General features: G+C 72.6%; 103 protein-coding genes, 1 tRNA gene, 3 pseudogenes and 1 riboswitch (2 of these 108 only partly in view). Of the genes and pseudogenes, 29 read left to right on the top strand and 78 right to left on the bottom strand.

Annotated features, from left to right (window positions below; genetic code table 11):
* Positions 1-465 carry the 5' portion of an SGNH/GDSL hydrolase family protein gene (locus ACIP84_RS06110; protein WP_355959029.1) on the bottom strand. It extends 330 nt beyond the left edge of the window, so only the first 465 of its 795 coding nucleotides appear in the window; its start codon is at positions 463-465; its stop codon lies beyond the left edge, outside the window.
* Between the two features lie 171 nt (positions 466-636).
* Positions 637-1623 (bottom strand): LysM peptidoglycan-binding domain-containing M23 family metallopeptidase, encoded by a 987-nt coding sequence (locus ACIP84_RS06115; protein ID WP_401795052.1) that lies wholly within the window; start codon positions 1621-1623, stop codon positions 637-639.
* Positions 1624-1627: 4 nt separating this feature from the next.
* A riboswitch (cyclic di-AMP (ydaO/yuaA leader) is annotated at positions 1628-1815 on the bottom strand.
* 360 nt (positions 1816-2175) lie between these two features.
* On the opposite strand from ACIP84_RS06115, the gene ACIP84_RS06120 reads away from it, so the two are divergent.
* On the top strand, positions 2176-2997 hold the full coding sequence (locus ACIP84_RS06120; RefSeq protein ID WP_401795055.1) for a tyrosine-protein phosphatase: 822 nt from the start codon (positions 2176-2178) through the stop codon (positions 2995-2997).
* Between the two features lie 7 nt (positions 2998-3004).
* Here ACIP84_RS06120 and ACIP84_RS06125 read toward each other — a convergent pair whose 3' ends face one another.
* The 18 genes from ACIP84_RS06125 to ACIP84_RS06210 form a co-directional block, all read right to left on the bottom strand.
* On the bottom strand, positions 3005-3160 hold the full coding sequence (locus tag ACIP84_RS06125) for a DUF6126 family protein (RefSeq protein ID WP_401795057.1): 156 nt from the start codon (positions 3158-3160) through the stop codon (positions 3005-3007).
* A gap of 34 nt (positions 3161-3194) precedes the next feature.
* On the bottom strand, positions 3195-3854 hold the full coding sequence (locus ACIP84_RS06130; protein WP_401795060.1) for a helix-turn-helix domain-containing protein: 660 nt from the start codon (positions 3852-3854) through the stop codon (positions 3195-3197).
* A gap of 72 nt (positions 3855-3926) precedes the next feature.
* Positions 3927-5312 (bottom strand): aspartate aminotransferase family protein, encoded by a 1386-nt coding sequence (locus tag ACIP84_RS06135; RefSeq protein ID WP_355959022.1) that lies wholly within the window; start codon positions 5310-5312, stop codon positions 3927-3929.
* A gap of 62 nt (positions 5313-5374) precedes the next feature.
* On the bottom strand, positions 5375-6397 hold the full coding sequence (hpnH, locus tag ACIP84_RS06140) for an adenosyl-hopene transferase HpnH (RefSeq protein WP_355959021.1): 1023 nt from the start codon (positions 6395-6397) through the stop codon (positions 5375-5377).
* Between the two features lie 7 nt (positions 6398-6404).
* Positions 6405-7064, bottom strand: a complete 660-nt coding sequence (locus ACIP84_RS06145) for a 1-hydroxy-2-methyl-2-butenyl 4-diphosphate reductase (protein ID WP_355959020.1) — start codon at positions 7062-7064, stop codon at positions 6405-6407.
* Entirely contained in the window at positions 7064-9091 is a 2028-nt protein-coding gene (gene shc, locus ACIP84_RS06150) for a squalene--hopene cyclase (protein WP_401795065.1), read from the bottom strand. The genes ACIP84_RS06145 and shc overlap by 1 nt, the downstream gene beginning before the upstream one ends.
* Before the next feature lie 107 nt (positions 9092-9198).
* Positions 9199-10299 (bottom strand): polyprenyl synthetase family protein, encoded by a 1101-nt coding sequence (locus ACIP84_RS06155; protein ID WP_355959018.1) that lies wholly within the window; start codon positions 10297-10299, stop codon positions 9199-9201.
* Complete coding sequence (gene hpnE, locus ACIP84_RS06160) at positions 10296-11696, bottom strand: hydroxysqualene dehydroxylase HpnE (protein ID WP_401795069.1); 1401 nt, start codon at positions 11694-11696, stop codon at positions 10296-10298. The genes ACIP84_RS06155 and hpnE overlap by 4 nt, the downstream gene beginning before the upstream one ends.
* A gap of 130 nt (positions 11697-11826) precedes the next feature.
* Positions 11827-12777 (bottom strand): presqualene diphosphate synthase HpnD, encoded by a 951-nt coding sequence (gene hpnD, locus ACIP84_RS06165; protein WP_355959016.1) that lies wholly within the window; start codon positions 12775-12777, stop codon positions 11827-11829.
* The gene (hpnC, locus tag ACIP84_RS06170) at positions 12774-13685 is read right to left on the bottom strand and encodes a squalene synthase HpnC (protein WP_401795074.1); all 912 of its coding nucleotides are present in this window, start codon (positions 13683-13685) and stop codon (positions 12774-12776) included. Before hpnC ends, hpnD begins: the two co-directional genes overlap by 4 nt.
* 313 nt (positions 13686-13998) lie before the next feature.
* Positions 13999-14646: a TetR/AcrR family transcriptional regulator gene (locus ACIP84_RS06175; RefSeq protein WP_401795077.1), complete on the bottom strand. Its 648-nt coding sequence runs from the start codon at positions 14644-14646 to the stop codon at positions 13999-14001.
* A 138-nt stretch (positions 14647-14784) separates the two neighbouring features.
* Positions 14785-15582, bottom strand: a complete 798-nt coding sequence (locus ACIP84_RS06180) for an ABC transporter ATP-binding protein (RefSeq protein WP_355959011.1) — start codon at positions 15580-15582, stop codon at positions 14785-14787.
* The gene (locus tag ACIP84_RS06185; protein WP_355959009.1) at positions 15575-16504 is read right to left on the bottom strand and encodes an ABC transporter permease; all 930 of its coding nucleotides are present in this window, start codon (positions 16502-16504) and stop codon (positions 15575-15577) included. Before ACIP84_RS06185 ends, ACIP84_RS06180 begins: the two co-directional genes overlap by 8 nt.
* A 49-nt stretch (positions 16505-16553) precedes the next feature.
* On the bottom strand, positions 16554-17399 hold the full coding sequence (locus tag ACIP84_RS06190) for a glycosyltransferase family 2 protein (protein WP_401795704.1): 846 nt from the start codon (positions 17397-17399) through the stop codon (positions 16554-16556).
* Positions 17400-17446: 47 nt separating this feature from the next.
* Positions 17447-18226: a CDP-alcohol phosphatidyltransferase family protein gene (locus ACIP84_RS06195; RefSeq protein WP_189832636.1), complete on the bottom strand. Its 780-nt coding sequence runs from the start codon at positions 18224-18226 to the stop codon at positions 17447-17449.
* Entirely contained in the window at positions 18204-19265 is a 1062-nt protein-coding gene (locus ACIP84_RS06200) for an iron-containing alcohol dehydrogenase family protein (protein WP_355959007.1), read from the bottom strand. The genes ACIP84_RS06195 and ACIP84_RS06200 overlap by 23 nt, the downstream gene beginning before the upstream one ends.
* Complete coding sequence (locus ACIP84_RS06205; protein WP_355959006.1) at positions 19253-19990, bottom strand: phosphocholine cytidylyltransferase family protein; 738 nt, start codon at positions 19988-19990, stop codon at positions 19253-19255. The genes ACIP84_RS06200 and ACIP84_RS06205 overlap by 13 nt, the downstream gene beginning before the upstream one ends.
* A complete protein-coding gene (locus tag ACIP84_RS06210; protein ID WP_401795707.1) occupies positions 19987-21786 on the bottom strand; it encodes a DUF5941 domain-containing protein in 1800 nt (599 codons plus the stop codon). The genes ACIP84_RS06205 and ACIP84_RS06210 overlap by 4 nt, the downstream gene beginning before the upstream one ends.
* Before the next feature lie 442 nt (positions 21787-22228).
* Here ACIP84_RS06210 and ACIP84_RS06215 point away from each other — a divergent pair, with 442 nt between their 5' ends.
* From ACIP84_RS06215 to idi, 3 genes and pseudogenes are all read left to right on the top strand, one after another.
* Positions 22229-23170 (top strand): cation diffusion facilitator family transporter, encoded by a 942-nt coding sequence (locus ACIP84_RS06215; protein WP_355959005.1) that lies wholly within the window; start codon positions 22229-22231, stop codon positions 23168-23170.
* 197 nt (positions 23171-23367) lie between these two features.
* Positions 23368-24617 (top strand): annotated as a pseudogene (locus ACIP84_RS06220) (GNAT family N-acetyltransferase).
* Between the two features lie 152 nt (positions 24618-24769).
* Complete coding sequence (gene idi / locus ACIP84_RS06225) at positions 24770-25399, top strand: isopentenyl-diphosphate Delta-isomerase (RefSeq protein WP_355959002.1); 630 nt, start codon at positions 24770-24772, stop codon at positions 25397-25399.
* Here idi and ACIP84_RS06230 read toward each other — a convergent pair.
* Positions 25365-25922, bottom strand: a complete 558-nt coding sequence (locus ACIP84_RS06230; RefSeq protein ID WP_374194199.1) for an ATP-binding protein — start codon at positions 25920-25922, stop codon at positions 25365-25367. The genes idi and ACIP84_RS06230 overlap by 35 nt on opposite strands.
* Before the next feature lie 322 nt (positions 25923-26244).
* On the opposite strand from ACIP84_RS06230, the gene ACIP84_RS06235 reads away from it, so the two are divergent.
* Entirely contained in the window at positions 26245-26988 is a 744-nt protein-coding gene (locus tag ACIP84_RS06235; RefSeq protein WP_401795084.1) for an enoyl-CoA hydratase/isomerase family protein, read from the top strand.
* A gap of 19 nt (positions 26989-27007) precedes the next feature.
* Here ACIP84_RS06235 and ACIP84_RS06240 read toward each other — a convergent pair whose 3' ends face one another.
* Positions 27008-27652, bottom strand: coding sequence for a DJ-1/PfpI family protein (locus ACIP84_RS06240; protein ID WP_401795087.1), 645 nt, complete (start codon positions 27650-27652; stop codon positions 27008-27010).
* Positions 27653-27663: 11 nt separating this feature from the next.
* Positions 27664-28635 (bottom strand): GlxA family transcriptional regulator, encoded by a 972-nt coding sequence (locus ACIP84_RS06245; RefSeq protein WP_355958997.1) that lies wholly within the window; start codon positions 28633-28635, stop codon positions 27664-27666.
* A 241-nt stretch (positions 28636-28876) separates the two neighbouring features.
* Between ACIP84_RS06245 and ACIP84_RS06250 the strand changes: the two genes are divergently transcribed.
* Together ACIP84_RS06250 and ACIP84_RS06255 are read left to right on the top strand one after the other, a co-directional pair.
* Positions 28877-29746 (top strand): hypothetical protein, encoded by an 870-nt coding sequence (locus ACIP84_RS06250; protein ID WP_401795090.1) that lies wholly within the window; start codon positions 28877-28879, stop codon positions 29744-29746.
* A 120-nt stretch (positions 29747-29866) separates the two neighbouring features.
* On the top strand, positions 29867-32341 hold the full coding sequence (locus tag ACIP84_RS06255; RefSeq protein WP_401795093.1) for a Tex family protein: 2475 nt from the start codon (positions 29867-29869) through the stop codon (positions 32339-32341).
* Positions 32342-32453: 112 nt separating this feature from the next.
* Here ACIP84_RS06255 and ACIP84_RS06260 read toward each other — a convergent pair whose 3' ends face one another.
* From ACIP84_RS06260 to ACIP84_RS06275, 4 genes are all read right to left on the bottom strand, one after another.
* Positions 32454-32855, bottom strand: a complete 402-nt coding sequence (locus ACIP84_RS06260; protein WP_030313656.1) for a hypothetical protein — start codon at positions 32853-32855, stop codon at positions 32454-32456.
* Positions 32852-33580, bottom strand: a complete 729-nt coding sequence (locus ACIP84_RS06265; protein WP_401795096.1) for a 2-phosphosulfolactate phosphatase — start codon at positions 33578-33580, stop codon at positions 32852-32854. The genes ACIP84_RS06260 and ACIP84_RS06265 overlap by 4 nt, the downstream gene beginning before the upstream one ends.
* A gap of 100 nt (positions 33581-33680) precedes the next feature.
* Complete coding sequence (locus ACIP84_RS06270) at positions 33681-35318, bottom strand: ABC-F family ATP-binding cassette domain-containing protein (protein WP_401795099.1); 1638 nt, start codon at positions 35316-35318, stop codon at positions 33681-33683.
* A gap of 89 nt (positions 35319-35407) precedes the next feature.
* Positions 35408-36079: a hypothetical protein gene (locus ACIP84_RS06275; protein ID WP_401795102.1), complete on the bottom strand. Its 672-nt coding sequence runs from the start codon at positions 36077-36079 to the stop codon at positions 35408-35410.
* Positions 36080-36161: 82 nt separating this feature from the next.
* Between ACIP84_RS06275 and ACIP84_RS06280 the strand changes: the two genes are divergently transcribed.
* The gene (locus ACIP84_RS06280; RefSeq protein WP_401795105.1) at positions 36162-37118 is read left to right on the top strand and encodes an FAD-dependent oxidoreductase; all 957 of its coding nucleotides are present in this window, start codon (positions 36162-36164) and stop codon (positions 37116-37118) included.
* Positions 37119-37201: 83 nt separating this feature from the next.
* On the opposite strand, the gene ACIP84_RS06285 is transcribed toward ACIP84_RS06280, so the two are convergent.
* The 3 genes from ACIP84_RS06285 to ACIP84_RS06295 all read right to left on the bottom strand — a co-directional run bounded on the left by ACIP84_RS06285 (position 37202) and on the right by ACIP84_RS06295 (position 41017).
* Complete coding sequence (locus ACIP84_RS06285) at positions 37202-37504, bottom strand: hypothetical protein (protein WP_355958986.1); 303 nt, start codon at positions 37502-37504, stop codon at positions 37202-37204.
* A gap of 118 nt (positions 37505-37622) precedes the next feature.
* Positions 37623-38930, bottom strand: coding sequence for a M14 family metallocarboxypeptidase (locus ACIP84_RS06290; protein ID WP_401795109.1), 1308 nt, complete (start codon positions 38928-38930; stop codon positions 37623-37625).
* Positions 38927-41017 carry a Xaa-Pro dipeptidyl-peptidase gene (locus tag ACIP84_RS06295; protein ID WP_401795112.1) on the bottom strand — a complete coding sequence of 697 codons (2091 nt, stop codon included), beginning with the start codon at positions 41015-41017 and terminating at the stop codon, positions 38927-38929. Before ACIP84_RS06295 ends, ACIP84_RS06290 begins: the two co-directional genes overlap by 4 nt.
* Before the next feature lie 224 nt (positions 41018-41241).
* Here ACIP84_RS06295 and ACIP84_RS06300 point away from each other — a divergent pair, with 224 nt between their 5' ends.
* Positions 41242-42810 carry a M1 family metallopeptidase gene (locus ACIP84_RS06300; protein ID WP_401795115.1) on the top strand — a complete coding sequence of 523 codons (1569 nt, stop codon included), beginning with the start codon at positions 41242-41244 and terminating at the stop codon, positions 42808-42810.
* A 143-nt stretch (positions 42811-42953) separates the two neighbouring features.
* On the opposite strand, the gene ACIP84_RS06305 is transcribed toward ACIP84_RS06300, so the two are convergent.
* Together ACIP84_RS06305 and ACIP84_RS06310 are read right to left on the bottom strand one after the other, a co-directional pair.
* Positions 42954-43835, bottom strand: a complete 882-nt coding sequence (locus ACIP84_RS06305; protein ID WP_401795118.1) for an oxygenase MpaB family protein — start codon at positions 43833-43835, stop codon at positions 42954-42956.
* Between the two features lie 97 nt (positions 43836-43932).
* Positions 43933-44421: an ATP synthase F0 subunit B gene (locus ACIP84_RS06310; protein WP_030313635.1), complete on the bottom strand. Its 489-nt coding sequence runs from the start codon at positions 44419-44421 to the stop codon at positions 43933-43935.
* Positions 44422-44579: 158 nt separating this feature from the next.
* Between ACIP84_RS06310 and sph the strand changes: the two genes are divergently transcribed.
* Entirely contained in the window at positions 44580-45584 is a 1005-nt protein-coding gene (gene sph, locus ACIP84_RS06315) for a sphingomyelin phosphodiesterase (RefSeq protein WP_401795122.1), read from the top strand.
* Positions 45585-45619: 35 nt separating this feature from the next.
* On the opposite strand, the gene ACIP84_RS06320 is transcribed toward sph, so the two are convergent.
* The gene (locus ACIP84_RS06320; protein WP_355958978.1) at positions 45620-46141 is read right to left on the bottom strand and encodes a hypothetical protein; all 522 of its coding nucleotides are present in this window, start codon (positions 46139-46141) and stop codon (positions 45620-45622) included.
* A gap of 100 nt (positions 46142-46241) precedes the next feature.
* A pseudogene (locus ACIP84_RS06325) lies at positions 46242-46433 on the bottom strand (Appr-1-p processing protein); the annotation flags it as partial.
* Positions 46434-46617: 184 nt separating this feature from the next.
* Here ACIP84_RS06325 and ACIP84_RS06330 point away from each other — a divergent pair.
* Positions 46618-47355, top strand: coding sequence for a MerR family transcriptional regulator (locus tag ACIP84_RS06330; protein ID WP_355958976.1), 738 nt, complete (start codon positions 46618-46620; stop codon positions 47353-47355).
* 77 nt (positions 47356-47432) lie between these two features.
* Here the strand turns inward: ACIP84_RS06330 and ACIP84_RS06335 are convergent, their stop codons facing one another.
* The 4 genes from ACIP84_RS06335 to ACIP84_RS06350 all read right to left on the bottom strand — a co-directional run bounded on the left by ACIP84_RS06335 (position 47433) and on the right by ACIP84_RS06350 (position 53277).
* Entirely contained in the window at positions 47433-49607 is a 2175-nt protein-coding gene (locus tag ACIP84_RS06335; protein WP_401795125.1) for a 3-hydroxyacyl-CoA dehydrogenase NAD-binding domain-containing protein, read from the bottom strand.
* 47 nt (positions 49608-49654) lie between these two features.
* Complete coding sequence (locus tag ACIP84_RS06340) at positions 49655-50869, bottom strand: acetyl-CoA C-acetyltransferase (protein WP_355958972.1); 1215 nt, start codon at positions 50867-50869, stop codon at positions 49655-49657.
* Between the two features lie 67 nt (positions 50870-50936).
* Positions 50937-52088 carry an acyl-CoA dehydrogenase family protein gene (locus ACIP84_RS06345; RefSeq protein ID WP_401795129.1) on the bottom strand — a complete coding sequence of 384 codons (1152 nt, stop codon included), beginning with the start codon at positions 52086-52088 and terminating at the stop codon, positions 50937-50939.
* A gap of 31 nt (positions 52089-52119) precedes the next feature.
* Positions 52120-53277 carry a CaiB/BaiF CoA transferase family protein gene (locus tag ACIP84_RS06350; RefSeq protein ID WP_401795132.1) on the bottom strand — a complete coding sequence of 386 codons (1158 nt, stop codon included), beginning with the start codon at positions 53275-53277 and terminating at the stop codon, positions 52120-52122.
* A 251-nt stretch (positions 53278-53528) separates the two neighbouring features.
* On the opposite strand from ACIP84_RS06350, the gene ACIP84_RS06355 reads away from it, so the two are divergent.
* The gene (locus ACIP84_RS06355) at positions 53529-54779 is read left to right on the top strand and encodes a saccharopine dehydrogenase family protein (RefSeq protein WP_401795135.1); all 1251 of its coding nucleotides are present in this window, start codon (positions 53529-53531) and stop codon (positions 54777-54779) included.
* Between the two features lie 28 nt (positions 54780-54807).
* Here ACIP84_RS06355 and ACIP84_RS06360 read toward each other — a convergent pair whose 3' ends face one another.
* The 3 genes from ACIP84_RS06360 to ACIP84_RS06370 all read right to left on the bottom strand — a co-directional run bounded on the left by ACIP84_RS06360 (position 54808) and on the right by ACIP84_RS06370 (position 56168).
* A complete protein-coding gene (locus tag ACIP84_RS06360) occupies positions 54808-55179 on the bottom strand; it encodes a VOC family protein (RefSeq protein WP_355958965.1) in 372 nt (123 codons plus the stop codon).
* Positions 55176-55310, bottom strand: a complete 135-nt coding sequence (locus ACIP84_RS06365) for a hypothetical protein (protein WP_401795138.1) — start codon at positions 55308-55310, stop codon at positions 55176-55178. Before ACIP84_RS06365 ends, ACIP84_RS06360 begins: the two co-directional genes overlap by 4 nt.
* A 162-nt stretch (positions 55311-55472) precedes the next feature.
* Positions 55473-56168: an endonuclease V gene (locus ACIP84_RS06370; RefSeq protein WP_401795141.1), complete on the bottom strand. Its 696-nt coding sequence runs from the start codon at positions 56166-56168 to the stop codon at positions 55473-55475.
* A 121-nt stretch (positions 56169-56289) separates the two neighbouring features.
* Between ACIP84_RS06370 and ACIP84_RS06375 the strand changes: the two genes are divergently transcribed.
* Positions 56290-56589 (top strand): YciI family protein, encoded by a 300-nt coding sequence (locus ACIP84_RS06375; protein WP_401795143.1) that lies wholly within the window; start codon positions 56290-56292, stop codon positions 56587-56589.
* A gap of 120 nt (positions 56590-56709) precedes the next feature.
* Here the strand turns inward: ACIP84_RS06375 and ACIP84_RS06380 are convergent, their stop codons facing one another.
* Positions 56710-57807, bottom strand: a complete 1098-nt coding sequence (locus ACIP84_RS06380; protein ID WP_401795146.1) for a WD40/YVTN/BNR-like repeat-containing protein — start codon at positions 57805-57807, stop codon at positions 56710-56712.
* 76 nt (positions 57808-57883) lie between these two features.
* On the opposite strand from ACIP84_RS06380, the gene ACIP84_RS06385 reads away from it, so the two are divergent.
* The 4 genes from ACIP84_RS06385 (at position 57884) to ACIP84_RS06400 (ending at position 62334) form a co-directional block, all read left to right on the top strand.
* Positions 57884-58348, top strand: a complete 465-nt coding sequence (locus ACIP84_RS06385) for a (4Fe-4S)-binding protein (protein ID WP_401795149.1) — start codon at positions 57884-57886, stop codon at positions 58346-58348.
* A 183-nt stretch (positions 58349-58531) separates the two neighbouring features.
* Positions 58532-58948 carry an SsgA family sporulation/cell division regulator gene (locus tag ACIP84_RS06390; RefSeq protein ID WP_319313509.1) on the top strand — a complete coding sequence of 139 codons (417 nt, stop codon included), beginning with the start codon at positions 58532-58534 and terminating at the stop codon, positions 58946-58948.
* Between the two features lie 263 nt (positions 58949-59211).
* Entirely contained in the window at positions 59212-60855 is a 1644-nt protein-coding gene (locus ACIP84_RS06395) for an ABC-F family ATP-binding cassette domain-containing protein (protein WP_401795152.1), read from the top strand.
* A gap of 504 nt (positions 60856-61359) precedes the next feature.
* On the top strand, positions 61360-62334 hold the full coding sequence (locus tag ACIP84_RS06400) for an acyl-ACP desaturase (RefSeq protein ID WP_355958954.1): 975 nt from the start codon (positions 61360-61362) through the stop codon (positions 62332-62334).
* Between the two features lie 155 nt (positions 62335-62489).
* Here ACIP84_RS06400 and ACIP84_RS06405 read toward each other — a convergent pair whose 3' ends face one another.
* Positions 62490-62747, bottom strand: a complete 258-nt coding sequence (locus ACIP84_RS06405; RefSeq protein WP_355958952.1) for a WhiB family transcriptional regulator — start codon at positions 62745-62747, stop codon at positions 62490-62492.
* Here ACIP84_RS06405 and ACIP84_RS06410 point away from each other — a divergent pair.
* Positions 62746-62997, top strand: coding sequence for a hypothetical protein (locus ACIP84_RS06410; protein WP_355958951.1), 252 nt, complete (start codon positions 62746-62748; stop codon positions 62995-62997). The genes ACIP84_RS06405 and ACIP84_RS06410 overlap by 2 nt on opposite strands.
* On the opposite strand, the gene ACIP84_RS06415 is transcribed toward ACIP84_RS06410, so the two are convergent.
* The 7 genes from ACIP84_RS06415 to ACIP84_RS06445 form a co-directional block, all read right to left on the bottom strand.
* The gene (locus ACIP84_RS06415) at positions 62987-64069 is read right to left on the bottom strand and encodes an LLM class flavin-dependent oxidoreductase (protein WP_401795157.1); all 1083 of its coding nucleotides are present in this window, start codon (positions 64067-64069) and stop codon (positions 62987-62989) included. The two genes, ACIP84_RS06410 and ACIP84_RS06415, sit on opposite strands and share 11 nt — an antisense overlap.
* Entirely contained in the window at positions 64066-64938 is an 873-nt protein-coding gene (locus ACIP84_RS06420; protein ID WP_401795159.1) for an ABC transporter substrate-binding protein, read from the bottom strand. The genes ACIP84_RS06415 and ACIP84_RS06420 overlap by 4 nt, the downstream gene beginning before the upstream one ends.
* Positions 64935-65747 (bottom strand): ABC transporter ATP-binding protein, encoded by an 813-nt coding sequence (locus ACIP84_RS06425; RefSeq protein WP_401795161.1) that lies wholly within the window; start codon positions 65745-65747, stop codon positions 64935-64937. The genes ACIP84_RS06420 and ACIP84_RS06425 overlap by 4 nt, the downstream gene beginning before the upstream one ends.
* The gene (locus ACIP84_RS06430; RefSeq protein ID WP_401795163.1) at positions 65744-66712 is read right to left on the bottom strand and encodes an ABC transporter permease; all 969 of its coding nucleotides are present in this window, start codon (positions 66710-66712) and stop codon (positions 65744-65746) included. The genes ACIP84_RS06425 and ACIP84_RS06430 overlap by 4 nt, the downstream gene beginning before the upstream one ends.
* Positions 66709-67764: an ABC transporter substrate-binding protein gene (locus ACIP84_RS06435; protein WP_401795165.1), complete on the bottom strand. Its 1056-nt coding sequence runs from the start codon at positions 67762-67764 to the stop codon at positions 66709-66711. The genes ACIP84_RS06430 and ACIP84_RS06435 overlap by 4 nt, the downstream gene beginning before the upstream one ends.
* A gap of 57 nt (positions 67765-67821) precedes the next feature.
* Positions 67822-68847, bottom strand: a complete 1026-nt coding sequence (locus tag ACIP84_RS06440; RefSeq protein WP_401795167.1) for an ABC transporter substrate-binding protein — start codon at positions 68845-68847, stop codon at positions 67822-67824.
* Positions 68848-69316: 469 nt separating this feature from the next.
* Complete coding sequence (locus ACIP84_RS06445; protein ID WP_401795170.1) at positions 69317-69454, bottom strand: putative leader peptide; 138 nt, start codon at positions 69452-69454, stop codon at positions 69317-69319.
* Between the two features lie 200 nt (positions 69455-69654).
* Here ACIP84_RS06445 and ACIP84_RS06450 point away from each other — a divergent pair, with 200 nt between their 5' ends.
* Together ACIP84_RS06450 and ACIP84_RS06455 are read left to right on the top strand one after the other, a co-directional pair.
* Complete coding sequence (locus tag ACIP84_RS06450; protein ID WP_229313543.1) at positions 69655-70449, top strand: IclR family transcriptional regulator; 795 nt, start codon at positions 69655-69657, stop codon at positions 70447-70449.
* 99 nt (positions 70450-70548) lie between these two features.
* Positions 70549-71202, top strand: coding sequence for a TetR/AcrR family transcriptional regulator (locus tag ACIP84_RS06455; RefSeq protein ID WP_401795174.1), 654 nt, complete (start codon positions 70549-70551; stop codon positions 71200-71202).
* Between the two features lie 48 nt (positions 71203-71250).
* Here the strand turns inward: ACIP84_RS06455 and ACIP84_RS06460 are convergent, their stop codons facing one another.
* Complete coding sequence (locus tag ACIP84_RS06460) at positions 71251-72138, bottom strand: alpha/beta fold hydrolase (protein ID WP_401795177.1); 888 nt, start codon at positions 72136-72138, stop codon at positions 71251-71253.
* 154 nt (positions 72139-72292) lie between these two features.
* Entirely contained in the window at positions 72293-73390 is a 1098-nt protein-coding gene (gene ligD / locus ACIP84_RS06465) for a non-homologous end-joining DNA ligase (RefSeq protein WP_401795180.1), read from the bottom strand.
* 52 nt (positions 73391-73442) lie between these two features.
* Between ligD and ACIP84_RS06470 the strand changes: the two genes are divergently transcribed.
* From ACIP84_RS06470 to ACIP84_RS06480, 3 genes are all read left to right on the top strand, one after another.
* Positions 73443-74501: an ATP-dependent DNA ligase gene (locus ACIP84_RS06470; protein WP_401795183.1), complete on the top strand. Its 1059-nt coding sequence runs from the start codon at positions 73443-73445 to the stop codon at positions 74499-74501.
* A gap of 355 nt (positions 74502-74856) precedes the next feature.
* The gene (locus tag ACIP84_RS06475) at positions 74857-75108 is read left to right on the top strand and encodes a hypothetical protein (RefSeq protein WP_401795186.1); all 252 of its coding nucleotides are present in this window, start codon (positions 74857-74859) and stop codon (positions 75106-75108) included.
* Positions 75109-75333: 225 nt separating this feature from the next.
* Positions 75334-77454 (top strand): MDR family MFS transporter, encoded by a 2121-nt coding sequence (locus tag ACIP84_RS06480; RefSeq protein ID WP_401795189.1) that lies wholly within the window; start codon positions 75334-75336, stop codon positions 77452-77454.
* 27 nt (positions 77455-77481) lie between these two features.
* Here ACIP84_RS06480 and ACIP84_RS06485 read toward each other — a convergent pair whose 3' ends face one another.
* Complete coding sequence (locus ACIP84_RS06485; RefSeq protein ID WP_401795192.1) at positions 77482-77931, bottom strand: YchJ family protein; 450 nt, start codon at positions 77929-77931, stop codon at positions 77482-77484.
* A gap of 170 nt (positions 77932-78101) precedes the next feature.
* Here ACIP84_RS06485 and ACIP84_RS06490 point away from each other — a divergent pair, with 170 nt between their 5' ends.
* Both ACIP84_RS06490 and ACIP84_RS06495 read left to right on the top strand, forming a co-directional pair.
* Entirely contained in the window at positions 78102-79445 is a 1344-nt protein-coding gene (locus ACIP84_RS06490) for a 6-phospho-beta-glucosidase (protein WP_401795195.1), read from the top strand.
* A gap of 91 nt (positions 79446-79536) precedes the next feature.
* Complete coding sequence (locus ACIP84_RS06495; protein WP_401795198.1) at positions 79537-81423, top strand: M64 family metallopeptidase; 1887 nt, start codon at positions 79537-79539, stop codon at positions 81421-81423.
* Between the two features lie 76 nt (positions 81424-81499).
* Here ACIP84_RS06495 and ACIP84_RS06500 read toward each other — a convergent pair whose 3' ends face one another.
* The 3 genes from ACIP84_RS06500 to ACIP84_RS06510 all read right to left on the bottom strand — a co-directional run bounded on the left by ACIP84_RS06500 (position 81500) and on the right by ACIP84_RS06510 (position 83505).
* The gene (locus tag ACIP84_RS06500) at positions 81500-82318 is read right to left on the bottom strand and encodes an SAM-dependent methyltransferase (protein WP_355958926.1); all 819 of its coding nucleotides are present in this window, start codon (positions 82316-82318) and stop codon (positions 81500-81502) included.
* 74 nt (positions 82319-82392) lie between these two features.
* The gene (locus ACIP84_RS06505; RefSeq protein ID WP_015037566.1) at positions 82393-82629 is read right to left on the bottom strand and encodes a DUF397 domain-containing protein; all 237 of its coding nucleotides are present in this window, start codon (positions 82627-82629) and stop codon (positions 82393-82395) included.
* The gene (locus ACIP84_RS06510; RefSeq protein ID WP_229313526.1) at positions 82630-83505 is read right to left on the bottom strand and encodes a helix-turn-helix transcriptional regulator; all 876 of its coding nucleotides are present in this window, start codon (positions 83503-83505) and stop codon (positions 82630-82632) included.
* Positions 83506-83755: 250 nt separating this feature from the next.
* Between ACIP84_RS06510 and ACIP84_RS06515 the strand changes: the two genes are divergently transcribed.
* From ACIP84_RS06515 to ACIP84_RS06525, 3 genes are all read left to right on the top strand, one after another.
* Positions 83756-84208, top strand: coding sequence for an ATP-binding protein (locus tag ACIP84_RS06515; protein WP_355958923.1), 453 nt, complete (start codon positions 83756-83758; stop codon positions 84206-84208).
* Between the two features lie 5 nt (positions 84209-84213).
* Positions 84214-84711, top strand: coding sequence for a hypothetical protein (locus ACIP84_RS06520; protein WP_355958921.1), 498 nt, complete (start codon positions 84214-84216; stop codon positions 84709-84711).
* Positions 84712-84815: 104 nt separating this feature from the next.
* Entirely contained in the window at positions 84816-85529 is a 714-nt protein-coding gene (locus tag ACIP84_RS06525) for a class I SAM-dependent methyltransferase (protein WP_401795204.1), read from the top strand.
* Positions 85530-85618: 89 nt separating this feature from the next.
* Here the strand turns inward: ACIP84_RS06525 and ACIP84_RS06530 are convergent.
* The 22 genes and pseudogenes from ACIP84_RS06530 to ACIP84_RS06635 all read right to left on the bottom strand — a co-directional run bounded on the left by ACIP84_RS06530 (position 85619) and on the right by ACIP84_RS06635 (position 111483).
* Positions 85619-85706, bottom strand: a tRNA-Leu gene (locus ACIP84_RS06530).
* 245 nt (positions 85707-85951) lie between these two features.
* A complete protein-coding gene (locus tag ACIP84_RS06535) occupies positions 85952-87019 on the bottom strand; it encodes a sugar phosphate isomerase/epimerase family protein (RefSeq protein ID WP_401795207.1) in 1068 nt (355 codons plus the stop codon).
* A 109-nt stretch (positions 87020-87128) separates the two neighbouring features.
* Positions 87129-88562, bottom strand: coding sequence for a nucleotide pyrophosphatase/phosphodiesterase family protein (locus ACIP84_RS06540; protein ID WP_401795210.1), 1434 nt, complete (start codon positions 88560-88562; stop codon positions 87129-87131).
* Positions 88559-89752 (bottom strand): metabolite traffic protein EboE, encoded by a 1194-nt coding sequence (gene eboE / locus ACIP84_RS06545; protein WP_401795213.1) that lies wholly within the window; start codon positions 89750-89752, stop codon positions 88559-88561. The genes ACIP84_RS06540 and eboE overlap by 4 nt, the downstream gene beginning before the upstream one ends.
* Positions 89753-89761: 9 nt before the next feature.
* Positions 89762-90610, bottom strand: a complete 849-nt coding sequence (locus ACIP84_RS06550; protein WP_401795216.1) for a TatD family hydrolase — start codon at positions 90608-90610, stop codon at positions 89762-89764.
* Complete coding sequence (locus ACIP84_RS06555) at positions 90610-91170, bottom strand: EboA domain-containing protein (protein ID WP_401795219.1); 561 nt, start codon at positions 91168-91170, stop codon at positions 90610-90612. Before ACIP84_RS06555 ends, ACIP84_RS06550 begins: the two co-directional genes overlap by 1 nt.
* Positions 91164-92129: a sugar phosphate isomerase/epimerase family protein gene (locus ACIP84_RS06560; RefSeq protein ID WP_401795222.1), complete on the bottom strand. Its 966-nt coding sequence runs from the start codon at positions 92127-92129 to the stop codon at positions 91164-91166. The genes ACIP84_RS06555 and ACIP84_RS06560 overlap by 7 nt, the downstream gene beginning before the upstream one ends.
* Positions 92126-93184, bottom strand: coding sequence for an SCO3242 family prenyltransferase (locus ACIP84_RS06565; RefSeq protein ID WP_401795225.1), 1059 nt, complete (start codon positions 93182-93184; stop codon positions 92126-92128). Before ACIP84_RS06565 ends, ACIP84_RS06560 begins: the two co-directional genes overlap by 4 nt.
* Positions 93181-94446, bottom strand: a complete 1266-nt coding sequence (locus ACIP84_RS06570) for an inositol-3-phosphate synthase (RefSeq protein WP_401795228.1) — start codon at positions 94444-94446, stop codon at positions 93181-93183. The genes ACIP84_RS06565 and ACIP84_RS06570 overlap by 4 nt, the downstream gene beginning before the upstream one ends.
* A gap of 223 nt (positions 94447-94669) precedes the next feature.
* Entirely contained in the window at positions 94670-98380 is a 3711-nt protein-coding gene (locus ACIP84_RS06575) for a ThuA domain-containing protein (protein WP_401795231.1), read from the bottom strand.
* 245 nt (positions 98381-98625) lie between these two features.
* Positions 98626-99630 (bottom strand): sugar phosphate isomerase/epimerase, encoded by a 1005-nt coding sequence (locus ACIP84_RS06580; RefSeq protein ID WP_055600077.1) that lies wholly within the window; start codon positions 99628-99630, stop codon positions 98626-98628.
* 13 nt (positions 99631-99643) lie between these two features.
* Positions 99644-100930 (bottom strand): Gfo/Idh/MocA family protein, encoded by a 1287-nt coding sequence (locus ACIP84_RS06585; RefSeq protein ID WP_401795234.1) that lies wholly within the window; start codon positions 100928-100930, stop codon positions 99644-99646.
* A 140-nt stretch (positions 100931-101070) separates the two neighbouring features.
* Positions 101071-102117: a substrate-binding domain-containing protein gene (locus tag ACIP84_RS06590; protein WP_401795237.1), complete on the bottom strand. Its 1047-nt coding sequence runs from the start codon at positions 102115-102117 to the stop codon at positions 101071-101073.
* 88 nt (positions 102118-102205) lie between these two features.
* On the bottom strand, positions 102206-103204 hold the full coding sequence (locus ACIP84_RS06595; protein ID WP_401795240.1) for an ABC transporter permease: 999 nt from the start codon (positions 103202-103204) through the stop codon (positions 102206-102208).
* Positions 103201-104688 carry a sugar ABC transporter ATP-binding protein gene (locus ACIP84_RS06600; RefSeq protein ID WP_401795243.1) on the bottom strand — a complete coding sequence of 496 codons (1488 nt, stop codon included), beginning with the start codon at positions 104686-104688 and terminating at the stop codon, positions 103201-103203. The genes ACIP84_RS06595 and ACIP84_RS06600 overlap by 4 nt, the downstream gene beginning before the upstream one ends.
* A 230-nt stretch (positions 104689-104918) precedes the next feature.
* Complete coding sequence (locus ACIP84_RS06605; RefSeq protein WP_355958898.1) at positions 104919-106100, bottom strand: ROK family transcriptional regulator; 1182 nt, start codon at positions 106098-106100, stop codon at positions 104919-104921.
* 155 nt (positions 106101-106255) lie between these two features.
* Positions 106256-106906 (bottom strand): class F sortase, encoded by a 651-nt coding sequence (locus ACIP84_RS06610; protein WP_355959037.1) that lies wholly within the window; start codon positions 106904-106906, stop codon positions 106256-106258.
* 284 nt (positions 106907-107190) lie between these two features.
* Entirely contained in the window at positions 107191-107751 is a 561-nt protein-coding gene (locus ACIP84_RS06615; RefSeq protein ID WP_355958896.1) for a hypothetical protein, read from the bottom strand.
* A gap of 399 nt (positions 107752-108150) precedes the next feature.
* Positions 108151-109107 carry a beta-ketoacyl-ACP synthase III gene (locus ACIP84_RS06620; RefSeq protein ID WP_355958895.1) on the bottom strand — a complete coding sequence of 319 codons (957 nt, stop codon included), beginning with the start codon at positions 109105-109107 and terminating at the stop codon, positions 108151-108153.
* A 174-nt stretch (positions 109108-109281) separates the two neighbouring features.
* Positions 109282-109665, bottom strand: a complete 384-nt coding sequence (locus ACIP84_RS06625) for a (2Fe-2S) ferredoxin domain-containing protein (RefSeq protein ID WP_401795248.1) — start codon at positions 109663-109665, stop codon at positions 109282-109284.
* 146 nt (positions 109666-109811) lie between these two features.
* Positions 109812-110318, bottom strand: a pseudogene (locus tag ACIP84_RS06630) (isochorismatase family protein); the annotation flags it as partial.
* Between the two features lie 25 nt (positions 110319-110343).
* Positions 110344-111483, bottom strand: a complete 1140-nt coding sequence (locus ACIP84_RS06635) for a bile acid:sodium symporter family protein (RefSeq protein ID WP_401795251.1) — start codon at positions 111481-111483, stop codon at positions 110344-110346.
* 145 nt (positions 111484-111628) lie between these two features.
* On the opposite strand from ACIP84_RS06635, the gene ACIP84_RS06640 reads away from it, so the two are divergent.
* Positions 111629-111749, top strand: partial view of a LysR substrate-binding domain-containing protein gene (locus tag ACIP84_RS06640; protein WP_401795254.1) — the beginning only. It continues 737 nt past the right edge of the window; 121 of the gene's 858 nt are visible here — the first part of the coding sequence; it begins with the start codon at positions 111629-111631; its stop codon lies off the right edge, out of view.

The raw sequence follows: 111749 nt of genomic DNA on the forward strand, positions 1-111749 counted from the left end.
GGCCCGGACGTGCCCGTTGTACGTGGCGATCTTGCCGCGCAGGTGCTTGAGGAGCGTGACGCCTCGTGTGTCGAAGCCGGTTGTCACCATCACGGTGCCGACGGCGGAGGTGAGTTCGGCGACGGCTCGCTCGAAGCGCTCGGCGACCTCGTCGGGGTCGGTGCCGGGGCGGATGATGTCGTTTCCGCCGGCGCAGAAGGTCACCAGGTCGGGGGCGAGTTCCTTCGCCCGGGGGACCTGTTCCGCCACGATCTGGTCGAGGAGGCGCCCGCGTACGGCCAGGTTGGCGTAGCGGAAGGCGTCGTGCTCCGGCAGCTGGTCGGCGAGCAGCACCGCGAAGCGGTCCGCCCAGCCGACGTACGTCCCGTCGGGCCCGGGGTCTCCGACGCCCTCGGTGAAGCTGTCACCGATCGCCGCGTACGACCCGAATGCGTGCTTGTCTCTTGATCTCGAATCGTCTGCCACGGGAGCACATCCTTCCCTTTCGGATGTGACCTACGCGACCGTAAGGAGGGGTTGACGGCGGGTGACATATGCCACCGATAAAGAGTTTGCCAAGCCGGAATAGACCGGGAAGCACGCCGGAGGCCCGGCACGCGTCACGCGTGTGCCGGGCCTCGGGGTGACGACGGTGCGTCAGATGTTCACGCCGTGCTGGCGCAGGGCGGCGATCGGGTCGATGTCGGAGCCGTAGTCCGGCCCGGTCCGGATCTCGAAGTGCAGGTGCGGGCCGGTGACGTTGCCGGTCGCGCCGGAGAGGCCGATCTGCTCGCCGCCGCTCACGGTCTGGCCGGCGGAGACGGAGATCGAGGAGAGGTGGGCGTACTGGGAGAAGGTGCCGTCGGCGTGCTGGATGACGACCTGGTTGCCGTACGCGCCGCCGTCGCCGGCGGAGTAGACGGTGCCGGGGCCGACCGCGACGATCGTGGTGCCGGTGGAGGCCATGAAGTCGACACCGGTGTGGTAGCCGGAGGACCACATGGAGCCGGCGGCGCGGTACGGGGTGGACATGCCGCCGCTGACCGGGGCGAACCAGCCGGAGGCGGAGGTCTCGGCGCCGGCGGACTTCGCGGTCTTCGCGGCGGTCGTGTCCGCGGCCGGGGCGCTCGCGGCCGGGGCGGCGGAGCGCTCGCTGCTCCGGGAGGCGCGCGAGGTGTCGCCGTTCTTCCCGGTGCTCTTGGGGGCGGCCTTGGGCGCGGCGCTCTTCGGCGCGGCGGCCTTGGCGGTGCTCTTGGCGCCGAGGGTGAGCTTCATGCCGGGCATGATGAGCGAGGGGTTCTCGCCGACGACCTGACGGTTGTCCGCGTACAGCTTCTGCCAGCCGCCGGTGAGGTGGTGCTCGGCGGCGATCTTCGACAGGTAGTCGCCCCGCACGACGGAGTACGTCTTCGGCGCGGCCTTCGCGGCGGCGGGCGCGGCCTTGGCGAGGGCGGGGGCCTTCACCTGGGCGGCGGCGGTGACGGCCTGGCCGGGAGCGGCGGCCGGGGCGGCCTGCTCGGCGGCGTGGGCGCCGGTGGCACCGAGGAGCGGGAGGGCGACGACGGCGCCTCCCGTACCGGCTGCGGCGATTCCGCGGGTGAGGCGGTTGGACTTGATGCGGCGGTGCTTACCCTTCGCGGGCATGGCGAATTCCTCTCCGGCGCCTACGAGGTGAGCTGTCGGGTTCGGACGGGAGATGTCCGGCCGCGCTCTCACGCGGCTTCACCCCGAGCCGTCCTGCGTCGCGGGACCGGCGTACTTCCTGGGTCCCCCGCTCCTGCCACGCATGGGATGAGTGGAATTCCGGACGGTGGCAGGATTCGGCGGTCCGACCGGATTGACGGTGACGCTAGACGAGCGGGGTCGACGCGAACAAGCCAGTGATTTCCACCGGCATTCCGGCCACGGGTTTTCACCGGTAATCCCGGTCACCCTCCGTGGATGACGGACCCTCGATCTCCTTTTTCCGTACGGCAATTGGCCGGGCCCGTCGGCCACGATCCGTCACCTCTATGACCCTGCTCACGCGCTGCGGCTCATCTCGCCTGTAAACAGGGCGCGTTATACGCAAGGCCCCAATTCGGACAGATCACCCATTCCCGTCCAGGGGGGTGCGCCGACACGGCCCCACCTGGATGATTGCCCCTGGAACCGATCTCGCGTCGGGCACCCGAACGTCGACCATCAGGAGCATCCGTGACGCAGCAGCTGCCGCAGGTCCCGCCCATCGAGGCGAACGAGCCCGAGCTGGCCGAGGTCCGCAACTTCCGGGACGTGGGCGGCCTGCCGACGACGGACGGGCGCGCCGTACGCCCCGGCCGCCTCTACCGCAGCGGCCACCTCGCCCACGCCACCGAGGAGGACGTCACCTTCCTCGACTCGCTCGGACTGCACACCGTCTTCGACTTCCGGAACCTCGCCGACCGGAAGGTCGAAGGCCCGGACGTCGATCTGCCGGGCGTACGGAACGTGAACATACCCCTCAACGACCCCGCCGACGGAAAGGAGTTCTGGAAGCTGGTCCGAGACGGCGACATCGAGCAGCTGCGGGACATCCTCGGCGACGGCAAGGCCGCGACCCGAATGTCCGACTCGTACCGGAAGATGGTGGTCGAGCGGACCCCGGAGCACAGCCGGATCCTGCACGCACTGGCCGAGGACAGCCTGCCCGCCCTGATGCACTGCGCGGCCGGAAAGGACCGCGCCGGGCTGTCCATCGCGATCACGCTGCTGGCCGTCGGGGTCGAGCGGGAGGCGATCGAGGCCGACTACGTGAAGTCGAACGACCCGCACCGCCGCTACAAGGTACGCCGCAGCTCCACCGCCCCGGACGCGATGTCGCCCGAGGTGATGGAGCTGCTGAGCCCGCTGTTCGACGCGCGGGTGGAGTATCTGCGGGGCGCCTTCGAGACGATCGAGGCGACCTGGGGCTCGGTGGACGCCTACCTCTCCGAGGGCCTGAAGCTGTCCCCTGAGACCCGCGAGCTGCTGCGCGAGCGGCTGCTCACGGAGGCGTGACCAGGACCTACTGGCTCTGCCCGCCGAGCATGAAGAGCAGATAGAGGAAGCCGGCGAAGAGGTGGCCGGCGATCAGATAGGCGAAGAGGCGCAGGACGAGACCCTTGGGGAACTTGCCCTCGCCTCGCTCTTCGCCGGTGACGGCTCGTGACTTATCGGACATCTCAGCCCTTTTCTGTCGAAGGAAGTACGCGGGATCAGCGTCGGTGCGGAGTTCCGTCGCCGAGACACAGCTCGGCGACGGGGCTCTGCATCAGGGTGTGGACGAAGAGCAGCTCGGCCCCTCCGGGGGTCGCCGCCCCGATCCGGTGCGGGGTCAGCGAGTCGAAGTGCGCGCTGTCCCCGGGATCGAGGACGTGGACGGCCTCGCCGAGCGCGAGCCGCACCCGGCCCTCCAGGACGTGGATCCACTCCTCGCCGGGATGGACGCGCACGATGTCGCCCCGGGTGGCGTACGGCACGTGGACCCGCAGGCACTGCAGGGCGCGCCCGGCGCCGCCCGCCTGGCGGTAGATCCAGCCGTCGGCCTCGACGGGCTCGGAGCGCCCGGCGCGGACGACGGGGTCGCGCTCCGGGGGTGTCTCGCCGAGCAGCTCGGAGACCGTCGTACCGTAGATACGGGCGAGGGCCAGCAGCATCGGGAGCGAGGGCTGCCGGTTCCCGGTCTCCAGACGCGAGAGGTGGGCCGGCGAGAGGCCGGCCCGCTGGGCGGCGGCCTCCAGGGTGAGTCCCCGGCGGCGGCGCAGGGCCCGCAGCTGCGGGGCGACGTCGGGAAGGACGTCGGGGCCGGCGGCGCCAGGGGCGCCGGGGGCCGGGGCGGCAGGGTCCGGGGCGGCTTCCCCGGGGACGTGGTCCATGCGTCCATTCCGCCAGGATCGTGCCTCTGAGGCAAGTTTCTTGCCTCAGAGGCAAAAGCCCGGGCCGTACGGTCAGCGCTGTGCGACGGCCTGTTTCACCAGAGTCTTCCCGAAGTCCCACATCAGCCCGCCGCCACCGTGGGCGTCGTCCATGACCGCGGTGAAGGCGGTGACGAACCGGTCCACGTCCGCCTCGTCGACCACCAGCGGCGGAATCAGCTTGATCACCTCCAGATGGTCCCCCGAGACCTGGGTGAGGATCTGGTGCCGCTGGAGCAGCGGGACGACGACCATCTGGGCGAAGAGACCCTTCCGGGCCGCCTGGAGCATCGTCCAGCGTCCGCGCAGCCCCAGCGAGGACGGCCGGCCGAACTCGATCCCGATCATCAGTCCGCGGCCGCGGATCTCATGGAGCAGCTCGTACCGGGGCACGAGCTCCTTCAGCCGCCCGGAGAGCAGGTCGCCGATCCGGCGGGCGTGCGCGACCGTCCCCTCGTCCTCCATGACCGAGAGGACGGCGAGGCCGGCCGCCATGGCCTGCGCGTTCGATCCGAAGCTCGCCGAGTGGACCAGGACCCGGTCCATCGACGAGTAGACCTTCTTGAAGATCCAGTCCTTGCCGAGGGTGGCGCCGACCGGCACGTAGCCGCCGGAGAGCGCCTTGGCGACACAGACCAGGTCGGGTTCGACGCCGTCCTCGTGCTGGTACGCGTAGAAGTCGCCGGTCCTGCCGAGGCCGGTCTGCACCTCGTCGGCGATGAGCAGCGCCCCGTGCCGGTGCAGCAGCTCCTGAGCGGCCCGCAGGAAGCCCGGCGGGGCCTCGTGGACGCCCTTGCCCTGGATGGGTTCGACGATGAAGGCCGCCACGTCGCCCTTGCGCAGTTCCCGCTCCAGGGCGTCGAGGTCGCCGAGCCCGATCGCCGTGTCGGGCAGCAGCGGGGCGAAGCCGTCCCGGAAGCCGTTCTCGCCGTTGACGGAGAGGGAGCCGGTGGTGAGCCCGTGGAAGGCGTGGGTGCAGTAGAGGACCCTGGGCCGCCCGGTGGCGTACCGGGCGAACTTGAGGGCGGTCTCCACGGCCTCCGTGCCGCTGTTGCCGAAGAAGACCCGGTCGAGGTGCGGGCTGTGCGCGAGCAGTGCCTCGGCGAGGAGCCCCGGCAGCGGCTGGCAGTCGAAGCGGGTGAGGTCGGCGAGCTGGGCGTCCAGGACGTCGTGGAGGGCCTTGCGGACGACGGGGTGGTGCCGTCCGAGGCCCATCACGCCGAAGCCGGCGAGCATGTCGAGGTGGTCGACCCCGTCGGCGTCCCAGAAGTGGGCGCCCTCGGCCCGCTCGTACACCTTGTCGAAGCCGATGGTGTGGAGCATGCGCGGCAGCTGGTGGTTGAGATGGCGGGCGTGGAGCTCGTACCGCTCGCCGCCGCGCTCGGCCAGCAGCGCCCGCAGGTCGAACTCACCCGTCACGGCCGCTCACCCGTTCCATGGGCGGTCACCGGCTCCATGGGCCGTCACCCTTTCGCGGTCGCTCACCCGTTGTTCCCGGAGACGGTCTCCCTGACCGCTCGCAGGGATTCCTTGAGAGAACCCATGGTGGCGAGGACGGCGGTGGGTTCGTAGCCGCAGTGCGCCATGCAGTTGGCGCAGCGCGGATCCTTGCCGCGGCCGTACTTGTCCCAGTCGGTGTCCTCGATGAGTTCGCGGTACGTGGGGACGTATCCGTCGCTCATGAGATAGCAGGGTCGCTGCCAGCCGAAGAGCGAATAGTTCGGAATGGCCCAGGCGGTGCACGGGAAGTCCGCCTTTCCTTCCAGGAAGTCCAGGAAGAGCGGCGAGTGGTTGAGCCGCCAGCGTCGCCGGTTTCCGCCGGCGAAGGCCTTCTTGAAGAGCTCGCGGGTCTGCTCGACGCCGAGGAAGTGCTCCTGGTCGGGAGCCTTCTCGTACGCGTACGCGGGCGAGATCATCATCTCGTCGACCTGGAGGTCGTCGTTGAGGTAGTTGAGCACCTCGATGATGGTCTGCGGGGTGTCGGTGTTGAAGAAGGTCGAATTGGTGGTGACGCGGAAACCGCGCCGCTTGGCCTCCTTGATGGCGGCCACCGCCTCGTCGAACACGCCTTCCTTGGCGACGGATTCGTCGTGCCGCTCGCGCAGGCCGTCGATGTGCACGGCGAAGGCGAAGTACGGCGAGGGCGTGAAGTTCTCCAGCTTCTTGCGCAGCAGCATCGCGTTGGTACAGAGGAAGACGTACTTCCGCTTGGCCACCAGCTGGCGCACGATCTCATGGATCTGGGGGTGCATCAGAGGCTCGCCGCCCGCGATGGACACCATGGGGGCGCCGGACTCGAGGACGGCGCCGACCGCCTGGGCGACCGGCATGCGCTGCTTGAGGACGCCTGCCGGGTGCTGGATCTTGCCGCAGCCCTCGCACTTGAGGTTGCAGGCGAACAGCGGCTCCAGCTCGACGATCAGCGGGAACTTCTCACGCTTGCGGAGTTTCTGTTCGAAGAGATAGGTCCCGACCCGGATGGACTGACGGAGCGGCATGGCCATAACTCGCTCACCTCCTGGGGAGCAGCAAAGAACGGTGCCATTCGAAGAATGCGGGAAGGACGGCACGAAGAACACGGAAGGCCGATATTCCCCCGCGTACCGTGCCGATCCGGACCAGTTCATGTTCTGGAGCGTCCACGACCACCCGGACGGCCGCAACCGGGCGGGCGTCCGGGCCCGGACCGCCACGCGCCGTCCCCAGCGTCGCGGCGGACTCCATGTCGACGGCGATGGCGCCGGTGGCGCGCAGCGCGGACCGCTCGGGGCCGCGCACCACATGGTCGGAGCCGGTCAGCGGCCCGGTGTGGACGGCCCGCCCGGGCACGGCCCTGACCAGGGCTTTCACCAGGAGCTCGGTGCCGGTGCAGGAGATCGTGCCGTCGGGACCGCGGGTCTCGTCGGCGACGATCAGGTCCCCCGGGTGCATCCCCGGGGCGAGCCCGGCGCAGAAGCCGGAGGCGATGACGGCGGCGTCCTGCCATCCGGGTGCGTCGAGGGCACGGGAGACGGCCCGGCGGGCCCGGTCGGGCCCCATGCCCGTACGGAGCACCGTGACGGGTCCGGGGGCGCCGGCCCGGTCCCCGCTGCGCAGGGCGAGCTGCTCGATGCCGAGGGCGCAGGCGATCAGCAGCGGCGGTGGGGCGCCGGGGCCCGGCTCGCGCCCCATCAGCGGGCCTTGCCGGGCGAGGGCTCCCCGTACACGTAGCGTCCGAGCGCCGTGAGCGGGAAGACCTGACGGTAGAGGTGGTAATTGATCGAGAAGTCCCAGGGGAAGCCCGTGCCCGTGAAGTACGGCTCGTCCCAGGAGCCGTCCTCGCGCTGGGTCTCGGCCAGCCAGGCGACGCCCCGGCGGACGGGTTCGGAGTCCCGCTCACCGGCCGCGAGGAGGGCGATCAGCGCCCAGGCGGTCTGGGAGGCGGTGGACGCGCCGCGCCCGATCCACTCCTCGTCGTGGTACGAGCGGAGGTCCTCGCCCCAGCCGCCGTCCTCGTTCTGCACGGACCCGAGCCAGCGGACGGACCGGCGGATCGCCGGGTGGGAGACGGGCAGCCCGGCCGCGGTGAGCGCGGGGACGACCGAGCCCGTGCCGTAGACGTGGTTGACGCCCCAGCGGCCGAACCAGGCGCCGTTCGGCTCCTGTGCGGCGAGCAGCCAGTCGATTCCCCTGCGGGTACGGGGGTCCTGGGCCAGGCCCTCGAAGGCGAGCATCTCCACCACATGGGCGGTGACGTCGGCGGAGGGCGGGTCGATCACCTCGCCGAAGTCGCAGAACGGCAGCTTGTTGGGGAGGGCGCTGGTGTTGTCGGCGTCGAAGGCGCCCCAGGCGCCGCCCTTCGACTGCATCCCGAGCGTCCACCGCGCGCCCCGGGCGACGGCCGCCTCCAGCCGGGCGGGGTCGGGGTGTCTGACCCGGCGGAAGGCGAGGAGCACCTCGGCGGTGTCGTCGATGTCGGGGTAGTTGTCGTTGTGGAACTCGAACGCCCAGCCGCCCGGGGGCAGTCCGGGCCGCCGCACGGCCCAGTCCCCGGTCCGGGTGATCTCCTCGTCGAGCATCCAGTCGACGGCCTTCACCAGGGCCGGGTGGTCGGGTTCGAGCCCGGCGTCGGCGAGCGCGATGGTGGCGAGGCAGGTGTCCCAGACGGGCGACTGGCAGGCCTCGATCATCCGCGAGCCGTCCTCGCGCCACACGGCGAACCGGTCGAGCGACGCGAGTCCGGCGCGCATGACGGGGTGCTGGAGGTCGTAGCCGAGGAGGTGGAGGGCGATGACCGAGTAGACGGCGGGCGGCTGGATGCCGCCCCAGCAGCCGTCGTTCTCCTGGCGCTCGATGATCCAGCGCGCGGCCTGGTTCATCGCGGTCCTGCGCAGGGCGCGCGGTGCCACCCGGTGGTAGACGTGCAGCGCCTTGTCGAGGCGCTGGAAGAGCCCGTCCCAGCCGGTGGCCGGGGCGAGCGGCCGGGGCGGGTCGGGCAGGTCCGGGTCGGTGTGCAGCTCGTCGAGCGGGAAGGGCGCGGGGCGGACCGGGCGCTTCGCGGAGACCACGGTGAGCGGCACGATGGTCTGCCGGGCCCAGCAGCCGAAGTCGTAGATGTTGAGCGGGAACCACTTGGGCAGGAAGATCAGTTCCGGGGGCAGCTCGGGCAGGTCCTCCCAGCGCCACCAGCCGAAGAGGGCGAGCCAGATCCTGGTGAAGACCCGGGCGGAGGCGATGCCGCCGGCGGCGCGGGCCCAGGCGGAGGCCCGGGCCATGTGCGGGGCCTCGGGCGGGTCTCCGGCGAGCCGCAGGGCCACATAGGCCTCGACGGTGGCGGAGAGGTCGCCCGGCCCGCCGTAGAAGGTGGCCCAGGCGCCGTCCTCGCGCTGTTCGCGGCGGATGTGGAGGGCCGCGGCGTGCGTGGTGTCGGCGTCGAGGATGCCCAGGAACTGGCGGAGGAGGAGGTCCTCGGCGTCCATGGTGACGTTGGTCTCCAGGTCGCCCTTCCACCAGCCCTCGGGGTCCTGCCGGGCGAGGAGGTGCCCGGCGGCCCGTTCCGCCGCCCGCGCGGCGGCCTCGTCGAGGCGGGCCGCGTCGGGCGGGGCGGTCCTGCCGAGCCCCGGCGCGGCGGCACCACCGGGTCGGGGCTCGTTCGTCGTGCTGGCCGCGGCTGCCCGGGGGCCCACGGCCCCGGCGCTTCCGTCGGTCGTCGCTGTCATGGCTTCCCCTTTGCGCAGTCGGTTACTTCTGCTTCTACGGGTCTGCCGTCGGCCGGCGCCGGGTGGCACCGGCCGGCGACCGCGAACTCATATCAGGGTGATGGTGATCATCTCTTCCGTACGACCACGAAGTCGGCGAGCGCGACGAGCTGCGCCCGCACCCGGGCGGGCATGTCCACCTCGTCGAGGGCCTCGATCGCGATCGTGTGCTGGCGGCGGGCCTCCTGGGAGGTCCACTCGCGGCCTCCGGCCTCCTCGATGAGGGCCGCGCGGGTGGCGAACTCCTCCTCGGAGAAGGTGTCGAAGTCGTTGGACTTGGCGTCCGCGGCGAGCAGTTCGCCGAGGCGCTCGGATGCGGGTCCGCCGGCGGCGAGCGCGGCGACGACCGGCAGGGACTTCTTGCGCTGGCGCAGATCGCTCCAGGTCTGCTTGCCGGTGGCCTCCGGGTCGCCCCAGATGCCGAGCAGGTCGTCGACGGCCTGGAAGGCGAGCCCGAGGTGGTACCCGTACTCCTCCAGCTTGTCGGCGGTGCGGTCGTCGGCCCCGCCGAGGACGGCGCCGATGGAGACCGCGCAGGCGAGCAGGGCGCCGGTCTTGTTGCCCTCCATCTCCAGGCACTCCTCGACGGTGACCCGCTCGCGGTGCTCGTAGGAGATGTCCTGGGCCTGGCCGTCGATGAGCTTGCGGCTCGCGGTGGTGAGCCGGCGGGTCGCCCGGCCGGCCTCCACCGTGCCGAGCTCCAGCAGGATCTCGTTGGCCAGGGCGAACAGGGCGTCGCCGACCAGGATGGCCTGCGCGGGGCCGTGCACCTTCCACACGGTGTCGCGGTGGCGGCGCTGCTCGTCCCCGTCCATCAGGTCGTCGTGCAGCAGCGAGAAGTTGTGGACGAGCTCCACGGCCACGGCACCGGGGATCCCGACCTCGGGGGCGACGCCCGCGGCCTCGGCCGACAGCAGGGCGAGCGCGGGGCGGACCGCCTTGCCGCTGTCCCCCTCCGTGGGGTTGCCCTGCGCGTCGATCCAGCCGAAGTGGTAGGCGGCCACGGTGTCCATGGGCGGCGCGAGGCGGTCGACGGCCGCCCGCAGTACGGGGGTGGACAGGGTCCGCCCCCGCTCCAGCAGTGCGGACACGTCCGCGGTGTCGACGGCCGGATTACCCGGCGGCACAGTCGGCACGGTCTCTCCTCTTGTTCCGGTACTCACACTCATGCCGCCTCCTGCAGCGGATGGTCATGGCGGCGGCCGAGGGCGGAGAGCGCGGCACCCGCGGCGCTGAAACCACTGCGGACGGCACCCTCCATGGTCGCGGGCCAGCCGGTGGCGGTCCAGGCCCCGGCCAGGAAGAGCCCCGGTGCCTGGGTGCGGGCGCCGGGGCGGAGCCGGCCGACGCCCGGGGTGGGGGCGAACGTGGCCGTCCGCTCCCTGGTGACGAAGAAGTCGCGGATCCCGGCGCCGCGCGCGGCGGGCAGCAACCGCTCCAGCTCGGGGAGGTACTTCGCGCGCAGGGCGGCGACGGGTTCGTCGATCTCGTCCTGGGCGGCGGACTGGGAGACGGCGAGGTACTGGCCGGCGCCGGTGAGCCCGGAGGAGTCCGTGCGGTCGAAGACCCACTGCACCGGGGAGCCGAGAGCGGTGAAGAACGGGCGCTTCAGCACCTTGCGGTCGTAGACCACGTGCAGGTTGAGGATGGGCGCGGTGGCGATGTCGAGGAGCCGGTCGGGGTCGTCGAGGGCGCCCTCGGGCAGCAGGCCGTGGGTCTCCTCCTGCGGTACGGCGAGGACGACGGCGTCGGCGACGAGCGTCTCGCCCGGCACGTCGACGGCCCAACGCCCGTCGTCGGTACGGGAGATCCGCTCGGCCTTGGTGCGGAGCGCGGTGCGCACCCCGAGGGCGTCGAGCTCCTTCGCGGCCCGGGTGTCGTGGAGTTCGCCGAGCGGGACGTGGGCCCAGCCGATGTCGGCGGCACCGGGCTCGGAGAGGAGACCGGTCTTGAAGACCATCGCGGCGAGTCCCATGGAGGCCTGCGGGGCCGGGGCGTTGAGGGTGGGGATGCCGACCAGGTCCCAGAGGGCGTCGACGGTCCGCGGGGACTGGCCGTGCCGGCCGAGCCAGGTGGCGAAGTCGATGCCGTCGAGCGCCGGGTCGGCGGGGTCGAGCTTCCGCAGGGCGAGCGCGGCCCGGCCGACGGAGGCGCGCTCCGCGAGCGAGAGGTGCGGGTAGGTCGCGAGGCTGCGCGCCAGGTGCAGCGGTACGGGGAGGTTGTCGCGGCGGATCCGGCCGAGCCGCGGCCCTCGGGGGTGCGCGACGTCGAGGACGGGGACGTCGAGGCGGTCCTGGAGGGGGGCGAGCCGGGCGGCGTCGAGCCGGTCGAGGAACCAGCGGTAGGCGGTGCAGCAGCGCAGGTAGACGTGCTGGCCGTTGTCGACGGTGAGGTCGCCCCGGCGGAAGGAGAAGGCGAGGCCGCCGAGCCGGGGCCTGCCGTCGAGGAGGGTGACGCCGACACCGGCTTCGGCGAGCTGGAGGGCGGTGGTGATGCCGGCGAGCCCGCCGCCGACGACGACGGCCTGCGGCTGCCGGCTGTGCTGCCCGGTTCCTTCGTGGGTCACACGGCCTCCGTTCGGTCCGTCGTGGTCAGGGTCGTCGCGGGGGTCGTCCCGGCCCGGGCCGCCCACGGCAGGGACGCCGGTGCGGTACCCGGGGTTGCCCGGCGGGCGGGGTGGGCGGCGTACGGAGGCATCAGGCACGCCTCCTGACGGCGCGCCGGGCGACGGTGCGGGTGTCGAGGCCGGAGAGGCCGCGCACCGCGACGTACGCCTTCTCGCGGCCAGGCAGCGAGACACGGCCGCGCAGCACGGCCTCGGGGTCGCGTTCGATCCGGTCGAGGAGACGGCGGTAGATGCCGGCCATGGCGGCGACACAGGCGCCGCTGCGCCGGTCGAGCATGGGAAGCAGCCGGTAGCCCTCGGCGAACAGGGCGCGGGCGCGCCGCACTTCGAAGTGGACGAGCCCGGCGAAGTCGGCGCCGGCGGGCGGCTTCGCGCTGCCGAAGCCGTCACCGCAGCCGAACTTGGCGAGGTCGTCGGCGGGCAGATAGGTCCGCCCGTTCCCGGCGTCCTCGCGTACGTCCCTGAGGATGTTGGTGAGTTGGAGCGCGAGGCCCAGGGTGTCGGCGTACTCGGGTGCGCGGTCGGCGCCCTGGGCGCCGGGCTGAGTGCCGAAGACGCCGAGGGAGATCCGGCCGATCGCCCCCGCGACACAGCGGCAGTAGACCTTGAGGTCGTCCCAGGTCTCGTAGGTCTCGCCGTGCACGTCCTTGAGGACGCCGTCGATGAGTTCGTCGAGGCCGCCGAGCGGGATCGGGAAGCGGCGGGCCGAGTCGGCGAGGGCGACGGCGACCGGGTCGGTGTCGTCCTCGTCGATCTTCCCCGCGCGGACCCGGTCGAGCAGCTCGCGGGTGGCCTCCAGGCGTTCCTGCTTGGCCTCGGGCGCGAGAGTGCCGTCGCCGATGTCGTCGACGCGCCGGGAGAACGCGTAGAGCGCGGACATCGCCTGGCGCTTCTCGGTCGGCAGCAGCCGGATTCCGTAGGCGAAGTTCCGCGCCTGCTGTCCGGTGACGGCCTCGCAGTAGCTGTAGGCGGCCAGTACCGGTGCGGACGGCTGGGGCTGTGCCTCCACGGTCGCGCTCACCCCTCTCTCCGCGCCCGGAGCAGAACCGCTCCCACCTGGCGCATCAGGCTCGGCTTGGTGGCCTTCGGTGGGCCGGTCAGCACGTCGTATCCGGCGTCGGTGATCGCGTCGAGTGCCGCGAGTCCCCCTGCGGTGAAGCCCGCCAGGAGGAGGCGGAGCCGGCCGTGGACACTGCCGACGAGCGGGGCGCCCGCGTGGAGCAGGTCGCGGGCCCGTCCGGCCTCGAAGGCGATCAGGGCGCGCACGGAGGCGCCGGCGGTGGGCCTTGCGAGGTCGCTCTCGGTGACGTGGAACCGCTTGAGGTCCTCGGCGGGGAGGTAGACGCGGTCGTTGCCGAGGTCCTCGGCGACGTCCTGGAGGTGCTCGACGATCTGGAGGGCGGTGCAGATCTCGTCGGAGCGCCTGATCCGCTCGGGGGTGTCGGTGCCGGTGATGCCGAGGACGAGCCGCCCGACGGGGTTGGCGGAGAGCTCGCAGTACGCGAGGAGGTCGTCGTACGTCTCGTAGCGGCCGACCTGCTGGTCCTGGCGGTTGGCGGCGATCAGGCCGAGGAACGGTTCGGGGGTGAGCCCGCACCGGCGCACGGTCGGCACGAGGCCCTGGAGGAGGGGGTGGCGGGGGGTGCCGTCGAAGACGCGGCGGAGGTCGGCCTCGAAGGCGTCGAGGAGGGTGAGCCGGTCCTGTGCCGTCGCCGGGTCGAGGCCGAGGTGGCGGGCGTCGGCGCCGCCGGGGGCGAGGTCGCCGTCCCCGATGTCGTCGACGAGGCGGGCGAAGCCGTAGACGGCCATCAGGTCGTCGCGCCAGGCCCGGGGCAGGAAGAAGGGGGCCACGGGGAAGTTCTCGTCCGCGGCCTTGCCGAGGGTGGCGCGCGAGGAGGCGTCGATGCGCGCCTGCCGGGTGTCCGTCACAGGTCACTGCCCGACGGAGGGACGGCGAGACCCTCGTGGAGCTGGAGATTCTGCGTCATGGCCGTCACGTCTCCCGTTCTACACTGCCGAGTCAATCCATCCTATTTCGGACACGCCGCCGACCCCTGCCCGTAGAGCCGTCGCCCGGAGGCCCGATGGTCGTGGGGTATCGCCCTACTTGCCGCGAAACAGACCGGTCCAGCTTACGTCGTACGACGGCCGTCGCCGTTCCGGGGTGCCGGGCGCCCCGGGCCTCGCCCGCACGCGCCGTCAACCCTGCGGCAGAGCAAGGGAGTTCGAGTTCCGGTGGAGGTCAGAGGGCGCGGGTGCCGGAGAAGACCATGGCGAGGGTGGTCTCGACGACGGCGTTCCTGCGCTGCACGGGAAGCCGCCGAAGAGGCCCTTCGAGCAGGAGAAGTGACAGTCCGTGCACGGCCGACCACGCTGCGACGCCGGCGGCGTGGCGGACGGCCGGGCGGGGGGCACCGGCGTGGGCGAGGCCTTCGAGGGCGTCCCGGAGCAGGGTGAAGGCGCGGATCTCGGGTTCGGGCACCTGACGCTCCGGCATCGGCCCGGCCGTTCCGTCCGGGCGGGGCACGCAGAACGCGGCCCGGTAGAGGCCGGGCTGGTCGACGGCGAAGCCGACGTACCCCCGGCAGAGCGCGGCGAGCCGGCGCTCCGCCGCGAGGGCGGGGTCGTCGGCCCCGGGCTCGCGGCCCGCGGCCCGCTCCATGGCGTCGGCGAGCACGCACTGGGCATGGGTCCTGACGGTGCGGAGGAGTTCACCGCGTCCGTCGAAGTGGCGGTAGGCGGCGGTGGGCGAGACGCCCACCCGGCGGGCCGCCTCGCGCAGGACGACCCGTTCGGGGCCGCCCTCGGTGGCGAGGTCGACGGCGGCGCAGATCAGCGCGTTGCGCAGATCGCCGTGGTGGTAGGTCTTTCCCCCCGAGATCGCTGCCATGGGCTCATCCTGCCCGATGTTGCCAGCATGAACATTCCAGGTGGCGGCACGACGCGCGGAAAACGGAACCAGCCCCACCGGAAACGGCGCCGCCCCCGCCGTGAAGGCGGGGGCGGCGGAACGCTGCGGGGCTCGGGATCAGCGGGCGGTCTCCCGCTCGTACGCCCTGAGGACCTCCTCCGTGGGGCCGTCCATCAGGAGCTGCCCCTTCTCCAGCCAGAGCACCCGGTCGCAGGTGTCCCGGATGGACTTGTTGCTGTGGCTCACCAGGAAGACCGTGCCGGCCTCCTTGCGGAGCTCGCGGATGCGCTCCTCGGAGCGGATCTGGAACGAGCGGTCACCGGTCGCCAGCGCCTCGTCGATGAGGAGGACGTCGTGGTTCTTGGCGGCCGCGATGGCGAAGCGGAGCCGGGCGCCCATACCGGAGGAGTACGTGCGCATGGGCAGGCTGATGAAGTCGCCCTTCTCGTTGATCCCGGAGAAGTCGACGATGCTCTCGTAGCGCTCGCGCACCTCCTCGCGGCTCATGCCCATGGCGAGGCCGCCCAGGATCACGTTGCGCTCACCGGTGAGGTCGTTCATGAGAGCCGCGTTGACACCGAGGAGCGAGGGCTGACCGTCCGTGTAGACCTTGCCGCTCTCGGTGGGGAGCAGCCCGGCGACGGCACGCAGGAGCGTGGACTTGCCGGAGCCGTTGGAGCCGATCAGGCCGATGGCCTCACCGCGGTAGGCGGTGAAGGTGACGCCGCGGACCGCGTGGACCTTGCGGACGCCCCGGTTGACCTCGGCCTTGCCGCGGCCGACGATCCGGCTGAGCGCCGCCGTGGCGCTGCCCTTGCCGCCGCCACCGGTGTTGACCCGGTAGACGATGTGGACGTCGTCGCAGATGACGGTGGGAACGTCGGACCGCTTGGTGTTCGAGTCGGTGTCAGCCACGGCCGTACCTCTCCTCGGCCTTCCAGAAGTAGACGAAGCCGCCGATGCCGAAGACCAGGGCCCAGGCGAGCGCGGTCATCCAGACGTGCGCCGGCAGGTTCTCGGAGCCGTAGCCGTCGATCAGCGCGAACCGGATGAGGTCCATGTAGACGGCCGCCGGGTTGTACATGAGGATGTCGCCGATCCACGCCGGCTTGTCGGCCAGCATCGTGCGGAGCGAGAACATCACGCCGGACGCGTACATCCAGGTGCGCATCACGAACGGCATCAGCTGCGCCAGGTCGGGGGTCTTCGAGCCCATCCTGGCCATGATCAGGGCCAGCCCGACGTTGAACACGAACTGGAGGAACAGTCCCGGGATCACCAGCAGCCACCGGAGGGAGGGGTAGCTGCCGAACGAGACCACGATCGCCACGAGCACGATCATCGAGTACAGCAGCTGCTGGAGCTGCTGGAGCGAGAAGGAGATCGGCAGGGAGGCCCGCGGGAAGTGCAGGGCCCTCACCAGGCCCAGGTTCCCGGAGATCGCCCGGACGCCGGCCATGACCGAGCTCTGGGTGAAGGTGAACACGAAGATGCCGGTGACCAGGAACGGGATGTACACGTCCTTGGACATCCCCTGGCTCGCGCCCAGGATGAGCCCGAAGATCAGGTAGTAGACCAGGGCGTTCAGCAGCGGGGTCGCCACCTGCCACACCTGGCCGAGCTTGGCCTGGCTGTACTGGGCGGTCAGCTTCGCCGAGGAGAACGCCATGATGAAGTGGCGGCGGCTCCACAGCTCACGGACGTACTCGAACAGTCCGGGCCTGGCGCCGCTGACCGAGAGACCGTACTTCGCGGCCAGCGCGGCCGGCGTGAGGCCCTCGTCGACGGACGGGGGCGCGCTCGTCGCGACCGCCCCGCCCTGCTGTGTGTCACTCACAAGTCGAAACTTTCGTGTTCAAGATGCGCGGCACGTCGGTACCACGATGTCAGACGACCGGGGGGCGACCCAGCCGGGTCAGCCGCCACACCGTACGCCACCTCATGGGGCGGCGCGGTCCGCAGTGGGTCTGCCAGCCTGCGCGGAATCCGCCGAACCACGCCTTCAGTGCGGAGAGCGGGGGCCGACGGGCCAGGGTGAGCAGGAGCCAGACGCCGAGATACGCCGGCACCAGGGGCGCGGGCAGATTGCGGCGTGCCAGCCAGACTCGGTTGCGGGCCACGTTGAAGTGGTACGAGGCGTGCCGGGAGGGGGCTGTGGTGGGGTGCAACAGCACCATGTCCGCACGGTAGTCGATCATCCAGTCGGCGTCGAGCGCGCGCCAGGCGAGGTCGGTCTCCTCGTGCGCGTAGAAGAACTCGCCCGGCAGATCGCCGACTTCGGCGAAGACCTTGGTGCGGACGGCGTTGGCGCCGCCGAGGAAGGTGGTCACCCGTGAGGAGCGCATCGGGTCGGAGGCGCGGAGCCTCGGCACGTGCCGGCGCTGGGTGGCCCCGGTCTCCGGGTCGGCGATCCGGAAGGTGATGATGCCGAGGCGCGGATCGGCGGTGAAGGCCTGCCGGATCAGTTCGGCGGTGTCCGTGTGCGCGAGCCGCCCGTCGTCGTCCAGGAAGAGCAGGACGTCGACGTCGGTGCCGCCGGGCCCGAACGCCTCGATGCCGACGTTCCGGCCGGCGGGGATGCCGACGTTGTCCGGCAGGTCGACGGTCCGCACCCAGTCGGGCACCCCGGAGACCGGGGTGCCCTGCCCGACGACGACGACCTCGATCCGGTCGCCCTCCTGCGCGGCGACCGAGTCGATCAGCGCGCGCAGGTCGTCGGGGCGGTTGCCCATCGTGATGACGACGGCTCCCACCCTGAGCGGCGTGCTCACGGCCGGCCTCACTTCAGCCTGCTCGAAACCATGATCGACACGAGGTGCAGCACGGTCTGGAGCAGTGCGATGCCGGCGAGGACGGCGACCCCGAGACGGGTGAAGAAGAGGTCTCCCCTGACCTGGTCCGCGATGGCCAGGACCACGATCAGCAGCGAGGCCTCGATCCCGAGGACGAGCCGGTGGAACTTCAGCGCGCCGGCCGCCCGGCGGGCCAGCGCCATGCCGGAGGAGCGCGGCTCGGAGGCCGCCTCCTTGACCGGCGGCAGACCGCCCTGGTGCCGGGCGACCCCGACGAGGTCGGTCTCCGCCTTGATCAGGATGGCGCCGAGGGCGGCCAGGGTGCCGAGGAAGGCCCACAGCCAGTCGATCCGGCCCGAGCCCCACAGGTCGGCGGCGCGCAGGCCGAAGCCGACGAGCACCGCCGCGTCGCACAGGTAGGCGCCGACCCGGTCCAGGTACACGCCCGACAGCGAGAACTGCTTCTTCCAGCGGGCCACCTCACCGTCGACGCAGTCGAGCAGCAGGTAGAGCTGGACCATGAGCGCGCCGAGCAGCGCCCCGGGGATCCCGGGCACCAGCAGCGCCGGTGCCGCGAGGACGCCCGCGAGGGTCATCACGTACGTGAGCTGGTTCGGCGTGATCCTGGTGCCGACGAGCCGCCGGGTGATCCTGAGCGAGATCTCCCGCATGTACAGGCGGCCGCCCCAGTGCTCCCCGCTGCGCCGGTCCTTCACACCCGGGGGGTGGACGACCGGGCGGAGCTCAGCTACCGATGGCTTTGGCATAGTCGGCGTACGCGTCCCTGATCTGGTCGTCGGACAGGTCGAGGTGTTCGAGGATGGTGAAGCGGCCCGGCCGGGTCTGCGGGGCGAAGGACACCGCCTGGACGAACTCGTCCACGCTGAAGCCCATCTCCTCCGGCGTGACGGGAAGCCCGTGCCGGCGCAGCGTCTCGACCATCTGACCGGATCCGTCGTGGGCTCCGCGCAGGTGCATCGCGAAGGCCGCGCCGAGACCGCACTGCTCGCCGTGGCTGGCGGCGCGGGTCGGGAAGAGCAGGTCGAAGGCGTGGCTGATCTCGTGGCAGGCGCCCGAGGAGGGGCGGCTGTCCCCGCTGATCGACATGGCGATGCCGGACATCACGAGGCCCTCGGAGAGGGTGACGAGGAAGTCGTCGTCGCCGACGCCGCCGGGGTGGCGGAGCACGGCCTCTCCGGCGCTGCGGGCCATCGCGGCCGCGAGGCCGTCGACGGGCTCGCCGGTCACCTCGTGGGAGAGCTCCCAGTCGGCGATGGCGGAGAGGTTGGAGATCGCGTCACCGATGCCGGAGCGCACGAAGCGGACCGGCGCGTCCCTGATCACGTCCAGGTCGATGAGCAGGGCGATCGGGGTGGGCACACCGTAGGAACCCCGGCCGTTGTCGTTGTCCAGGGTCGAGATCGGGGAGCAGATCCCGTCGTGCGAGAGGTTGGTGGCGATCGCCACCAGCGGCAGCCCGACCCGGGCCGCCGCGTACTTCGTCACGTCGATGATCTTGCCGCCGCCGAGGGCGACCACGGCGTCGTACCGCTTGCCGCGCATGGCGTCGGCGAGCTTCACGGCCTCGTCGATGGTGCCGCCGGAGACCGGGTACCAGTCGGCGCCGGGCAGCTCGGGCGCGAAGTGGTCACGCAGCTTCAGGCCCGAGCCGCTGCTGATCGCGACGGCGATCTTGCCGTTGCTGGAGATCCGCTGGTCCGCGAGGAGCGCGGACAGGTCGTCCAGCGCTCCCCTGCGGATGTCGACGACGACCGGTGAGGGGATCAGTCGGGTCAGTACTGGCACGCGATCTCACGGCCCTTCGCGAGGTCGTCGTGGTTGTCGATCTCGACCCACTTGACGTCACCGATGGGCTCGACGTCGACGGTGAAGCCGCGGTTGACCAGCTCCTGGTAGCCGTCCTCGTAGTACAGGTCGGGGTCGCGCTCGAAGGTGGCCTTGAGGGCGTCGGCGAGCTCCTCGGCGGCCTCGGCCTCGATGAGGGTGACACCGATGTACTCGCCGGTGGCGGTGGCCGGGTCCATCAGCTTGGTGATGCGCTGGACGCCCTTGCCCTCGGCGGTGATGACCTTCATCTCCTCGTCGGCGAGGTTCTTCACCGTGTCGAGGGCGAGGATGATCTTCTTGCCGTCGCCGCGGGCGGCGAGCAGGGTCTTCTCGACGGAGACCGGGTGGACGGTGTCGCCGTTGGCGAGGATCACACCGCGCTTGAGGACCTCACGGGCGCACCACAGGGAGTAGGCGTTGTTCCACTCCTCGGCCTTGTCGTTGTCGACGAGGGTGAGCTTGAGGCCGTACTTCGCCTCAAGGGCCTCCTTGCGGTCGTAGACGGCCTCCTTGCGGTAGCCGACGACGATCGCGACCTCGGTGAGGCCGATCTCGGCGAAGTTCTTCAGCGTCCCGTCGAGAATCGTGGTCTCGCCGTCGACAGGCACGAGGGCCTTCGGAAGCGTGTCGGTGTAGGGGCGCAGACGCCGTCCGGCACCGGCTGCCAGTACGAGACCGATCATGCTGTTTCTCCTTCGTCATGTACGGCGGGTGCTCCGGAGGACACCCAGAAACGGATGGACTCCGCGAGCACCACAAGCGCGATGGTGACCGCCAGGGCGGTGAGCGCCAGGGTGAAGTCGTTGCCACGGCTCGCCAGCAGGGCGGCGAGGACGGTCACCAGCAACGTGCGGCCCTCGTGACCGCCGATCGTGCGCACCAGCCACGTGGGCGGCGCGCCGGTGCCGCCGCGGATGCGGTACACCGTGTCGTAGTGATGGTAGGCGACGGCGGCCACCAGCCCGTAGGCCGCGGGCAAGGCCCCGTTCACCTCGGAGCGGGCCGCGAGGATCAGGATCGTGCCGTACTCGGCGGCCCGGAAGAGCGGCGGGAGCAGCCAGTCGAGGGCGCCCTTGAGGGGGCGGGCGACGGCGGCGCCGGCGAACACCACGTAGAAGACGGCGGCGACGACGGTCTGCTCGGAGCCGAAGGGGCGGCTCAGGGCCGCGGACAGCATCGCGCCCGTGGCGATCACCGCGAGGACCAGCGGCGGCAGCATCAGGATGCCGGTGCGGCCGAGGACCCGGTTCACCAGCGCGGCGAGCGGCCCGGAGTCCGCGAGGTCCGCCAGGGCCCGCGCGGCCCGGTCGGTGCGCTTCGCCTTGCGGGTCAGGGAGCGCAGGACGCGCCCCGCCGTGGTGTAGCAGGCCCCGAAGGCGCAGCCGATGATCAGGGCCCAGAAGACGATGCGCGGGGTGGTGACGGCGGTGAGGACCGCGATCATGGCCCAGCGTTCACCGATCGGCAGGATGATCATCCGGCGGGCCCAGACGGTCCAGCCGAGGCTGTCGAGGCGGCTGGAGACGGCGAGGCTCGTCTTGGCCGTGGCGCCCGTGCTCTCGGCGTTGGCCTCGTTGAACGAGAAGTCCACGACGTGCCGGCAGGTCATGAGGATCATCGCGCCGAGCGCGAGCGCCCAGACGTCGTCGCCGTTGCGGGCCGCGCCGAGGGCGAGGCCGGCGTAGAAGGCGTACTCCTTGGCGCGGTCGAAGGTGGCGTCGAGCCAGGCACCCATCGTCGAGTACTTCAGCGCGTACCGGGCGAGCTGCCCGTCGGTGCAGTCGAGGACGAAGGAGACGAGGAGCAGGACGCCGGCGGCGATGTAGCCGCCGCGCTCGCCGGTCGCCGCGCAGCCGGCCGCGATCAGCGCGGTGAGCAGCGAGGCGGTGGTGACCTGGTTGGGGGTCAGACCGCGGCGCGCGCACCAGCGGGCGATGTACCGCGAGTACGGGCTGATGAAGAAGGTGGTGAAGAAGCCGTCCTGGGCCTTCACGGCGGAGCGCAGGCGTACGGCCTCGTCGTCGACGGCGTCCACGGCGGCGCGGGCCTCGTGGCGGGCCTCGGCGTCGGTGGGCACGGTGGCGACGAGGGTGCCTAGCTGGGGCCGGTGCACGGCGACGCCGTCGGCGTCGAGGGCGTCGGCGAGCGTCCCCGTGAGGTCGCCGACGTCGGTGCCGGGGGCCGCGGCGGTGCTCAGCGCGCGGGCGAGCGCGGGGCGGGCCCCGTTCTGCACGGTGAGCGCGCCGGGTGCGGCGGCCGCGGGGAACCGGGGGTCGGTGAGGGCGAGGCGCAGTGCGTGCACATGGCCGACGAACCGGGGGTCGACGAGCGCGACGCGCTCGCCCGCGGGGACCGCGGCGAGCACGGCCCCGGCCTCGTCCGGTCCTGCTGCGGTCCGGACGTCGAAGCCGAGCGACCGCAGATCTCCGTCGAGCGAGGATCCGGGTGCCGGCGGGCCGGTGAGGATGGCGGTCGACAGACGAACTCACTCCTTGGAGCTGACGGAGGGGCCGGCGGGACCCATGGCGGCCCCGGGCGCGGCGGTGCGGCCCGGCACGGGGCGGCGACACGTCGGCTGAGGCTATCGGATGAAACAGAGCATGAGTTCACCGAGGCTTCGCGGGCCGGACTCCCCCGGGCCCACCCGTTGTCCGCACGGGTGCGCGCGGCCCCGTGGAGATCATCATGGGCGCAATCGGCCGCCCGCCTCACGAGACGACGGCCGCGGCCTCCGGCGGTGACCCTGACCGGCGCCCCGGCGCGGGTCCCGGCGGCACCTTCCCGCCACTGGCGGTCCGGACTGCATCTCCGCAGGTCAGAGCATATGACAACGGTGTTCAGTACCGTGTTGCAGATACCCCCCACCCGTAGTTGACTTGCGATTCGGGGCACCTGCGAACACACGATCTGGAGGCCATGTCATGGGGGCTGGACACGACCACGGGCACAGTCACGGCGGCCCTGCGCCGACCGGTACGGCCGGGGCCGCGTACAAGAACCGGTTGCGCATCGCGCTCGGCATCACGCTCTCCGTGATGGTGATCGAAATCATCGGCGGCGTACTCTCCGACTCGCTCGCGCTGATCGCCGACGCGGCGCACATGGCGACCGACGCGGTCGGCCTCGCGATGGCGCTGCTGGCGATCCACTTCGCCAACCGGCCCCCCTCGGGGAACCGCACCTTCGGCTTCGCGCGGGCCGAGATCCTCGCGGCGCTCGCCAACTGTCTGCTGCTCCTCGGGGTCGGCGGCTATGTGCTGTACGAGGCGATCCAGCGGTTCCTCGAGCCGGCCGAGACCAAGGGCGGTCTGGCGATCGCGGTCGCGGCGGTCGGTCTGGTCGCCAACGTGATCTCGCTGTCGCTGCTCATGCGGGGCCAGAAGGACAGCCTCAACGTCCGGGGGGCGTACCTGGAGGTGCTCGCGGACGCGCTGGGCTCGGTCACCGTGATCGTCGCGGCCGGCATCATCCTGGTCACGGGCTGGCAGTACGCCGACCCGATCGCCTCGATCCTGATCGGCCTGATGATCGTCCCCCGTACGGTCAAGCTGCTGCGCGAGACGCTCGACGTCCTCCTGGAGGCCGCCCCCAAGGGCGTCGACATGATGGAGGTACGGGCCCACATCCTGGCCCTGCCGGGCGTCGAGGACGTCCACGACCTGCACGCCTGGACGATCACCTCGGGGATGCCGGTGCTCTCGGCGCACGTGGTCGTGGACCAGGACGCGCTCGACTCGGTCGGGCACGAGAAGATGCTGCACTCCCTCCAGGGGTGCCTGGGCTCGCACTTCGACGTGGAGCACTGCACCTTCCAGCTGGAGCCGGTGGGGCACGCGGAGCACGAGGCGAGACTCTGCCTGTGAGAACAGGGCCGCCTGCTAGCCTTTTCGTACCAACGTGTGGAGAGAGGAGCTGAGGTTGATGACCGTCGCGAGGGAGGCTGCCCCGAGCGGCAGCACCCGGTCCTTCCTCAGCCTCCGGGTCTCCGGCTGACCTGATCCCGGTTCCCACCGGTCCGTCACGTCGTCGGCCGGGGCCCTCTCACCAAGGGTTTCCCACGTTGTCCGACAACGCTTCGCACGACTCCTTCTTCGCCCTGCACCACGGTCTTCCGCGGCAGGGTCCCGGCTCCGACGCCACCACGCGCGCCGGCTCCTCGCGTTCTCCGGCCCGCTGCCCGAGCGTCCGCGCGTGCTCGACCTGGGCTGCGGCCCCGGCCGTTCCGCGCTGCTCCTGGCGGCCGAGGCGGGCGCCGAGGTGACCGCCGTCGATCTCCACGAACCGTTCCTCGCGGAACTGCGGCGGTCCGCCGCCGACCGCGGGCTCGACGGCTCGATCCACACCCACCGCGCCGACATGGGCGCGCTGCCGTTCCCGGACGGGTCCTTCGACCTGGTCTGGGCCGAGAGCTCGGCCTTCGTGCTCGGCTTCGACCGGGCGCTCGCCGAGTGGCGCAGGCTGCCGGCTCCCGGCGGCACCCTGGTGCTCACCGAGTGCGTCTGGACCACCGGGGCGCCCGGCTTGGCGGCCCGCGCCTTCTGGGAGCGGCACTACCCGCTCCGCACCGTCGCCGAGCTCTCGGCGGCGGCGGTCGCGGCCGGCTACCACGTCCTCGGGACCTTCCTCCAGCCCGAGGGCGACTGGGCCGAGTACTACGGTCCGCTCGCCGCACACGCCGACGCGGCGGACACCGCCGTGCCCGGTATGGCCGAGGCGGTGGCGGGGGCCCGCGCCGAGATCGCGCTGCGGCGCGAGCACGGCTCCGATTACGGGTACGCGGGATTCGTCCTGCGTCCCGCGGATCCGCGCTGGCGCACCCGGCCGGAGACCGCCGGGGAGGCCTCGGTGGTGCGGCCGCTCGTGGCGGCCGCCTTCGGCTCGGAGGCGGAGGCCGAGCTGGTCGACGCGCTCCGGCGGGACCCCGACGCCTGGCTCCCGGGCCTGTCGTACGTGGCCGAGGCCCCGGACGGCTCGATCGCGGCGCACGCCCTGATCACCCGCTGCCTGGTGGACGGCGCCCCCGCGGCGGCGCTCGCCCCGGTCGCGGTGGCGCCCGCGTACCAGCGGACGGGGGCCGGAAAGGCCGTCGTCCGGGCGGTGCTCGACGCGGCACGGCTGCGGGGTGAGCCGCTCGTGCTCGTCCTGGGGCACCCGGAGTACTACCCGAAGTTCGGGTTCGTACGGGCGTCCGAGTATGGAATCAAGCCAGGTTTCGAGGTTCCGGACGAGGCCATGATGGCGCTCGTCCTGGACGACTCCGTACCCGTTCCGCCCGGCACCATCGCGTATCCGGCGGCTTTCGGGGTCTAGTCGCCCCCTGTCGTCACTCCGCTCCCGCCGCGCCGGTTGTACTCCGGTGCGGTGGGAGCGGCCGCGTCCGGCCGCCGAAGTACGGACAAGCCGCTTTTGTACGGCAGACTGAGGTGGCCCCACCGGGGCGAGGACCGAAGCGAAGGATGGGTATGCCGACCACACCAGCCACCGCGGCTCAGATCTCGCCGGAGATGCCGGAGATCATGTCGAACGGTGTCCAGCCGTCCGAGGCCCCGGCGCCGATCATGCTCGAACTGGTCGACGAGGACGGGACGACCATCGGTACGGCGGAGAAGCTCGCCGCCCACCAGGCTCCCGGGCTGCTGCACCGCGCCTTCTCCGTCTTCCTGTTCGACGAGTCGGGCCGGATGCTGCTCCAGCGCCGGGCGCTCGGCAAGTACCACTCCCCCGGTGTCTGGTCGAACACCTGCTGCGGCCACCCGTACCCGGGCGAGGCGCCGTTCGCCGCCGCCGCCCGGCGGACCTTCGAGGAGCTCGGCGTCTCGCCCACGCTGCTCGCCGAGGCCGGCACCGTCCGCTACAACCACCCGGACCCGGCCTCCGGCCTGGTGGAGCAGGAGTTCAACCACCTCTTCGTCGGCCTGGTCCAGGCCGCGCCGCGGCCGGACCCGGAGGAGATCGAGGACACCGTCTTCGTCACCGCCGCCGAGCTGGCCGAGCGCCATGCCGCCGCGCCGTTCTCCGCCTGGTTCATGACGGTGCTCGACGCGGCGCGTCCGGCGGTCAGGGAATTGACGGGTCCGTCCGGGGGCTGGTGACGACCGGCTGGTGGATCGCCGCTCCCGGCCCCGGTGCCATCGGGGCCAGGGGCAGCGCCGCCCAGATGATCTTGCCGCCGCTCGCGGTGTGCTCGACGTCGCACGCACCGCCGGACTCCTGGGCGATCTCGCGGACCAGGAGCAGTCCGCGGCCACCCGTCTGCCCGTAGTCCGCCTCCAGGGCCTTGGGGCGGTACGGGTGGTTGTCCTCGACGGACACCCTGATCCACTCGGGGCCGATGGCCACCTCCACCGCTATCTCCGGGGACAGCAGCGCCGCGTGCCGCACGGCGTTGGTCACCAGCTCGGAGACGATCAGCAGCAGGCCGTCCATGATCTCCTCATGGACGGGGACTCCCTGGCGGACCAGCAGGTCGCGTACGGCGTGCCGGGCCTGCGGGACGGAGACGTCGACCGCGGCAGCGGTGAAGCGCCAGACTCCTTCGTAGGACGGTTGCCGGGCGGGGCCACCCCCGTGGTTCTCCACGGTACGGTTCCCACCCTCGTGCTCGATTCTCGCCACGGATCGAGTCTTGGCAATGCGCGCAGGCGTACCGGCCTACTGACCAGAAGTCGACACCTATCGGCCGCTTTCCGATCGGATGAGTATGCCGATGTCAGTTGTTCGACCGATCGGGCGCGGCTTCTGACTGCTCCGCGGGCACGCTGGACACGGGAGTCGGCGCCACCTTACCGACGGCCCGCCGCCCGCCCATACCGACGGCGATCCGACCGAGGCCGTCGAGGAGCAGCGCGAGCGAGGAGAAGACCCCGGCGCTGCGGTGCCTCCCCGGGACGGCCCCTTCCTGATCGTATGTTCGGGTACGGCGGATAGCATCCGGCCCATGGAGCCGCAGCTGAAGGACAGCGTCACGGACGGCGTCGCCACCGTCGTCATCGCCAACCCCGCCAAGCGCAACGCGATGAGCGCCGGCATGTGGCGGGCGCTGCCCGGCATACTGGAGCGGCTCGCCGCCGACCCCGCCGTCCGGGTCCTGGTCCTGACCGGTGCGGGCGACACCTTCTGCGCCGGGGCCGACATCTCGGCCCTGCGGGAGCCCGGCGACGAGCAGCAGACGCTCGCGGTACGGGCCGAGGAGGCGCTCGCCGCGTTCCCCCGGCCGACCCTGGCGGCCGTCCGGGGCTTCTGCGTCGGCGGCGGCAGCCAGCTCGCCGCCGCCTGCGACCTGCGCTTCGCCGAGGAGGGTGCCCGCTTCGGCGTCACCCCGTCGAAGCTCGGCATCGTCTACCCGTCCTCGTCGACCCGGCGGCTCGCCGCCCTGGTGGGTCCCTCGACCGCCAAGTACCTGCTGTTCTCCGGTGAGTTGATCGACGCCGAGCGGGCCCTGCGGACCGGGTTCGTGGACGAGCTGCACCCGGTGGGCGAGCTGGACAAGCGGGTCGCCGAGTTCGCCCGGGTGCTCGCCTCGCGCTCGCTGCTGACCCAGGCCGCGGCCAAGGAGTTCGCCGACGGGCGCCTGGACCGGGACGCCCACTGGGCGGAGCAGGCACGCAGCAGCGGCGACACCGCGGAGGGTGTCGCCGCCTTCCTGGAGCGCCGGGCGCCCCGCTTCACGTACGGGAGCTGAGGCCCGGGCGGGCCTTCGCTCAGCGCCCCTGGGGAAGCTCCTCCGGCTTCACGCCCCGCCACCGCGCGACGATCCCGGCCGGGGCCTTCTCCGGCGAGCCCGCGTCGTAGGGCGGCTGCGGGTCGTACTCGGTGAGCAGCTGGATCGTCTGGGCGGCCTCGTCCCCGGCGATCCGGCCGATCAGGTGCAGCGCCATGTCGATGCCCGAGGAGACCCCGGCGGCGGTGACGTACTTGCCGTCGAAGACGACCCGCTCGCCGGTGGGCTCGACGCCCAGCTCCCTGAGCTCCTCCAAGGCGAGCCAGTGGGTGGTGGCGCGGCGGCCGTCGAGGACGCCGGCGGCGGCCAGGATCAGGGAGCCGGTGCAGACCGAGGTCGTCCAGGTGCTGGTCTCGTCGGCGGTGCGGAGCCAGGCCTGGATCTCCGGGTCGTCCATGGCACCGCGCGAGTCGGGCCCGCCGGGGACGAGCACGATGTCGGGGCGCGGCACCTCGGCGAGGGTCTTGTCGGCGACGAGGGCGAGGCTGCCCTGGTCGTTGCGGACGGGGCCGCTCTCCTTGGCCACGAACACGGTCTCGGCTCCGGGGACGCGGGCGAGGAGCTCGTACGGGCCGACGGCGTCGAGCGTGGTGAAGCCCCGGTAGAGCAGGACGGCGATCTGCATGCTGCTGCCTTTCAGTTGACGGGTGAGTGGAAGCGGCGTCGGTAGTCGGCGGGCCCGGTGCCGAGGGCCTTGGTGAAGGCGCGGCGCATCGCCTCGGGGGTGCCGTAGCCCGCGGCGCGCGCGACCTCCTCGACGCCGCGGGAGGTCTCCTCCAGGAGGCGGCGGGCGTGTTCGAGCCGTACCCGGTCGACGTAGCGGCCGGGGGTCGTGCCCGTCTCGGCCTGGAAGGCGCGGGCGAAGTGGCGGGGCGAGAGCCGGGCACGGCCGGCGAGGGCCTCCACGGAGAGGTCGCCGGCCGGGTGCTCGGTGATCCACTGCTGGAGGTCGCGCAGCGGCTCCCGGCGGGCGGTCTGGGCGGCGAGCTGGACGCTGAACTGGGCCTGGTTGCCGGGGCGGCGCAGAAAGACGACCAGGTGCCGGGCCACCGTGAGGGCGACGTCCCGGCCGAGGTCCTCCTCGACGAGGGCGAGGGCCAGGTCGATGCCGGCGGTGACCCCGGCGGAGGTGGAGAGCCGTCCGTCCCTGACGAAGATGGGGTCCGGGTCCACCTCGACCTCGGGGTAGCAGCGGGCCAGGTGGTCGCAGGCCGCCCAGTGGGTGGTCGCCCGGTGCCCGTCGAGGAGGCCCGCCTCGGCGAGGAGCAGCGCCCCCGTGCAGACGGAGACCAGCCGTCCGGCGTCCGGTGCGTGGGTGCGGAGCCAGTCGATCAGGGCCGGATCGGGTTCCCGGGTGCCCTCGCCGCCGGGGACGACGAGGGTGTGCGGCGGGCCGTCGGCGACCGCCTCGGCGAGGGTGGTGTCGGGGAGCAGACGCAGTCCGCTGTGGGTGCGGACGGGGCCGCCGTCCAGGGAGGCGGTGCGGATCGCGTACATGTCCGGGTCGCCGGAGGCGCGGCCGGCACCGGCGAACACCTCGTAGGGGCCGGTGACGTCGAGGCTCTGCACGCCGTCGAAGAGGACGACGAGAACGGGTCGCTGCGTCATGCCCCCATCCTGGGAGGCGCCCGGGACGGCCGCAATGACGCCGATCCCACCTTTTCTGCCATGGCGGGCCGGGGAACGAGCCCGGCTACGGCACCCGGAACGGCCGGGAGCCACCCCGGGAACGGTCCCTGGAACGGCCCGGGAGCGGAACCCTGAAACGGTCCCTTGAACGGCCGCGGGGGCGGGCCTTCGGGCGGTCCCGACCGTTCCCGTCGTACCGACCAGTCGGTAACCTTCGGACATGACGACGACTGCTCTGCCGCCCCGCGCGGGACGCCGCTGCCACAACGCCCTCAACCCGCTGCACTCCACGCTCTACTTCTCACCCGACATGGACCGCGAGTTCGGCGCCCTCGGCTTCACCGACCAGACCGCGATGCGGCTCGCGTCGCGCAGCGCCGCCCTCGGCGCGGTGGGCCCCGGCACGGTCGCCGCGACCTTCTACAACTACCACCACGAGCTGCTCGCCCGGCACCTCCCGGCCGTCTGGGAGACCGCCTCCCCCGCCCAGGTCCTGGACGCGCGCCTGCGCACCGCCGACGCCACCCTGCGCCGGCTGCTCGGCGAGGAGGCGGTCGCCTCCGCGGAGATGGCCGAGGCGGCGGAACTCGCGCTGCGCGCCACCGAGGCCTGCACCCGGCACGCCCGGCCGCTCTACTCGGCCCACGCGGACCTGCCGGTGCCCGAGGAGCCCCACCTCGCCTACTGGTACGCCGCCACCCTGCTGCGCGAGCACCGGGGCGACGGGCACCTCGCCGCCCTGCTCTCCGCCGGGCTCGACCCCGTCGAGGCCCTGGTCTCCCACACCGCCACCGGCAAGGGCATGAGCCCGCGCTGGGTGCTCCGCTCCCGTGGCTGGCGGCGCGCCGACTGGGAGGCCGCGGCGGAGCGGCTGCGCGGACGCGGGCTGCTCGACGCCGAGGGCGAGCTGACCGGGGCGGGCAGGGCCCTCCGCGACGAGCTGGAGGAGCACACCGACCGGCTCGACACCGCGCCGTACGAGCACCTGGGCGCGGCCGGGGTGGAGCGGCTCACCGAGCTGGGGCGGGGCTTCCTGGTCACGGCCGCCGTCGCGGGCGCCTTCCCGGCGGATCTCGTCGGCAAGGAGTGACCGCGGGGCGCCCGCAGGCGCCCGGGACGCGCGCGGGACGGGTCGGTTACCGCGTACGGGTGACCGACCCGGCACAATGCACTCGCAAGCTTGAGGCACGAGAAGGCGAGTCGGGACACCGTGACGACGTCCATCGAAGCAAGGATCGCCGAGGAACTCGGCGTACGCGAGCGACAGGTGAAGGCAGCCGTCGAGCTGCTCGACGGCGGTTCCACCGTGCCGTTCATCGCCCGCTACCGCAAGGAAGCGACGGAGATGCTCGACGACGCGCAGCTCCGCACCCTGGAGGAGCGGCTGCGCTATCTGCGCGAGCTGGAGGACCGCCGGGCGGCGATCCTCGACTCGGTACGCGAGCAGGGCAAGCTGACGGAGGAGCTCGAGGCCCGCATCCGGGCGGCCGACACCAAGGCGCGCCTGGAGGACATCTACCTGCCCTTCAAGCCGAAGCGCCGGACGAAGGCCCAGATCGCCCGTGAGGCCGGTCTGGGGCCGCTGGCGGAGGGACTGCTGGCCGACCCGTCCGTGGAGCCGGCGGCGGCCGCCGCGGCCTTCGTGGACGCGGACAAGGGCGTCGCCGACGCCGCCGCGGCCCTGGAGGGCGCGCGGGCGATCCTCGCCGAGACGTTCTCCGAGGACGCCGACCTCATCGGCGAGCTGCGCGAGCGCATGTGGGGCCGCGGCCGGCTGGTCGCGAAGGTGCGCGAGGGGCAGGAGGAGGCGGGGGCGAAGTTCGCCGACTACTTCGACTTCACCGAGCCCTTCACGGCCCTGCCCTCGCACCGGGTGCTCGCCATGCTGCGCGGCGAGAAGGAGGACGTGCTCAGCCTCGACCTGGAGCCGGAGGAGCCCTCCGAGCTCCCCGGCCCCTCCTCGTACGAGGGGATCGTCGCGGGTCGCTTCGGCGTCGCCGACCGGGGGCGCCCCGGGGACAAGTGGCTCCAGGACACGGTCCGTTGGGCCTGGCGGACCCGCATCCTGGTGCACCTCGGGATCGACCTGCGGCTGCGGCTGAGGACGGCCGCGGAGGACGAGGCGGTCCGGGTCTTCGCGGCGAACCTGCGCGACCTGCTGCTCGCCGCACCGGCCGGCACCCGGGCGACGCTCGGCCTCGACCCCGGCTTCCGTACCGGCGTGAAGGTCGCCGTGGTCGACGCGACCGGCAAGGTCGTCGCCACCGACACGATCTACCCGCACGTGCCGGCCAACAAGTGGGACCAGGCGCTCGACAGGCTGGCACGGCTCGCGAAGGAGCACGCGGTCGAGCTGGTCGCGATCGGCAACGGCACGGCCTCCCGCGAGACCGACAAGCTGGCGGCCGAACTCCTCGCCAAGCACCCCGAGCTGAATCTGACGAAGGTCATGGTCTCGGAGGCGGGCGCCTCGGTCTACTCGGCCTCGGCGTTCGCCTCGCAGGAACTCCCGGACCTCGACGTGTCGTTGCGCGGCGCGGTCTCCATCGCCCGCCGCCTCCAGGACCCGCTCGCCGAGCTGGTGAAGATCGACCCGAAGTCCATCGGCGTCGGCCAGTACCAGCACGACCTGGCCGAGGTGAAGCTCTCCCGCTCGCTCGACGCGGTCGTCGAGGACTGTGTGAACGGTGTCGGCGTCGACGTCAACACCGCCTCGGCGCCGCTCCTTTCGCGGGTCTCGGGCATCAGCTCGGGCCTCGCGGAGAACATCGTCGCGCACCGGGACGCCAACGGCCCCTTCCGCTCCCGCCGGGCGCTCAAGGACGTGGCCCGGCTGGGCCCGAAGGCGTACGAGCAGTGCGCGGGCTTCCTGCGCATCCGGGGCGGCGACGACCCGCTCGACTCCTCCTCGGTGCACCCGGAGGCCTACCCGGTGGTACGCCGGATGGTGAAGGCGACGGGCGGCGAGGTCGCTGCGCTCATCGGCGACACCGGGAGGCTTCGCTCGCTGCGGGCCGACGACTTCGTGGACGAGACCTTCGGCCTGCCGACCGTGACGGACATCCTGCGCGAGCTGGAGAAGCCGGGCCGCGACCCGCGTCCGGCGTTCCGGACCGCGACGTTCGCGGAGGGCGTGGAGAAGATCGGCGACCTGGCGTCCGGGATGGTCCTGGAGGGCGTCGTCACCAATGTGGCCGCCTTCGGGGCGTTCGTGGACATCGGTGTGCACCAGGACGGTCTGGTGCACGTCTCCGCGATGTCGAAGACCTTCGTCAAGGACCCGCGCGACGTGGTGAAGCCCGGCGACGTGGTCAAGGTGAAGGTGCTCGACGTCGACATCCCGCGCAAGCGGATCTCGCTCACGCTGCGGCTCGACGACCAGTCCGGTGCGGAGGCCTCGGACGGGGCGCCCAAGCGCGAGCGCGGTGAGCGGGGCGAGCGCTCCGGCCGGCCGCCGCAGCAGCGGCAGGGCGGCGGCGGTGGCGGCGGCGGCCGCCGGGCCGAGCGCGGCGGTCAGGGTGACCGCGGCGGCCGGAACGCGCAGGGCGGCCAGGGCGGCCGCGGCGGGCAGTCCGAGCGGGGCGGCCGGGACCGGTCGTCCGCTCCCGCGCCCGCGAACAGCGCGATGGCCGACGCCCTCCGCAAGGCGGGTCTGCTGGGCGAGGGCGGCGGCAAGCGCCGCTGACGGGACGCGTCGTCGGAGGCCGTCCCCGTGCGTCCCGTCCGGGCCGCGGGGACGGCCTCCGACCGGCGGCAGCGGTACCGGGCCCGAGCCCGTCGTACGGCCCCCGCACCCGCTACGGCAGGAAGCGCAGGGCCCAGTCGGCGCGGTTGGCGACGGAGAGGTCGTCGTCCTCCGTCAGCGGCTGGAGGAGGTCCCGGGCCGCCTTCGGGTCGGCCTGGACCAGGTCGACGATCTCGGTGGCCAGACCGTCCTGGTCGTCACCGAGGTCGACGGCGGAGGCGCGGATCAGGGTCGGCAGGGCCTCGGGGCCGCCGATCGCCGCGACGACACCGCCGAGGAGTTCACGGGCGTAGGCGTTCCGCTCGGTGAGGGCGCGGTCCAGCTCCGCCTGGAGACGGGGCAGGAGCCCGGCGTCGCCCGAGGCGGCGATCTCGTCGGCGAGGTCGATCGTCTCGTCCACGTCGGCGTCGAGATCGTCCAGCATCTCGGTCAGCCGGGTCAGTAGGTCGGTCATGGTGCCTCCTGGAATGCGCCGTCCACGAGAACGGGGACGGTCGTCGAGCTGTCGGTCTCGGCGGCCACGGCCACGTCCTGCGGAAAGCCGTACTCGTACAGTTCACGACCCGAGTCACAGCCGTGCAAGGCGGCGACCGGGTCCTCGGTGGCCGCCCACAGCGTGGCCGCCGCGGTCGCCTCCGGGGTGAGGAGGTACGGGCCGGCGGCCCGCAGCCCGGCGAGGACGGCGCCCGCGCCGAGCAGGTCCTCGAGCGCCGGGCGCAGCGAACCGTCCGGCCACCGCTCGCCGGACGCGATGACCGCGACCGGGCGTCCGGCGGAGCCGTACCCCTGCCGGATGAGCCGGCGGACGACGGCCGAGTGGTTGCGCAGGGAGGCGGCGACGACGGTCGCGTCACCGGCCTCCGCGGCGATGGTGGAGCCGTTCGGCGAGGGCAGGACCAGGCGCGGCGGCGTCGGGGCGGCGCGCAGGGCCGCCGGGGAGAGCGACCACGGGTGCTCGGGGGTCGCCTCGCGGCGCCCGACGGCGAGGGTCGCGCCGACGCTCTCCGCGTACGCGGCGGCCGACGCGTCCCGCCACCGGTACGGGTGGACGGCCGCGCCGGCCTCGACGGCGACGCCCACGGCGGTGGTGAAGGACAGCACGTCGACGACGACCACACAGGCCGCCGAGGAGGCGAGGGCCCGTGCCTCGACGGGTCCCCAGCCGAACGAGACCGTCATCGCGGGTCCCGGCCCGCGCACGGGACCGCCGCCGCGGCCCGCCGGGGCGCGCACGCGGCCGGCGTCACGAGCCCCCGGCCCGCCGTGCGCGAGGCCGTCATCAGAGCTCGGTGACCTTGCCGTCGGCGACCTCGACGCGCCGCGTGGTGCGGACCGCGTCGAGCATCCGCCGGTCGTGGGTGACGAGCAGCAGCGTGCCGGTGTACGAGTCGAGCGCGGACTCCAGCTGCTCGATGGCCGGCAGGTCCAGGTGGTTCGTCGGCTCGTCGAGGACGAGCAGGTTCACCCCCCGGCCCTGGAGCAGGGCGAGCGCGGCGCGGGTCCGCTCGCCCGGGGAGAGCGTGGTGGCGGGCCGCATCACGTGGACGGCCTTGAGACCGAACTTGGCCAGCAGGGTACGGACCTCGGCGGGCTCCGTCTCCGGCACGGCCGCGCAGAACGCCTCCAGGAGCGTCTCCGTGCCGTGGAAGAGCTTGCGGGCCTGGTCGACCTCGCCGACGACGACGCCCGAGCCGAGGACCGCGTCCCCGGAGTCCAGCGGCAGCCGGCCGAGCAGGGCGGCGAGCAGGGTCGACTTCCCGGCGCCGTTGGCCCCGGTGACGGCGACCCGGTCGGCCCAGTCGATCTGCAGGGTGACGGGCCCGAAGGAGAAGTCGCCGCGGCGCACCTCGGCCTCGCGGAGGGTCGCGACGACCGAGCCGGAACGCGGAGCGGCCGCGATCTCCATGCGGAGCTCCCACTCCTTGCGGGGCTCGTCGACGACGTCGAGGCGCTCGATCATGCGCTGGGTCTGGCGGGCCTTCGCGGCCTGCTTCTCGCTGGCCTCGCTGCGCGCGTTGCGGCCGAGCTTGTCGCTGTCGGTGGACTTGCGGCGGGCGTTCTTGACGCCCTTGTCCATCCAGGACCGCTGCATGTGACCGCGCGCTTCGAGGGCCGCCTTCTTGCCCGCGTACTCCTCGAAGTCCTCGCGCGCGTGCCGCCTGGCCCTGTCCCGCTCCTCCAGGTAGGCCTCGTACCCGCCGCCGTACAGCGTGATCTGCTGCTGGGCGAGGTCGAGTTCGAGGACCTTGGTGACCGTGCGGGTGAGGAACTCGCGGTCGTGGCTGATGACGACCGTGCCGGCCCGCAGCCCCTTCACGAAGCCTTCGAGGCGCTCAAGCCCGTCGAGGTCCAGGTCGTTGGTGGGCTCGTCGAGCAGGAAGACGTCGTAGCGGGAGAGCAGCAGGGAGGCGAGGCCGGCGCGGGCGGCCTGGCCTCCGGAGAGGGAGGTCATCGGCTGGTCGAGGCCGACGGTGAGGCCGAGCGAGTCGGCGACCTCCTCGGCGCGCTCGTCCAGGTCGGCGCCGCCGAGGTTCAGCCAGCGCTCCAGGGTGGTCGCGTACGCGTCGTCGGCGCCGGGCGTGCCGTCGACGAGGCCCTGGGTGGCCTCGTCCATCGCCGTCTGCGCGGCGGCGACGCCGGTGCGCCGGGCGAGGAACTCCCGCACGGTCTCCCCCGCGCGCCGCTCCGGCTCCTGCGGGAGGTGGCCGACGGCGGCGGTGGGCGGGGAGAGCCGGAGCTCCCCCTCCTCCGGGGTGTCGAGCCCGGCGAGCAGCCGCAGCAGGGTCGACTTGCCGGCGCCGTTGACGCCGACGAGGCCGATGACGTCGCCGGGGGCGACGACGAGGTCGAGCCCGGCGAAGAGGGTGCGTTCGCCGTGGCCGGCGGCGAGGTCCTTGGCGACGAGGGTTGCAGTCATCAGGGTACGAATCCTAGGCGACCGGAGACCCGCCCCGGTCAGGGGCGGGGGGCGCTTGCCGGGCCGCGTGGTCGGGCCGCGGAGAACGGTCAGCCGCGCGCCTCGGTCAGGGGCTCGGCCCGGGGCTGCGTGCCGGGCACCGCGGGGGCCTTCGTGCCGGACTCCGTCACGGCCTCGGCCCGGGGCTGCGTGCGGGTCTCCGTCACCGGCTCGAACGGGGGCTGCGTGGGGACCTCCGCCACGGGCCCGATCGGGCTCTCGGTCCGGGGCTCCGCTCCCAGGCGTCGTAGGACGGTCCGGTAGGTCGCCCGGTGGAAGCGGTACGGGCCGACGCCGGGGTACCCCTCGCTGCCTGGGTCCGCGGTGGGGGCCGTCTGCCAGGCGAAGTCGCGCCAGACGACGTCCTCGCCGTCGTGCTCGACCACGGCGGTGACGGCTCCGCAGCCGAGGTCCGCGCAGTCGGGGCAGGAGTAGATCACCCGGCGGCCGCCCGCGAGGGGCGCGGCACCGGTGGCCGCGTCCGGGCCGAGGAGCCCGCGGACGTGCTCGACGCGGAGTGCGGGCGGAAGGTCGCCCGCCAGCGGCGAGACCGTGTCGACGCCCTCGGCCTCGTCGAGCCGGTGGAGCAGCGCCCGGCCGTCGACGACGAGGTCGACGTCCTCGGGGCGGGGGCGGGGTCGGGCGAAGGCCCCGGGGAGTGCACCACCGGCGTCCGGGAGGACGGCGGGGGCGAGGTCGAGAGTCGTGTACACGGCCGGCATGCCTCCAGCATTCCCCGCTCGGGGTCCTCGTTCCATGGCTGGTCCGTCCCGGAAATGTCCCGGTCCCGGTACGGTCCCCGGCATGGAGAGCGACGTGATCGTGGTGGGTGGCGGGGTCGTCGGACTGACGACCGCGGTGACGCTGGCGGAGCGCGGCCTTCGGGTGCGGGTCTGGTCGCGGGACGAGGTGACGACCACGACCTCGGCGGTGGCCGGAGCCCTGTGGTGGCCGTACCGGATCGAGCCCGAGGAGGCGGCCGGCGCCTGGGCGTCGGCCTCGTTGCGGGTGTACGGGGAGCTGGCCGCCGATCCGGAGCGCACGGGGGTGCGGTGGGTGTCCGGGGTCCACGCGGACACCGTCCTGGACGGGCTCGGCTCCTGGGCGCGGGGGGTGCCGGGGCTTCGGCAGCTGGCGCCCGAGGAGGTGCCGGGGCCGTACGACGTGGGCCTGGCGGCGCGGTTGCCGCTGATCGACATGCCGGTCCATCTGGCCTGGCTGCGGGGCCGGTTCGAGGCGGCGGGCGGGGTCTTCGAGCGGCGTACGGTGAGTGGCTTCGGCGAGGCGGCGGCCGCGGCGCCGGTGGTCGTCGACTGCGCGGGAACGGCGGCGCGGGAACTCGTACCGGATCCCGGACTGCGACCCGTGCGGGGCCAGTTGGTCCTGGTCGAGAACCCGGGGATCGAGGAGTGGTTCACCTCGGCGGACGCGGGGTCCAGTCGGACGACGTACTTCTTCCCGCAGCCGGGGCGGTTGGTCCTGGGCGGGACGGCGGAGGAGGACGACGAGCGGACGGAGCCCGATCCGGCGACGGCGGCGGCGATCGTGGCGCGGTGCGCGCGGGTGCGGCCGGAGATCGCGGAGGCGCGGGTGCTCGGCCACCGGGTGGGCCTTCGGCCGGCGCGGGTGGGCGGGGTCCGGATCGAGGCGGTGCCGCTGCCGGGCGGCGGGCGCCTGGTGCACCACTACGGGCACGGGGGCGCGGGCGTGACGGTGGCCTGGGGCTGTGCGGAGCGGGCGGCGGATCTCGTGGAGGCATGAGAACGCCCGCGGGGCGGGCGGGGCCCTTTCGGACCGCACCCGCCCCGCGTTTGCTCACCGGATCGCTTTCCCGGCGCGTGCTCCTACTTCCAGAGCGGCGGCCTGTTGTTGTTCTCCGCGTCCTCGCACTGGCGGGCGCGCGTCTCCAGGGCGTTGGCGTTGGCCTGGGCCTTGCGGGCCTCGGCGTGGGCACCGAGGCCCCGGAGCTGCGCGGCGCGGTTGCGCTCCTTCTGGGCGTCGTGCCGCAGCTGGCTGATGTTGCAGGTCATCTTGGCTGCGGCCGCGGGCTCGGCGGTCACCGTCTGGCCGAGCAGCACGCCGCCGGCGAGCAGCGTCGTGGCGAGCATCGTCGTGAGGGCACGACGTGCGGTCGTGGTGGTGCGCATGGTGTTCTCCAACTTCCAGGCCGTGGGGACCTGTTCGAGGCATGGTCAGTACCAGTGAGTAACTTTACCTCGGCAAACGATGGATTCACGCCACCCCGGCCCGTGCGGTACGTGATCGTCAACACCTCTCCACAGGACTCCCACTGACGAGGCGATAGGTGGCCCGCCCGTCCAGGAGGAGCGGCACGAGCGAGCGCCGCGACTGGGCGAGCGGGACGAACACGCCCGCGCCCTCCGGTCGCACGGCGACGCCGTGCAGGGCGAGTTCGTCGCCCACCTCCGCGTACTGCGCGGCGGACAGCCGGTAGCCGCAGGGCGGGTCCGCGAGGACCTCCGACGGCTCCGGCGGGTCGTTGTCGGCGCCGCCGAGGAAGACCGGGCCCCGGTCGGCGTATCCGGCGCGCCGGGCGGCGGAGGTGACCGCCGTGAGCGGCCCGCGCCGCTCGTCGAGATAGGCGAAGGCCCCTTCCAGGGCGGCGTGCTGGGTGGCGACGCGGCGCCGGTGGTTGCGCGCCGGGTCGTTCTGCTCGGCCTCGTCGAGGGCGTCCACCCGGGTCTCCACGAGCAGGCCCACGGAGTGCTTGATCCCGGCGGTGTTCCGCAGGATCCGCTCCTGGCCGTCGCCCGCGACCTGCTTGAGCGGCTTTCCGGTGAGGGGGTCGGTCCAGATGCCGTAGATGCCGCTGCTGTACCGGGCGAGTCCTGCCGCGGGTCGCACGTACTCCTCGGAGAGGGTCCGGGACTCGTCGTGGACGTGCGGGTCGGCGTCGAGGCTGCGCGGCCACAGGGCGAGCAGGTCCTTGTCGTAGTACCGGGGAGTGGCACCGTACTCGTGCAGGTCGTAGACGAGTTCGGGACGCCGGTCGCGGATGACGGCGGCGACCGCGCGCGCCTCGGCGGTGCGCAGGGCAAGGTGGTCGCGGTTGACGTCGACGCCGTCGGCGTTGCCCCGGGTGTCCGCCTCCCGGCCGTCGGGGTTGGCGGTGGGCACGACGAAGAGGGTCGTGCGGGCGAGGAAGCGCAGGGTCTCCCGGTCCTGGGCGTGGGCGAGGTCGCGCACCGTGCTCAGACAGGCCTCCCGGCCCGCGGGCTCGTCACCGTGCTGGCTGCAGACGAGCAGCACCGTCGTGCGGCCCGTACCGAGGGTGGCGAGCCGGAGCGGGCGGCCCTGGGCGGTGGTGCCGATGACCCGCAGCGACATCCGTGCGCCGGCCCGGTCGACGGCCGCGAGGAAGTCCCGCTCCTCGGCCTCGGTGGTCCATCGGGCGCCCCCGCTCGTCTCGAAGCCGGTGCGCGGCAGCGGCTTCGCGGGCGCACTGTCCGCCGCCTTCGCCGGGACGGTGACGAGGGGCAGGGCCAGGGCGGCGGCGCCCGCCACGAGGGCGAGGGCGCGCCGGGAACTCCGGCGTCCGCCAGGGGGGTTCATCGGGCGGCTCCGAATCCCGGCAGGCGCGGGCCGGCGACGGCGGCCGGCGGCGTGGCGCCGCTCGGCGAGGGGGCGACGGGGGTGAGCGAGGGCACGGCCTGGTAGGGGCCCGAGGTGGCCCGGCCGAAGGCCGCGGCGCCGCCGACGAGCGGCAGCTTGGCCCAGGTGCGGGCGAGGTCGAGAGTCAGGGTCGGCGTGGTCGACGGCGGGTCGAGCAGGTCCTTGTCGGTGCCGGCGACGATCAGGGCGAGACGGTGTCCGGCCGGGACGACGTGGTCGGCGGCGGCGAGGTCCAGGGTCATCGTGTACGCCCTGCCGGGGGTCAGCGGGCGTTCCCTGCGCGGGTCGGCCCAGGTGCCGAGATCGGCCCAGCCCCGGCTGACGACCGTGTACCCGACGTCCGTCGTCTTCGCCGCGGTCTCCTTGAAGCAGGCACTGTCGCCGGGGGTGCTCGCGCCCCAGCAGGTGCGGTCGGTGAGGGTGGTGATGCCCTCGCCCGCGGCACCGTAGTCGCGGATCGTGTCCGGTCCGAGGTCCACGAGGACGGCGGAGAGGTGCGCGGTGGCGGTGGTCGGGGTGGCGGTGACCGTCACCCTCGAGGAGCCGGAGATCCGCAGGTCGCGGGAGAGGGGGCGGGTGACGAAACCGGCCTTCTCGGGGGTCGCGGCGTCGATCCGGGCCGCCCAGTCGAGTTCGCCGAGACCGCGGTCGTCGGTGAAGGTCGCGGTGGAGCCGGGGGCCGGGGCCTTCCGGCCGAGGACGCCGGGGCCGGGAACGCTGCCGGGGGCGGCGCGCAGGGTGGCGGCGGCGGTGCCGCGCGGCGGCCACTGGCGGTCGGTGGTCCAGCGGTCCGGGGCGCGCTCGATGTCGGCGACCGGCTCACGGTCGATGCCGTTCTCGTAGCCGAGGAGGTGGTGGTCGAACCAGCGGTGCAGGGTGCGGACCCAGTCGGCGCGCCGGAAGTCGAAGGGGTCGACGTGGCCGGTCTGGGAGAGCCAGATCTTCCGCTCGACCCCCTGGGCGCCGAGGGCGTCCCACCACCGGCCGAACTGGTTGGCGCGCACGTTGAGGTCCTGCTGCCCGTGCACCACGAAGACGCTGGCCTTGACCTTGGCCGCGTTCCGTACGTGGTCGCGCTCGGTCCAGGCGGCCGTGCGGTCGCCGCTGTACGGGGTGCCGGCGGTGATGCGGTCCTGGACGGCGCCGCAGCGGGTCTGCGCCTCGGGGCTGTTGACGTAATCGGAGAGCCAGCTCGGGTTGGCGTCGTAGAGCGGGGCTCCCTGGGAATGGAAGTAGTCGTACCAGGAGGAGATGGCGCCGATGGGGACGATCGTTTTCAGCCCTTCGACGCCGGTGGCGGCCACGCCGTTGGCGATGGTGCCGTCCCAGCTCTTGCCGATCATGCCGACGTTCCCGGTGCTCCAGGCGGTGGCGCGGGACCGGGTGTCCCCCGTGCGGGAGGTGTAGCCGCGGGCGCGGCCGTTCAGCCAGTCGACGACGGCCTTGGCCGACTGGACGTCGGAGCGGCCGCCGACGTCGTCGCAGCCGTCGGAGCGGTTGGTGCCCGCGAGGTCGACGGCGACGAAGGCGTAGCCGCGCGGGACGAAGAAGTTGTCGTAGAACAGCGGGAACTGCACGGGGTTCCCGTCGGCGTCGTAGGTCTTCTTCTGGCTCTCGTTGCCGCGTCCGCAGCAGGCGTAGTACGGGCTGGCGTCCATGATGACCGGGACCTTCCGGCCGGCCGCGGCGGTCTCACGGGGACGGACGATGTCGACGGCGACCCGGTCGGCACGCCCGTCGCCGTCGCCGTCGAGTCCGGTGTCCACCCAGACCGACTCGCGGAGGGCGTCGGCGTACGAGTGGACGGGCCGGGACTCGCGTACCGCCGGCGCGAGGGACGCGGGCCGCGCCGCGGACCCGGTGGGCGCCGAAGATCCAGTGGTCGCCGCCGACCCGGTGGTCGCCGCGGGCTCCGGCCGGGCTCCGGCCGGCGTGACCAGGGTCGCGAGCAGGGCGGCCGTGGCCGCGGCCACGAGGGTTCCGTACGGCGGTCTGGCTCCGCGGGTTCTCCGCGTTCGCATCGGCATGGGCGGGAACGTACCCCGGTCAACTCCCGTGCAAAAGAGTGCCGGAGGCGATCAGGGGGGATTCCGGTTGATTCAGGAGCCGGATGGGTTCATGTCGGCCGAATGGCGATCGTGTGACAGGGGGTCCTCTGGACGTGACGGTGCGTCGGGGCACTGAATAGTGTCCGGACTAAGGACCGACGACCACCCGCGCGTCTTACTTTCTTATGACTTGGGGAGCACCTGTGCACCGCAGAATCATCGTTCCGAGCGCCCTCGCGGCCTCCCTGCTGCTGGCGATCCCGGCATCGGCGGCCGACTTCACCCCTGGGGCCCCGGGCATCGGCGACTCCTACTACCCCACCAGTGGCAACGGCGGCTACGACGTCTCCCACTACGACCTGCGCCTGACCTACCAGCCCGCCACGGACCTGCTGGAGGGCACGGCGACGATCGTCGCCACCACCAAGCAGAACCTCTCCCGGTTCAACCTCGACCTCGGTCTGAAGGTCAGCGAGGTCCGGGTCAACGGCCGCGTGGCGAAGTTCGCGACCTCCGGCTCCCACGAGCTGGAGGTCACCCCGGCCACCCCGCTGGAGAAGAACAAGGCCCTCTCGATCGTCGTCCGCTACGCGGGCAAGCCCTCCGAGGTGAAGATCGACGGCTGGACGGCCTGGGCCCGCACCCCCGACGGCGGTGTCGCGGCGCAGGAGCCGGACTCGGCCGCCTGGTGGTTCCCGTCCAACGACCACCCGCTGGACAAGGCCACCTTCGACGTCTCGGTCTCGGTGCCGGACGGCACCCAGGCCATCAGCAACGGCGTGCTGCAGTCGCAGTCCTCCCGCCTCGGCTGGACCCGCTTCAACTGGCGCTCCAACAAGCCGCAGGCGACCTATCTGGCCACACTCGCCGTCGGCAAGTTCGACATCACGACGGACAGGACGGCGAACGGGCTGCCGGTCCTCAACGCGTACAGCAAGGACCTCGGCGACAACGACGGCGCCGCGCGCGCCTCGATCGAGCGCACGACCGAGGTCGCGGAGTGGCTGGAGGGGGTCTTCGGACCGTACCCCTTCAACGCCCTCGGCGGGTACGTGCCGAACGTGACGAGCGGTTTCGCCCTGGAGACGCAGACCCGTCCGTTCTACAGCCCGCGGCAGTTCGCCAACGGCGCGAACGTGTCCGTGGTCGTCCACGAGCTGGCGCACCAGTGGTACGGCGACAGCGTGTCCGTCCGCGACTGGAAGGACATCTGGGTCAACGAGGGCTTCGCCCGCTACAGCCAGTGGCTGTGGTCGGAGAAGGAGGGCGAGGGAACGGCCCAGGAGCTGGCGGACTACGTGTACGCCACCCGGACGGCCGAGGACCCGTTCTGGACGGTGAAGCCCGGTGACCCGGGCGCGGAGAACCAGTTCCACATCGCCGTCTACGACCGGGGCGCGCTGGCGCTCCAGGCGCTGCGCAACGAGATCGGCGACGAGGACTTCTTCGCGATCCTGAAGGGCTGGCCGCAGCGGTTCGCCTACGGCAACGCGCGGGTCGCCGACTTCGTGCGGTACGCGGAGAAGGTCTCCGGCAAGCCGCTGGCCGAGCTGTTCGACACCTGGCTGTACGAGCCGTCGAAGCCGGCCGCCTCGACCGCGGCGGCGGCCGGCATGTCCGCGCCGGCCGCGGCGCCCGCCGCCGGCCCGTCGTCCTCCGCGCGTGCGGCGGCGCCGAGGGCCGCGCAGCCGAAGCCGGTCCAGCCGAAGTCCTGGAAGAAGATCGCGGCGACGAACACGGTCCACGAGTCGGAGCACCACGGCGGCCACTGAGCGGCGCGGTGACCGGTGACCGGTGACCGCGGCGGCGGCGGCGGGCACCGGCCACCCGGCCCGCACGGTCACGCCGGCCGCACGGTCACCCGCGGCCGTACGGCCCTTCCTCCCCTACCGGCACCGGTCACCCCGGCCGTCCGTCAGCGCGTCGCGCGGCGGGCGGCCTCTCGGGCCTTCCGGGCCAGCGGCAGATAGCGCAGCGGCTCCGGCAGGACGGGGACCACCGCCCGGACCACCCGGGCGAAGCGGCGCAGCGCCCGCTCCTGCTCGTCCGTCCATGCGAGCCCGATGGCCTCCCGGGCGTCCGGCGGCATCATGCCGACGGTGAGGAAGGCACGCAGCCGCAGGAACGGGCGGCGCAGGACCGGCCAGAGCAGCCGGAGGGCGAGCCGGAGCGGCAGCGGACCCCGGTCGGGGGCCGGCACGGGCTGGTCGGGGTCGAGCAGCTCGCGGACGACGACGGTGGCCTCCAGCTCGTCCGCGAGGACCTTCCGGTAGTACGGCCAGAACTCCTCGATCGTCTGCGGCATGTCCCGGTCGTGGATGCCGAGGATCCTGCCGACCTGGAGCCACTCGGCGTACAGCTGCCGTTCCTGCGCCTCGGTGAGGGGGCGGGCGAGCAGGCGGAGGCCGTGCGCGTAGACGGGGAAGCCGGTCGCGTGCACCCAGGAGTAGTAGGCGGGGGTCAGTGCGTGGTAGCGGCGCCCGTGGGCGTCGGTGCCCTGGATCTCGCGGTGCAGCTGCCGGAGGCGGCGCCCCTCCCGCGCGGCGTCCTCGCCGCCGTAGATCCACAGCTGGACCGAGCGCAGGGAGCGTTCACCGCGACCCCAGGGGTCGGTGCGGAAGACCGAGTGGGCGTCGACGCCGGCGCCGATGGCGGGGTGGGCGACCTGCATCGTGAGGGCGGCGGGAAGCATCAGGAGCGCCCGGATGTCCCCGGCGACGCTCCACAGCACGCCGCCGACGGGCGGCGGCGCCGGATCGCCGTCGGGGATCCGGACGGCGGACTTCGTCTCTTCCATGGGGCTCTCTCCTCACACTCCAGGCTGCACCCACGACGAAGGGGCCGTCACCCGGGCGTTTCGGCCCCTGGTGACGGCCCCTTCCGGGGAGTACGGGTCAGCCGCGGTCGGCGCCGACCGGCTCGCCGACGATACGGGCGGCGAGGGCGTGGGCCCAGGCGTCGACGTCGGCGTTGAGCTCGCGCTCGGCGGCGGCGCGCTCCTCAGCGATCTTGGCGGAACCGGCGGCGATGATCGACTCGCGCTCGGCGTTGCCCTCGGCGCGGGCGGCGGCGATGGCGACGGAGCCCTCCTCGACGGCCTTGGAGCGGATACGGGCGGCCTCGTGGCGGGCCTCGGCCAGCTCGGCCTCGTACTGCTCGCGGATCTGGGTGGCCTCGGAGCGCAGGTCGTCGGCGCGCTCGGTGCCGCCGTCGATGGCGTCCTCGCGCTCGTCGAGCGTGCGCCGGATCTTCGGCAGGATGCCCTTCGCCAGGATGAGGAAGGTGAGGGCGAACAGCACCAGGCCGAGGATGAGCTCCGCCCAGACAGGGTTGAGCGGACCGAGGTCCATCTTGAAGACAGTCGAGTTCGAAGCGAGGGTCATGCGCGCATTCTACCTGCTAGAAAAAGCGACAATTCGGGCTACCTGGCGAGAGTTGTCGCGTTCGTGCCGGCCCGGCCAGATTCCCGGCATCCAAAGGCTACCGGAAGGTAACCCCGGCTGATTGTATGTGCCGCGCCAGCACAACCCCCCACACCCTCATGGGAGTTCCTGTGTCGCTCGCCGCGCTCCGCCGCGCCCCTGGCGCCGCCCTGTCCCTGGCCGTCGCCGCCGCCACTCTCGCCGCGACCGCTCCGGGGGCGACCGCCGCCTCCGCGGGGGCGGTCGCCGAGGCCCCGCGGCTGAAGGTGCTCACGTACAACGCGTTCCTGTTCTCGAAGACGCTCTACCCGAACTGGGGCCAGGACCACCGGGCCAAGGCGATACCCGCCGCCCCCTGGTACCAGGGCCAGGACGTCGTCGTCGTCCAGGAGGCCTTCGACAACTCCGCCTCGGACGCCCTCAAGGCGAACTCCGCCGGCCAGTACCCGTACCAGACCCCGGTCCTCGGCCGCAGCAAGAGCGGCTGGGACGCCACCAGCGGCTCCTACTCCTCGACCACCCCCGAGGACGGCGGGGTGACGATCCTCAGCAAGTGGCCGATCGTCCGCAAGGAGCAGCACGTCTACAAGGACGCCTGCGGCGCCGACTGGTGGTCGAACAAGGGCTTCGCCTACGCCGTGCTCGACGTGAACGGCAGCAAGGTCCACGTCGTCGGCACCCACGCCCAGTCCACCGACCCCGGCTGCGCAGCGGGCGAGGCGGCGCAGACGCGCAGCCGGCAGTTCAAGACGATCGACGCCTTCCTCGACGCCAAGAACATCCCGGCCGGCGAGCAGGTGATCGTCGCCGGTGACATGAACGTGGACTCGCACACGCCCGAGTACGGCACGATGCTCGCCGACGCGGGCCTGGCGGGGGCCGACGCCCGCACCGGCCACCCGTACTCCTTCGACACCGACCTGAACTCGATCGCCTCCGAGCGCTACCCGGACGACCCGCGCGAGGACCTCGACCACGTCCTCTACCGCTCGGGGAACGCCCGGCCGGCGAACTGGACCAACCACGTGGTCCTGGAGAAGAGCGCCCCGTGGACGGTCTCCAGCTGGGGCACGAGCTACACGTACACCAACCTGAGCGACCACTACCCGGTCACCGGCTTCTGAACTGACCGGCGGGCGGACGGCGCGGGACGTCAGCGTCAGTACCCGTATCCGCCGCCGAAGAGGCTGTAGAGCCAGGCACCGAGGACCCCGGCGACACAAAGCAGCACGACGAAGGAACCCAGGCTCGTGTGCCGCTCCCTGCGGGGGCGGCCGGGTCGGGCGGCACGCGCCGCGCGACCCGGCTTCCCCGGTCTGCCCGGCCCGCCCCGCTTCCCGGACTCGGCCGTCCGCCCCGCACGCGTCGCCTGCGCCGGGGCGGTCTCGGCGACGGCGGCGACCTCGGCGAGCATCCGCCGGCAGACGGCCGCGAGCTCGGCGGTGCCGGCCTTGAGATCGACGACCACCTCGGTACGGGCGGGGGCGGTGGTGCCCCCGTCGAGAAGCCGCCCGGCACGAAGCAGCGCCTGGTCCTTGCCCCCGGTGGGGCCGAGGCTTATCCAGCGGCGCACATGCTCGCCCCGTATCACCACACCGCCGCCCCGCTCCCGGTAGACGGTGTGCTCCCGCCACAGGACCCCGGCCAACTCGTCGGCCGTCTCCCTGAGTTGCGTGTACATCTGACTCCCCTGTTCCCGTTCCCCCAGTTCGAACAGCCGCAGACTCTAGCCCCCGACACCGACACCCCCCACGACGCCCCCGCCCCGCCGCCCGTTACGCGCCGAAGTCGTTCCGCTCGCGGGCTCGGTGCCACTGCCGGAAGGCGGCCTCGGGCTCCGGCCAGCGGCGGGAGACGGCCCGGACGAAGCCCCAGCCCCAGCCGCCGATGTCGTTGCAGACGTGGGCGATGATCCTCACGCCCCCGCCCCGCGGCGCGGTCGCGTCCCCCCGGACGTACGTGATCCCGTTCATGGTGATCACGCTACGACGCCGCACTGACAGCGCCGCCCGGCGGGAACCGGGCCTCCCGGGCGGGAGCGGGTCTCCTCGACCTCGAACGTGCGACGGGCTTTTACAGCTCTGGTGAGACAGCAATACTGTCCCAGTCGGCCTCGGCGGCCGGATTCTGCTGTGGATCGGAAGCGAGGCACCTCGGATGGGCGTCGGGAGCGACGAGGAGGGCGGGCCCACCTACACCGTCGACGAGCTGGCCGCACGGGCCGGCGTCACGGTGCGGACCGTGCGGTTCTACGGGACCCGCGGGCTCCTTCCGCCGCCCGTCATCGGGGCGCGCCGCGTCGGCCACTACGGGCAGAGCCATCTGTCGCGGCTGGCGCTGATCGAGGAGCTCCAGCGGCAGGGGATGACGCTGGCCGCGATCGAGCGGTACCTGGAGCAGCTGCCGCCCGACCTCAGCGCGCAGGACCTGGCGATCCACCGGGCCCTGGTGGCCTCCTGGGCGCCGGAGTCCGCCGAGTCCATCACCCGGCGGGAGCTGGAGCGGCGGGCCGGGCGGGAGCTGACCGAGCGGGACGTGGACCGGCTGGCCGCGATGGGCGTGCTCGACCGGACCGCCGACGACGACACCTTCCGGCTCGACGGGGCCCTGCTGCGGCTCGGTGTCGAGCTGCTCGACGTGCCCATCGAGCACGAGACGATCCTCGCCTCCCGGACCGTTCTCCTGGAGCACGCGCGGGCCGCGGCGCAGGAGCTCTCCCGGCTCTTCCGGGACGAGGTGTGGAGCCCGTACCGGGAGAGCGGGGAGGACCCGGACCACCTGAGCGCGATGAGGTCGCTCTCGGCGCACATGCAGCCGATGGTGGTCCAGGCCCTCCTCACGGCCTTCCAGCGCTCGCTGAGCGAGGAGCTGAGGACGGCGTTCAGGCGTCGGTGAGGAGGCGGCCGGGCGCCGGGCCCGTCGGTGCGGGGGCCGGCCGGCCCCTCGCCGACGGGCCCGGCGCCCGGTGTCCGTCACGCGTCGGTGAAGACCTCGCCCCGCTCGGCCTTCTGGACCAGGAGCGCGGGCGGGGTGAACCGCTCGCCGTACGACTCGGTGAGCTCGCGCGCGCGGGCTACGAAGCCGGGCAGACCGCCCTCGTAGCCGTTGATGTACTGGAGGATGCCGCCCGTCCAGGCCGGGAAGCCGATGCCCATGATGGAGCCGATGTTGGCGTCGGCGACCGAGGTGAGGACGCCCTCCTCCAGGAGCCGGACGGTGTCCAGGGCCTCGGAGAACAGCATCCGCTCCTGCATGTCGCGGAACGGGATCTCGTAGCCGGGCTTGGCGAAGTGCTCGCGCAGGCCGGGCCAGAGCTTCCCCCTCCTGCCGTCCTCGCCGTACTCGTAGAAGCCCGCGCCGCCGCTGCGTCCGGGCCGCCCGAACTCGTCGACCATGCGGTCGATCACGGCCTCGCCCGGGTGGCTGGTCCAGGTGCCGCCGGCCTCCTCGATCGCCCGCTTCGTCTCGTTGCGGATCTTCCGCGGGAGGGTCAGGGTCAGCTCGTCCATCAGGGAGAGGACCTTGGCCGGGTAGCCGGCCTGCGCGGCGGCCTGCTCGACGGAGGCGGGCTCGACGCCCTCACCGACCATGGCGACGCCCTCGTTGATGAAGTGGCCGATCACCCGGGAGGTGAAGAAGCCGCGCGAGTCGTTGACGACGATCGGCGTCTTGTTGATCTGCCGGACCAGGTCGAAGGCGCGGGCGATCGTCTCGTCGCCGGTCCGCTCGCCCTTGATGATCTCGACGAGCGGCATCTTGTCGACGGGCGAGAAGAAGTGCAGCCCGATGAAGTCGCTCTGCCGCTCCACACCCTCGGCGAGGACGGAGATCGGCAGGGTCGAGGTGTTGGAGCAGAGCAGCGCGTCGGGCTCGACGACGGCCTGGATCTCCTGGAAGACCTTGTGCTTGAGCGCCGTGTCCTCGAAGACCGCCTCGATGACGGCGTCGCAGCCCGCCAGGTCCCTGACCTCGGCGGTCGGCGTGATCCGGGCGAGGAGGGCGTCGGCCTTCTCCTGGGTCGTACGGCCGCGCTTGACCGCCTTGGCGCAGAGCGCCTCGGAGTACGCCTTGCCCTTCGCCGCGGACTCGGCGGAGACGTCCTTGAGGACGACCTCGATGCCGGCGCGGGCGCAGGAGTACGCGATGCCGGCGCCCATCATGCCCGCGCCGAGGACGGCGACCTTGCGGACCGGACGGGGCTCGACGCCCTTGGGGCGGCTGGCGCCGGAGTTGACGGCCTGGAGGTCGAAGAAGAACGCCTGGATCATGTTCTTCGCCGTCTGCCCGGTGACGAGCTCGGTGAAGTAGCGGCTCTCGATGGTGGCCGCGGTCTCGAAGTCGACCTGGGAGCCCTCGACGGCGGCGGCCATGATGGCGCGCGGCGCCGGGTAGGGCGCGCCGTTGAGCTGCTTGCGCAGGTTGGCGGGGAAGGCGGGGAGGTTGGCGGCGAACTTCGGGTTCGACGGGGTGCCGCCGGGGATCCGGTAGCCGGGGACGTCCCAGGGCTGCCGGGACTCGGGGTGGGTGTCGATGAAGGCGATGGCCTTGGCCATCATCTCCTCGGGGGTGGCGGCCACCTCGTGGACGAGGCCGCTGTCGAGGGCGCGCCTCGGGGCGTACTGGGTGCCCTGGAGGAGGACCTTGAGCAGGGCGTCGGTGATGCCCATGAGGCGGACGGTGCGGGTGACGCCGCCGCCGCCCGGGAGCAGGCCGAGGGTGACCTCGGGCAGGCCGATCTTGGAGCCGGGGGCGTCGAGGGCGACGCGGTGGTGGGAGGCGAGGGCGATCTCGTAGCCGCCGCCGAGCGCGGCGCCGTTGATCGCGGCGACGACGGGCTTGCCGAGGGTCTCGATGCGGCGCAGCGCGTTCTTCATCAGGAGGGCGCCGTCGAAGATGTCCTGGGCGTGCTCGGGCCCCGCCTGGATCATGTCCTTGAGGTCGCCGCCGGCGAAGAAGGTCTTCTTCGCGGAGGTGTAGATGATGCCGCGGATGGAGTCCTTCTCGGCCTCGATGCGGTCGGCGATCGCGACGATCGAGGCCCGGAAGGCCTGGTTCATGGTGTTGGCGGACTGGTTCGGGTCGTCGAGGACGAGGGTGACGATCCCGGTCGCGTCCTGCTCCCAGCGGATGGTGGTGCTCTCGCTCATGTCTCTGCTTCTCCGTGGATCCGTGAAGAGGGGTTCGGACGGGACGGTCAGACGCGCTCGACGACGGTGGCGATGCCCATGCCGCCGCCGACGCAGAGGGTGGCCAGGCCGTAGCGCTTGTCCTGCCGCTCCAGCTCGTCGACGAGGGTGCCGAGGATCATCGCGCCGGTGGCGCCGAGCGGGTGGCCGAGCGCGATGGCGCCGCCGTTGACGTTGACCTTGTCCAGGGTGATGCCCATGTCCTTGACGAAACGCAGCACGACGGCGGCGAAGGCCTCGTTGATCTCGATCAGGTCGATGTCGTCGATGGTGAGGCCGGCCTTGGCGAGGGCCTTGCGGGCGGCCGGCGCGGGGCCGGTCAGCATGATGGTCGGCTCGGAGCCGGAGACGGCGGCCGAGACGATCCGCGCGCGCGGGGCCAGGCCGTTGCGCTCGCCGGCCTCCTTCGAGCCGATGGCGACGAGGGAGGCGCCGTCGACGATGCCGGAGGAGTTGCCGGCGTGGTGGACGTGGTCGATCTCCTCGATCCAGTGGTACTTCTGCAGGGCGACGGCGTCGAAGCCGCCGAGCTCGCCGATGTCGGCGAAGGAGGGCTTGAGCCGGGCGAGGGAGTCGGCGGTGGTGCCGGGGCGCAGGAACTCGTCGTGATCGAGGACGGTCAGTCCGGCGCGGTCCTTGACGGGGACGATCGACCGGTCGAAGCGGCCGTCCTTGACGGCGGCCGCGGCGCGCTCCTGGGAGAGGGCGGCGTACTCGTCGACGTCGCGGCGGGTGAAGCCCTCGATGGTGGCGATGAGGTCGGCGCCGATGCCCTGCGGGACGAAGTTGGTCTCCAGGTTGGTCATCGGGTCGGCGAACCAGGCGCCGCCGTCGGAGGCCATCGGGACCCGGGACATGGACTCGACGCCGCCGGCGAGGACGAGGTCCTCCCAGCCGGAGCGGATCTTCATCGCGGCCATGTTGACCGCTTCGAGACCGGAGGCGCAGAAGCGGTTCTCCTGGACGCCGGCGACGGTGTCGGGGAGTCCGGCGGCGATGGCGGCGATCCGGGCGATGTCGGAGCCCTGGTCGCCGACGGGGCCGACGACGCCGAGGACGATGTCGTCGATGGCGGCCGGGTCGAGGCCGGGGTTCCGGGTCTGGATCTCCCGGATGAGGCCGACGACCAGGTCGATCGGCTTGGTGCCGTGCAGGGAGCCGGTGGCCTTGCCGCGTCCGCGCGGGGTGCGGATCGCGTCGTACACGTACGCTTCGGTGCTCACGGGAAGCCTTTCGCGATGAGGGCGATGAGGGTGGGTGGAACGGGGAACAGGATCGGGAGGCGGGGCGTCAGCCGAGGAGGGAACGGCCGATGATCTCCTTCATGATCTCGGTCGTGCCGCCGTAGATGGTCTGGATCCGGCCGTCGGTGTAGGCACGCGCGACCGGGAATTCGCTCATGTAGCCGTACCCGCCGTGCAGTTGCAGGCAGCGGTCGGCGACCCGCTTCTGGAGTTCGGTCGCCCACCACTTGGCCATGGAGGCGTGGACGGCGTCGAGCCCGGCCCCGTCCGGATCGCTGTGCTCCTCGATGCAGCGGTCGATGAACGTGCGGGTGACGGCGCACTCGGTGGCCATCTCGGCGATCTCGAAGCGGATGTGCTGGAGCCGGGAGAGCGGCCGTCCGAAGGCCTCGCGCTCCTTGACGTACGTGGTGGTGATCTCCAGGAGGTGTTCGGCGGCGGCGATGCCGGCCACGGCGATCGCCATCCGCTCCTGGGCGAGGTTGGTCATCAGGTGGACGAAGGCGCCGTTGAGCTCGCCGAGCAGGTTCTCCTTGGGGACGCGTACGTCGTTGAAGAACAGTTCGGCGGTGTCCTGGGACTTCTGGCCGATCTTGTCGAGGTTCCGGCCGCGTTCGAAGCCTTCCGCGCCGCGCTCGACGACGAGGAGGGAGAGGCCGTGGGCGCCGCCGTCGGGGGTGGTCCGGGCGACGACGACCACGAGGTCGGCGAGGATGCCGTTGGAGATGAAGGTCTTGGAGCCGTTGAGGATCCAGTGGTCGCCCCGGTCCTCGGCGGTCGTACGGATGCCCTGGAGGTCGGAGCCCGCGCCGGGTTCCGTCATGGCGATGGCGGTGATGGTCTCGCCGGAGCAGAATCCGGGCAGCCAGCGCCGCTTCTGCTCCTCGGTGCCGAGCGAGGTGAGGTACGGGCCGATGATGTCGTTGTGCAGACCGATGGCCAGGCCGGGGGTGCCGGCCCGGGTGAACTCCTCGGCGAGGACGGACGCGTAGCGGAAGTCGGGGGTGCCGCCGCCCCCGTACTCCTCGTCGACGGCGATGCCGAGGAGGCCCTGCCGTCCGGCGGCGAGCCAGACCTCGCGGGAGACGATGCCGTCCTTCTCCCACTGCTCGTAGTGGGGCAGCACCTCCTTCTCCAGGAAGGTGCGGACGGTGGCCCGGAAGGCCTCGTGGTCGGCGGTGTAGAGCTGGCGCTTCATACGGCGGTCTCCTGGGTCTGTGTCGGTCGGTTCACGCGTCGGACTCCTGGGTCCCGGCAGGGCTCTCCAAGGCGGGTACGGCCCAGTCGCGGGCGACCTCGGCGGTGTCGGCGCCGGGCAGGGCGGGTCCCCTGCGGAGGGTGCCGGGGGTGGCGGAGAAGCGGGGCGCGGGGGCGGGCTGGACGATGCCGCCCTGCTCGGTGAAGGTGCCGCGGGCGGCGAGGTGGGGGTGGGCCGGGGCCTCGCGCATCGAGAGGACGGGGGCGACGCAGGCGTCGCTGCCGTCGAAGGCGGCGGTCCACTCCTCGCGGGTACGGCTCCGGAAGCGGTCGGCGACCGCCTCGCGCAGTTCGGGCCAGCGGCCGAGGTCGCGACGGGCGGGGGCGACCTCCTCGATACCGAGGCGGCGGACGAACTCCGCGTAGAACTGCTCCTCCAGGGCGCCGACCGCCATGTGGCCGCCGTCGGAGGTCTCGTAGACGCCGTAGAAGGGGCAGCCGCCGTCCAGGAGGTTGACGCCCCGCCTGTCCTGCCAGCCGCCGGCGGCGAGCATGCCGTGGATCATGGTGGTGAGGTGGGCGGTGCCGTCGACGATCGCCGCGTCGACGACCTGGCCCTCGCCGTGCGCGCGGGCGTGCTGGAGGGCGGCGAGGACGCCGATGACGAGGTAGAGGGAGCCGCCCGCGTAGTCGCCGACGAGGTTGGCGGGGATGGTCGGCGGGCCGTCGGGGTCGGGGCCGATCATGCCGAGGGCGCCGGTGATGGCGATGTAGCCGATGTCGTGTCCGGCGGTCGCGGCGAGCGGGCCGTCCTGGCCCCAGCCGGTCATCCGGCCGTAGACGAGGCGCGGGTTGCGGGCGAGGCAGGCCTCGGGGCCGACGCCGAGGCGCTCGGCGACGCCGGGCCGGTAGCCCTCGATGAGGATGTCGGCGCGTTCGACCAGGTCGAGGACGGTGGCGGGGCCGTCCTCCGCCTTGAGGTCGACGACGGCCGAGCGCTTGTTGCGGTTGGTGAGGTCGCGGGCCGGGTCGATGCCCAGGCCGGGACCGCCGGGGCGGTCGACGCGTACGACGTCGGCGCCGAGGTCGGCGAGGAGCATCGCGGCGAAGGGGCCGGGGCCGATGCCGGCGAGTTCGACCACGCGTACCCCGGTGAGCGGGCCGTTCCCGGCGGTGTGCGTCGTGCTCATCGAGCCCCCAGGCATGTGTGACACCAATGATGTAACACCGAAGATGCTAGGAACGTGTTCCACTCGGCACAAGCCCCCCGGCCGAGCAAGCGCTTGGAAAATACCCGAGGCTGGGAGTGGGCGTACTCGCGGTCACCCGGGACAGGTACTCGGGAGTAGGGCGGCGGCGGGGTGCGGTGCGGGACCCGCTATCCTCCGCCGACGACGAGCACCGCGCACGGCGGCGCGGCACGGCCGAAATGAGGGGCTGTATGGACACAGGGGCGGACGCGGGACGGGATGCCGGGGCGCGGCACGAGGTCGCGGCGCGGCCGGCGGCGGGAGCCGAGGCGGCCAGGGCCTACGACGTGGCCCTCTTCGGGGCGACCGGATTCGTCGGCGAACTCACCGCCGAGTATCTGGCCGCGCACGCGCCCGCGGAGTGCCGCTGGGCGCTCGCCGGGCGCAACCGGGCGGGGCTCACGGCGCTGCGCGAGCGGCTCGCCGCCCGGTGGCCGCACTGCGCCGGGCTTCCGCTGGTCGTCGCGGACGCCGCCGATCCCGATTCGCTGCGTGAACTCGCCGAGTCCGCCCGGGTGGTGGCCACCACGGTCGGCCCCTACGTCTGGTACGGCGACGGTCTCGTCGGCGCGTGCGCCGAGGCGGGAACGGACTATGTGGACCTGACCGGCGAGGCCGAGTTCGTCGACCTGACGTACGTACGGCACGACGCGCGCGCCCGGGAGACCGGCGCCCGCATCGTGCACGCCTGCGGCTTCGACTCCGTCCCGCACGACCTGGGCGTCTACTTCACCGTCCAGCAGCTCCCGGAGGACGTACCGCTCCGGGTGGACGGCTTCGTCCGGGCCGGGGCGCAGTTCTCCGGTGGCACCTTCGCGTCCGCGCTGACCGCGTTCGGCCGGGGCCGGGAGATTCTGCGGGCGGCGCACGAACGGCGGCTGCACGAACCGCGGCTGGTCGGACGCCGGGCCCGTGCACCGCTGGGCGGGCCGCGGTTCAGCCGGGAGACCGGGACCTGGGCGCTGCCGCTGCCGACGCTCGACCCGCAGGTCGTGGCCCGGTCGGCGGCGGCCATCGACCGGTACGGGCCGGACTTCCGCTACCGGCACTACGCCTCCGTGAAGACGCTCCCGATGGCCCTCGGGGGCACCGCGGCCATCGGAGTGGGCGTGACGGCGGCCCAACTGCCTCCGGTCCGCGCCTGGCTGATGCAGCGTTACCAGGCGGGCCAGGGCCCGTCCGCCGAGCGGCGGGCCCGCAGCTGGTTCTCGGTCCGCTTCGTCGGCGAGGGCGGCGGACGCCGGGTGTTCACCGAGGTCTCGGGCGGTGACCCGGGGTACGACGAGACGGCGAAGATGCTCGCCGAATCGGCGCTCAGCCTCGCCTTCGACCCGCTGCCGAAGACGTCGGGCCAGGTGACGACGGCGGTGGCGATGGGCGACGCGCTCATCGACCGGCTGCGGGCGGCGGGCATCCGTTTCCGGGTGGCACACCGGGGCTGATCGGCGCGGAACGGCGGTGCGGGAGGGGTCAGGGCCGCACGAGACGGAAGGGGTGACCGGCGGGGTCGGCGTAGACCCGCCAGGCCGCGTCGCCACCGCCGTCGTCGAGCGGTTCGGCCCCGAGCGCGAGGACGCCCTCGTGTGCGGCGTCGAGGTCGTCGACCCGCACGTCGAGGTGGAACTGCTGCTCGGGCGCACCCCAGACGGGCGGCCGGTGGTCGGCCACACTCTGGAAGGCGAGGACGGGACCGCCGTCACCACGCAACACGGCGGAACCCTCGCCGACGGCCCACCTGGCCTCGGGGGCGACCACCTCGCCTCCGATCAACCGCCGGTAGAACTCGGCGAGTTCCCGGGCGTCGGGGCAGTCGAGAACGAGGCACCGCAGACGCCCGATCACACCGAGGCCTGGTCGGCGGGAACGTACAGGATGGCGCGGACCCCGGCGGGGGCGACCGGAACGGCCCCGCACAGGATCAGGTTCGGGCCGCGCCCCGCGGAACGCGACGAAACGGAAAGGGGTGTTGTCATGCGCCCCACTCTGCCGGTGCCCCGCACCACCCGGTATCCGTACAGGTACTCAGCTTGCCGTTCGACGTACTCGGGATGTTCGGCCCGGTACCGGGCTTGGCCCTTCGCACCGCCCCCTTCTCCGGGGCGCCGGTGACACGGATCCGGCCCGCTCCGGGGGCATCAGGCCTCTCCCAGGGCCTCCCTCAAGGCGCTGCGGCACAGCGAGTCCGCGTGGCGGGTCGTCTCGGGGATGCGGTAGCGGGGGGTGAGGTGCAGCGTGTGGGCGCAGGCGTTGGCCAGCGAGACCCGGTGGCCGGCGGAGACGAAGACCGGTTTCACCCTGGCCCGGGTGCGCAGCGCGCGTCCGACCTCCTCGCCGGCCGCCAGGAGCGGGGCGAAGTCGCCGCGGTCCGGGCCGGGTTGCTCGTACGTGAAGGTGAAGGGGTTCTTCGCGACGCCGATGGACGGCCGGCCCGTGAGCACCCCGAGATGGCTGGCGAGGCCGAAGCGCCGGGGGTGGGCGAGGCCGTAGCCGTCGCACACGAGCAGGCCCGGGTCGGCTGCCAGGCGGTCGAGCGCGGCGAGGACCGTGGGGATCTCCCGGAAGGCGAGCAGCCCGGGGACGTACGGGAACGAGACCCGGCCGACCGCCGTGGCCTCCTCCACCACCCGCAGGGTCCGCGCGTCCAGGACGACGGCCGCGGCGGCGACGAGATCGCGCTCGTCGTCGTAGGCCACGTCGAGCCCCGTGACATGCCCTTCGCCGACCGCAGGCCCCTCCTCGTCGCGTACGAGGCGTCCGCGCAGCTCCTGCTGGACGGTCCGGGCGGCGGGCTCGTCGGCGGGCCAGCCCGCCGGAATCTCGATGATCGTCATGATGCGGGCCACCCTATGGGCGCCCGCCGACGGGCTCCCAGCCCCATGCCCCGGGAAAGGCGTGGTCCGGGGGCTGGGACGGCCCGCCGCGGTCCGGGCCTCGCCCGGTAGCCTGGCGATCATGTTCGTTCTGGAATTGACCTACACCGCGCCGGTCGAGCGCGTGGACGCGCTGCTCGACGCGCATGTCGAGTGGCTCGACGCGCAGTACGCCGCCGGCGTCATCGTCGCCTCGGGGCGCAAGAACCCGCGCGACGGCGGCGTGATCCTGGCCGCCGGGGTCGACCGCGCGGAGATCGAGAAGATCGTGGCGGCCGACCCGTTCAGCGTCGAGGGCGTCTGCGCGTACCGGATCACGGAGTTCTACGCGACCAGGACCGCCGAGGAGCTCGCCGCGTTCCGGGAGCAGCTTCCCTCCTGACGGCCCGGCCTGGGCCGCTCATGACGGCCCCGCCTGACAGCCCTGCCTCGGCCAGTCCTGACGGCCCCTCCTGACGGCCCTGATGGTCCCTCCTGGCGGCCCCTCCCGACGTCCTTCCCGTCAGTGCCGGCCGAGGCGGGCGATCCTGCCCTTCTCGCCCGCCGCCCAGCAGGAGCCGTCCGGCGTGCAGTCCACCGTGTCGTACGAGCCGGTGTCGACCGTGCGCCAGGTGCGGCCCCCGTCGGTGGTGAGGTCCGTGCCGGTCGGGCCGACGGCGAGCGCCGCGTTCCTGCTGTGCGGGAGCCAGGCGACGCCGGAGCGGTACGCGGGCGGCGGCGTGGACGAGGCCCGCCAGCTGCGGCCCCCGTTCCCGGTGACCGCCCCGGCCTGCGGGGACGGCTGGTCCTTTCGGTAGTCGCCGCCGACGGCGATGCCGTGCGCGCGGTCGCGGAAGGCGAGGCCGAAGACACCACGGGCCGGGTCGCCCGCCGGGATCGGTGTGACGGTGGCGGTCCAGGTCAGCCCCCGGTCGGCGGAGTGGAGCACGCGCGCGGTGGCGCCGCCGCCCGTCGCCAGCCACACGTCCCGCGGCCCTGCCGACACCAGGCACTGGCCGCTCGCGGCGAAGCCCGCCTCTCCGGGGAGCGCGTCCGGCATCCCGGTGTTCGGCAGCACCTGCCAGGACCGGCCGCCGTCGCGGGTGGAGAGGATGCGGTACCTGCCGTCGACCGGGTCGCTCATGGCGAGTCCGTGCCGGCGGTCGAAGAAGGTCATGCAGTCGTAGAAGGCCCGCGGATCGGTGTTGCGGAAGGACTCGGTCCAGGTGGCGCCGCCGTCCTCGGTGCGCAGCACGCGTGAGGCCTCGCCCTCCCCGATGGCGAGGACGACGGCCCTGCGGGCGTCGAACGCCTCCACGTCACGGAACTCCAGCTCGCCCGCGCCCGGCGGCGAGACGTTTCGCCAGCTCCGGCCGCCGTCGGTGGTCCGCAGCACCGTGCCCCGGGAGCCCGCGGCCCAGGCGGTCCTGCGGTCGACGGGCGCGAGCCCGCGGAACCGGGCGTCGGTACCGGTCGGCGTCAGCTGCCAGCTCGCCGTGTTCGTGTCGGTCGCCGCCGTGGGGGTCTCCCCGGCTCGCGCGGGCGCGGCCAGGGTCAGCGCGAGCGCCGCCCCGATCAGTCCCACCGACATCATTCGTCTCGTGTTCCCCATGGACGTCATGGCGCCGGAAACTAGTGCCCCCGGCCCCGCCCCGTCCAGGGTGCGTCCCTCGCGGGGCGTTCCTAGGCTGGGTGGCATGACCGACCGTACGAGCGAGCGAGCGCCCGACGAGAAGCCGAAGCTCAAGGAGTACGAGGGCGAGGGCATCACCGTCACGTTCGAGCCGCGCCGGTGTCTGCACGCGGCGGAGTGCGTGCACGGGCTGCCCGAGGTCTTCGATCTCTCCCGGCGTCCGTGGGTGCTGCCCGACGCCGCCGAGGCCGGTCTGGTGGCGGAGGTCGTCCGCCGGTGCCCCTCCGGGGCGCTGCAGTACCACCCGGCGGACGGCTCCGTCGAGCACCCCGACTCCCCCGTCTCCGTCCGCCGGACGCCGTCCGGTCAGCTCGTGATGCGCGGGGACCTGCTCGTGAGCGGCGCGTACGGCGGCCGGCACGAGACACGGGTGATGCTCTGCGGCTGCGGAGCCTCCGGAAACCAGCCGTACTGCGACCACTCCGGCCCCTGCGCCGAGCCGGACGACGACGCACTCGAAGCACGCTGACCCCTTCTGAACTGCGGCGATATGTTCGGCTTGGTGCCGTGCCCGGCCCTTGACGCATCCGTGACGCAGCTCACGCACATCCGGAGTGCACGTTCCGGCCGCTCCGCTCGTCTTGTCAGGTGTCAGGTGCCCTGGTGTCGGGGAGACGCACAGGATCCGAAGTCCGCGCGAAAGGAGCCGGTCGTGTCCGCCGTCATCGAGCAGGCCGTCCAGGCCCGTCTGGTCGCATCCGCTCCGCGGATGGAGACCGTCCCCGCCACTCTGCGGTACGACCGCGAGGACCCGTACGCCGTCAGCATGGCGTTCCCTCCTCCGGCGACCCTGGAGGGTGTCGAGGTCTCCTGGGCCTTCGCGCGTGAGCTGCTCGTCCAGGGCGTCGAGCGCCCGGCCGGCGTCGGGGACGTACGCCTCCGGCCGTACGGGTACGACCGCACGGTGGTCGAGTTCCACGCCCCGGAAGGCGTGGCGATGGTCCATGTCCGGACGTCGGAACTGCGCCGTTTCCTGGAGCGCTCGCAGCACCTGGTGCCGGCCGGCCGCGAGCACCAGTACCTGGACTGGGACCAGGATCTGACGGAGCTGCTGCGCGAGCACCCGTAGCGGTCACCGCCGGGTCTGCCCGTAATTCGTTTGCCCCTCTCCCGCTCTCCGGCCTACCGTTCATCACGTCCACGTCGTCGTCCGATCGGAGAAGGACGTTGCTCGTCTGAGGTTGCGAGACACCGTGCCGCGCCGGCCCTCTGTGCCGCGTGTGCCGTTCTCGACCTCGGCGTACGAGCCGTTCTGACGACAGACAGCCCGCGCCCCGGTGTCTCCACGCGTCGCATCACATCACGTCTGCGCTCACGCATCGGGAGGCCTCCATGGCGCATCACCCCACGTTCATCAGCTGTACCTCGCTCTCCTTCTCCTGGCCCGACGGCACCGAGGTCGTCGACGACTTCCGGCTCACGGTCGGTCCCGGCCGCACCGGGCTCGTCGGGCTCAACGGCTCCGGAAAGTCGACGCTCCTGAAGCTGATCGCCGGCGAGCTGACCCCGGCCTCCGGCACGGTCCGGGTCACCGGCGAGCTCGGCTACCTCCCCCAGAACCTGGTGCTGGACACCTCCCGGCGCGTGGACGAGATCCTCGGCATCGACGCGAAGCGGGCGGCCCTGCACGCCATCGAGGCGGGCGACCCCGCCGAGGAGCACTTCACCGTCCTCGCCGACGACTGGGACGTCGAGGAGCGGGCCCGCGCCACCCTCGACCAGCTCGGGCTCGGTGCCGTCGGTCTCGACCGGACCGTCGGCGAGGTGTCGGGCGGCGAGTCCGTCCTGCTGCGTCTCGCCGCACTGCTGCTCGCCCGGCCCGATGTGCTGCTCCTCGACGAGCCGACCAACAACCTGGATCTGCACGCCCGCGCACGGTTGTACGAGGCGGTGGAGAACTGGTCCGGAGTCCTGGTCGTGGTCAGCCACGACCGCGAACTCCTGGAGCGCGTCGACCAGATCGCCGATCTGCGGGACGGCGCCGTCGCCTGGTACGGCGGCGCCTATTCCGAATACGAGGCCGCGCTGGCCGCCGAACAGGACGCGGCGGAGCGGATGGTCCGCGTCGCCGAGGCGGACGTCCAGCGGCAGAAGCGCGAACTCTCCGATTCTCAGATGAAGTTGGCCCGCCGCAAGCGGTACGGGCAGAAGAGCTTCGAGAACAAGGTGGTTCCGAAGATCGTGGCGAACAACCGCAGGCGCGAGGCCCAGGTCTCGGCCGGCAAGCACAAGGCGCTGCACACCGAGCGCCTCTCGGAGGCCCGGGAGCGGCTCGACGCCGCCGTGGAGGCGGTGCGGGACGACGACGAGATCCGCGTCGAACTGCCGCGCACCTCGGTGCCACCGGGCCGCGAGGTGCTGTTCCTGCGGAGTCTGGAACTGCGGTACGGGGCCCGGGTGGCCGGCGAGTTCGAGCTGCGCGGTCCGGAGCGGATCGCGCTGGTCGGCAGGAACGGCGCAGGAAAGACGACGCTGCTGCGGACGATCGCCGGGGAGCTCGAGCCGGTTTCGGGCGAGACGGAGGCACGGGTGCCGCTCCGTTTCCTTCCGCAGCGGCTCGATGTCCTCGACGACGGGCTGAGCGTGGTGGAGAACGTGGCCCGGTTCGCGCCCACGGCGACGGGGAACGCGATCAGGGCGCGGCTGGCACGGTTTCTGTTCCGGGGAGCCCGGGCGGATCAGCCCGTCGGCACCCTGTCGGGCGGGGAGCGGTTCCGGGCGACGCTCGCGGCGCTGCTCCTCGCGGAGCCGGCTCCCCAGCTGCTGATGCTGGACGAACCGACGAACGCCCTGGACATGGCGTCGGTACGGAAGCTGACGGCGGCCCTCGACGCGTACGAAGGGGCACTGATCGTGGCGAGCCACGACGTGGCGTTCCTGGAGTCGCTGGGGATCACCCGTTGGCTGCTGCTCGACGGTGAGCTGCGGCCGACGACGGCGGAGGAGGTACGGGAAGCGGTGGCGAGCCCCCGGTAGGACCGGATCACGCCCGGGTCCAGCGGAGGGGCGACGCCCAGGACGTGGTGCCGCCGCCCGGGGTGAGGACGGGGGCGAGCCCCCGGTCGTCTCCGTGCGCGTCGACGCCGCGGCCGGCAGCCACAGGCTGCGGCTGCGGCGTTCCCCGGCCGCACCGGGCGAATGGTGGGCCGGATGCTGGTCGTACGGCACGCCCCGGAAAGCCATCCGCTTCGGGCCCCGAACCGCGAATCTGGTGCCGGAAAGCCATCCGCTTCGGTCGTCGGCCGACTGCGCCGAGCCGCCGGACGGCTGCTCTGCGTAGTTCTTCGGAGGGTCGCCCGAGGGCACCCAGGACGTGACCTGCATCTCCGGCACCCCGCCGAGCAGCGCACATAACGGAACGTAACCGGACATCGCTGGGGCGAGCTTGGCCGGTGCCTTACGGAGCCTTAACCTACGGTCTCGTAACCTACGGATTCGTAGGTATGCCCGTATGTCCTCTCTCCGTCCCCAGGAGTCCCCGTGACGCTCACCTCTCCCCATCTCGGCAGCTCGACAGGGTGGACCGACGCGCGTCTGCTCCACGCGCTGGAAGAGGTCGTGGAGAAGGAACTCAACCGGCACCTGAAGGTCACCAAGGACTGGATGCCGCACGAGTACGTGCCGTGGTCCGACGCCCGCAACTTCCCCGGCTTCTTCGAGGACGGAGAGGCCTGGGACCCGGCGCAGTCCAAGGTCACCGACATCGGCAAGATCGCCCTCGTCGTCAACCTGCTCACCGAGGACAACCTCCCGAGCTACCACCACGAGATCGCCAGCCTCTTCGGCCGCGACGGCGCCTGGGGCACCTGGGTGCACCGCTGGACCGCCGAGGAGGGCCGGCACGGCATCGTGATGCGCGACTACCTGCTCGCCTCGCGCGCCGTCGACCCGGACAAGCTGGAGCAGTTCCGGATGGCGCACATGAGCGAGGGCTTCGAGTCCGACAACCGCCACTCGATGCTGCACTCCGTGGCGTACGTCGCCTTCCAGGAGCTCGCCACCCGCATCTCGCACCGCAACACCGGCCACCAGTCCGGCGACCCGGTCTGCGACCGGATGCTGGCCCGGATCGCCACCGACGAGAACCTGCACATGGTCTTCTACCGCAACCTGCTGGGCGCGGCCTTCGAGCTCGCCCCGGACCTGACCATGCAGGCCGTGCGGGACGTCGTGGTCAACTTCCGGATGCCCGGACACGGCATGCCCGGCTTCGAGCGGGCCGCGGCGCAGATGGCGATCGGCGAGATCTACAACATGCGCATCCACCACGACGACGTGCTCCAGCCCGTCCTCCGCTTCCTGAAGGTGCTTCAGATCGAGGGCCTCGGCCCGGAGGGGCTGCAGGCGCAGGAGGAGCTGGGGCTGTACATGAACGGCCTGGACTCAGAGGCGAGCAAGTTCGACGAGAAGCTCGCCGCCCGCAAGGCCCGCGTGGCCGCCCGCGCGGCCGGCTGAGCGACGAACGACACGAGACGGGCGCGGCAGGCTGTGATCAGCTGCCGCGCCCGTCTCGTCGTGCCCGTCTCGCTCCGACCGCGTCCTGACCCGCTCGTCTCGCTGCGTGCCCCGAGACCCCTCGTACCCCCGCGCCGAGGCGTCCGCGCGCCCGTTCAGCCCTCTCGGCGCTTGAGACGGAACCGCTCCTTCTCGGAGAGACCGCCCCACACCCCGAACCGCTCGTCGTTGCGCAGCGCGTACTCCAGGCACGCCACCCGACCCTCGCAGGCGCCGCACAGCTGCTTGGCCTCGCGGGTGGACGAGCCGGGCGCCGGGAAGAAGAACTCCGGCCCGGCCTGAGCACACAGAGCGGTCTCCTGCCAGGTCATGTCGGGCTCCGGTGCGGTCAGTACGGTGCTGTAGGTCTGCATGGCGTACACGCTGCCGGAGGGCCGTAAACGAGCCATCAACGTTCGATCAATGCGACGTTCGCGGCCGTTTGCAACGCGGCGCGCCGAAACTCTTCGCGGCATCGCCGCCGTCGAGCCGGCCGGCGCCGCCGTCCTCACCCGGCCCGACGGCACGCCCCTCGGGCGCCGCCGGGTCGTGGCCCGTGCGGCCAGGATCCACGTCCAGGACGAACCGTTCACCGAATGGGCCGGGTGGGACCTCAGCGGCTGACCCCCAGGGCGGGGAGAACGGTCTCGGCGACCCGGTACGCCTCCTCCAGGAGCGGGTTCCCGGACAGGATGAAGGTGTCCACGCCCAGGTCCTGGTACTCCTTGAGCCGCTCCACGACCTGAGCCGCGGAACCGACGACGGCCGTGCCCGGACCGGGCCGGAACAGGCTCATACCGGGCCAGAGGTTCGGGTGGGTCTCCAGCTCGCGCGCCCTGGCCGGCACCCTGCCGCCGTGCTGGCGGAACTGGCGCTGCCAGCCCACGCCGTCCTCGCCCGCCCGCTCGCCGAGCTGCCGCGCGTACGTCGCCTCACTGGTGACGTCCAGGAGCCGGTCCGCCGCCGCCCAGGCCTCGCCCTCGGTGTCGCGGACGATGAGGTGGAGGCGCAGGCCGATGCGGAGGGTACGGCCGTGGGCGGCGGCCCGGGCCCGCACGTGGTCGAGCTTCTCCTTCAGCAGGTGCGGCGGCTCGCCCCAGGTGAGGTAGACGTCGACGTGCTCGGCGGCCATCTCGATCCCGGGCGCCGAGGATCCGCCGAACCAGAGCGGGACGTGCGGCTCCTGGACGGGCCGCAGGTCGCGGAAGGAGGCACCGGCGTTCTTGAGGTCGTAGAAACGGCCCTTGTGGTCGAAGACCTCGCCGGCCGTCAGCCGCTTGACGATCGACCAGTACTCGGCGCTCAGTTCGTACCGCTCGTCGTGCTCGACGTGGAGCCCGTACTCGCGCAGCGACGCGGTGGAACCGTTGACCACGTTGAAGCGGAGCCGCCCGCCGAACAGGTTGTCGAAGCTCAGCGCCATCTTGGCGAGCAGCGTCGGTGCGATGAGCCCCGGGTGGACGGCGAGCAGCGGCTTGAACCGGGTGCTCGTGGAGGCCGCGAGCGCCGAACCCAGCGGCCACACGTCGTAGAGGTCGGTGGCCAGCAACGCGCCGGTGTAGCCGAGGCGTTCGACGGTTCCGGCGAGCTGCGTGAGGTAGCCGAGGTCGACGGGGCGGCGGCCCGCCGGCTCCCAGGGGTACGCGCCCTCGCGCGGGATGATGTACCAGAGGACTTCGGGTGCCGGTGAGGTCATCGGGAGCCGGCCTTCCGGGGCAGGGCGTCGGCGACGCTGATCGCGCGGTCGATGAACCCGGTGCGGTGGAAGATGTCGGCCGCCCGCTGCTGCTCGGCGACGAACTCCGCTCCGACCTCCTCGATCGTCCAGGGCAGGGCGCGCAGCGCGGTCTCCCAGTCGTCGACCGTGCCGCCCTGGTCCGCGGCGGCGATCTCTGCGGCCTCGCGCGGGTGCGCGGCGGCCCAGTCGTCGGCCCGCCTGAGCGCCCGGGTGAGCGCCTCCACCACCTCGGGCCGCTGCTCGGCGAGGTCGCGGCGGGTGAAGAAGACGGACCGGTCGGTGATGACCTCACCGGTACGGATCAGGGTGCGCAGTCCGCCGGTGCGGCGGGCGGCCGCGAGCTCGGCGCCCTGGGCCACCCAGGCGGTGATCGCGCCGGTGCGGAGCTTCTCCTCGCTGCCTCCGTCGGCGCGTACGGCGGTGATGTCGGTGGCGTAGGAGAGGCCCGCGTCGTCCAGCGCCTTGGCGACGAGGTGGGTCTGCCAGGAGCCGACGGCCAGGTGGACGGTGCCGCCCTTCAGGTCGGCGACGGTACGGACCGGGCTGTCCTCGGGGACGAGGAGCGCGCCGTGGTCGGGGCGGGGCGCCGAGACGGCGGTGTAGACGATGTCGTGTCCGGCGGCCTGCGCGGTGACCGGCGGGGTGGAGCCGGTGCCGCCGAAGTCGATGGTGCCGTCGGCGAGATGGGCACCGGTGCGGACTCCGTCGGTGTACGGGTGCCAGGTCACGCTCTCGCCGAGCGTGGCGAGTTCCTCCTCCGCGTAGCCGAGTCGGGAGAGGTGGTAGAGGGAGGGGTTGCTGCGGTGGACACCGATGACGACGCTCATGCGGAGACTCCTTCGGAGGCTGCGGGGGCGGGCGCGGGTTCTGGGGTGGAGGCGGGGGCGGAAGCGGGGGTGGAGGCGGAGGTCTCCCCGGGCGCGTGGACGCCCAGGTCGGCGAGGAGGCGGCGGCGCAGGGCCACGAAGGCCGGGTCGCCGGGGTCGCGGGGGCGGGGGACGGTCACGGGCTCGTCGGTGACCAGTCGGCCGTCCCGCAGGACGGCGACCCGGTCGGCGAGTCGTACGGCCTCGTCGACGTCGTGGGTCACGAGGAGGACGGCCGGGCGGTGGATCCGGCGCAGCTCGCCGACCAGGTCCTGCATCCGGAGCCGGGTCAGCGCGTCGAGGGCGGCGAACGGTTCGTCGAGGAGCAGGAGTTCGGGCTCCCGGACCAGGGCGCGGGCGAGCGCGACGCGCTGCGCCTCGCCGCCGGAGAGGGTGGCGGGCCAGGCGTCCGCGTGACGTTCGAGACCGACCTCGGCGAGCGCCCGCAGTCCGGTGGCCCGGGTCGCGGCGCCGCGCGGGAGGCCGACGGTCACGTTCGCGAGGACCTTCTTGGACGGGATGAGCCGGGGCTCCTGGAAGACGATCGTGCGGGCCTCGGGGACGAGCACCTCTCCCTCGTCGGCTCCGTCGAGGGCGCCGAGGATACGGAGCAGGGTCGTCTTCCCGCTGCCGCTCGCGCCGAGGAGGGCGAGGAACTCACCTCTCCGCAGGTCGAGTTCGAGACCGTCCAGGACGGGTCGGCTGCCGAAGACGCGGCGCAGACCTCGGACCCGTACCGCCGTGGCGGGAGGCGTGGAGGACGGGGTCATCGGGCTCCTCCCCCGGGGCCGGCCGTGCGCCAGGGCATGAGGACCCGCTCCAGGCCGCGGACGAGGACGTCGGCTGTGAGGCCGAGCAGACCGTAGACCAGGATGCAGACGGCGAGGATGTCGGTGCGGGCGTAGCTCTGGGCCTGGGACATCAGATAGCCGATGCCCTCGGTGGCGTTGATCTCCTCGGCTGCGATGAGCGCGATGACGCTGAGCGTCATGGAGAGCCGCAGTCCGGCGAGGAGCGAGGGCAGGGCACCGGGGAGGACGACCTGGCGCACGATCGCGAGCCTGCCGAGCCCGAAACTGTGCATGGCCTCGACGAGTTTGCGGTCGCTGTTGCGGACGCCCCCGCTGGTGGACACGTACATCGGGAAGGTCGTGGCGACCGCGATCAGCAGGATCTTCGCGGTCTCGTTGATCCCGAACCAGACCATGAAGAGGGGGACGAGGGAGAGGAACGGGATCGTGCGGAGGGTCTGGAGCGAGGAGTCGAGCAGCTCGTCGCCCAGCCGGGTGAAGCCGGTGGTGATGCCGAGGGTGAGCCCGGCGGCGAGACCGATGACGAGGCCGATCCCCGAGCGGGTGAGGGAGGTGGCGAGCGCGTCGGGCAGCTGCCCGTTCCCCCACAGTTCTCCGACGGCGTCGATGACCTGGGAGGGGGAGGCGAGCACGTCGGGGGTGAGGACGCCGGTGGCGGAGGAGGTCCACCAGAGGGCGAGGAGGGCGACCGGGCCGAGGGCGCGTACGGTCAGGGAGTAGGTACGGGAGCGGGAGCGGCGGACCTGGGGCCGGGGGGTGACGAGTCCGACGGTGCTGCCGGCGTCCGCGGGCGTCTCCTTCGTGTGCGGGGGCGGGGGTGCGGGCGTGGAGGTGGTGGCGGCCGTGGTGTCGGTGGCGTCCGTGGCGCTGGTGGCGGTCGTGGTGTGGGTGGCGGCCGTGGTGTGGGTGGTCGGGGCCGTCATGACAGCTTCTCGATGTCGATGAGGTGGGCGGCGATGTCGACCTTGTTCGGCGTGACCTTCTGGTCGGCGTAGAACTGGGCGACCGTCTCGAAGCGCTTGATGTCCGCGGGCCGGATCGGGTCGACGGTGCCGCCCTTGCCGCTGAAGGAGATCTGGACCTCCCTGGCCTTGCCGTTGACGGCGGTGGGGCCGGCGTCGGTGAAGACGTTCAGGTAGGCGGCCGGGTCCTTCTTCTCCTTCGCGCTGTTGTCGTGGAGGTAGGCGTAGAGCGCCTTGACGACCTCGGGGTGCTCCTTGGCGAAGCCCGAACGGACGGCGTTGAGGCTGTAGTTGTCGGATTCGATAGCGGTGCCGTCGGCGACGAAGCGGGCCTTGTCCGCGCCGATCTCGGCGACGGCGTAGGTGGACCAGACGGCCCAGGCGTCGACCTGGCCGGCGTTGAAGACGGCGGCGGTCTGGTCCGGGCGCAGATAGACCCGCTCGACCTTGTCGGCGGGCACTCCAGCCTTGGCGAGAGCCTTGAGGAGCAGGTACTCGCCGGTGCCGCCCTTGTTGACGGCGACCTTGCGGCCGACGAGGTCCTCGACGGAGTCGATGTCCGAGTCCGCACGGACGAGGATGCCCTCGCCGACCGGGTCGGGGGCCGTGGCGGTGAAGAAGGCGAAGCCGGGGCTCTGGGAGAGGGAGGTGATGCCGGAGGTGATCGAGCCGGTCGCGATGTCGAGCTGGTCGGCGTTCATCGCCTGGGCGGCGGGCGCGAAGGGGCCGGCGCTGCCGGTCCATGCCACCTTGGCACCGACCGCGGCGAGAGCCTTGTCGAGGCTCCCGTCCTTCTTGCCCTTGGCGAGGACGCCGGCGTTCCCGGGGTCCGGGATGCGGATGGTGACCGTGCCCTTCGCTCCCTTCGCCCCGTTTCCGTTGCTCTGACCGACGGCCGAGTCGGCCGCGGGGCTGCCGCCGCAGGCGGTGAGAACGGAGAAGGCGGCCAGGACCGCCAGAGCGACGCGGGGGGTGCGAGTGACGGGCGGGGTGAGGGGGGCGAGTGGGCGCATGGCGGTCGTCCTTCGGGATGAGGAGGGTGGGCGAGGGCGGCGGTGACGGGCAGCCGGTTACGGAACCGGCTGCGGCGACGTCCCCACCGGGGCGGCTGCCGCCCGCCGGCGGGCCTGACGCAGCGGCTCCGGGTCGGCCCAGGTGCGTACGTCGACGGCCTCGGAGAGGAAACCGTGGGCCCGCAGCGCCTCCTCCTGCCGGGCGAGCAGGTCGAGGCGGGCGTCGGACAGGTCCGGATGGAGGGTGCGGTGGGTGCCGGGCCGGTAGGCCCCCGCCACCCCCTCGGCGCCCGCACCGGTCTCGGCGCCGAGGATCCGGGCGACCTCGGCCGGCTCGTCGGCGGCCCAGTCGGCGGCGCGGAGCAGGACGGCGAGGAAGCGGGCGACGAGCTCGGGGTGCTGGTCCAGGAGGTCCTGGTGCACGGTGAGGGGACGGGGGGTGCCGTTGTTGACGCGGTGCGCGGGGTCGGGGAGCGCGTCGAGCTCCACGGCCACCTCGGCCCCGGCGCGGCGGGCCGCCTCGACGGCGAGGGCGCCCTTCACGTAGACGGCGTCGACCTCCCCCCGGCGCAGGGCGTCCAGTTCCGCGGCCCACTGGCCCCGGTGCCCGTCGGCGGGTACGTCGACGAGGCGGGCGTCGGCGAGCCCGTACCCGGCGGAGGCCAGTGCGCCCTCGAAACCGCGCAGGGCCATCGCCCGCCAGAAGTCGATGGGGACCGGGTGCCGGGGCAGGGCGAGCCGCAGCCCGCGCAGGGCGGCGGCGCCCCGCACCGGGGAGCCGGGAGCGACGAGCACCACCTGGCGCTCCTCGATCCAGGTGAGCCCGACGAGCCGGGTCCGCTCGCCGCGTGAACGGGCCCACAGCGCGGGCACGTTGCCGCCCTCCCGGAAGAGGCCGGGCAGCGCGTGGGTGAAATGGGTGGCGCGATCGGCACCGGGTTCGGCGTCCTGGAGGGAGCGGACGGAGATGCCGTCGGGCGCGAACTCCCTTTCCAGCCAGCCGCGATCGGCAGCGACGCCGGTGGCGGTGGGCACGGGGCAGCGGGTGAACCAGAGCGTGTCGGGCACGCGGGCAGGCGTCATGGTGGGGCTTCCCGGGGTGAGGTGGGACGGCGGGGAGGGCGGCGGGGGCGCCGACCGGGCATGCGGGACGTCGAGACCGCAGGGGGCGCGGCCGGGCAGGGGTGAAGGGCGGTACGGGGGGAGGCCGGCCACGCCGCATGAGCACGGCGGGATGGCGGACAGACTCGCGGGAGGACTCCCGGCACAGGGGGTCGCGGGTGGAGTCGACTCGTGCGGAGGAGGCGGGCCCCGGCGAGGGGGCGACCCTCACATGGGAAGGGATCTCGTGTGGGAGCGAACCCTGACGTGGGAACGGCTCTCGTGTAGGAGCGAACCCTGACGTGGGAACGGCTCTCGCCGGCGGCGGAACACCCGCACGGGACCGAAACTCGTACCGGGCGATGCCGGCGCGTCCGTCACGCCGTCGTGGCGCGCCCCCGCCAACGCTCTCGGGCAAGGGTTCGGCCGAGGGCGTCAGCGCCGCGCCACGTCAGCGACAGCCGGCCCCCGCGACCCGCTCCAGGTCGATGTGGCGGCGCCGGGTGAGGACGAGCGGCGCGGGAGAGGCGGTGGGCACACATCGCGCGGTGCGACGTGCGGTACGTCGATCGGTACGTCCTGCGTTCATGACCCGCCCTGCTCCCTCCGGCTCGGTGCCGCTGTGGTGGCTTGGCCGGAACCCTGCCACGGAAGCTCCGTCGCCGACAACTCACCTCCCACCATGTGGGATTGCGTATGAACGGCGTGTTTCCGACCTCGCCCGGGCCCTGATTCGGCTCCCGCCATGTGGGAGCGTGGGAGCCCGATCACCCACGGGGAGCGAACCCTATGACGACCGAGGCCGGCATCGCCCGACCCCCGGCGGGCGCCCAGGCGGTCCGCCGCGCACTGGATGTACTGCACTGTTTCCATGACAACGGGCCCGACCTGAGCGCCTCCGACCTCGCGCGGCGGCTCGGACTCTCCACGTCCACCGCGCACCGCCTCGCCCGGACCCTGCTGGGCGCGGGATTCCTGGAGCAGGACGCCCGGACCGCCCGCTACCGGCTCGGCCCGGCGATGACGGAGCTGGGACGGCTCTCGTACCACCAGCGGGGACTGCATCTCGCCGCGCCCGAGCTGTCGGATCTCGCCGAACGGACCGGCGCCACGGCCGACTTGGCCCTGCGGAGCGGCCCCCATGTGGTGATCGTCGCGGGCGGCTCGGTGACGCCAAAGGTGGGGCTGCGGCGGCCGCTGCACTCGACGGCACTCGGAAAGGTCCTCCTCGCGTGGCCCCGGGCGGGCGAGGCGGGCCCGCGTTCCCTGCCGCCGCTGTACGCGTTCACCGAGCGGACCATCGTCGAACCTCCCGCCCTCGCAGCCGAGTTGGCGCGCGTACGGGAGGCGGGATACGCCCTCAACGACGGGGAGTCGGCCCATGGGGTGCGGACCGTGGCCGTGCCGGTCCTGGAGCGGACGGGGCACGCGCGCTTCGCGCTCGCGGTGCGGGCGACACCGGAGCTGATCACCGACGCCCGGCTCGACTGGTACCTCGCGCAGGCGCGGGCCTGCGCCCGCGCCCTTGAGGTGCTGCTGCTCGCCCCGGCAGAGCGCAGGGACCCCGGCGAGCGGACCGGATAGTCCGGGACAGGGGGGACTGGGTGGCGGGCGGCAGTCGGCGGGGACGGTCAGCGGTCGGGAAAGTTTCCGCACGGTCGTGCGTTCAGTAGGATGGGGGGCATGAGCGACACCGGGACCAAGACGGACGGGCGCGTCGAGCGCGGGAACCAGACCCGTCGGCTCGTGCTCGGCCGGACCATGGACATCGCCTCGGTCGAAGGGCTCGACGGCCTGTCCCTGGGCCGGATCGCCACCGAGCTCCAGCTGAGCAAGAGCGGCGTCTTCGCCCTCTTCGGCTCGAAGGAGGAGCTCCAGCTCTCCACCATCAGGGCCGCGGCCGCCGTCTTCGCCGAGAACGTCGTCACGCCCCTGAAGGACGTGCCGCCGGGGGCCCGGCGCGTGCGCGAGCTGTGCCGGAACTGGCTCACGTACTCCTCGGACCGGGTCTTCGCCGGCGGCTGCTTCTTCTACGCGGTCTCGGCCGAGTTCGACGCCCGCACGGGCCCGGTCCATGACGCCGTCGCCCGGTCCCGCCGCGACTGGAACGCCTATGTGGAGACGTCTTTGACGGAGGCTCAGGCCGTCGGCGACTTCGCCTCGGACCTGGATGCGGAACAGCTCGCCTTCGAGGTGATCGCCCTCATGGAAGCGGCCAACGCGCAGTCCGTCCTGCTCGGCGACACGCGGACGTACGACCGCGCCGAGCGGGGGATCAGCGCCCGGCTGCGCGCCTCGGCCACGGACCGGGGCCGGGCCGGCCTCGACGCCGAGTAACCGGACGAGGCACGGAGGAGAGGGCGGTCGTACCGTCCCGCGCCCCCCTCAGCCCGCGATCACCCGCTGCCCCTCCGAGGGTTCACCCGCCGGAGCCGTCAGGAACTCCACCGCCTCGTCGACGACCCCCGGGTCCCGCAGGATGCGCCGGTGGCCGAGCCCCCGGGTGACGACGAGCCGGGCCCGGTCGCCGTGGGCGCGCGCGAGCCGCCGGGAGTGGACGAGCGGGACCATGTCGTCGCCGTCGTCATGGAACAGCAGGACGGGCGCGGCGAGTTCGCCGGAGTCGCGATCCGCTCCGAAGCGGTCCCAGATGCCGGGTTCACCCGGCACCAGCCGCCGCTCCACATGGTCCCGCATGCAACGCAGGACCCGGTCGTCCACGCCGAGGCCGCCCTGGAAGCCCTCGACCAGCAGGTCGAAGGAACCGACACCGCCGATGCCGACGAAGCGTGCCGTGCGGAGGCCGTCCCGGAGGGCGAAGAGGGAGGCGAGGACGCCGAAGGAGTGGGCGACGACGGCGTCGAAGTCACCGTGTCGCGCGTGCAGCCGCCGGATGATCTCCCGGTATTCGACGATGTTGCTGTCCCGTCCCGGGGATTCGCCGTGACCGGGCACGTCGAAGGCGACGGGGCTGTAGCCGCGTTCCAGCAGGGCTTCGGCGAAGGCGGTGAGCCGCGAGGCGCGCGAGGACCAGCCGTGCACGAGCAGGACGGGCCGACGGCCGTCACCCCAGGCGTACGTGACGACGTCCTTGCCTCGGACCTGGAGGTGCCCGGTGCGGGCGGCGGCGAAGAGCGTCTGCTCCTCGGGCTTCAGCCGGGCCCGCCCGAGCGGACGGACGAAGAGGTGGAAGGCCCAGCGGCCGGCCGCTCCGGGGGCGACGCGGGCGGTGACGTTCAGGGCGGTGCGGATGAGCGGAGCCATCGGGTACATGCCGGGATCTCCTCGGTCGTCCTGTGGGTTCTGCGTCCTGCTGGTGATCCTGTCGATGGAAAAATGCTAGCACGATCGTTCGTGTTGTTTTAGAGTCGAAAGGGAGGGCGGGCCGGTACCCACCCGGAGGCCCCGGCCCGCCCTTCCCGCCACCTCAGTCCGTCGAGCCGTCGGGCTCCTTCGCCTCGCCGGCCCCCTCTGCCGACTCCCCCGTCGACTCCTTCGACTTCTCCTTCGGCTCCTTCTTCGCCCGACTCGGCTGCACCCGCTTCGGTTCGCCCGGCATCTTCGGATACTCCGGCGGGTACGGCAGATCACCGAGGCCGTGCTCCGCCTCGTCCCGCCGGGCCAGTTCGAGCAGCGACTCCAGGCTGAACCGCTCGTCGTCCATGTCGGCGTGGACATCGCCCACTTCGGCGTACCGGGCCGGCATCGTCCTGATGTCGAAGTCCCGCGGCACGGCGTCGTCGACCTCCTCCCACCGCAGCGGGGCCGAGACGGGCGCGTGCGCTCGCGGGCGTACGGAGTAGGCGGAGGCGATCGTGCGGTCCCGGGCGGTCTGGTTGTAGTCGACGAAGATCCGCTCGCCGCGCTCCTCCTTCCACCACCTGATGGTGACCTGCTCCGGCATGCGCCGCTCCAGCTCCCGCCCGCAGGCGATGGCCGCCCGCCTGACCTGCGTGAACGTCCAGTTCGGCAGGATCGGGACGAAGACGTGGATGCCGCGTCCGCCGGAGGTCTTCGGCCAGCCGCGCAGTCCGTGCTCGTCGAGGACGGCGCGCAGTTCGTGGGCGGCGCGGACCGCGTCCGCGTAGTCCGTGCCGGGCTGCGGGTCGAGGTCGATGCGGAGTTCGTCGGGGTGGTCGGTGTCCTCCCGGCGTACCGGCCAGGGGTGGAAGGTGACGGCGCCGAGGTTGGCGGCCCAGAGCACGGCCGCCGGCTCGGTGGGGCACATCTCGTCGGCCGAGCGGCCGCTGGGGAAGGTGATGTGGGCGGTCGGGATCCAGTCCGGGAGGTACTTCGGTGCGCGCTTCTGGAAGAACGACTCGCCGGTCACCCCGTCGGGGTAGCGCTCCAGGGTGGTGGGGCGGTCGCGCAGTGCGCGGGTGATGCCGTCGCCGACGGCCAGGTAGTAGCTGACCATGTCGAGCTTGGTGTAGCCGGGTTCGGGGAAGTACACCTTGTCCGGATTGGACACGCGTACGGTCCGGTCGCCGACTTCCAGTTCCACCGCTGCCGCCTTGCCTGCCATGCCGGTCAGCCTAGGGCTCGCCGACAAGTCCCGCATACCGGACAATCGCCTCATGGATCTTCCGGTGATGCCGCCCGTGAAACCGATGCTCGCCAAGTCGGTGAAGCGGATCCCGCCCGGGATGCAGTACGAGGCGAAGTGGGACGGCTTCCGTGCGATCGTGCACCGCGACGGTCCGGAGCTCGTCATCGGCAGCCGTACCGGCAAACCCCTCACCCGCTACTTCCCCGAGCTGGTCGAGGCGCTCGCGGCCCGGCTGCCGGAGCGCTGCGTGGTCGACGGGGAGATCGTGATCGAGCACGGCGGCCACCTCGACTTCGACCGGCTCAGCGAGCGGATCCACCCGGCCGACTCCCGGGTCCGCATGCTGGCCGAGACGACCCCGGCGCTGTTCGTCGCCTTCGACCTGCTCGCCCTCGGGGACGAGTCGCTGCTCGACACTCCGCTGAGCGAGCGCCGGGAGGCCCTGGAGCGGATGCTCGCCGGTGTGGACACGCCGGTGCACCTGGCGCCGGCCACGCGGGACGCCGAACTCGCCGCCCAGTGGTTCGAGCGGTACGAGGGCGCGGGCCTCGACGGGGTGATCGCCAAGCCGCTCGACCTGCCGTACCGGCCGGACGCCCGCCTCATGTACAAGATCAAGCACGAACGGACGGCTGATGTCGTGGTGGCCGGTTACCGCTTCCACAAGAGCGGGCCGGTGGTCGGTTCGCTGCTGCTCGGTCTGTACGACGACAAGGGCGCCCTCCAGCACGTCGGCGTGTGCGCGGCGTTCACCGCGCAACGGCGGGCCGAGCTGATCGAGGAGCTCGAACCGCTCCGGATGGACCCGCCGGACGGACACCCCTGGGCGGCCTGGGCGGAGGAGGCGGCGCACGCGGGGGCGCGACTGCCGGGCGCGCCGAGCCGCTGGTCGGGGAAGAAGGACCTGTCGTGGGTGGCGCTGCGGCCGGAGCGGGTCTGCGAGGTCGGGTACGACCACATGGAGGGCGACCGCTTCCGGCACACGGCGCAGTTCAAGCGGTGGCGCCCGGACCGGACGCCGGAGTCCTGCGGGTACGGGCAGCTGGACGAGCCCGTCTCGTACGACCTGTCGGAGATCCTGACGTAGCGGCCGGTCCCTGTCCGGAGGACGCCGATCCGGCGAGTGAGATGCTTCACATTCGGCGGGCGTCCCGACGCCCCCAACCCCCCTCCGCCGCGCACGCGTTCGTCGTACGTACGGGCGATACGCAGGGACGGTGAACAATCCCGGGCCGGCCATCCGGGCCCGTACCTGCGAGAACGTCCCCGGCCGCGCCCGGCGGCCGTACCCGCTCCCCCGCCCGGGCTCCCGCGCGCCCCGCCGGAGGCGCGCCGCGTCGTTGCCCCACCGCGACATCGCCGTGCCTGAACCCGTACGGCGATCCGGTACGTATGGAGAGCAGACCCTTCCGTACGCTTCCCGGACCCACTAGGACTGACCCGTGATCACCTCACCCTCGCGCCTCGTACCCGTCCCGATCCCCGACCATGTGGCCGCGCTGATCGGCTCCTGCCTGCCGCTGCACGTCCTCCAGGCCGAGATCGACGCGGACTGCGCGGCCCGCGAGGTGTACCGCTTCCGGGGACCGCTCTGCGCGGAGGACCGGGCGGACCGGGAGCACGCCCTCGCCGCGCTCGCCCGGGCCAACAAGATCCTCGCCAAGCAACACCCGAAGCTGCCGGTCACGCCCTGACGGATCGGCCGGTCGCTCCTTGACGGTTCGGCCGGTCACGCCCTGATGGCTCGGCCGGTCGCTCTTCCACGGGTCGGCCGGTCACGCTCTCACTGATCCGGCCGGTCGCTCCTTGACGGATCGGCCGGTCACGCCCCACGGATCCGGGCGGACCGCCTCCCGCCGGTCCGCCCGTTCGGCCGTCCCCCGCATGCACCCGGTCGGGGCCGATGTGACGCTGCGAGAGTGACCACGACCAGCGACGCAGCGCCCGCGCCCTCGGCCCCGGCCGTCACCGAGCCACCCGTGCTCGACCGCCGCCGCCGCAACATCGTCTTCGGCACGATCATGCTGGGTGTCCTCCTCGCCGCGCTCGACCAGACGATCGTCGGCACGGCCCTGCCCACGATCGTCTCGGACCTCGGCGGCGCCGCCCACATGTCGTGGGTGGTCACCGCGTATCTGCTCGCCGAGACGGTCGCGACCGTCCTCGTCGGCAAGTTCGGCGATCTCTTCGGCCGCAAGGTGATCTTCCAGATCTCGGCGATCGTCTTCATCACGGGCTCGTTCCTCTGCGGACTCGCCACCAACATGACGCTGCTGATCGTCTGGCGCGGCCTCCAGGGCGTCGGCGCGGGCGGCCTGATGGTCACCTCGATGGCGCTCATCGCCGATGTGATCCCGCTGCGCGAACGCGGGAAGTACCAGGGCGCGATCGGGGCCGTGTTCGGCGTCTCCACCGTCATCGGCCCGCTGCTCGGCGGTCTGTTCACCGACCACCTCAGCTGGCGCTGGGCCTTCTACGTCAACGTGCCCATCGCGATCCTCGTCGTCATCGCCGCCGCCCGCACGATCCCGTCCGTACGCTCGGCGAGCAAGCCGGTCATCGACTACGCCGGCATCGCGCTGGTCGCCGCCGGAGCCAGCGCCCTCATCCTGGCGACCAGTTGGGGCGGCAACGAGTACGCCTGGACGTCCCCCGTCATCATCGGGCTCTTCGCCGGCGGTGTCATCGCCCTCGGGTTGTTCTGCTGGGTGGAGACCCGTGCGGCGGAACCCATGCTGCCCATGCGGCTGTTCGGCAACCCGGTCTTCACCGTCTGCTCGGTGCTCAGCTTCGTCGTCGGCTTCGCCATGCTCGGCGCGATGACGTTCCTGCCGACCTACCTGCAGTACGTCGACGGGGATTCGGCGACCGTCTCCGGCATCCGCACCCTCCCCATGGTCGTCGGTCTGCTCATCGCCTCCATCTTCAGCGGCAACGTGGTCAGCAAGACGGGCCACTACCGGATCTTCCCGATCGTCGGCTGTCTGGTGATGGGCCTCGGGCTCTATCTGCTGTCCCTGATGGAACCGGGGACCAGCACCTGGCTCGCGTCGCTGTACATGTTCGTGCTCGGTGTCGGCATCGGACTGTGCATGCAGGTCCTCACCATCGCCGTGCAGAACACCGTCGACTACGCCGACCTCGGCACCGCCACCTCAGGCGTCACCTTCTTCCGCACGCTCGGCAGCTCCTTCGGCACCGCCGTCTTCGGCACGATCTACGTCAACTCCCTCACCCCCAACCTCCGGGCCGGGGTCGCGGAGGCCGCGGCCGTCGCCGGGAGCCAGGGCCTCGACCCGTCCGGGGTCGCGCGGGCGGCACAGAGCCCGGACGGCGTGCACGGCCTGCCGGAACAGGTGGCGGAACCCATCGTCAACGCCTACGCCGACACCCTCCACACCGTCTTCCTCTGGACGGTGCCGGTCGCCGCCGTCGGCTTCGTCGTCGCGCTGTTCCTCAAGCAGGTGACGCTCCGCGACTCGGCGCGCGCCGCCGCGCCCGACATGGGCGAGGGCTTCTCCGCGCCGACCTCGTCGGGCGACTCCGCGCAGCACCTGGAACTGGTCGTGGGCCGGATCATGCGCCGGATCGACATGGCCACCGCACGGCGGATCCTCGACGCCTCCGACACCCGGCTCGACACGGCCGGGGCGTGGGCGGTGATGCAGGTCGAGCTCTACACCCGGACGGTCGGCCACGCGAGCCTGGGGCTGATCTCGGCGGGACGGCGGGTCCCGCCCGAGGTGCTGCTGCCGGTCTTCGACCGGATGGTCGACGAGGGCTTCCTGACCCGCGACGGCCATCTGCTCTCCCACACCCCGGCCGGCAAACGCGAGGCGGACGTCATCACGCACGCGTGGGGCGACTGGCTGTCCGACCGCGTCGAGCAGGAGAGCGGCCGGCCCAGCGGACCCGAACTGCGGGTGGCGACGGACGCCATCGCCAAGAAGGTCGTCGCCGAGGACCTCGCGAACGGCCTCCCCGACCGGTCGCTCGACAGCGACGGCGACCGCGCCCTCAGCCGGACCAGCGCCGTCTGACGCCACCCGCCGGGTTCTCGCTCCCCGCTACGCGCCGACGTCGCCGTCCACGTACACCCAGGCGCCCTCGTGGCGGGCGAAGCGGCTCCGCTCGTGCAGGGCGCCGGGCTCGCCGCCGTGGATATAGCGCGCGGTGAAGGTGACGGTGCCGTGCTGGTGGAAGGCGGTGCCGTCGGTGGCCGACTCGATCTCCAGGCCGGTCCAGCGCATCCCCGGGTCGAAGTCGACCTCGCCGGGCCGCGTTTCCGGCGCCCAGCTGCGCAGCAGATAGGCCTCGTCGCGGACGACGAAGGCGCTGTAGCGGGAGCGCATGAGCAGCTCGGCGGTGGGCGCGCCGCCGCCCGCCCCCGTGTGGAACCGGCCGCAGCACGCGCCGTACGAGGCGTCGAGACCGCACGGGCAGGGTGACTCCGGGGTCACAGCGGGCGCGGCCGGGCGGGCCGGGGACGAACGGGGGCGGGTCTTGCGTCGGGACATGCCGCCATTCTCCCCCACCGGGTGCGCGGTGCCGGAGCGCCCGCCGGGGAGCGGGCAGGGGACGGGATCAGGGCGCCGGCGGCGCGGCGGGCGCCCGGCATGTGGACGGCGCTGTGGACGCCGGGGGGCGATCCCGCTGCTCAGGGAGTCCGTCCGAGTAGCGTACGAGCATGAAACTGACGATTCTCGGAGGCGGCGGGTTCCGGGTGCCGCTGGTGTACGGCGCTCTCCTCGGCGACCACGCCGAGGGGCGGGTCACCCATGTCACCCTGTACGACCTCGACGAGGGGCGGCTCTCGGCCATCGCCAGGGTTCTGGCGGAACAGGGCGAGGGAGTGCCGGACGCGCCCGGCGTCACGGCGACGACGGATCTCGACGAGGCGCTGCGCGGGGCCGACTTCGTGTTCTCCGCGATCCGGGTCGGCGGCCTGGAGGGCAGGGCCACGGACGAGCGGATCGCGCTCGCCGAGGGGGTGCTCGGCCAGGAGACGGTGGGCGCCGGCGGCATCGCCTACGGGCTGCGGACCGTGCCCGTCGCGGTGCGCATCGCGCACAGGATCGCCGAACTCGCCCCAGAGGCCTGGGTCATCAACTTCACCAACCCGGCGGGCCTGGTCACGGAGGCGATGTCCCGGATCCTCGGCGACCGGGTCGTCGGCATCTGCGACTCCCCCGTCGGCCTCGGCCGCCGGGTCGCCCGCATCCTGGGCGCCGACCCGGACAGGGCCTGGATCGACTACGTGGGCCTCAACCACCTGGGCTGGCTGCGGGGGTTGCGGATCGACGGCCGGGACGAGCTGCCGCGGCTGCTCGCCGACGAGGAGGCGCTCGGCTCCTTCGAGGAGGGCAGGCTCTTCGGCCCGGAGTGGCTGCGCTCGCTGGGTGCGATCCCCAACGAGTACCTGCACTACTACTACTTCAACCGGGAGGCCGTACGGGCCTACCGGTCGGCCGAGCGGACCCGCGGCGCCTATCTGCGCGACCAACAGGGCGCCTTCTACCAGGAGATGGGAAAGCCCGACACCCCGGCGCTCGCCGCCTGGCACCGTACGCTCGCCGACCGCGAGGCCACCTACATGGCGGCCAACCGGGAGGCGGCCGGGATCGGGGAGCGCGACGAGGAGGACCTGGAGTCGGGCGGCTACGAGAAGGTGGCGCTGGCTCTCATGCGGGCCATCGCGCGGGGCGAGCGGGCCACGCTGATCCTCAACGTCCGCAACGGCACGACCCTCGCCGCGCTCGACGCGGACGCGGTGGTCGAGGTCCCGTGCCTCGTCGACGCGAACGGCGCCCACCCGGTGTCGGTGTCCCCGCTGCCGTACCACGCGGTCGGCCTGGTGACGGCCGTGAAGGCGGTGGAGCGGGAGGTCCTCGCGGCGGCGGAGAGCGGTTCGCGGGCGACGGCCGTCAAGGCCTTCGCCCTCCATCCGCTGGTCGACTCGGTGTCGGTGGCCCGCCGCCTGGTGGAGGGCTACACGGCGGAGCACGCGGGTCTGGCGTACCTACGGCAGTGAGGCGGCGGCCGGCACCGGCGAAACCGTCGCGAAGGCATACGGCCGACGAACAACTTTACGAGAGCGGGGGCGCGGCCTAGGCTCGCGCCCCATGACCTCACAGCGCACGGGAGTTCGACGAGGGGTGGCCCGCGTCGTCGCGGTCTGTCTGCTGGCCGCCGGTCTGGTGGGAACCGTACCGGCGGCGGCCGAGACACCGACGCCCGGTGACGGTCCTGTCGTCGTCCCCGTACAGACCACCGGGCCCGCGGACCGGCGGTTCAACCTGGTGTTCATGGGCGACGGCTACACCGCGGCGGAGATGCCGGCGTTCCGCGCGGACCTCGACCGGCACCTGAACACCCTGTGGAGCATCGAGCCCTTCGCCTCCTACCGCTCGTACGTCAACGTCTGGGCGGTGGAGGCCCCTTCGGCCGAGTCGGGGGTGGACTGCGACCCCGGACTGGCCGCCCCCGCCCGCGACACGGCGCTCGACATGGGGTTCTGGGGCGGCTGCAATCCGAACAGCGTGCAGCGGCTGCTGACCGTCGACAGCCGGAAGGCCGCCGCGCTCGCCGATCTCGTCCCCGGCACGAGCGGCGCCAACCGGCAGATCGTCGCCCTCGCCCACAGCTCCACCTACGGCGGCGCGGGCGGCGGTTACGCCACCGCGTCCGGCGGCAACGCGCTCTCCTCTCTCATCACCCCGCACGAGATAGGCCATTCGCTCGGCGGCCTCCAGGACGAGTACGACTACTACGCGCGGGGCGTGCCGGGCGAGGCGTACTCCGGCCCGGAGCCCTCCTCCGCCCACCACACCCTCCTCACCGAGCGCCAGATGCGGGGGCAGCGCGCCAAATGGTGGCGCTGGCTCGGCGAGGAGAGCGAGTCCGGCGGCGTCATCGGCCGCCACGAGGGCGGCATGTACAGCACGAAGGGCGTCTGGCGCCCGAGCCGACACTCCCTGATGAAGACCCTCGGCTACGCCTTCGACCAGGTGGAGCGCGAGGTGATGGTCCGGGCGATCTCCGCCAAGGTGAACCTGGTCCAGGACCACACGCCGAACACCTCGCCCGTCGGGGCGGACCGGACGGTGTGGGTCGACACCCTGCACCCGGTGGGCGGCGCGCTCAACGTGACCTGGCGCCTGGACGGGCGGACGCTGCCCACCCGCGGCGCGCGCACCCTCGACCTGCGCGCCCTGCGTCTCTCCCCCGGGCCGCACACCCTCACGGCGACCGTCACCGACCCGACGCCCTTCGTCCGCGACCCGGCGGTCCGCGCCTCGACGGCGCTCACCCGGACCGTCGCGTGGACGGTGGACCCGGCCCTCACCACCGTGCGCGACGGGACCGCGGCCGCGTTCACCGGCCACACCCCCCTGGGAGCGCCCGTCGGCGCCCGGTCGGTCGTCCACGCCGACACCACCCACGCGGTGGACCGGACCCCGGCCGTGCGCTGGCGCCTTGACGGCCGCACCGTGGCGACCGGGCCCAACGACCGCGACCTGGACCTGCGTTCACTGAGGATGACCACGGGCACCCACACGCTGACGGCCCGCATCGCCGGGACCGACGAGGAGTTGAGCTGGACCGTGGACGCCCGGCCGGCGACGACCGCGTACGAACTCTCGGAACCGCTGCGCACGGTGGGGCGGCACGGCCGGCCCGTGGAGTACGTGTACGACGGTCCGTTCACCATGCGGCTGATCGCGCAGGACGACCAGGAGGGCGCGGTGGTGAGCCAGTTCCGGGTCGACGGTGACGGCTGGTACACCTACTACGGCTGGCCCACGGACGCGGACGCGCCGTTCCGCTTCTCGCCGGGCGGCACGGTGATCGACGACCTCGTGTACGGGAAGCTGGGCCGGAGCCGTGCGGTGCCGTGGGACGACGCGACCCCGGACTACGGCACCCACCGGATCGAGTACCGCACGATCGACGCGGCCGGCAACATCGGCAGGACCGGCGAGTTCCTGGTGACGCTGGTGGAGCCGTAGCCCAGGCCGGAGGAGGCACGCAACGGGAGGAGGCCCCGCCGACCTGTCGGCGGGGCCTCCTCCCGTACGGACGGGATCAGGGCTTGCGGGCCACCGCGGCCCACCCCGGGATGGGCTCGTCGCCCGGCACCGGGACGGGCTCGCCCAGCTCCGGGTGCCACTCGGCGGTGAGCGAGACCCCGGGCTCGACGAACTCGAGGCCGTCGAAGAACGCGGCGAGCTCGTCCCGCGACCGCGGCCGCAGGGTCAGCCCGCGCGCCTTGTACATGGCGACCGCCTCCGCCGCGCCCTCGGGGTTGAAGTCCCCGGTGACATGGGAGAGGACCAGGTAGCTGCCCGGCGCGAGCTGGTCCACGAGCTTGCGGACCAGGTCGTACGCGTTGTCCTCGTCCCCCACGAAGTGCAGCAGGGCGAGCATCGACAGCGCGATGGGTTGATCGAAGTCAAGGACCTTTCCGGCCCTTTCGAGGATGATCTCGGGTTCGCGGGCGTCCGCCTGGATGTACTCGGTGGCCCCTGCCGGGGTCGAGCGCAGCAGGGCGGCCGCGTGCGCGAGCACGATCGGGTCGTTGTCGCAGTAGACGATGCGGGACTCCGGCGCGGCCTGCTGCGCGATCTGGTGCAGGTTGGGCTCGGTCGGGATGCCCGTACCGATGTCCAGGTACTGGCGGACGCCGTGGGCGCTGAGCCAGCGGATGGCGCGGTGCATGAAGGCCCGGTTGACGCGGGCCATGTCCCGGCCGCGGGCGTCGACGGTGAGCAGTTGGCGTGCCATCGCCTCGTCGACCGGGTAGTTGTCCTTGCCGCCCAGGAACCAGTCGTACATGCGCGCCGGGTGCGGCGTGCTGGTGTCGATCCGTATCTCACTCCGCGGGGATGCGGGGTCCTGGGTCATCGGCGCTCCTGGTCGGGATGAACGAGTGGCACTACAACAAGAGTTACGTGACGGTAGGGGTGGGACGGAAGGGTTCAGGTGAGCAGAAAGTCAGCCTGACCGGATTTGGCCCCCTGGATGAAGGCTGCGATCTCCCCATGGGTGTAGATGAGCGCTGGTCCCTCAGGGTCTGCGGACTGTCGCACGGCGACTCTGCCGTCGGCCAGCTTCATGGCCTCCACGCAGTTGCCCCCGTTCCCGCCGCTCCACGGCTTGTGCCAGCCCTCGGCACCGAGCTCGGCGGCGGGCATGCCGTTGTATATGCGGTCCATTCACAGCTCCTTGCGGAGATCCCGGAGAATCTCCTTCGTGCGTTGTGCAGTCGCGGCCTGAGCCGCCATGCGGTCCATGACCTCCAGGTGGGATGCCACCTCGGGGCGCGCGTCGAGATAGACGGCGCCGGTCAGGTACTCGCTGTAGACCATGTCCGGCAGTTCGGGCATGGCGAAGCGGAAGAGGACGAACGGTCCGTAGGTGCCGGGGTGGTGGCCGGACGCGAACTCCGCGATCTGCAGGGTGACGTTCGGCAGCTCCGACGCTTCGAGCAGCCGGTCGAGCTGGTCGCGCATCACTTCGGGCCCGGCGCCGACCGGTCGGCGGAACACCGTCTCATCCATGATCACCCAGAACTTCGGGGCGTCCTCCCTGGTCAGCAGGGATTGCCGCTCCATCCGTAGGGCTACATGCCGCTCGGCGTCCTCGTCCTTGCCGGCATCACTGCCGCCACCGACCGCCCCGCTGCGCAGAATGGCGCGGGCGTAGTCCTCGGTCTGGAGCAGACCGGGGACGAACTGGGGCTCGTACGCCCGGATGAGGCTGGCCGCCCCCTCCAGGCTGACGTACATGGAGAACCAGCCGGGCAGCACGTCGTGGAACCGCTGCCACCAGCCGGGGAGATTGGCCTCCTCCGCGAGGGCGATGAACCCCTCGGCCTCGGAGTCCGTGATCCCGTACTCCCTCAGGAGGAGCTGCACGTACGGAATCTTCAGCGCGACCTCGGCGGTCTCCATCCGCCGGACGGTGGCCGGAGCCACCCGGAGGATCTTCGCGGCCTCTTCCCTCTTCAGGCCGGCCCGCTCCCGCAGATCCTGCAGGCGCCTGCCGAGAACGACCTGTCCCACCGTGGGGGCGGACCGCGGCTCGCTCACTCTCAGACCTCCCCGACGCACTGTTTCGACGAGTGTGCCACGAAGCCGGGCCAGAGAGAACACGGCACTCTGCAATTTTCAGAGTGCCACTTGCCAAGTGTCCGACTCAGGAGGACAGTGTTCCGGTGTGAACCAGTACACGCTGCCGCCGTGCGCCACCGCGCCACGGCGACAGCGCCGTACAGGCACTCCTGCCCCTTGTTGTGAGGAACCGGTCGTGGCTTCTGGTAACGCGCAGCCTTCAGGTCTCATGAGTCCCCGAGTCATGGCCCCGCGCCCGCAGCCCCAGACCGATACCGATGGCGTCCGCCGCTTCGCCTTCGAGCTCCCCGCCCTCACCTCGTCGGTCGCACGCGCCCGCAGGCTCGCGGAGGAACGCCTCATCCTCTGGGGCTGCGGCCCCGACATCCGCGACACGGTGGCCCTGGTCGTCTCCGAACTCGTCACCAACGCCGTCGTGCACACCGCCAGCGACCGCTTCATATGCGAGCTGCGCGAGGGCGAGGACACCCTGCGGATATCCGTGCGCGACGAGGGCGGCCCGGCGGACCCGCGGATCCGCGACTGCGGCGAGGACGAGCGCGGCCGCGGACTCCTCATCGTCGACGCGCTGTGCACCGCCTGGGGCGCCGACCGCACCGGACACGGGACGGCCCAGGTCGTCTGGGCGGAACTGGCCCACGGCATGGGGGAAACGTGCTGAGGTCGATGGCCACCCGCATGATCCCGCTGCTCCCCAAGGCCCGCAGGTCCCCCGCCGGCGAACCCGTACCGGAACCCCGCCGCTCCGCCGTCCTCCGCCCCGGCCCCCCGGGCGCCACCGGCTCCGCCCACCCCCGTGAACTGGGCGCCGTCCGCCTCTCCGTCCCCGTCGGACTGCACACCGGCCTCGGCTGCGACGCCGTCGGCGTCCCCGCCCGCTTCGGCTTCAAGATCCTCTCGCGGCTCCCCGCCAAGGGCTGCGTCTACGCCGACTCCGACTGGTGGTGGTGGCTCGTCCCGGCCGGCTCCGACCAGGACGTCACCTGGCCCCTGCCCGCCTGCTACGCGCGCGGCGCCGAGATCCCGGACCGCCGTCCGCGCCTCATCCACCACCCCGACGGCACCTCCCCCTACACCCCCCCGATCCCCCTCTACCTGCTGGTCTGCCAGCTGACGGGCATCGCGCCGTCCTGGGCGGGACCGCCGGTCAGCAGCGCACGCTGACGCCCGGGCCCTACGCGGCCGCGCCCGCCCGTACACGGACGGTGACGGCACGAGGTCGGACGATCCCCACCCCGCACGGCCCCTGAACACTTAGGGTCGGGAACATGTTCACCCCGCAGGGTCCCAGCCTCCGCGAGCTGACCGTCCAGGCCCTCTCCTCCGTCGAGCACGGCTACGACCTGCTCGCGACCAAGTTCGACGCGACGCCGTTCCGCACCTCCGAACACCTACTGACCGCCGTCACCCGCACCCTGGAGACCCTCGGCCCCTTCGGCTCGGGCCTCGACGTCTGCTGCGGCACCGGCGCCGGACTGGGCGTCCTCCGCTCGGTGTGCGCGGGCCCCGTCACCGGCGTCGACTTCAGTACGGGCATGCTGACCCGGGCCCGCGAGGCCCACCCGACGGCCGGCCTGGTCCGCGCCGACGCCCTGGCCCTGCCCTTCGCACCGGTCTTCGACCTGGCCGTCAGCTTCGGCGCCTTCGGCCACTTCCTGCCGCACGAGCAGCGCACCCTGTTCGGCCAGGTCCACGCCTCCCTGCGACCCGGGGGAACGTTCGCCTTCCCCATCGGGGCCCCGCCCCCCGTCGGCTCCCGCCTCTACTGGATCCTCTGGGGCTTCGACGCCACGATGCGCGTCCGCAACGCGGTCTGGCGCCCGCCCTTCGTCATGTACTACCGCACCTTCCGGCTCGGCGACGTCCGCGCCCGTCTGGAGGACGCCGGCTTCGAGGTCACCTTCGTGCCCGTCGACACCCTGGGCACCCGCGAGGACGGAAGCCCGCGGTGCCGCCTGGTGGTGGCGCGCCGGAAGAAGTAGCGACGGCCCGGCTCCGCCGTACCCGGGCCGTCGGGACGCCCCGCACAACGCGAAATGCCGGTCGATACGAGATCGACCGGCATTTCCACTGGTGTCCGAGGGGGGACTTGAACCCCCACGCCCGATAAAGGGCACTAGCACCTCAAGCTAGCGCGTCTGCCATTCCGCCACCCGGACAAGGTGTCTGCCGCTGCGGGGTTTCCCTCGCGGCGACAGATGTAACTCTACCAGGGGTTCCAGGTGGCTATCACCAGCGTTTTCCGTGGTCAGTGGGGTGAAACCGCCTCATGATCCTTGATCACTCACGGATTCCCCGGCCGTACGCACGGGGTGCCGCCGCTCGCTCACACAGAGTGCGGCGGGACCGGCGTGCGGCGGTCCCGAACCCCCTGGTCGGCGGGGGTCCGGGGCCGTCGGGAGGGTCAGCGGCCCTTCTCCCGCAGCGAGTGGAGGTGGGCGCTGGACCTGCGGGCGAAGGTCAGCGAGTCGACGGGGTTGTCGTGCTCGGCCTGCCAGTGGTGGGCGCTCCGGCCGTGGCGGGTGCGGTTGACCGCCGAGATGAAGTGCCGGTAGTCGATGTCGCCGTCACCGACGTCCGTCATCCGGTAGCCGTAGGGGACGGCGGAGTCGTCCCGGTCGCCGTCCTTCACGTGGAAGAGCGGATAGCGGTGGGGCTGGTCGAGGACGTAGTCGAGCGGGTCGAACGGGGCGGGGGTGCCGTCCGGGCGGACCGAGTAGCGGTACTGGCCGACGTACGCCCAGAAGATGTCCATCTCCAGGTGCACTAGGTCGGGGTCGGTCTCGGCGAGAAGGACGTCGTAGAGACGTACGTCGGGGCGGTCGCTGGCGAAGGAGAACTCCTCCGAGTGGTTGTGCTGGTAGAACTTCATGCCGCGCTTCCTCGCCGCGGCGCCGAACCGGTTGAACTCCTCGGCGCACCGCTTCCAGCCGTCGACGGTGGAGCCGTAGCGCCAGGGCCCGGAGGCGGTGCCGATGTGGGGCAGGCCCAGGGCGGCAGCGTCGTCGAGGACGCGGTCGAGGTTCTGGGCGAAGGTGTACGCGGCGGGGTCGCTCGCGTAGTAGCCGACATGGCTGCCGATCGGGCGCAGACCGTGGTCACGGGTGAGGCGCTTGAGCTGGGCGAGGCTGATGGGGCCGGCGGAGCCCTGGCTGTATCCGGCGTACTCGACCTCGTCGTAGCCGTACTTCCGCAGTTCGGCGAAGACGGCGGCGAAGCCGAGGGTCGCGACCTTGTCGCGCAGCGAGTAGAGCTGGATGCCGAGGCGGCCGGGCGGCAGGACGGGGCGGCCGTGCCCGTGGCCGTGGCCCGGCGCTGCGGTGGCGTCGACCGCCGCGGCGGCGGGCGCAGCCGCCGCCCCGAGCAGTGCGGCGGCGGTCGCGCCGGCGGCGACGCCCAGCATGTTCCGCCGGCTGAGCCTGTGGACGAGCTCGGGGTCGTTGGCGGTTTCGGTACGGCGCGTGCGACTCATCTGTGGACAACTCCTTGACTGTCGGAAAAGCCTGCTTCACTGGATTCAGCCGGAGGGATCGGCTGGGGGCTCCGGAGCGATCCGGAGGGATTCGGTCCGCTGCGTGGGTTCAGGTCGAGGTCTCCACGACCCCGGCCAGCCTGAGCAGCAGGTTCTTCACATCGGTGGCCGCGACGCGGCCGTCCAGGGCGCGGGGGGTGGAGCACAGGATGAGTGGCCCGTTGGCAGTGTCGTCACTCGCGGGAAGGCGGCCATGGCTGCCGCGAAGAGGTGAGGGGTCGAGAGGCACGACCGCCATCCGGTACCTCATACCGAGCTTCTTGCGGGCGATCGCCCTGGCGGCCTTGATCCGCACATAGGGGTCGAGCGGGTCCATGAGGAGTTCGGCGGGGTCGTAGCCGGGCTTGCGGTGGATCTCGACGAGCTGCGCGAAGTCGGGGGCGCGGGCGTCGTCGAGCCAGTAGTAGTACGTGAACCAGGCGTCGGGCTCGGCGACGGCGACCAGTTCCCCGGAGCGCGGATGGTCGAGGCCGTGTTCCTTCTTGCCGTCGTCGTCGAGGAGCCGTTCCAGACCGGGGAGGTCGGCGAGGGCTTCCCGGACGGCCGGCAGGTCGGCGGGGCGCTTGACGTAGACGTGGGCGATCTGGTGGTCGGCGACGGCGAACGCCCGGGAGGTCATGGGGTCCAGGTACTCCATGCCGTCCTGGGTGTGGACCTCCAGGAGGCCGGCGCGCCGCAGGGCGCGGTTGATGTCGACGGGGCGCTCGACCCGGGTGATGCCGTACTCGGAGAGGACCACGACCGTGCGGCCCTCGGCCCGCGCCTCCGCGAGGAGCGGTGCGAGGACGGTGTCGAGCGCGGCCGCGGCCCGGAAGGAGCGCGGATCGTCGGGGCCGTAGCGCTGCAGGTCGTAGTCCAGGTGCGGGACGTAGCAGAGGGCGAGGTCGGGGCGGCGGGTGCGAAGGATGTGACGGGTGGCGTCGACGATCCAGCGGCTGGAGACGAGGTCGGCGCCGGGGCCCCAGAAGTGGAAGAGGGGGAAGGTGCCGAACTTCTCGGTGAGTTCGTCGTGCAGGGCCGGGGGCCGGGTGTAGCAGTCGGGTTCCTTGCGCCCGTCGGCGTAGTAGACGGGGCGGGGGGTGACGGTGATGTCGGTGTCGGCGCCCATCGCGTACCACCAGCAGATGTTGGCGACGGTGTAGTCGGGATGGGTGCGGCGGGCGGCGTCCCAGAGGCGGTCGCCGGAGACGAGACCGTTGTGCTGGCGCCACAGCAGGACGTCGCCGAGGTCACGGAAGTACCAGCCGTTTCCGACGATGCCGTGCTCAGCGGGGAGAGTGCCGGTGAGAAAGGTGGTCTGGGCGGTGCAGGTGACAGCGGGCAGCACGGTGGAGAGCGGGGCCTGGGAGCCGCTGCGGGCGAGGGCGGCCAGGTGGGGCATGTGCGGCAGGAGCCGTGGGGTGAGACCGACGACGTCGAGGACCAGAAGGGGGGTCGGTGCGGGTGTGGCTGCGGAGGTGGCTGCGGGCGCGGGGTCGCTCATGGCAGTTCCTTGAGGCCGAGGTCGGTCAGCAGGTCGCGGGCCAGGGTCAGTTCGGCGGCGATGCCGTCGGCGAGCCGGGCCCTGGTACGGGGGCGACTCTCGGAGGGAAGGGCCTGCCAGGTGTACGTCTCGACCTCCAGATGGTGGGTGCGCGGATGCGGGCCGCCGACGAGCAGGGCGAGGGCGTCCTGGAGGACGGGGAGCGTGGAACTCAGCGGAGGGGCGGGGGGAGCGTGCAGGGGGACGTGGAAGTGGGCGCGCCACGGGGTCCCGTCGGGGAGACCGTGACCGGTCGCGGAGTGGTGGCCGGAGACGGCGAGCGCCTCGGGCAGGTCGTCGGTGCCTCGGAGGCCGGCGGCGGTCCTGGTGCGGGTCTGGTGGAGGAAGCGGGGCTCGGCGAACGCCGCGAGCGCCGCCCTGACCTCGGGGAGGTGCGGGTGCTCGGCGTGGAGCGCGGCGGAGAGCTGCGCCTTGGGCACCGGGATGCCGGCGGTGGCGAGCGATTCCAGGGCGGTGCGCGGATCCTCGAAGGAGGTCGCGAGATGACAGGTGTCGAGGCAGACGCCGATACGGGGGTTCGGCGCGGCGGTGAGTGCGGCGACGGCGTCGGCGACGGTCTCGACGATGCAGCCGGGCTCCGGTTCGAGCCCGATCCGGATGCTCCGCCCGGTGAGTTCCTCCAGCGCGTCGAGCCGTCCGGCGAGCGCCGTCAGGGCGGTGCGGGCGGTGGTGGCGGCCTCGGCGTCGAAGGGGGTGCGCCAGGCGAGGGGCAGGGTGGAGACGGAGCCTTCGGTGACGTCTTCGGGGAGCAGCGCGGCGAGGAGCCGGGCGAGGTCGGTGGTGTGGGCGAGACGATCGGGGTGGGTCCAGTCGGGCTGGTAGACGCGGTACTTGACCTCGTCGGCGCCGAATCCCTCGTACGGAAAGCCGTTCAGGGTGACCACTTCGAGGCCCCGGCGGTCGAGTTCGGCGCGCAGGGCGCGGAGCGAGGCCGGGTCGGTGGTCAGGGAGCGGGCGGCGTCGCGGGCGAGCCAGAGGCCGATGCCGAGGCGGTCACGGCCGAGGCGGCGGCGGACCGGCTCGCAGTGGTCGCGGAGCTGGGCGAGGACGCCGTCGAGGGTCTCGGCCGGGTGCACGTTGGTGCAGTAGGCGAGGTGGACGGTGGAGCCGTCGGGGTGCCGGAAGCGCATGGGGACGCCTCATTCCCCGCCGCGCAGCACGGAGTTGCCCTCGTGGAGCTCCGGCGGGGTGGGGAGGTCGAGGTGGAGGCGTCCGCTGAGACCGTAGAAGGCGACGGGGTTGCGCCAGAGGACCTGGTCGACGTCGTCGTCCGTGAAGCCGGCGCCGAGCATGGCCAGGGCCACGGCGTGGGTCTTGAGGGGGTCGCTGCGGCCCCAGTCGGCGGCCGAGTTCACCAGAACGCGGTCGGTTCCGTACTCCTTGAGGATCGCGACCGTCCGGTCCTCGTCCATCTTGGTATCGGGATAGACGGAGAAGCCGAGCCAGGCGCCGCTGTCGGCGGCCTCCTTGACGGTCGTCTCGTTGAGGTGGTCGAGGAGGACGCGGTCCGGGGCGAGCGCGGACTCACGCACGACGTCGACGGTGCGGCGCAGGCCGGTGAGCTTGTCGCGGTGCGGGGTGTGGACGAGCGCCGGCAGGCCGTGCTCGGCGGCGAGCTGGAGCTGGGTGGCGAGCGCGGTGTCCTCGGCGGGTGTCAGGGAGTCGTAGCCGATCTCGCCGACGGCGACGACACCGTCCTTGGCGAGGTACCGGGGCAGGTCGTCGAGGACGGGGACGCAGCGGGGGTCGTTGGCCTCCTTCGGGTTGAGGGCGAGGGCGCAGTGGTGGGCGATGCCGTGCTGGGCGGCACGGAAGGGCTCCCAGCCGAGGAGGGCGTCGAAGTAGTCGAGGAAGGAGGCGGGCGAGGTGCGCGGCTGGCCGAGCCAGAAGGACGGTTCGACGAGGGCGCGGACTCCGGCGTCGTACATCGCCCGGTAGTCGTCCGTGGTGCGCGAGGTCATGTGGATGTGCGGGTCGAAGATGCGCATCAGGACTCCTCGGTGGGGGCGGTGAGGGCGAGGACGCGGGTCAGATCGGCGGGGACGTCCCGGCCGGCGGCGGTGCGTTCGGCGGCGTGGTCGGCGAGCATCCGGGCGAGTTCGGCGTCACCGGCGGCGCGCTCGGCGAGGCCGGCGACGGCGGTGACGGGGACGTCGGTGAAGAGACATTTGAGGAGGGCGTGCCGCCAGGCGTGGGGGGTGAGGTGGGTGGCGGCGTAGGGGCCGACGGCGGCGGCGATCAGGGTGGCGTCGTGGGTGCGGAGGGCGTCCTCGACGAGAGGGACGGCCTCGGGGCCGGTGACGAGGACGGGGAGGGCCAGGAGGACCGCGCGGCGCTCGGCGGCGGCGCCGTGCCGGTAGAGACGGGTGAGGGTGTCGGGGTCCGCGCCGGCGGCTTGGAGGAGCAGGGTGCGGGCCTCGTCCGCGTGCTCGCGCCCGCAGTGCCGGCCCGCGGCGACGAAGCGCTCCTCCCAACCGGGAGCACGGGCCTCGGCCTCGGCGAGGGCGGAGTCCAGCCAGGCGCGGGCGGCGGCGGTGACCGTCAGCATGTCGGGGCCTCCGGACGCAGGAAGGAGAGGGAGGTGCGGGCGAGTTCGGGCCCGGCGTGGGAGTGGCGGGGTAGCTCGACGACGGTCAGCCCGGGGTAGCCGGCGGCGGTGAGTTCGGCGAGGGCGGCGAGGACGGGCGGGAAGTCGATCTCCCCGTCGCCGAACGGCAGGTGCTCGTGCACACCGCGGCGCATGTCCTCGATCTGGACGTGGTGCACCCAGGGGGCGGCCGCGCGCAGGCAGTCGGCGGGAGGGAGGGGTTCGAGGCACTGGCAGTGGCCGATGTCGAGGGTGAGGCCGAGGACGGCGGGCGGGGGGTCGCCGAGGAGCCCGCGCAGGTGGTGGAAGTCGTCGAGGGTGGCGAGGAGGTGGCCGGGTTCGGGTTCGACGGCCAGGGGGACGCGGGCGGCTTCCGCCGCGTCGAGGACAGGGGCGAGCGAGGAGGTGAGCCGCTTCCAGGCCTCGTCCGGCGGGGTGTCGCCCGGGAGGGTGCCGCTGAAGCAGTGCACGGCGTGCGCGCCGAGGTCGGAGGCGATGCGGACGGCCCGCAGCAGGAGCCGGACCCGGGCGGCGCGGTCCTCGGGGTCCGGGTCGAGCAGGGACGGGCCGTGCTTGCGGCGCGGGTCGAGGACGTAGCGGGCCCCCGTCTCGACGGTCACTCCGAGCCCCAGCTCGCCGAGGCGCCGGGCGACCCGGGCGGTGCGGGCGGCCAGGTCGGGGGCGAGGGGGTCGAGGTGCATGTGGTCGAGGGTCAGCCCGACGCCGTCGTAGCCGAGATCGGCGAGCAGCCCGAGGGCGTCGTCGAGCCGCAGATCGGTGAGGCCGTTGGTGCCGTAGCCCAGCCGCGGGCGGCCCGCGGAGTGCGGAGAGGAGTGGGAGGAGGCGGGAGCGGCGATCGGGGCGGCGGCCCCGGCAAGGGAGGGGGCCGACGGACGGGAGGCGGGACGGGTGGTGCTCATGTGGGGCTCACCTTCCGGGCGAGGGCGCGCGCGGCCGGGACCAGGCCGAGCAGCGCGAGCGCGGTTCCCGGCGCCCCGGCGCGGGCGGCCAGCGCGGCCTGAAGCGGGATGGTGGCCCGGATCCCCCCGCCGACGGCCCGCTCGGTGAGCGCCGCCGACGGGTTGAGCGCGGCGTGGAGGAGGAGGGTGGCCGGGGTGCGGGCGTAGGCGAGAGCGAGGAGGGGACCGAGGCCACGGGACCGACCGGGCCGGCGGACAGGGAGCAGCCGGCGGGAGGGCAGCGGCCAGGAGGACGGAAGGGGCCGACTGGAGGGGAGGGCGGGGTGGGGGTGGGGGGCGGGGGCGGGGGGCCCCGGAGGGGAGGAGACGGTGGTGCCGGGTCGCGCGCCGAGCGCCTCGCCCGATGCCGCCGCGGCCACCGCCAGGGTGACGGCGAGTGCGGCGAGCGGGGTGCGGGTGGAGCCGCCGTGGGTCTCGTGGCGGGAGACGGCGGTGACGGCGTAGGTGTGCGCGCCGAGCAGGGCGGCGGACGGCAGGGCGTGCACGGCGCGGTGGCGGGGTCCCCCGTTCCTGCCCGTCGAGGCCGTCGCGCTCGTCGAGGCCGTCGCGCCCAGGAGGAGGTCGAGCGCTCGGGCCGTGGCCATGGTGCCGGGGCCCGCCGGGGTGTGTTTCAGGCCGAGGTCGTAGGCCCAGACCGTGGCGGCGAGGGCGGTGGCGACCGCGAGGGCCGGGCGGCCCGCGCGGGAGGCCAGGGCGAGGCCCGCCGCCGTCAGGGCCGTCGAGGCCGCAAGGGCGGCGCTCGGGGCGATGCGTCCGGAGGGCAGGGGGCGGTGGGGGCGTTCGGCGGCGTCCTCGGCCCGGTCGGCCCAGTCGTTGAGGGCCATCCCCGCCTCGTACAGGCAGAGCGAGGCGCCGATCGCACAGAGCGTGCCCCGGCCGGGGCGGGCTCCGGCCGCCGCAGCGCCCGCGAGGGCGTCGCCGGGCACCGAGAACAGTGCCGATACGCGGAGGAGTTCCGCCCAGGCCTGTGCCCGGCCGGTGCGCCGCCGGGTCATCGGGCCGTCCCCGTCCCCGCGTCCCCCGTCGCCGCGTCCCCCGCTCTCGCGCCCCCCGTCGCCGCGTCCCCCGGCCCCGTGTTCCCGGCGCCGGTGTCCGCCGCGCCCGTCTCGCCCGTACCCGCATGCGCCGTGCCCGCCTCCACCGCCCCCGGGCGGTCGCCCAGCGTGCGGCCGAAGGTCAGCAGGCGGTCGTACTGCTCCGCCAGCGAGGCCGGAGGGGTGCCTTCCGGGTCCTTGAAGTAGAAGGCGAGGTCCTCCAAAGGCCCTGTTCGGCCCTTCTCGTGGGCGCGGGCCGTGAGGCGGGCGAGGTCGAGGACGAGGGGGGCCGCGAGGGCGGAGTCGCAGCCCTGCCAGAGGGTCTGGAGGATCATGCGGGTGCCGAGGAAGCCGTCGAAGGCGATGTGGTCCCAGGCGGTCTTCCACTCCCCCAGCGCGGGGACGTCGTCGATGTGGACCTGGCCTTCGACGCCGGGGCCGAGGGTGTCGGTGAGGACGCGTTCCTTCCCGGCGTTCTTGGCGGCCGCGGCCGCCGGGTCGGCGAGGGCGGCTCCGTCGCCGCCGCCGAGGAGGTTGCTGCCGGACCAGGCGCGTACGGTCAGGGCGCGCTGGCGGAACATCGGGGCGAGCACGGCGCGGAGCAGGGTCTGGCCGGTCTTGCCGTCGCGGCCCGCGTGCGGCAGTCGGCTCGCGGCGAGCGGGGCGGCGAGGGCGGGGTGGCGCAGGCCCGTGGACGGGGTGAAGTTGACGTACGGGCATCCGGCGCGCAGTGCGGCGGCGGCGTACAGGGTGCTGGGCGGGAGCCCGACGCCCCCCGACGCCGGCTCCGTGGATGCCACATTGACGACCACGACGCGGTCCAGGCCAATGCGTCGGCGGAAGTCCGTCAGGTCGTGGGTGAAGGCGGTGATGAGTTGTTCGTCGGTGCGGGTGTCGCCGGGGGCGGGGCCGCCGGGGCGGATCTCGCGGTCGGCGGCCTCGAGTTCGCGGGTGACGGTGCTGATGAGGCCGTACGGGAGGACTCCGGCGGTGGTGAGTTGTTCGGCGCGTTTGGGGAGCGGGCAGTCGGTGGTGTCGTGTCCGCCGAAGACGAGGGAGGCGAGTGGGGGCAGGCCGGCGTCGGCGAGTTCGGGGGTTTCGGTGGCCATGCCGGTGGGTGGGTGGAGTCCGGCGACGAGAGCGGCGCAGCCGACCATGGTGGTGGTGGCGACGGAGCCTCTCGCGCCTATGAGCCAGATTCCGGTGCGGGGTGCGTGGGTCATGGCGTCGGCCTCCCTGCTCGTCCAGCGGAAAGAGGGGTGGGGGTGGTGACGGTGGGCGGGGGGTACGGCGCCGCCCCGCCCACCGTCGTCCGGGGGCTCCCGTCAGCTGGGTGCGGGAGCCGGTCGGAGGGAGCTCCGTCAGCAGGGGAGCTCCGTCAGGAGGGGAGCTCCGTCAGGAGGGGAGTTCCGTCAGGAGGGGAGTTCCGTCAGGAGGGGAGTTCCGTCAGGAGGGGAGTTCCTTGAGTCGGATGTCGCGGAAGGCGGCCTGGTCTGCGGCTCCGTGGTTCTGGATGCCGATGTGGCCGCTGGTGAGGCTGCGGGCGGGGTCGGTGTTGGTGAAGTCGTTGATCTTGATGCCGTTGAGGAAGACCTGGAGGCGTTCGCCCTGGACGCGGATTTCGTACGTGTTCCACTGGCCGGGCGGGCGGAGGGCCTGGTCGCGGGCCTTGAGGTTGGCGGATTTGAAGCCGTAGACGGCGCCGGTGGTGCGGTCGGCGGCGTCGGTGGCGTCGATCTGGATCTCGTAGCCGTTGTTCACGGCGGACCAGGGGTCGTCGCTGGCGGGGAAGCCGACGAAGATGCCGGAGTTGGAGTCTCCGGTGAGTTTCCAGTCGAGGGTGAGGGAGTAGGAGCGGAGTTCCTTGGCCTGGTACCAGAGCATGCCCATGCCGCCGGTGGAGTGGAGTTCGCGGTTCGTGATGTCGAAGCCGCCGGGTCCGGCCTGCTTCCAGCCTTCACGGGTCTCGCCGTTGAAGAGGTCGCGGTAGCCGGTCTGGGGCCGGCAGTCGGCCTTGACCTGGCCGGTGGCGTAGCGGAGGCCGCCCAGCAGGTGTTGGCGGAAGGCCGGTTCGGCGTAGGACTCCTTGGTGTGGCCGCCTCCGGTGTAGAAGGAGCGGCCGCCGCCGTAGGTCTGGCACCAGGCGATGGGGTGGTCGCCCTTCATGGTGCCGCCCTGGTAGGTGGTCTCGTCGAGGGTGGCGAGGACGCGGGCCTGGTCGCGGGGGTTGGTGCGGTAGTTGTACCACTCGTCGGTGCGCTGCCAGGGGCCGTCGATGTGGGCGGTGGCGGGGTGGGTGTGGTCTTCGGCGCGGACGGTGGCGGGCTGGATCTGGGGGTGGGACTGGAAGTAGGCGCCGACGAGTCCGCCGTAGAAGCTCCAGTCGTACTCGGTGTCGGCGGCGGCGTGGATGCCCATGTAGCCGCCGCCGGTGGAGACGTAGTTCTCGAAGGCCTTCTGCTGGTCGGTGTCGAGGACGTCGCCGGTGGTGGAGAGGAAGACGACGGCGTCGTAGCGGGCGAGGTTGTTGGTGGTGAACTGGCGGGGTTCCTCGGTGCTGTCGATGACGATGTCGTGGGTGGCGCCGAGTTCCTTGAGGGCGGTGATGCCGGTGCCGATGGAGTCGTGGCGGAAGCCGGCGGTCTTGGAGAAGACGAGGACTCGCTTGGCGTTGCGGTTCACGGGGGTGCTGGAGAAGGTGAAGTCGTCGAGGTCGTAGAGGGCGCCGGTGCCGCCCTTGAAGACGAGGAAGAGTTCGGTGGTCTTGCGGGGGAGGTTCCGCAGGGGGACGTCGATGTCCTGGAAGGTCTCCCAGCTGCCGGTGACGGGGACGGGTGCGGAGCCGTGGAGGGGGCCGGTGGGTGAGCCGGTGCGGACTTCGAGGAAGCCGCCGTTGCCGCCGGAGGAGATGCGGGCGGTGAGCTTGGTGGCTCCGGTGACGTTGTAGGGCTTGAAGGAGATCCAGTCGCCGTCGTGGATGTCGCCGACGGTGCGTCCGCCGTTGGCCTGGGTCTTGTCGAAGAGGTTGACGCCGTTCTGGGCGTCGAAGTGTTCGGCCTGGCGGTGGCGGGGCTGGAGTTTGGCCTGGTCGTGGGTGGTGAGGGCGGCCTGGCCGCCGCCTCCGCCGTCGGTGTACTCGGCGTCGAAGACGGCGAAGATGTTGGCGTCGTCGTCGTGGCCGCCGTCGGCGGAGGTCTTGATGGTGCCGGTGCAGCCGTTGGCGGTGGTGACGGGGTGGCCGTGGCTGTCGTGGCCGAGGACGTAGGTGACCTTGACCTTGGTGCAGTCGATGGTGCCGTCTTCGGGGTCGGTGACGGTGACCTTGAAGGGGATGTCGTCGCCGAAGGAGAAGAGGGCTCCTTCTGCGGGGAGTTCGAGGGTGACCTTGGGGGCGGTGTTGCCGACGACGATGTGGACGGAGGCGGAGCCGGTGCGGCCGCTGGTGTCCTTGGCCGTCACGGTGGCGGTGTAGGTGCCGTTCCTGCGGTACGTGTGGGTGGGGTTGGCGGTCGTGGCGGTGCCGCCGTCGCCGAAGTCCCAGGTGTAGGTGAGGGCGTCGCCGTCGCCGTCGGTGGTGCCGGCGGAGGAGAAGGCGACCTTCAGGGGGGCGGTGCCGGAGGTCTTGTTGACGCTCGCTTCGGCGACCGGGGAGCGCCCGCCGGTGGCGTTCTCGATGCGGTAGAGGCCGGAGTTGTGGTCGCCGCCGAACCAGGCGGTGCCGTAGTCGAGGACGTAGAGGGCTCCGTCGGGGCCGAAGGCCATGTCCATGATCTGGGTGCCGGTCCAGGGGACGTCGTTGATGGAGGCGACGGTGCCGTCGGTGTCCTGGTCGATGCGCTTGATCCAGCGGCGGCCGAACTCTCCGGCGAAGAAGTCGCCGTCGTAGGCCTCGGGGAACTTGACCGGGGAGGTGTTGGCGGGGTCGTAGCGGTAGACGGGGCCGCCCATGGGTGATTCGGAGCCGGTGCCGAACTCGGGTACGGAGCCGCCGTTGTAGGGGATCCAGGCGGGTTCGGCGGGCGGCAGGTCGACGAGTCCGGTGTTGTGCGGGGAGTCGTTCTTGAGGGCGGCGCAGTCGTAGGTGGTGCCGGAGGTCTTGGTGGCGAAGTCGTAGTCGACGTAGGGGTCGTTGTCGCCGGTGCAGAAGGGCCAGCCGAAGTTGCCGGGCTTGGTGACGCGGGCGAACTCGACCTGTCCGGCGGGGCCGCGCCGGGGGTCGGCGGCGCCGGCGTCGGGGCCGTAGTCGCCGACGTAGAGGGTGCCGGTGGCTTTGTCGACGCTGAAGCGGAAGGGGTTGCGGAAGCCCATGGCGTAGATCTCGGGCCTGGTCCTGGCGGTGCCGGCGGCGAAGAGGTTGCCTTCGGGGACGGTGTAGGTGCCGTCGTCGGCGACCTTGATGCGGAGGATCTTGCCGCGGAGGTCGTTGGTGTTGCCGGAGGTGCGGCGGGCGTCGAACGCGGGGTTGCGGTCGGGGCGTTCGTCGATGGGGGTGAAGCCGTCGGAGGCGAAGGGGTTGGAGTCGTCGCCGGTCGAGAGGTAGAGGTTGCCCTGGGCGTCGAAGTCGATGTCGCCGCCGACGTGGCAGCAGATCCCGCGGGTGGCGGGGATGTCGATGACCTTCTTCTCGCTGGCGTTGTCGAGGGTGCCGTCGGCTCGCAGGGTGAAGCGGGAGAGGCGGTTGACGCCGTCGTACTTCGCGAAGTCGGCGGCGGTGCCGTTCTCGGGGGCGTCGCCTGCGGGGGTGTCGAGGGGCGGGGCGTAGTAGAGGTAGATGGCCTTGTTCTGGGCGAAGTTCGGGTCGAGGCCGATGCCCTGGAGGCCTTCTTCGTCGTGGGAGTAGACGGGGACGGTGCCGATGACGGTGGTGTTGCCGGCGGCGTCGGTGCGGCGGAGTTCGCCGTTGCGGGAGGTGTGGAGGACGCTGCGGTCCGGGAGTACGGCGAGGGACATGGGTTCGCCGACTTCCTCGCCGCCCTTGGCGAGGGTGATCTGCTGGAATTCCTCGGCGGCCGAGGCGGCGGATGCGGCGGATGCGGTGGTTCCGCCGGGGGCGGGGGCTTCGGGTTCGGCGGCGAGGCCCTGGGGGGCGCCGAGGGCGAGCAGTCCGATGGTGAGTAGGGCGAGCGACTTCCTGGCGCGGAGTCGTTTTCTGTGCACGGGTGTCCTCCGGAGTAGGGCCGGGTGTGCGGGTTGTCCGGGGACCGGCGTGCGCCGTCACGCTGGTCACATCACGCTGTTACGCCATGTACACATCAGGGACCGTAGCCGGGTTCGTCCCCCACGGAAAGCCCTTGTGCACCACTGCGGTCGAACTTTTCCCCGCGAGAGGACAAAGGCTCTCGCGGGCAGCGCGGACCGGCCCGGCGGCACCTCGCCGCCAGGCGCGGACCTGCGCCTTCACCTCAGTCGGCGCTCCCGAAGGCCGCGTCGAAGGAGGCCGCCGGGGGGTCGAAGTCGTACCGCTTGAGGAAGGACAGCGCCTCGGGGGCACCGGTCAGCCGGTCCATGCCGGCGTCCTCCCACTCCACGGAGACGGGCCCGGCGTAGCCGATGGACCGGAGCATGCGGAAGACGTCCTCCCAGGGCACGTCGCCGTGTCCCGCGGAGACGAAGTCCCAGCCGCGCCGGGGGTCGCCCCAGGGCAGATGGGAGCCGAGCCGGCCGCTCCGGCCGTCGAGCCGCTTACGGGCCTCCTTGCAGTCCACGTGGTAGATCCGGTCGCGGAAGTCCCACAGGAAGCCGACGGGGTCGAGGTCCTGCCACACGAAGTGGCTGGGATCGAAGTTGAGCCCGAAGGCGGGACGCCGGTCGACGGCGTCCAGGGCCCGCTGGGTGGTCCAGTAGTCGTAGGCGATCTCGCTGGGGTGGACCTCGTGGGCGAAGCGGACGCCTTCGGCGTCGAAGACGTCGAGGATCGGGTTCCACCGTTCCGCGAAGTCCTCGAAGCCGCGCTCGACCATGCGCTCGGGGACCGGCGGGAACATCGCCACCAGATGCCAGATGGAGGAGCCGGTGAAGCCGATGACGGTGTCGACGCCGAGCGCGGCCGCGGCCCGCGCGGTGTCCGCGAGTTCGCGGGCGGCGCGCTGCCGGACCCCTTCGGCGTCGCCGTCACCCCAGATCCGGGCGGGCACGATCGCCTGGTGGCGCTCGTCGATGGGATGGTCGCACACGGCCTGTCCCACCAGGTGGTTGGAGATCGCCCAGCACTTCAGGCCGTACGCGTCGAGCAGTTCGCGCCTGCCCTTGACGTACGCCGGGTCGGCGAGGGCCTTGTCGACCTCGAAGTGATCTCCCCAGCAGGCGAGTTCGAGGCCGTCGTAGCCGAAGTCGCGGGCGAGCCGGCAGACCTCCTCCAGGGGCAGGTCGGCCCACTGGCCGGTGAAGAGCGTGAAGGGTCGTGGCACGGTCGGGCGCCTCCTAGCTCGGTACGGATGTGTCGGCGGGGGTGTCGGGGTGCGCCTCGGCGGGCTTGTCGGCCGAGGCGTCGGCGGCAGTGTGGACCGGGAGGCCGACCGGGGTGTAGACCGCGTTGCTCCGGGCGCTCTCCTCCACCGCGGCCAGGACCCGCTGGACCTGGAGGCCGTCGGAGAAGGAGGGCGCCGGGGCGATGCCGCTCGCGACGGCGTGGACCAGGTCGCGTGCCTGGTGGGCGAAGGTGTGCTCGTAGCCGAGCGCGTGACCGGGTGGCCACCAGCCCTCCAGGTACGGGTGGTCGGGTTCGGTCACGAGGATGCGGCGGAAGCCCGCCGAGACCGCCGGTTCGGTGTGGTCGTGGAAGGACAGTTCGTTGAGCCGCTCCAGGTCGAAGGCGAGCGAGCCGCGTTCCCCGTTGATCTCCAGCCGTAGCGCGTTCTTGCGGCCGGCGGCCATCCTGGTGGCCTCGAAGGAGGCGAGCGCGCCGGAGGCGAGCCGCCCGGTGAACAGGGCCGCGTCGTCGACGGTGACCTGTCCGTACGCCTCCGATCCCGCTCCCCCGGCGAGACCGCCCGCGGCGACGCCCGCGAGCAGCGGACGCTTCCGTACGAAGGTCTCGGTGAGCGCAGAGACGCCGACGAGCGGCTCCCCCGCCAGGTACTGGGCGAGGTCGACGGCGTGCGCCCCCAGGTCTCCGAGCGCGCCGGAGCCGGCGTGTTCGCGTTCCAGGCGCCAGGTGAGCGGGAAGGCGGGATCGACCAGCCAGTCCTGGAGGTAGGTGACGCGGACGTGCCGCAGGGTGCCGAGGCGGCCGTCCGCGATGAGCTGCCGGGCGTACGAAAGGGCGGGCACCCGGCGGTAGTTGAAGCCGACCATGGCGATCTGGCCCCGGGCGGCGGCCGCTTCGGCGGCCGCGACCATGGTCTCGGCCTCGGCGACCGAGTTGGCGAGCGGCTTTTCGCACAGCACGTGCTTGCCGGCCTCCAGGGCGGCGACGGCGATCTCCGCATGGCTGTCGCCCGGGGTGCAGACGTCGACGAGCTGGACGTCGTCGCGGGCGATCAGCGCGCGCCAGTCGGTTTCGGCGGCGGCCCAGCCGTGTCGTCGGGCGGCGGCCCGGACGGCGGTGGCGTCACGGCCCGCGACGGCGGCGAGGACGGGTCGCAGCGGCAGGTCGAAGACGCGGCCCGCGGTGCGCCAGCCCTGTGAGTGGGCGGCTCCCATGAACGCGTAGCCGACCATGCCGATGCCGAGCGTCGGCGGTGCGGCCCCGCTCTCCGTCTGTTCCATACGGTTCCTCCGTTTCGTGGTGCGGCGAGTTGCTGCTCCCCGGGGGCGGTCGGGCCGCCCGGGGGCCGGTCCGGCCGGGCGGCCCGGAGCGGACGGCCCGGTGCGGGCCTCCCGGTGCGGGCCTCCCGGGTCCGGGTCGGTCAGCTGAAGCCGGTGGGCATGTACTCGTCGACGTTCTCCTTGGTGACGACGGCCGAGTAGAGGGTGATCGAGGCGGGGATCTCCAGCTCGGACATGCCGCCGACGCCCTTCTTCTGGCCGAGGGCGCGGGCGAGGTCGATCGCGGAGGCGGCCATGGTCGGCGGGTAGAGGACGGTGGCCTTGAGGACGCCGGTGTCGGCCTTGATGGCGTCCATGGCGGACTTGGCGCCGGCGCCGCCGACCATGAGGAAGTCCTTGCGGCCGGCCTGGGCGACGGCCCGGAGCGCGCCGACCCCCTGGTCGTCGTCATGGTTCCACAGCGCGTCGAACTTCGGCTGCGCCTGCAGGAGTTGGGCCATCTTGGCCTGTCCCGACTCGACGGTGAAGTCGGCTGCCTGGCGGGCGACCTTGCGGATGTTGGGGTAGTTCTTGAGGGCGTCGTCGAAGCCCTGGGTGCGCTGCTTGGTGAGTTCGAGGCTGTCCATGCCGGCGAGTTCGACGACCGTGGCGTTCGGCTTGTCCTTGAGCTGTTCGCCGATGAAGTTGCCGGCGTTGAGGCCCATGCCGTAGTTGTCGCCGCCGATCCAGCAGCGGTAGGCCTGCGGGGAGGCGAAGATCCGGTCGAGGTTGATGACGGGGATGCCGGCCTTCATGGCCTGGAGGCCGATCTGGGTGAGGGCCTTGCCGTCGGCGGGGAGGATGACGAGGACGTCGACCTTCTTGTTGATGAGGGTCTGGACCTGGCCGATCTGGGTGGCGGTGTCGTTGGAGCCCTCGGTGATCTCCAGGGTGACGTCGGAGTACTTCTTCGCGCGCCGCTCGGCGTTGTCGTTGATGGCGTTGAGCCAGCCGTGGTCGGCCTGCGGGCCGGCGAAGCCGATGGTGACGGGGGTGCCGGGCTTGTCGTCGGCGGCCGGCGCGGCGCTCCCGACGGGCGATGTGCCGTTGGCGGCTTTCGGCTCGTTGCTCGTACAGGCCGTGAGCAGGGCGCCGGCGGAGACGGCCGCGCCGCCGAGGAGGAGGTGTCTGCGGCTGGTTTCGGGCATGGCGGTGGATCCCTTCCGAGCGGGTGGTGGTGAAGGGGGTGGTGGTGAAGGGGGTGGTGGTGAGGGGGCGTGTGCGGCGGGTGTCCGGTCAGGTTCCGTCGCGGACCGTGCGGCGCTGGAGCAGGACGGCGGCGACGATGATCGCGCCCTTGGCGATCTGCTGGACGTCGCTCTGCAGGTTGTTGAGCGCGAAGATGTTGGTGATCGTCGTGAAGACGAGGACGCCGAGGACGGATCCGACGATGGTGCCCCGGCCGCCGCTGAGGAGGGTGCCGCCGATGATGGCGGCGGCGATGGCGTCGAGCTCGTACAGGTTGCCGTTGGTGTTCTGGCCGGAGCCGGCGAGCACGACGAGCAGGAAGGCGGCGATGCCGCAGCACAGGCCGGAGAGCAGATAGAGGAAGAGCCGCTGGCGGCGTACGTCGATGCCGGCGAGGCGGGCGGCCTCCGGGTTGCCCCCGACGGCGATGGTGCGGCGGCCGAAGGTGGTCCGGTTGAGGAGCAGCCAGCCGGCGACGGTGACGGCCGCGAACACGAGGACGAGCGGCGGGATGCCGAGGACGTAGGCGTCGGGGAGGCCGAGGTCGAGGACGGACGGGACGGTGACGATCTGCGTCTTGCCGTCGGTGATCTGGAGGGCGAGGCCGCGGGCCGAGGCCAGCATGGCGAGGGTCGCGATGAAGGGGACCATGCCGCCGTACGCGACGAGGACGCCGTTCACGAGGCCGCAGCCGAGTCCGACGGCGACGGCGGTGAAGAGGATGCCGGCGAAACCGAACTCCTGGGTGGCGAGGGTCGTGGCCCATACGGACGCGAGGGCGACGATCGCTCCGACGGAGAGGTCGATGCCGCCGCTGGTGATGACGAAGGTCATGCCGACGGTGACGACGCCGATCACGGAGGCCTGCGTCAGAACGAGTTGGAGGTTGGAGGTGGCGAGGAACTCGGCGGGCCGGGTGAGCCCGCCGACGACGATCAGTACGGCGAGCACGCCGAGCAGCGACAGGTTGCGGACGTCGGCCCTGAGACCGAGCGTGCGCCAACGCCCCTCCTGGGGCCGCGCCTTGGCCGGGGTGGTGAGCGTCATTCCGCAGGGCTCCCTTCCATCACGAGGTCGAGTACGCGGTGTTCGTCGAGGTCACGGGCGGGGGCCTGGTGGACGACGCGGCCCTCGCGGAGGACCAGGACGCGGTCGGCGAGGCCGAGGACCTCGGGGACCTCGCTGGAGACGAGGAGGACGGCGAGGCCGTCGTCGGCGAGCCCGCGGATGACCGCGTACAGCTCGGCTCGGGCGCCGACGTCGACGCCCCGGGTGGGTTCGTCGAGGAGGAGGACCCGGCAGCCCCGGAGGAGCCAGCGGGCGAGGACGGCCTTCTGCTGGTTGCCGCCGGAGAGGGTACGGACCGGGGCGTCCGGGAGGTCGGGGCGCAGCGACAGGGTGCGGGTGGCGGTCCTGGCGGTCTCGCGTTCGGCGGCGCGGTCGATCCAGCCGGCCCGGGAGAAGCGGGCGAGGGAGGAGACGGAGACGTTGCGGGTGACGGATTCGAGGAGGAGCAGGCCCTGCGCCTTGCGTTCCTCGGGGGCGAGGCCGAGTCCGGCGGCGACGGCGGCGGGGACGCTGCCGGGGCGCAGGGGCCGTCCGTCGACGGTGACCCGGCCCGCAGTGGGCTTCCGCGCCCCGTAGACGGTCTCCAGGATCTCGGAGCGGCCGGACCCGACGAGCCCGGCGAGGCCGACGATCTCACCGGGGCGGAGTTCGAGGTCGAGAGCCTCGAACTCCCCTTTCCTGGCGAGTCCTTGGATTCGTAGGACGGGTTCGCCCGTCGGTGGGCGGGCGGGGCGTTCGGGGAAGACGTACGGGACGTCGCGGCCGGTCATGAGGGCGACGACCTCACGGGTCGGGGTGGTCGCGGCGGGCAGTCCGCGGGCGACGGCGCGGCCGTCCTTGAGGACGGTGACGCGGTCGCCGATGCGGCGGATCTCCTCCAGGCGGTGGGAGATGTAGACGACGGCGACGCCGTCGGCGGTGAGGTCCGCGACGATCCGGAAGAGGTTGGCGACCTCGTCGGGGTCGAGGGCGGCGGACGGCTCGTCCATGACGATGAGGCGGACGTCGTGGGAGAGGGCGCGGGCCATGGAGACGATCTGCTGCTGGGCGGCGGAGAGTTCGCCGACGCGGCGGGCCGGGTCGATCTCGGGGTGGCCGAGGCGTTTCAGGAGGGCGGTGGTGGTCTCCCGCGCGTCGCGGGTTCGGACGAATCCGGCGGTGGTGGGTTCGTGGCCGAGGTGGACGTTCTCGGCGACGGAGAGGCCTTCGACGAGGTCGAGTTCCTGGTAGATGGTGGCGATGCCGAGGCGGACGGCGGCGCTCGGGGAGCGGAGCCGTACGGGTGCGCCGTTCCAGGTGATCCGGCCCTCGTCGGGCTGGTGGGCGCCGGCGAGGACCTTGATGAGGGTGGACTTGCCGGCACCGTTCTGGCCCAGGAGGCAGTGGACCTCGCCGGGGGCGACCTCCAGGTCGACGCCGTCGAGGGCGCGGACACCGGGGAAGGACTTGGTGATTCCGGACATGGTGAGGAGGGGCGGGTGTTCTTGGGGGTCTTGGGGCTGTTGGGGTTCTTGAGGCATGGCGGAGGTCCCCTCGGCGGGTGCGGGTGGCGCCGGAGCGGGTGGACGTGGGGTGGTGCGGGCCGGTGGGTGGTGTGTGCCCAACCGTTCCGCGCTGGGGGCCCCGGACGGAGTCCGGGGGAGGAACGCATGCACACACCACTGGGGAGCAACCCCGACGAGCTAGGGAGGTGTTACGCCGGGGAGAAGAGGTGGTCGCTGATGAGGCGGGCCGCGCCCGTGACGCCGGCTGTCTGGCCGAGTTCGCCGAGGACGATGGGCAGGTTGCCGGTGGCCAGGGGCAGGGACTGCCGGTAGACCTGGGTGCGGACGCTGGCGAGGAGGTTGTGACCGAGGCCGGTGACTCCGCCTCCGATCACCACCAGACCGGGGTTGAAGAAGCTGACGAGTCCGGCGATGACCTGCCCGACCCGGTTTCCGCCCTCACGGATGAGGGCGAGTGAGGTGGCGTCTCCGGCGGCGGCGGCCGCCGCGACGTCGACGGCGGTCAGCCGGCCGGCCGAAGCGAGCCGGGCGGCGAGCTCCTCCGACCCGCCGCCGCGCGCCGCGTCCTCGGCGTCGCGGGCCAGGGCGGCGCCGCTGAAGTGGGCTTCCAGGCAGCCGTTGTTGCCGCAGGCGCAGGGGCGGCCGTCGGGTTCGACCTGGATGTGTCCGATGTCGCCCGCACTGCCCGTCGTACCGCGGTAGACCTCTCCGCCGACGACGATGCCGCAGCCGATGCCGGTGCCGATCTTGACGCAGAGGAAGTCGCCGACCGAGCGGGCGACGCCGGCGTGCTGCTCCCCCATGGCCATGAGGTTCACGTCGTTGTCGACCATGACGGGGCAGCCGAGTTCCTGGCTGAGCGCCTCCCGTACGGGGAAGCCGTCCCAGCCGGGCATGATCGGCGGTGCGACGGGGACGCCCTCGGGGAAGCGGACGGGTCCGGGGACGCCGATTCCGGCGCCGTCGAAGCCCTCCGCGAGCCCGGTGGAGCGGAGCTTCGCCGCCATCGACAGGGCCTGTTCGAAGACGGCGACGGGGCCCTCGCGGACGTCCATGGGGTGGTTGAGGTGCCCGAGCACCTCCAACTCGGCGTTGGTGACGGCGACATCGATGGAGGTGGCGCCGATGTCGATGCCGAGGAAGCGGAGTTCGGGCGCGAGCCGGATGTTGTGCGAGCGACGGCCGCCCCGGGAGGCGGCGAAGCCGTCGGCGACGACGAGACCGGTCTCCAGGAGCCGGTCGACCTCGACGGCGAGCTTGGAGCGGGAGAGATCGATCTGATCTCCCAGCTGTGCGCGGGAGTTGGGTCCCCCGTCGCGCAACAGCCTGAGGAGTCGCGCCTGATGTCGGTTGGCAGGTCGTGCCGTCATGCGTCTCACGCGCCCCTCCCTCTCGTACGTGCTCGTCTTCGTGCTTTCGAGGGGAACGTAGCAGCGGCGTACCGGAGTGGGAAGAAGTTGCGCAGGAATCCGCCCCGACTTTTTCCCGGTTGGGGACAAAGGCGGGGTCGGGGGCGGGAGAAGGGTCAGCGGACCTCGACCAGGCGGGCCGAGACCACCACGTTGCCCGCGTAGCCGTTCCCCTCGGTGAACGTGCCGCCGCAGGTGATCAGGCGCAGCTCGGGCGCGCCGGCATCGCCGTAGACCCGCTCGGCGGGGAAGCCGTCCTTGGGGACGACCTCGACCCCGTACACGGCGAAGACGGCGGTCCGGCCGTCGCGGCGCGCGATCTCCACGCGGTGTCCCTTGCGGACGGCGCCGAGGTCGTAGAAGACGGCGCGGCCGCCGGGGACGTCGACATGCCCGACGACGACGGCCGTGCCGCGCTCGCCGGGGGTGACCGCGCCGGTGAACCAGCCCGCGAGCCGGTTCTCCTCGGGCGGCGGGGCCTCGATCCAGCCGTCGGCGTCGAGCCCGACCTTGGTGATCGGCGCGTCGATCCGGACGGCGGGGACGCGGACCCGGAGCGGGGTCGACGGGGGCAGCGGATCGGGTACGGAGGCGGGGACGAGCGCGGCTTCGGCGCGGCTGCCGTCGGGGGCGGCGGCGGAGAGCGGCTGCGGGGGGCCGTCGGCCCGGATCTCGTCCGTACCGCCGCGGACGAGGTGGACGCCGACGAGGAGGACGACGGCGACGAGCCCCCAGGCGCCGTGCCGTCCCGCACCGTCCGCCCGCATCCCGCCGCCCGGAAGACCCGTCGTGTCCGACCGCCCCACGCCCGCTCTCCTCCTCGCGCCGTGCGCGGGCCGACCGCCCACCGTCCGGGCCGACTTCGCATCGACCTCGCGGGGCGGTCTCGCGCACCGACCTCGCGTGTCGGCGGGCCGCCCGCCGTCCGTGCCCTTGATCGCGTGCCCGGCGGCGCCCGCGCACGGGCGTCCGCCGGGTGTGGCGCCCCTCCGTCCCGGACCTCGTCACACCGGGGCGGAGGGGCCGTTTCAGGCCTCCGTGGTACCGGCCGTCAGGCGCGGCCGTCGGTGGCGCGGCGGCGGGTCAGGACGACGGCGGCGCCGAGCGCCCCGACGATGAGCAGCACACCCGTGACCACCTCGGTGACGCCGAGGCCGTCGGTGTCCGCGCCGGAGGCGGCGGCGGTGCCGTAGCCGGCCTTCACGCCCTTGTGCGCTCCGGGCGGCCGGCTCTCGTCGTGCCCGCCGGTGTTCCCGCCGGTGGTGCCCTGGGAGATGGTGAGCGTGGTGGTGCCTCGCTCGCCCTTGCAGTCGAAGGTGATCTCGTACTGGGCGCCGGCCTTGGCGTCGACATCCACGGTGGCGTTGCCCGAACGGCCCTCGTTGAGGGTCACCGTGTCGAACACCCCGGAGGTGACGGTCACCGACGGCACTTCGCAGCCGTCGGACTTCAGCGTCACGGTGCCGCCGGGGGCGACGGTCTCGGGACTGACGGAGAAGCCGAACGACGTGATGTCGTGGTCGTCCTCGCCCGCGAGGGCGGCCGGCGCGACCGTGACCACCACGGCGGCGGCGCTCAGCAGGACGGCGGAAGCGGCACGTATCGCGCGCATGACGGTCCTCCAGATCACGGGAGGGATCGGTCACGGAGCGATTCCGTGCCCGGAATACGACGACCCTCACCGCGATCGAAGCTAGGTCCGCCACCGGCGCGCCGCCAACGGGGCTCCGCCGAACGGGGCACGGCGGACGGACCCGGCACCGTCCCTCGACGCACGGGGGCGGGACGAGCCGAGCCGTGCCACGGCGCCTGGCCTGGGCCCGCGCCGGCCCCTGGTCGGGGCGTGTGGACGAGGACCGCGAGGCCGGTGGTCGCGGCACCCGGACGGAGACCACGAGACCGGTGATCGCGGCACCCGGACGGAGACCACGAGACCGGTGATCGCGGCGCCCCGACGGAGACCGCGAAGCCGGTGGTCGCGGCACCCGGACGCGGGCCCGGAGCGGCCGCGCTACGGCACCCGGACGACCTGGCCCGCGTACGACAGGTTGCCGCCGAAGCCGAAGAGCAGGACCGGGGCGCCCGAGGTGAGTTCACCGCGTTCGACGAGCTTGGCGAGGGCCAGCGGGATGGAGGCGGCCGACGTGTTGCCGGAGTCGACGACATCGCGGGCGACGATCGCGTTGACGGCGCCGATCTTGGCGGCGAGCGGCTCGATGATCCGCAGGTTCGCCTGGTGCAGGACGACGCCCGCGAGCTCCTCGGGGCCGATGCCGGACCGCTCGCAGGCCTGCCGGGCGAGGGCGGGCAGCTGCTGGGTGGCCCAGCGGTAGACGCTCTGGCCCTCCTGCGCGAAGCGGGGCGGGGTGCCCTCGATCCGGACGGCGTGGCCCATCTCCGGGACCGAGCCCCACAGGACCGGGCCGATGCCGCGCACGGCACCCGGCGCCTCGTCGTCCACGGCCTCGACGATCGCGGCGCCCGCGCCGTCGCCGACGAGGACGCAGGTGGTGCGGTCGGTCCAGTCGGCCACGTCGCTCATCTTGTCGGCGCCGATCACCAGCGCGCGGCGGGACCCACCGGCCCGTACGGCGTGGTCGGCGGTGGCCAGGGCGTGGGTGAACCCGGCGCAGACCACGTTGAGGTCCATGGTGGCCGGGGAGGTCATGCCGAGGCGGGCGGCGACGCGGGCGGCCGTGTTGGGCGAGCGGTCGATGGCCGTGGAGGTCGCGACGAGGACGAGGTCGATGTCGTCGGGGGTGAGGCCGGCGGTGGCCAGGGCCTTGCCCGCCGCGTGCGCGGCGAGCTCGTCGACGGGTTCGTCGGGCCCTCCGATGTGCCGGGTGCGGATACCGACCCGGCTGGTGATCCACGCGTCGTCGGTGTCGACCAACTCCGCGAGGTCATGGTTGGTGAGCACCTTGGCGGGCTGGTAGTGCCCGAGCGCGGCAATGCGAGTGCCCGTCATCCCGGGACCCCCTCGGTGGTTCGATCGTCCGGCAGGATTTCCCAGTGTTGCCAGCGACTGATGGGTAACAGGTGACGTAAACCACCAAGATTCACCCGTACCCCTTGGCCGACCGTGACAAGGGCCCGGGCGCCCCACGGGCCCCACCGCGTCGCGTGGGGCCCGTGGGCGGGGTCAGTTCTTCGGCGGGTCGATCATCTGGAGGGCGAGGGTGGCCGGGGGCGGGGCGATGCCGGGGCCGCCGGCGGCCGTCCAGGCGAGGATGTCGTCGAGGGCGTCCTGGTCGAGGGTGAAGGCGACCCAGGCGGCCCGGCCGCCGCGCCGCCGGCCCTCGGTGGAGGGCTGGACGACGACGATGTTGGCCTGGGCGCAGGGGCCGAGGCAGTCGCTCGTACGGACGGCGAGGCGGCCGCCGGAGGCAGCGGCGGCCTCGCGGAGGCGGGCGAGCTGCCCGGCGTGGTCGGTGCCGGGGTTCTTGCGGGCGTCGCCGCAGCAGCAGCCGCGGCAGACGACGAGGGAGCAGGGGCGGGCCCCGTAACGTATCGGGACCCGGGTCACGCGCGGCCGTCCGGGGTGGTCGCGGACGCCGAGCCGTCCGGGGTGGTGGCGGACGCCGAGCCGTCCGAGGTAGTCCCGGTGGCCGAGTCGTCCGGGGTGGTCGCGGACGCCGAGCCGTCCGGGGTGGTGGCGGACGACGAGGCCTTGAGGGTGATCTCGGCGACGGGGGCGACCGTGCCGAGGCGCGGGAAGTCGAGGTCGACGGAGGCGCGGTGCTCGTCGGCGGTGAGCGCGCTCATGGCGTCCTCGGCGAAGACGAGGTCGTAGCCGAGGTCGCCGGCCGCGCGGGCGGTGGATTCGACACCGAGGTTGGTGGCGATGCCGCCGAAGACGAGGGTGGTGGCGCCGAACCCCGTGAGGAGTTCATGGAGTCCGGTGTCGTGGAAACCGCCGATGGTGCGCTTGACGACGACGGGCTCGCTGTCCCGGACGAGGTCGGCGACGAGTTCGCTGCCGGGCGGCTGGGCTTCGACGTTCGGGCGTTCGACCCGGATGTGGACGACGGGCGCGTCGGCGGCCCGGAAGGTGTCGGCGAGCCGGGCGGCGGCCGTGAGGACGTCGGTGCCGGGGCGGGGCGCGAGGGGCAGCGCGACGATGCGTTCCATGAGGTCGACGAGGACGAGCGCGGTGCGGCCGGAATCGAGTGCGGGCATGGGAGCACCGTAGCGGCCGCGATGATCATCCCGGGGTGGTCGTGGGTGTGATCCGGCCTACGGAGGGCGTCGCGGAGGGAGCCACCGCGGTCCCCTCCGTCCCGGGGTCCTCGTCCGCGTCACGGGCGCGGCGCTTCGCGATCACCGCGCACACCATCAGCTGCATCTGGTGGAAGAGCATCAGCGGGAGCACGGCGAGGGCTGCCTGGGGGCCGAAGAGGACGCTCGCCATCGGCAGCCCGGCCGCCAGGCTCTTCTTCGAACCGGCGAACTGGATCGCGATCCGGTCCGCCCGGCCGAAGCCGAGGCGCCCGGCTCCGTACCAGGTCAGGGCCAGCATCGCCGCGAGCAGGACGGCCTCGGCGGCGAGCAGCAGGCCGAGCCGGGCCGGGGTCACCAGGTGCCAGATGCCGGCGACCATGCCCTGGCTGAAGGCGGTGTAGACGACGAGGAGTATCGAGCCCCGGTCGACGTACCCGAGGACCTTCTTGTGGCGGACGAGGAAGCCGCCGACCCAGCGGCGCAGGAATTGTCCGGCGAGGAACGGTACGAGGAGTTGGAGCACGATCTTCATGAGCGCGTCGGCGGAGAGGCCGCCCGCGCTGTTGCCGAGGAGCAGTGCGGCGAGCAGCGGGGTGAGGACGATGCCGGCGAGGGAGGAGAAGGAGCCCGCGCAGATCGCGGCGGGGACGTTGCCGCGCGCGATCGACGTGAAGGCGATGGAGGACTGGATGGTGGACGGCACCAGGCAGAGGAAGAGGAGGCCGCTGTAGAGCTGGGGGGTGAGCACGGTGGGGACGAGGCCGCGGGCGGCGAGTCCGAGGAGCGGGAAGAGCAGGAAGGTGCTGCCGAGGACGGTGAGGTGGAGCCGCCAGTGCTTGAGGCCGTCGAGTGCCTCGCGGGTGGAGAGCCGGGCGCCGTAGAGGAAGAAGAGGAGGGCGACGGCTCCGGTGGACGCGCCTTCCGCGACGTGGGCGGCGGCGCCGGACGCGGGGAGGAGCGCGGCGAGGCCGACCGTGCCGAACAGCGCCAGGATGTACCCGTCGACGGGGAGCCAGGACGGCAGCCGGAGGGTGCGGCGCGGCGTGCCGGGGCGGCTCGGGGCGCCGGAGCGGCGCGGCGTGCCGGGGCGGGGCGGGGTGGGGGCGGGCGTACGGGCGGTCATCGGCTCCACTGCTCTGTGCTCGGCGAGGGGGCGTCTCGCGCCTTTCCATCCTGGCCCAGGCCTCGGTGATCGGGAATCCCGTACAGGGCACTGACTGTCATCACGTTTCGCGATGAGCACGGACGTGAGGCGTTACCGTCGTCGTGTGTACGAGCCCACCCATCTGCGCACCTTCCTCGCCGTGGCCCAGACGCTGAGCTTCACCCGGGCCGCGGACCGTCTCGGGCTGGGGCAGTCGACCGTCAGCCAGCATGTGCGGCGCCTGG

Source organism: Streptomyces sp. NPDC088707 (assembly GCF_044752725.1).
Taxonomy (GTDB): Bacteria; Actinomycetota; Actinomycetes; order Streptomycetales; family Streptomycetaceae; genus Streptomyces.

Bases quoted from the DNA above. Each gene is read 5' to 3' on its own strand.
- ACIP84_RS06330 (WP_355958976.1), top strand. From the start codon at position 46,618: ATGGGCGTCGGGAGCGACGAGGAGGGCGGGCCCACCTACACCGTCGAC.
- hpnH (WP_355959021.1), bottom strand. From the start codon at position 6,397: ATGGCCATGCCGCTCCGTCAGTCCATCCGGGTCGGGACCTATCTCTTC.
- ACIP84_RS06245 (WP_355958997.1), bottom strand. From the start codon at position 28,635: ATGACGCAGCGACCCGTTCTCGTCGTCCTCTTCGACGGCGTGCAGAGC.
- ACIP84_RS06505 (WP_015037566.1), bottom strand. From the start codon at position 82,629: ATGGACCGCATATACAACGGCATGCCCGCCGCCGAGCTCGGTGCCGAG.
- ACIP84_RS06610 (WP_355959037.1), bottom strand. From the start codon at position 106,906: ATGCGGGCGGACGGTGCGGGACGGCACGGCGCCTGGGGGCTCGTCGCC.
- ACIP84_RS06560 (WP_401795222.1), bottom strand. From the start codon at position 92,129: ATGAGCACCACCCGTCCCGCCTCCCGTCCGTCGGCCCCCTCCCTTGCC.
- ACIP84_RS06115 (WP_401795052.1), bottom strand. From the start codon at position 1,623: ATGCCCGCGAAGGGTAAGCACCGCCGCATCAAGTCCAACCGCCTCACC.
- ACIP84_RS06515 (WP_355958923.1), top strand. From the start codon at position 83,756: ATGAGTCCCCGAGTCATGGCCCCGCGCCCGCAGCCCCAGACCGATACC.
- ACIP84_RS06525 (WP_401795204.1), top strand. From the start codon at position 84,816: ATGTTCACCCCGCAGGGTCCCAGCCTCCGCGAGCTGACCGTCCAGGCC.
- ACIP84_RS06370 (WP_401795141.1), bottom strand. From the start codon at position 56,168: ATGACGATCATCGAGATTCCGGCGGGCTGGCCCGCCGACGAGCCCGCC.
- ACIP84_RS06620 (WP_355958895.1), bottom strand. From the start codon at position 109,107: ATGACGGGCACTCGCATTGCCGCGCTCGGGCACTACCAGCCCGCCAAG.
- ACIP84_RS06235 (WP_401795084.1), top strand. From the start codon at position 26,245: ATGGAGCCGCAGCTGAAGGACAGCGTCACGGACGGCGTCGCCACCGTC.
- ACIP84_RS06440 (WP_401795167.1), bottom strand. From the start codon at position 68,847: ATGACGCCTGCCCGCGTGCCCGACACGCTCTGGTTCACCCGCTGCCCC.
- ACIP84_RS06615 (WP_355958896.1), bottom strand. From the start codon at position 107,751: ATGCGCGCGATACGTGCCGCTTCCGCCGTCCTGCTGAGCGCCGCCGCC.
- ACIP84_RS06265 (WP_401795096.1), bottom strand. From the start codon at position 33,580: ATGACGGTCTCGTTCGGCTGGGGACCCGTCGAGGCACGGGCCCTCGCC.
- ACIP84_RS06470 (WP_401795183.1), top strand. From the start codon at position 73,443: ATGGATCTTCCGGTGATGCCGCCCGTGAAACCGATGCTCGCCAAGTCG.
- ACIP84_RS06215 (WP_355959005.1), top strand. From the start codon at position 22,229: ATGGGGGCTGGACACGACCACGGGCACAGTCACGGCGGCCCTGCGCCG.
- ACIP84_RS06535 (WP_401795207.1), bottom strand. From the start codon at position 87,019: ATGAGTCGCACGCGCCGTACCGAAACCGCCAACGACCCCGAGCTCGTC.
- ACIP84_RS06345 (WP_401795129.1), bottom strand. From the start codon at position 52,088: ATGAAGCGCCAGCTCTACACCGCCGACCACGAGGCCTTCCGGGCCACC.
- ACIP84_RS06250 (WP_401795090.1), top strand. From the start codon at position 28,877: ATGACGACGACTGCTCTGCCGCCCCGCGCGGGACGCCGCTGCCACAAC.
- ACIP84_RS06445 (WP_401795170.1), bottom strand. From the start codon at position 69,454: ATGAACGCAGGACGTACCGATCGACGTACCGCACGTCGCACCGCGCGA.
- ACIP84_RS06540 (WP_401795210.1), bottom strand. From the start codon at position 88,562: ATGAGCGACCCCGCGCCCGCAGCCACCTCCGCAGCCACACCCGCACCG.
- ACIP84_RS06490 (WP_401795195.1), top strand. From the start codon at position 78,102: ATGAAACTGACGATTCTCGGAGGCGGCGGGTTCCGGGTGCCGCTGGTG.
- idi (WP_355959002.1), top strand. From the start codon at position 24,770: ATGCCGACCACACCAGCCACCGCGGCTCAGATCTCGCCGGAGATGCCG.
- ACIP84_RS06550 (WP_401795216.1), bottom strand. From the start codon at position 90,610: ATGCGCATCTTCGACCCGCACATCCACATGACCTCGCGCACCACGGAC.
- ligD (WP_401795180.1), bottom strand. From the start codon at position 73,390: ATGGCAGGCAAGGCGGCAGCGGTGGAACTGGAAGTCGGCGACCGGACC.
- ACIP84_RS06295 (WP_401795112.1), bottom strand. From the start codon at position 41,017: ATGCCGATGCGAACGCGGAGAACCCGCGGAGCCAGACCGCCGTACGGA.
- ACIP84_RS06385 (WP_401795149.1), top strand. From the start codon at position 57,884: ATGACCGACCGTACGAGCGAGCGAGCGCCCGACGAGAAGCCGAAGCTC.
- ACIP84_RS06520 (WP_355958921.1), top strand. From the start codon at position 84,214: ATGGCCACCCGCATGATCCCGCTGCTCCCCAAGGCCCGCAGGTCCCCC.
- ACIP84_RS06585 (WP_401795234.1), bottom strand. From the start codon at position 100,930: ATGGAACAGACGGAGAGCGGGGCCGCACCGCCGACGCTCGGCATCGGC.
- ACIP84_RS06405 (WP_355958952.1), bottom strand. From the start codon at position 62,747: ATGCAGACCTACAGCACCGTACTGACCGCACCGGAGCCCGACATGACC.
- ACIP84_RS06285 (WP_355958986.1), bottom strand. From the start codon at position 37,504: ATGCGCACCACCACGACCGCACGTCGTGCCCTCACGACGATGCTCGCC.
- ACIP84_RS06365 (WP_401795138.1), bottom strand. From the start codon at position 55,310: ATGACAACACCCCTTTCCGTTTCGTCGCGTTCCGCGGGGCGCGGCCCG.
- ACIP84_RS06130 (WP_401795060.1), bottom strand. From the start codon at position 3,854: ATGGACCACGTCCCCGGGGAAGCCGCCCCGGACCCTGCCGCCCCGGCC.
- ACIP84_RS06410 (WP_355958951.1), top strand. From the start codon at position 62,746: ATGGCGTACACGCTGCCGGAGGGCCGTAAACGAGCCATCAACGTTCGA.
- ACIP84_RS06590 (WP_401795237.1), bottom strand. From the start codon at position 102,117: ATGCCCGAAACCAGCCGCAGACACCTCCTCCTCGGCGGCGCGGCCGTC.
- shc (WP_401795065.1), bottom strand. From the start codon at position 9,091: ATGACAGCGACGACCGACGGAAGCGCCGGGGCCGTGGGCCCCCGGGCA.
- ACIP84_RS06495 (WP_401795198.1), top strand. From the start codon at position 79,537: ATGACCTCACAGCGCACGGGAGTTCGACGAGGGGTGGCCCGCGTCGTC.
- ACIP84_RS06240 (WP_401795087.1), bottom strand. From the start codon at position 27,652: ATGCAGATCGCCGTCCTGCTCTACCGGGGCTTCACCACGCTCGACGCC.
- ACIP84_RS06305 (WP_401795118.1), bottom strand. From the start codon at position 43,835: ATGGAAGAGACGAAGTCCGCCGTCCGGATCCCCGACGGCGATCCGGCG.
- ACIP84_RS06355 (WP_401795135.1), top strand. From the start codon at position 53,529: ATGGACACAGGGGCGGACGCGGGACGGGATGCCGGGGCGCGGCACGAG.
- ACIP84_RS06565 (WP_401795225.1), bottom strand. From the start codon at position 93,184: ATGACCCGGCGGCGCACCGGCCGGGCACAGGCCTGGGCGGAACTCCTC.
- ACIP84_RS06395 (WP_401795152.1), top strand. From the start codon at position 59,212: ATGGCGCATCACCCCACGTTCATCAGCTGTACCTCGCTCTCCTTCTCC.
- ACIP84_RS06275 (WP_401795102.1), bottom strand. From the start codon at position 36,079: ATGCCGGCCGTGTACACGACTCTCGACCTCGCCCCCGCCGTCCTCCCG.
- ACIP84_RS06450 (WP_229313543.1), top strand. From the start codon at position 69,655: ATGACGACCGAGGCCGGCATCGCCCGACCCCCGGCGGGCGCCCAGGCG.
- ACIP84_RS06600 (WP_401795243.1), bottom strand. From the start codon at position 104,688: ATGTCCGGAATCACCAAGTCCTTCCCCGGTGTCCGCGCCCTCGACGGC.
- ACIP84_RS06205 (WP_355959006.1), bottom strand. From the start codon at position 19,990: ATGATCGGTCTCGTACTGGCAGCCGGTGCCGGACGGCGTCTGCGCCCC.
- ACIP84_RS06570 (WP_401795228.1), bottom strand. From the start codon at position 94,446: ATGACCCACGCACCCCGCACCGGAATCTGGCTCATAGGCGCGAGAGGC.
- ACIP84_RS06270 (WP_401795099.1), bottom strand. From the start codon at position 35,318: ATGACTGCAACCCTCGTCGCCAAGGACCTCGCCGCCGGCCACGGCGAA.
- ACIP84_RS06320 (WP_355958978.1), bottom strand. From the start codon at position 46,141: ATGTACACGCAACTCAGGGAGACGGCCGACGAGTTGGCCGGGGTCCTG.
- ACIP84_RS06175 (WP_401795077.1), bottom strand. From the start codon at position 14,646: ATGGCAGCGATCTCGGGGGGAAAGACCTACCACCACGGCGATCTGCGC.
- ACIP84_RS06500 (WP_355958926.1), bottom strand. From the start codon at position 82,318: ATGACCCAGGACCCCGCATCCCCGCGGAGTGAGATACGGATCGACACC.
- ACIP84_RS06455 (WP_401795174.1), top strand. From the start codon at position 70,549: ATGAGCGACACCGGGACCAAGACGGACGGGCGCGTCGAGCGCGGGAAC.
- ACIP84_RS06555 (WP_401795219.1), bottom strand. From the start codon at position 91,170: ATGCTGACGGTCACCGCCGCCGCCCGCGCCTGGCTGGACTCCGCCCTC.
- ACIP84_RS06195 (WP_189832636.1), bottom strand. From the start codon at position 18,226: ATGCCAAAGCCATCGGTAGCTGAGCTCCGCCCGGTCGTCCACCCCCCG.
- ACIP84_RS06605 (WP_355958898.1), bottom strand. From the start codon at position 106,100: ATGACGGCACGACCTGCCAACCGACATCAGGCGCGACTCCTCAGGCTG.
- ACIP84_RS06125 (WP_401795057.1), bottom strand. From the start codon at position 3,160: ATGTCCGATAAGTCACGAGCCGTCACCGGCGAAGAGCGAGGCGAGGGC.
- ACIP84_RS06280 (WP_401795105.1), top strand. From the start codon at position 36,162: ATGGAGAGCGACGTGATCGTGGTGGGTGGCGGGGTCGTCGGACTGACG.
- ACIP84_RS06430 (WP_401795163.1), bottom strand. From the start codon at position 66,712: ATGACGGCCCCGACCACCCACACCACGGCCGCCACCCACACCACGACC.
- ACIP84_RS06260 (WP_030313656.1), bottom strand. From the start codon at position 32,855: ATGACCGACCTACTGACCCGGCTGACCGAGATGCTGGACGATCTCGAC.
- ACIP84_RS06635 (WP_401795251.1), bottom strand. From the start codon at position 111,483: ATGACCGCCCGTACGCCCGCCCCCACCCCGCCCCGCCCCGGCACGCCG.
- ACIP84_RS06145 (WP_355959020.1), bottom strand. From the start codon at position 7,064: ATGGGGCGCGAGCCGGGCCCCGGCGCCCCACCGCCGCTGCTGATCGCC.
- ACIP84_RS06155 (WP_355959018.1), bottom strand. From the start codon at position 10,299: ATGAGTGTGAGTACCGGAACAAGAGGAGAGACCGTGCCGACTGTGCCG.
- ACIP84_RS06415 (WP_401795157.1), bottom strand. From the start codon at position 64,069: ATGACCTCACCGGCACCCGAAGTCCTCTGGTACATCATCCCGCGCGAG.
- ACIP84_RS06420 (WP_401795159.1), bottom strand. From the start codon at position 64,938: ATGAGCGTCGTCATCGGTGTCCACCGCAGCAACCCCTCCCTCTACCAC.
- eboE (WP_401795213.1), bottom strand. From the start codon at position 89,752: ATGCGCTTCCGGCACCCCGACGGCTCCACCGTCCACCTCGCCTACTGC.
- ACIP84_RS06485 (WP_401795192.1), bottom strand. From the start codon at position 77,931: ATGTCCCGACGCAAGACCCGCCCCCGTTCGTCCCCGGCCCGCCCGGCC.
- ACIP84_RS06435 (WP_401795165.1), bottom strand. From the start codon at position 67,764: ATGCGCCCACTCGCCCCCCTCACCCCGCCCGTCACTCGCACCCCCCGC.
- ACIP84_RS06380 (WP_401795146.1), bottom strand. From the start codon at position 57,807: ATGACGTCCATGGGGAACACGAGACGAATGATGTCGGTGGGACTGATC.
- ACIP84_RS06190 (WP_401795704.1), bottom strand. From the start codon at position 17,399: ATGGGCAACCGCCCCGACGACCTGCGCGCGCTGATCGACTCGGTCGCC.
- ACIP84_RS06375 (WP_401795143.1), top strand. From the start codon at position 56,290: ATGTTCGTTCTGGAATTGACCTACACCGCGCCGGTCGAGCGCGTGGAC.
- ACIP84_RS06425 (WP_401795161.1), bottom strand. From the start codon at position 65,747: ATGACCCCGTCCTCCACGCCTCCCGCCACGGCGGTACGGGTCCGAGGT.
- ACIP84_RS06595 (WP_401795240.1), bottom strand. From the start codon at position 103,204: ATGACGCTCACCACCCCGGCCAAGGCGCGGCCCCAGGAGGGGCGTTGG.
- ACIP84_RS06290 (WP_401795109.1), bottom strand. From the start codon at position 38,930: ATGAACCCCCCTGGCGGACGCCGGAGTTCCCGGCGCGCCCTCGCCCTC.
- sph (WP_401795122.1), top strand. From the start codon at position 44,580: ATGGGAGTTCCTGTGTCGCTCGCCGCGCTCCGCCGCGCCCCTGGCGCC.
- ACIP84_RS06310 (WP_030313635.1), bottom strand. From the start codon at position 44,421: ATGACCCTCGCTTCGAACTCGACTGTCTTCAAGATGGACCTCGGTCCG.
- ACIP84_RS06335 (WP_401795125.1), bottom strand. From the start codon at position 49,607: ATGAGCGAGAGCACCACCATCCGCTGGGAGCAGGACGCGACCGGGATC.
- ACIP84_RS06350 (WP_401795132.1), bottom strand. From the start codon at position 53,277: ATGAGCACGACGCACACCGCCGGGAACGGCCCGCTCACCGGGGTACGC.
- ACIP84_RS06460 (WP_401795177.1), bottom strand. From the start codon at position 72,138: ATGTACCCGATGGCTCCGCTCATCCGCACCGCCCTGAACGTCACCGCC.